This window comes from Aurantiacibacter sp. KMU-128 (genome assembly GCF_056933515.1).
Map to the genome: position 1 here is coordinate 2761541 of NZ_JBXORT010000001.1, position 112731 is coordinate 2874271.

General features: G+C 63.2%; 104 protein-coding genes and 2 tRNA genes (2 of these 106 only partly in view). 56 read left to right on the top strand and 50 right to left on the bottom strand.

Annotation, left to right across the window (positions count from 1 at the left end):
- A protein-coding gene (locus ACS0VV_RS13520) for an oligosaccharide flippase family protein (protein WP_483533215.1) crosses the window boundary here: on the top strand, window positions 1–59 show its final stretch. 1444 nt of this gene lie to the left of the window's left edge; 59 of the gene's 1503 nt are visible here — the last part of the coding sequence; its start codon lies beyond the left edge, outside the window; the stop codon is at window positions 57–59.
- On the opposite strand, the gene ACS0VV_RS13525 is transcribed toward ACS0VV_RS13520, so the two are convergent.
- Both ACS0VV_RS13525 and ACS0VV_RS13530 read right to left on the bottom strand, forming a co-directional pair.
- Entirely contained in the window at window positions 56–2059 is a 2004-nt protein-coding gene (locus ACS0VV_RS13525; protein WP_483533216.1) for a hypothetical protein, read from the bottom strand. The two genes, ACS0VV_RS13520 and ACS0VV_RS13525, sit on opposite strands and share 4 nt — an antisense overlap.
- Window positions 2056–2325, bottom strand: coding sequence for a spike base protein, RCAP_Rcc01079 family (locus ACS0VV_RS13530; protein ID WP_483533217.1), 270 nt, complete (start codon window positions 2323–2325; stop codon window positions 2056–2058). The genes ACS0VV_RS13525 and ACS0VV_RS13530 overlap by 4 nt, the downstream gene beginning before the upstream one ends.
- 122 nt (window positions 2326–2447) lie before the next feature.
- On the opposite strand from ACS0VV_RS13530, the gene ACS0VV_RS13535 reads away from it, so the two are divergent.
- On the top strand, window positions 2448–3365 hold the full coding sequence (locus tag ACS0VV_RS13535) for a glycosyltransferase family 2 protein (RefSeq protein ID WP_483533218.1): 918 nt from the start codon (window positions 2448–2450) through the stop codon (window positions 3363–3365).
- Here ACS0VV_RS13535 and ACS0VV_RS13540 read toward each other — a convergent pair.
- Genes ACS0VV_RS13540 through ACS0VV_RS13550 form a run of 3 tightly spaced genes read right to left on the bottom strand, consistent with a single transcriptional unit; the run spans window position 3362 to window position 7521 of the window.
- The gene (locus ACS0VV_RS13540; protein ID WP_483533219.1) at window positions 3362–4555 is read right to left on the bottom strand and encodes a glycosyltransferase; all 1194 of its coding nucleotides are present in this window, start codon (window positions 4553–4555) and stop codon (window positions 3362–3364) included. The two genes, ACS0VV_RS13535 and ACS0VV_RS13540, sit on opposite strands and share 4 nt — an antisense overlap.
- Before the next feature lie 26 nt (window positions 4556–4581).
- Window positions 4582–6795 carry a GumC family protein gene (locus tag ACS0VV_RS13545; RefSeq protein ID WP_483533220.1) on the bottom strand — a complete coding sequence of 738 codons (2214 nt, stop codon included), beginning with the start codon at window positions 6793–6795 and terminating at the stop codon, window positions 4582–4584.
- A 12-nt stretch (window positions 6796–6807) separates the two neighbouring features.
- Window positions 6808–7521, bottom strand: a complete 714-nt coding sequence (locus tag ACS0VV_RS13550; RefSeq protein WP_483533221.1) for a polysaccharide biosynthesis/export family protein — start codon at window positions 7519–7521, stop codon at window positions 6808–6810.
- Window positions 7522–7672: 151 nt separating this feature from the next.
- On the opposite strand from ACS0VV_RS13550, the gene ACS0VV_RS13555 reads away from it, so the two are divergent.
- The 4 genes from ACS0VV_RS13555 (at window position 7673) to fcl (ending at window position 11273) form a co-directional block, all read left to right on the top strand.
- A complete protein-coding gene (locus ACS0VV_RS13555; protein ID WP_483533222.1) occupies window positions 7673–8170 on the top strand; it encodes a hypothetical protein in 498 nt (165 codons plus the stop codon).
- Window positions 8163–9194, top strand: a complete 1032-nt coding sequence (welK, locus tag ACS0VV_RS13560; protein WP_483533223.1) for a beta-1,4-glucuronosyltransferase WelK — start codon at window positions 8163–8165, stop codon at window positions 9192–9194. Before ACS0VV_RS13555 ends, welK begins: the two co-directional genes overlap by 8 nt.
- Before the next feature lie 79 nt (window positions 9195–9273).
- Window positions 9274–10335: a GDP-mannose 4,6-dehydratase gene (gene gmd / locus ACS0VV_RS13565; protein ID WP_483533224.1), complete on the top strand. Its 1062-nt coding sequence runs from the start codon at window positions 9274–9276 to the stop codon at window positions 10333–10335.
- On the top strand, window positions 10335–11273 hold the full coding sequence (fcl, locus tag ACS0VV_RS13570) for a GDP-L-fucose synthase (protein WP_483533225.1): 939 nt from the start codon (window positions 10335–10337) through the stop codon (window positions 11271–11273). Before gmd ends, fcl begins: the two co-directional genes overlap by 1 nt.
- On the opposite strand, the gene ACS0VV_RS13575 is transcribed toward fcl, so the two are convergent.
- The 5 genes from ACS0VV_RS13575 to ACS0VV_RS13595 form a co-directional block, all read right to left on the bottom strand.
- The gene (locus ACS0VV_RS13575) at window positions 11270–12754 is read right to left on the bottom strand and encodes an exopolysaccharide biosynthesis polyprenyl glycosylphosphotransferase (RefSeq protein ID WP_483533226.1); all 1485 of its coding nucleotides are present in this window, start codon (window positions 12752–12754) and stop codon (window positions 11270–11272) included. The two genes, fcl and ACS0VV_RS13575, sit on opposite strands and share 4 nt — an antisense overlap.
- A gap of 135 nt (window positions 12755–12889) precedes the next feature.
- Complete coding sequence (holA, locus tag ACS0VV_RS13580) at window positions 12890–13924, bottom strand: DNA polymerase III subunit delta (protein ID WP_483533227.1); 1035 nt, start codon at window positions 13922–13924, stop codon at window positions 12890–12892.
- Window positions 13921–14460 carry an LPS assembly lipoprotein LptE gene (lptE, locus tag ACS0VV_RS13585; protein ID WP_483533228.1) on the bottom strand — a complete coding sequence of 180 codons (540 nt, stop codon included), beginning with the start codon at window positions 14458–14460 and terminating at the stop codon, window positions 13921–13923. The genes holA and lptE overlap by 4 nt, the downstream gene beginning before the upstream one ends.
- A gap of 82 nt (window positions 14461–14542) precedes the next feature.
- On the bottom strand, window positions 14543–17083 hold the full coding sequence (gene leuS, locus ACS0VV_RS13590; protein ID WP_483533229.1) for a leucine--tRNA ligase: 2541 nt from the start codon (window positions 17081–17083) through the stop codon (window positions 14543–14545).
- Window positions 17084–17104: 21 nt separating this feature from the next.
- Window positions 17105–17554 carry a DUF3576 domain-containing protein gene (locus tag ACS0VV_RS13595; protein ID WP_483533556.1) on the bottom strand — a complete coding sequence of 150 codons (450 nt, stop codon included), beginning with the start codon at window positions 17552–17554 and terminating at the stop codon, window positions 17105–17107.
- 338 nt (window positions 17555–17892) lie between these two features.
- On the opposite strand from ACS0VV_RS13595, the gene ACS0VV_RS13600 reads away from it, so the two are divergent.
- The 3 genes from ACS0VV_RS13600 to ACS0VV_RS13610 all read left to right on the top strand — a co-directional run bounded on the left by ACS0VV_RS13600 (window position 17893) and on the right by ACS0VV_RS13610 (window position 19860).
- Window positions 17893–18666 (top strand): hypothetical protein, encoded by a 774-nt coding sequence (locus ACS0VV_RS13600; RefSeq protein ID WP_483533230.1) that lies wholly within the window; start codon window positions 17893–17895, stop codon window positions 18664–18666.
- A 112-nt stretch (window positions 18667–18778) separates the two neighbouring features.
- The gene (gene phbB, locus ACS0VV_RS13605) at window positions 18779–19501 is read left to right on the top strand and encodes an acetoacetyl-CoA reductase (RefSeq protein WP_483533231.1); all 723 of its coding nucleotides are present in this window, start codon (window positions 18779–18781) and stop codon (window positions 19499–19501) included.
- A gap of 2 nt (window positions 19502–19503) precedes the next feature.
- Window positions 19504–19860 carry a hypothetical protein gene (locus tag ACS0VV_RS13610; RefSeq protein WP_483533232.1) on the top strand — a complete coding sequence of 119 codons (357 nt, stop codon included), beginning with the start codon at window positions 19504–19506 and terminating at the stop codon, window positions 19858–19860.
- Between the two features lie 48 nt (window positions 19861–19908).
- Here ACS0VV_RS13610 and ACS0VV_RS13615 read toward each other — a convergent pair whose 3' ends face one another.
- Together ACS0VV_RS13615 and ACS0VV_RS13620 are read right to left on the bottom strand one after the other, a co-directional pair.
- On the bottom strand, window positions 19909–20340 hold the full coding sequence (locus ACS0VV_RS13615; protein WP_483533233.1) for a hypothetical protein: 432 nt from the start codon (window positions 20338–20340) through the stop codon (window positions 19909–19911).
- Between the two features lie 65 nt (window positions 20341–20405).
- Window positions 20406–21149 carry a DUF4019 domain-containing protein gene (locus ACS0VV_RS13620; RefSeq protein ID WP_483533234.1) on the bottom strand — a complete coding sequence of 248 codons (744 nt, stop codon included), beginning with the start codon at window positions 21147–21149 and terminating at the stop codon, window positions 20406–20408.
- Between the two features lie 69 nt (window positions 21150–21218).
- On the opposite strand from ACS0VV_RS13620, the gene ACS0VV_RS13625 reads away from it, so the two are divergent.
- Complete coding sequence (locus tag ACS0VV_RS13625; protein WP_483533235.1) at window positions 21219–21467, top strand: ribbon-helix-helix domain-containing protein; 249 nt, start codon at window positions 21219–21221, stop codon at window positions 21465–21467.
- Here ACS0VV_RS13625 and ACS0VV_RS13630 read toward each other — a convergent pair.
- Together ACS0VV_RS13630 and ACS0VV_RS13635 are read right to left on the bottom strand one after the other, a co-directional pair.
- Window positions 21464–21607, bottom strand: a complete 144-nt coding sequence (locus tag ACS0VV_RS13630) for a hypothetical protein (protein ID WP_483533236.1) — start codon at window positions 21605–21607, stop codon at window positions 21464–21466. The genes ACS0VV_RS13625 and ACS0VV_RS13630 overlap by 4 nt on opposite strands.
- Window positions 21608–21629: 22 nt before the next feature.
- The gene (locus ACS0VV_RS13635) at window positions 21630–21752 is read right to left on the bottom strand and encodes a hypothetical protein (protein ID WP_483533237.1); all 123 of its coding nucleotides are present in this window, start codon (window positions 21750–21752) and stop codon (window positions 21630–21632) included.
- Between ACS0VV_RS13635 and galU the strand changes: the two genes are divergently transcribed.
- The gene (gene galU, locus ACS0VV_RS13640; protein WP_483533238.1) at window positions 21751–22638 is read left to right on the top strand and encodes a UTP--glucose-1-phosphate uridylyltransferase GalU; all 888 of its coding nucleotides are present in this window, start codon (window positions 21751–21753) and stop codon (window positions 22636–22638) included. The genes ACS0VV_RS13635 and galU overlap by 2 nt on opposite strands.
- Window positions 22639–22714: 76 nt before the next feature.
- Here galU and ACS0VV_RS13645 read toward each other — a convergent pair whose 3' ends face one another.
- From ACS0VV_RS13645 to glnE, 3 genes are all read right to left on the bottom strand, one after another.
- Window positions 22715–23371: a M23 family metallopeptidase gene (locus tag ACS0VV_RS13645; protein ID WP_483533239.1), complete on the bottom strand. Its 657-nt coding sequence runs from the start codon at window positions 23369–23371 to the stop codon at window positions 22715–22717.
- Window positions 23372–23808: 437 nt separating this feature from the next.
- The gene (locus ACS0VV_RS13650) at window positions 23809–24282 is read right to left on the bottom strand and encodes a peroxiredoxin (RefSeq protein ID WP_483533557.1); all 474 of its coding nucleotides are present in this window, start codon (window positions 24280–24282) and stop codon (window positions 23809–23811) included.
- Window positions 24282–26939, bottom strand: a complete 2658-nt coding sequence (gene glnE / locus ACS0VV_RS13655) for a bifunctional [glutamate--ammonia ligase]-adenylyl-L-tyrosine phosphorylase/[glutamate--ammonia-ligase] adenylyltransferase (protein ID WP_483533558.1) — start codon at window positions 26937–26939, stop codon at window positions 24282–24284. The genes ACS0VV_RS13650 and glnE overlap by 1 nt, the downstream gene beginning before the upstream one ends.
- A gap of 108 nt (window positions 26940–27047) precedes the next feature.
- Here glnE and ACS0VV_RS13660 point away from each other — a divergent pair, with 108 nt between their 5' ends.
- From ACS0VV_RS13660 to ACS0VV_RS13675, 4 genes are all read left to right on the top strand, one after another.
- Window positions 27048–28727 (top strand): M28 family peptidase, encoded by a 1680-nt coding sequence (locus ACS0VV_RS13660; RefSeq protein WP_483533240.1) that lies wholly within the window; start codon window positions 27048–27050, stop codon window positions 28725–28727.
- A gap of 4 nt (window positions 28728–28731) precedes the next feature.
- Window positions 28732–29715 (top strand): agmatine deiminase family protein, encoded by a 984-nt coding sequence (locus ACS0VV_RS13665; protein ID WP_483533241.1) that lies wholly within the window; start codon window positions 28732–28734, stop codon window positions 29713–29715.
- A gap of 34 nt (window positions 29716–29749) precedes the next feature.
- Window positions 29750–29872, top strand: a complete 123-nt coding sequence (locus tag ACS0VV_RS13670; RefSeq protein WP_483533242.1) for a hypothetical protein — start codon at window positions 29750–29752, stop codon at window positions 29870–29872.
- 64 nt (window positions 29873–29936) lie between these two features.
- Window positions 29937–30692 (top strand): DUF1223 domain-containing protein, encoded by a 756-nt coding sequence (locus ACS0VV_RS13675; RefSeq protein WP_483533243.1) that lies wholly within the window; start codon window positions 29937–29939, stop codon window positions 30690–30692.
- Here the strand turns inward: ACS0VV_RS13675 and ACS0VV_RS13680 are convergent.
- Together ACS0VV_RS13680 and thrS are read right to left on the bottom strand one after the other, a co-directional pair.
- Entirely contained in the window at window positions 30689–31432 is a 744-nt protein-coding gene (locus ACS0VV_RS13680; RefSeq protein WP_483533244.1) for a TSUP family transporter, read from the bottom strand. The genes ACS0VV_RS13675 and ACS0VV_RS13680 overlap by 4 nt on opposite strands.
- 3 nt (window positions 31433–31435) lie before the next feature.
- Window positions 31436–33460, bottom strand: a complete 2025-nt coding sequence (gene thrS, locus ACS0VV_RS13685) for a threonine--tRNA ligase (protein WP_483533245.1) — start codon at window positions 33458–33460, stop codon at window positions 31436–31438.
- Window positions 33461–33547: 87 nt separating this feature from the next.
- On the opposite strand from thrS, the gene ACS0VV_RS13690 reads away from it, so the two are divergent.
- From ACS0VV_RS13690 to ACS0VV_RS13700, 3 genes are all read left to right on the top strand, one after another.
- Entirely contained in the window at window positions 33548–34279 is a 732-nt protein-coding gene (locus ACS0VV_RS13690; RefSeq protein WP_483533246.1) for an alpha/beta fold hydrolase, read from the top strand.
- A gap of 144 nt (window positions 34280–34423) precedes the next feature.
- Window positions 34424–39166, top strand: coding sequence for an NAD-glutamate dehydrogenase domain-containing protein (locus ACS0VV_RS13695; protein WP_483533247.1), 4743 nt, complete (start codon window positions 34424–34426; stop codon window positions 39164–39166).
- A 55-nt stretch (window positions 39167–39221) separates the two neighbouring features.
- Complete coding sequence (locus ACS0VV_RS13700) at window positions 39222–40445, top strand: NAD(P)/FAD-dependent oxidoreductase (RefSeq protein ID WP_483533248.1); 1224 nt, start codon at window positions 39222–39224, stop codon at window positions 40443–40445.
- On the opposite strand, the gene queG is transcribed toward ACS0VV_RS13700, so the two are convergent.
- Entirely contained in the window at window positions 40429–41490 is a 1062-nt protein-coding gene (queG, locus tag ACS0VV_RS13705) for a tRNA epoxyqueuosine(34) reductase QueG (RefSeq protein ID WP_483533249.1), read from the bottom strand. The genes ACS0VV_RS13700 and queG overlap by 17 nt on opposite strands.
- Window positions 41491–41541: 51 nt before the next feature.
- On the opposite strand from queG, the gene ACS0VV_RS13710 reads away from it, so the two are divergent.
- The 3 genes from ACS0VV_RS13710 (at window position 41542) to msrB (ending at window position 44332) form a co-directional block, all read left to right on the top strand.
- Complete coding sequence (locus ACS0VV_RS13710; protein ID WP_483533250.1) at window positions 41542–42519, top strand: ABC transporter ATP-binding protein; 978 nt, start codon at window positions 41542–41544, stop codon at window positions 42517–42519.
- Window positions 42516–43772 (top strand): ABC transporter permease, encoded by a 1257-nt coding sequence (locus ACS0VV_RS13715; RefSeq protein WP_483533251.1) that lies wholly within the window; start codon window positions 42516–42518, stop codon window positions 43770–43772. The genes ACS0VV_RS13710 and ACS0VV_RS13715 overlap by 4 nt, the downstream gene beginning before the upstream one ends.
- Before the next feature lie 62 nt (window positions 43773–43834).
- A complete protein-coding gene (msrB, locus tag ACS0VV_RS13720; RefSeq protein WP_483533252.1) occupies window positions 43835–44332 on the top strand; it encodes a peptide-methionine (R)-S-oxide reductase MsrB in 498 nt (165 codons plus the stop codon).
- Window positions 44333–44338: 6 nt separating this feature from the next.
- On the opposite strand, the gene ACS0VV_RS13725 is transcribed toward msrB, so the two are convergent.
- The 4 genes from ACS0VV_RS13725 to ACS0VV_RS13740 all read right to left on the bottom strand — a co-directional run bounded on the left by ACS0VV_RS13725 (window position 44339) and on the right by ACS0VV_RS13740 (window position 46082).
- Window positions 44339–44968 carry a PilZ domain-containing protein gene (locus tag ACS0VV_RS13725; protein ID WP_483533253.1) on the bottom strand — a complete coding sequence of 210 codons (630 nt, stop codon included), beginning with the start codon at window positions 44966–44968 and terminating at the stop codon, window positions 44339–44341.
- A gap of 129 nt (window positions 44969–45097) precedes the next feature.
- Window positions 45098–45184: transfer RNA gene (locus tag ACS0VV_RS13730), tRNA-Leu, on the bottom strand.
- Window positions 45185–45261: 77 nt separating this feature from the next.
- Entirely contained in the window at window positions 45262–45540 is a 279-nt protein-coding gene (locus tag ACS0VV_RS13735) for an integration host factor subunit beta (protein ID WP_483533254.1), read from the bottom strand.
- Window positions 45541–45743: 203 nt separating this feature from the next.
- The gene (locus ACS0VV_RS13740; RefSeq protein ID WP_483533255.1) at window positions 45744–46082 is read right to left on the bottom strand and encodes a GntR family transcriptional regulator; all 339 of its coding nucleotides are present in this window, start codon (window positions 46080–46082) and stop codon (window positions 45744–45746) included.
- Between the two features lie 194 nt (window positions 46083–46276).
- On the opposite strand from ACS0VV_RS13740, the gene ACS0VV_RS13745 reads away from it, so the two are divergent.
- The 4 genes from ACS0VV_RS13745 to ACS0VV_RS13760 are packed head-to-tail and all read left to right on the top strand — an operon-like array spanning window position 46277 to window position 51313.
- Window positions 46277–47929: a peptide MFS transporter gene (locus ACS0VV_RS13745; protein WP_483533256.1), complete on the top strand. Its 1653-nt coding sequence runs from the start codon at window positions 46277–46279 to the stop codon at window positions 47927–47929.
- A 7-nt stretch (window positions 47930–47936) separates the two neighbouring features.
- Entirely contained in the window at window positions 47937–49343 is a 1407-nt protein-coding gene (locus ACS0VV_RS13750) for an amidohydrolase (protein WP_483533257.1), read from the top strand.
- Window positions 49340–50626: an amidohydrolase family protein gene (locus ACS0VV_RS13755; protein ID WP_483533258.1), complete on the top strand. Its 1287-nt coding sequence runs from the start codon at window positions 49340–49342 to the stop codon at window positions 50624–50626. Before ACS0VV_RS13750 ends, ACS0VV_RS13755 begins: the two co-directional genes overlap by 4 nt.
- Window positions 50627–50629: 3 nt before the next feature.
- Window positions 50630–51313 (top strand): NnrU family protein, encoded by a 684-nt coding sequence (locus ACS0VV_RS13760; RefSeq protein WP_483533259.1) that lies wholly within the window; start codon window positions 50630–50632, stop codon window positions 51311–51313.
- Here ACS0VV_RS13760 and ACS0VV_RS13765 read toward each other — a convergent pair.
- The 7 genes from ACS0VV_RS13765 to rpe all read right to left on the bottom strand — a co-directional run bounded on the left by ACS0VV_RS13765 (window position 51301) and on the right by rpe (window position 59723).
- Window positions 51301–52095 (bottom strand): alpha/beta hydrolase, encoded by a 795-nt coding sequence (locus ACS0VV_RS13765; protein ID WP_483533260.1) that lies wholly within the window; start codon window positions 52093–52095, stop codon window positions 51301–51303. The two genes, ACS0VV_RS13760 and ACS0VV_RS13765, sit on opposite strands and share 13 nt — an antisense overlap.
- A 37-nt stretch (window positions 52096–52132) precedes the next feature.
- On the bottom strand, window positions 52133–54070 hold the full coding sequence (gene dxs / locus ACS0VV_RS13770) for a 1-deoxy-D-xylulose-5-phosphate synthase (protein WP_483533261.1): 1938 nt from the start codon (window positions 54068–54070) through the stop codon (window positions 52133–52135).
- A gap of 74 nt (window positions 54071–54144) precedes the next feature.
- Complete coding sequence (locus ACS0VV_RS13775; protein ID WP_483533262.1) at window positions 54145–54609, bottom strand: Fur family transcriptional regulator; 465 nt, start codon at window positions 54607–54609, stop codon at window positions 54145–54147.
- Between the two features lie 47 nt (window positions 54610–54656).
- On the bottom strand, window positions 54657–55328 hold the full coding sequence (msrA, locus tag ACS0VV_RS13780; protein ID WP_483533263.1) for a peptide-methionine (S)-S-oxide reductase MsrA: 672 nt from the start codon (window positions 55326–55328) through the stop codon (window positions 54657–54659).
- Between the two features lie 248 nt (window positions 55329–55576).
- On the bottom strand, window positions 55577–57199 hold the full coding sequence (gene purH / locus ACS0VV_RS13785) for a bifunctional phosphoribosylaminoimidazolecarboxamide formyltransferase/IMP cyclohydrolase (protein ID WP_483533264.1): 1623 nt from the start codon (window positions 57197–57199) through the stop codon (window positions 55577–55579).
- Between the two features lie 8 nt (window positions 57200–57207).
- Window positions 57208–59061: a heparinase II/III family protein gene (locus ACS0VV_RS13790; RefSeq protein WP_483533265.1), complete on the bottom strand. Its 1854-nt coding sequence runs from the start codon at window positions 59059–59061 to the stop codon at window positions 57208–57210.
- Entirely contained in the window at window positions 59058–59723 is a 666-nt protein-coding gene (gene rpe / locus ACS0VV_RS13795) for a ribulose-phosphate 3-epimerase (RefSeq protein ID WP_483533266.1), read from the bottom strand. The genes ACS0VV_RS13790 and rpe overlap by 4 nt, the downstream gene beginning before the upstream one ends.
- A 194-nt stretch (window positions 59724–59917) precedes the next feature.
- On the opposite strand from rpe, the gene ACS0VV_RS13800 reads away from it, so the two are divergent.
- The 11 genes from ACS0VV_RS13800 to ACS0VV_RS13850 all read left to right on the top strand — a co-directional run bounded on the left by ACS0VV_RS13800 (window position 59918) and on the right by ACS0VV_RS13850 (window position 77770).
- On the top strand, window positions 59918–61321 hold the full coding sequence (locus ACS0VV_RS13800; protein WP_483533267.1) for a methyl-accepting chemotaxis protein: 1404 nt from the start codon (window positions 59918–59920) through the stop codon (window positions 61319–61321).
- Window positions 61322–61394: 73 nt separating this feature from the next.
- Window positions 61395–62609, top strand: coding sequence for a M20 metallopeptidase family protein (locus tag ACS0VV_RS13805; RefSeq protein WP_483533268.1), 1215 nt, complete (start codon window positions 61395–61397; stop codon window positions 62607–62609).
- 170 nt (window positions 62610–62779) lie between these two features.
- On the top strand, window positions 62780–64042 hold the full coding sequence (locus ACS0VV_RS13810) for an outer membrane beta-barrel protein (protein ID WP_483533269.1): 1263 nt from the start codon (window positions 62780–62782) through the stop codon (window positions 64040–64042).
- Window positions 64043–64071: 29 nt separating this feature from the next.
- A complete protein-coding gene (locus tag ACS0VV_RS13815) occupies window positions 64072–69702 on the top strand; it encodes a hypothetical protein (protein ID WP_483533270.1) in 5631 nt (1876 codons plus the stop codon).
- Window positions 69703–69778: 76 nt separating this feature from the next.
- Window positions 69779–70495 (top strand): response regulator transcription factor, encoded by a 717-nt coding sequence (locus ACS0VV_RS13820; RefSeq protein WP_483533271.1) that lies wholly within the window; start codon window positions 69779–69781, stop codon window positions 70493–70495.
- Between the two features lie 7 nt (window positions 70496–70502).
- Window positions 70503–71840, top strand: a complete 1338-nt coding sequence (locus ACS0VV_RS13825) for a sensor histidine kinase (RefSeq protein ID WP_483533272.1) — start codon at window positions 70503–70505, stop codon at window positions 71838–71840.
- The gene (locus ACS0VV_RS13830; RefSeq protein WP_483533273.1) at window positions 71837–72427 is read left to right on the top strand and encodes a hypothetical protein; all 591 of its coding nucleotides are present in this window, start codon (window positions 71837–71839) and stop codon (window positions 72425–72427) included. The genes ACS0VV_RS13825 and ACS0VV_RS13830 overlap by 4 nt, the downstream gene beginning before the upstream one ends.
- Window positions 72428–72466: 39 nt before the next feature.
- Window positions 72467–75355, top strand: a complete 2889-nt coding sequence (locus ACS0VV_RS13835; protein ID WP_483533274.1) for a CHAT domain-containing protein — start codon at window positions 72467–72469, stop codon at window positions 75353–75355.
- 248 nt (window positions 75356–75603) lie between these two features.
- The gene (locus ACS0VV_RS13840; protein ID WP_483533275.1) at window positions 75604–76764 is read left to right on the top strand and encodes a tyrosine-type recombinase/integrase; all 1161 of its coding nucleotides are present in this window, start codon (window positions 75604–75606) and stop codon (window positions 76762–76764) included.
- A gap of 24 nt (window positions 76765–76788) precedes the next feature.
- Window positions 76789–77496 (top strand): hypothetical protein, encoded by a 708-nt coding sequence (locus ACS0VV_RS13845; protein ID WP_483533276.1) that lies wholly within the window; start codon window positions 76789–76791, stop codon window positions 77494–77496.
- A gap of 97 nt (window positions 77497–77593) precedes the next feature.
- Window positions 77594–77770: a helix-turn-helix transcriptional regulator gene (locus ACS0VV_RS13850; protein ID WP_483533277.1), complete on the top strand. Its 177-nt coding sequence runs from the start codon at window positions 77594–77596 to the stop codon at window positions 77768–77770.
- 397 nt (window positions 77771–78167) lie between these two features.
- Here the strand turns inward: ACS0VV_RS13850 and ACS0VV_RS13855 are convergent, their stop codons facing one another.
- The 4 genes from ACS0VV_RS13855 to ACS0VV_RS13870 form a co-directional block, all read right to left on the bottom strand.
- Entirely contained in the window at window positions 78168–78791 is a 624-nt protein-coding gene (locus tag ACS0VV_RS13855) for a hypothetical protein (RefSeq protein WP_483533278.1), read from the bottom strand.
- Between the two features lie 12 nt (window positions 78792–78803).
- Window positions 78804–79142 (bottom strand): hypothetical protein, encoded by a 339-nt coding sequence (locus ACS0VV_RS13860; RefSeq protein ID WP_483533279.1) that lies wholly within the window; start codon window positions 79140–79142, stop codon window positions 78804–78806.
- A gap of 2 nt (window positions 79143–79144) precedes the next feature.
- Window positions 79145–83239, bottom strand: a complete 4095-nt coding sequence (locus ACS0VV_RS13865; protein ID WP_483533280.1) for an Eco57I restriction-modification methylase domain-containing protein — start codon at window positions 83237–83239, stop codon at window positions 79145–79147.
- 310 nt (window positions 83240–83549) lie between these two features.
- Window positions 83550–83626 (bottom strand) — tRNA-Arg (locus tag ACS0VV_RS13870).
- A gap of 137 nt (window positions 83627–83763) precedes the next feature.
- Here ACS0VV_RS13870 and ACS0VV_RS13875 point away from each other — a divergent pair.
- From ACS0VV_RS13875 to ACS0VV_RS13945, 15 genes are all read left to right on the top strand, one after another.
- On the top strand, window positions 83764–84171 hold the full coding sequence (locus ACS0VV_RS13875; RefSeq protein WP_483533281.1) for a hypothetical protein: 408 nt from the start codon (window positions 83764–83766) through the stop codon (window positions 84169–84171).
- 89 nt (window positions 84172–84260) lie between these two features.
- On the top strand, window positions 84261–84773 hold the full coding sequence (locus ACS0VV_RS13880) for an MmcB family DNA repair protein (protein WP_483533282.1): 513 nt from the start codon (window positions 84261–84263) through the stop codon (window positions 84771–84773).
- Between the two features lie 75 nt (window positions 84774–84848).
- Window positions 84849–85592, top strand: a complete 744-nt coding sequence (locus ACS0VV_RS13885) for a sterol desaturase family protein (protein ID WP_483533283.1) — start codon at window positions 84849–84851, stop codon at window positions 85590–85592.
- A gap of 17 nt (window positions 85593–85609) precedes the next feature.
- Window positions 85610–86029 (top strand): DUF2141 domain-containing protein, encoded by a 420-nt coding sequence (locus tag ACS0VV_RS13890; protein ID WP_483533284.1) that lies wholly within the window; start codon window positions 85610–85612, stop codon window positions 86027–86029.
- Between the two features lie 114 nt (window positions 86030–86143).
- Window positions 86144–87589, top strand: a complete 1446-nt coding sequence (locus tag ACS0VV_RS13895; RefSeq protein WP_483533285.1) for a PAS domain-containing protein — start codon at window positions 86144–86146, stop codon at window positions 87587–87589.
- 40 nt (window positions 87590–87629) lie between these two features.
- Complete coding sequence (locus ACS0VV_RS13900) at window positions 87630–88664, top strand: phosphatase domain-containing protein (RefSeq protein ID WP_483533286.1); 1035 nt, start codon at window positions 87630–87632, stop codon at window positions 88662–88664.
- Between the two features lie 66 nt (window positions 88665–88730).
- On the top strand, window positions 88731–90146 hold the full coding sequence (locus tag ACS0VV_RS13905; RefSeq protein WP_483533287.1) for a M48 family metalloprotease: 1416 nt from the start codon (window positions 88731–88733) through the stop codon (window positions 90144–90146).
- A gap of 10 nt (window positions 90147–90156) precedes the next feature.
- Window positions 90157–90849 carry a DsbA family protein gene (locus ACS0VV_RS13910; protein ID WP_483533288.1) on the top strand — a complete coding sequence of 231 codons (693 nt, stop codon included), beginning with the start codon at window positions 90157–90159 and terminating at the stop codon, window positions 90847–90849.
- Window positions 90850–90926: 77 nt separating this feature from the next.
- Window positions 90927–92162 carry a sensor histidine kinase gene (locus ACS0VV_RS13915; protein WP_483533559.1) on the top strand — a complete coding sequence of 412 codons (1236 nt, stop codon included), beginning with the start codon at window positions 90927–90929 and terminating at the stop codon, window positions 92160–92162.
- Entirely contained in the window at window positions 92159–92953 is a 795-nt protein-coding gene (locus ACS0VV_RS13920) for a LytR/AlgR family response regulator transcription factor (RefSeq protein ID WP_483533289.1), read from the top strand. Before ACS0VV_RS13915 ends, ACS0VV_RS13920 begins: the two co-directional genes overlap by 4 nt.
- A gap of 119 nt (window positions 92954–93072) precedes the next feature.
- Entirely contained in the window at window positions 93073–93933 is an 861-nt protein-coding gene (gene nadC / locus ACS0VV_RS13925; protein WP_483533290.1) for a carboxylating nicotinate-nucleotide diphosphorylase, read from the top strand.
- A gap of 40 nt (window positions 93934–93973) precedes the next feature.
- Window positions 93974–94384 carry a hypothetical protein gene (locus ACS0VV_RS13930; protein WP_483533291.1) on the top strand — a complete coding sequence of 137 codons (411 nt, stop codon included), beginning with the start codon at window positions 93974–93976 and terminating at the stop codon, window positions 94382–94384.
- Entirely contained in the window at window positions 94360–95094 is a 735-nt protein-coding gene (locus tag ACS0VV_RS13935) for a ribonuclease T2 family protein (protein ID WP_483533292.1), read from the top strand. The genes ACS0VV_RS13930 and ACS0VV_RS13935 overlap by 25 nt, the downstream gene beginning before the upstream one ends.
- A gap of 83 nt (window positions 95095–95177) precedes the next feature.
- Complete coding sequence (locus ACS0VV_RS13940) at window positions 95178–96773, top strand: alkaline phosphatase D family protein (protein WP_483533293.1); 1596 nt, start codon at window positions 95178–95180, stop codon at window positions 96771–96773.
- 393 nt (window positions 96774–97166) lie between these two features.
- On the top strand, window positions 97167–97715 hold the full coding sequence (locus tag ACS0VV_RS13945; protein ID WP_483533294.1) for a hypothetical protein: 549 nt from the start codon (window positions 97167–97169) through the stop codon (window positions 97713–97715).
- Window positions 97716–97745: 30 nt separating this feature from the next.
- On the opposite strand, the gene ACS0VV_RS13950 is transcribed toward ACS0VV_RS13945, so the two are convergent.
- Window positions 97746–98201 (bottom strand): nucleoside deaminase, encoded by a 456-nt coding sequence (locus ACS0VV_RS13950; protein WP_483533295.1) that lies wholly within the window; start codon window positions 98199–98201, stop codon window positions 97746–97748.
- A gap of 109 nt (window positions 98202–98310) precedes the next feature.
- On the opposite strand from ACS0VV_RS13950, the gene rpmB reads away from it, so the two are divergent.
- Entirely contained in the window at window positions 98311–98604 is a 294-nt protein-coding gene (rpmB, locus tag ACS0VV_RS13955; RefSeq protein ID WP_483533296.1) for a 50S ribosomal protein L28, read from the top strand.
- Window positions 98605–98675: 71 nt separating this feature from the next.
- On the opposite strand, the gene ACS0VV_RS13960 is transcribed toward rpmB, so the two are convergent.
- The 4 genes from ACS0VV_RS13960 to xseA are packed head-to-tail and all read right to left on the bottom strand — an operon-like array spanning window position 98676 to window position 102303.
- On the bottom strand, window positions 98676–99659 hold the full coding sequence (locus ACS0VV_RS13960) for an esterase-like activity of phytase family protein (protein ID WP_483533297.1): 984 nt from the start codon (window positions 99657–99659) through the stop codon (window positions 98676–98678).
- Between the two features lie 26 nt (window positions 99660–99685).
- Window positions 99686–100621, bottom strand: coding sequence for a M23 family metallopeptidase (locus ACS0VV_RS13965; RefSeq protein ID WP_483533298.1), 936 nt, complete (start codon window positions 100619–100621; stop codon window positions 99686–99688).
- Window positions 100618–100815, bottom strand: coding sequence for a DUF2093 domain-containing protein (locus ACS0VV_RS13970; protein WP_483533299.1), 198 nt, complete (start codon window positions 100813–100815; stop codon window positions 100618–100620). The genes ACS0VV_RS13965 and ACS0VV_RS13970 overlap by 4 nt, the downstream gene beginning before the upstream one ends.
- A gap of 33 nt (window positions 100816–100848) precedes the next feature.
- Complete coding sequence (xseA, locus tag ACS0VV_RS13975) at window positions 100849–102303, bottom strand: exodeoxyribonuclease VII large subunit (RefSeq protein ID WP_483533300.1); 1455 nt, start codon at window positions 102301–102303, stop codon at window positions 100849–100851.
- Between xseA and purD the strand changes: the two genes are divergently transcribed.
- Window positions 102302–103585 (top strand): phosphoribosylamine--glycine ligase, encoded by a 1284-nt coding sequence (gene purD, locus ACS0VV_RS13980; protein WP_483533301.1) that lies wholly within the window; start codon window positions 102302–102304, stop codon window positions 103583–103585. The genes xseA and purD overlap by 2 nt on opposite strands.
- Before the next feature lie 20 nt (window positions 103586–103605).
- On the opposite strand, the gene ACS0VV_RS13985 is transcribed toward purD, so the two are convergent.
- A complete protein-coding gene (locus tag ACS0VV_RS13985; RefSeq protein ID WP_483533302.1) occupies window positions 103606–104943 on the bottom strand; it encodes a hypothetical protein in 1338 nt (445 codons plus the stop codon).
- Window positions 104944–105097: 154 nt separating this feature from the next.
- Window positions 105098–106096 carry an adenosine kinase gene (locus tag ACS0VV_RS13990; RefSeq protein WP_483533303.1) on the bottom strand — a complete coding sequence of 333 codons (999 nt, stop codon included), beginning with the start codon at window positions 106094–106096 and terminating at the stop codon, window positions 105098–105100.
- Between the two features lie 85 nt (window positions 106097–106181).
- Between ACS0VV_RS13990 and ACS0VV_RS13995 the strand changes: the two genes are divergently transcribed.
- From ACS0VV_RS13995 to ACS0VV_RS14005, 3 genes are all read left to right on the top strand, one after another.
- A complete protein-coding gene (locus tag ACS0VV_RS13995) occupies window positions 106182–106889 on the top strand; it encodes an EI24 domain-containing protein (protein ID WP_483533560.1) in 708 nt (235 codons plus the stop codon).
- 1 nt (window position 106890) lies between these two features.
- Complete coding sequence (locus tag ACS0VV_RS14000) at window positions 106891–107328, top strand: hypothetical protein (RefSeq protein WP_483533304.1); 438 nt, start codon at window positions 106891–106893, stop codon at window positions 107326–107328.
- Between the two features lie 83 nt (window positions 107329–107411).
- Window positions 107412–108353 carry a hypothetical protein gene (locus tag ACS0VV_RS14005; RefSeq protein WP_483533305.1) on the top strand — a complete coding sequence of 314 codons (942 nt, stop codon included), beginning with the start codon at window positions 107412–107414 and terminating at the stop codon, window positions 108351–108353.
- Here ACS0VV_RS14005 and ACS0VV_RS14010 read toward each other — a convergent pair.
- From ACS0VV_RS14010 to ACS0VV_RS14045, 8 genes are all read right to left on the bottom strand, one after another.
- Window positions 108350–108574, bottom strand: coding sequence for a hypothetical protein (locus ACS0VV_RS14010; RefSeq protein ID WP_483533306.1), 225 nt, complete (start codon window positions 108572–108574; stop codon window positions 108350–108352). The two genes, ACS0VV_RS14005 and ACS0VV_RS14010, sit on opposite strands and share 4 nt — an antisense overlap.
- Before the next feature lie 65 nt (window positions 108575–108639).
- Window positions 108640–108996, bottom strand: coding sequence for a HesB/IscA family protein (locus ACS0VV_RS14015; RefSeq protein ID WP_483533307.1), 357 nt, complete (start codon window positions 108994–108996; stop codon window positions 108640–108642).
- Window positions 108996–109478, bottom strand: coding sequence for an SUF system Fe-S cluster assembly protein (locus ACS0VV_RS14020; RefSeq protein ID WP_483533308.1), 483 nt, complete (start codon window positions 109476–109478; stop codon window positions 108996–108998). The genes ACS0VV_RS14015 and ACS0VV_RS14020 overlap by 1 nt, the downstream gene beginning before the upstream one ends.
- Window positions 109478–110680, bottom strand: a complete 1203-nt coding sequence (locus tag ACS0VV_RS14025) for an aminotransferase class V-fold PLP-dependent enzyme (protein ID WP_483533309.1) — start codon at window positions 110678–110680, stop codon at window positions 109478–109480. Before ACS0VV_RS14025 ends, ACS0VV_RS14020 begins: the two co-directional genes overlap by 1 nt.
- Window positions 110656–111060 (bottom strand): hypothetical protein, encoded by a 405-nt coding sequence (locus ACS0VV_RS14030; RefSeq protein ID WP_483533310.1) that lies wholly within the window; start codon window positions 111058–111060, stop codon window positions 110656–110658. Before ACS0VV_RS14030 ends, ACS0VV_RS14025 begins: the two co-directional genes overlap by 25 nt.
- On the bottom strand, window positions 111057–111818 hold the full coding sequence (locus tag ACS0VV_RS14035; RefSeq protein WP_483533311.1) for a SufD family Fe-S cluster assembly protein: 762 nt from the start codon (window positions 111816–111818) through the stop codon (window positions 111057–111059). Before ACS0VV_RS14035 ends, ACS0VV_RS14030 begins: the two co-directional genes overlap by 4 nt.
- Window positions 111811–112560, bottom strand: a complete 750-nt coding sequence (gene sufC / locus ACS0VV_RS14040) for a Fe-S cluster assembly ATPase SufC (protein WP_483533312.1) — start codon at window positions 112558–112560, stop codon at window positions 111811–111813. Before sufC ends, ACS0VV_RS14035 begins: the two co-directional genes overlap by 8 nt.
- A gap of 2 nt (window positions 112561–112562) precedes the next feature.
- Window positions 112563–112731 carry the 3' portion of an endonuclease domain-containing protein gene (locus ACS0VV_RS14045; protein WP_483533313.1) on the bottom strand. 374 nt of this gene lie beyond the right edge of the window, so 169 of the gene's 543 nt are visible here — the last part of the coding sequence; the start codon falls outside the window, past its right edge; its stop codon occupies window positions 112563–112565.

The following is a 112731-nucleotide window of genomic DNA, read 5'->3' on the forward strand; positions in this document are numbered from 1 at the left end:
GCCCGCGCGAATACCGCAACCGGCTCTACACCTTGCTCCGCCTGCGCCGCGCGACCTAGGCTGCCGCCGCGCCTTTTGCTGCCATTGCGCCGCGCATCCGGCGGCCAAGCGCAGCGCGAACCACCGCAGGGGCCGGTGCCGCCAGCAGGTCACCACGCGGTGAAAAATCACCTGCCGCAGCGTCTGCATAGAGCGTCATCGCATCGCCGCCCGCCGTGCTCGCCGTGTCCGCCGACTTGCCCGCTTCAACCCCGTGGACATGGTTGTTCGCCATCGCCAGCGCGGCGCTCGGCCCGTTCTGCCAGATCAGCGCGCGCAGCGAATTGTTTGCAACCAGGCAATAGGGATCAACCGAAAGCCCAGCGCTGTTGATGCGCAAAACCTGCGTTGCCATCGTGTTATGCGCCACCACGAGATGGCTGCGCGCGCCGCTCACCGCACTGCCCAGATCGCTCGAATTGGACGCATCGGTCTTGTTGTGGAAGGCATTGTTGAGCACCAGCACATCGGCCAGCAATTGTCCCGGCATAAACAGGTTCTGCGTCACCAGCTCAATGCCGGTATTGTCGGCGACCACGATGTTTTCGAGCGCCGCCGCAGTGCTGATCTGGAACCAATCGGCATGGATGTCGAAACTGGTATAGAGCCGCAGCGGCACCGCTCCGACAGCTTGCGGCGGAAAGGACAGGCCCTTGCCACCGTCGACGCCCAAAGCGTGTGCCGCGCGGCTATCGTCAAGCACGCTCGCCTCCCAGCCCGGCCGCGCATTGAGCCACGCCGCGACATCCGCAACGCTATAGGCATCATTCGCCAGATAGGCCGCTTGCGTCGTCTTGATTTGCAGCGTCTCGGTCACCGCGCCATAGGTAATGGTGAGCAGATTGCTGCTGGAAATGGCGATAGTCGCACTGGCTTCCGGCCCGGTATAGCTCGCATCGAGCGCCGCGATCTGGTCAACATAAGCGCGGCTGTCATGGCCGAGCACGCGGTTGCCGACCATGCAGTAGGAATCGTTGAAGATATCCGCCCAGCAATCCTGCACCACATTGCCGCGCGCGAGCAGACATTTGTCGAGGCTGTTATAGGTATGGGTGAAGGTGCATTCGGTGAAGTAGTGGCTCCCCCGGATCAGCCAGCCGAGGAATGTGCGCGTCGTCTTGCGCCACAGCGCATAAGTGCCGCGCGACTGGGTGAAGCGGCAGCCATCGAACCAGCATCCGGTCACCAGTTCGAGCTCATGCGCATGGGCAAAATCGACGGTGATGTTCGCCCCGCGCAGATGCAGGTGTTCGATGAAGGGGCGGAAACGCACGAAGGAACCGCCGTCGAATGCCGCGGCGTCGGTGGAGATGACCACCGGCTCGGTAGCTTCAATCGTGCAATAGCCTTGCGGAAGGTAAGACCCGGCAACCGCCGTCAGATCATAGGTGCCGCCTTGGGTGATGCGCAGCCGCGGGTGGCCCGCGCCCTGCGCCTTGGCATGGCTGGCGGCGGCGGCAATGCTGGTGAAATCGCCACTGCCATCGGCGCGGATATCGAGCACCAGATCATGCGCGCTCGCAGCGGGGAAGAAGCTGTAGGGGCCGATAACACGCGCCTGCATGAAGGGATCGCGTGGCACTGCCTCAATATAGAGCAGCGCCTCGCCATGCGTCCCATTGTCCGCCAGCTCGGCCCAATAGCCGAAATAGTGGACGCTCTTGCCATTGGCATCACGAAAGCTGTGCACGCGCGGCTCGGTCACGTCCACACTGGTGCCTTCATAGTGGAACACCACTTTTTCGAGCCCCATCGTGTCATAAAGGCTGCCGCCATCATTGGCCCCGGCATAGACGCCGACGGTGAGCTTTCCCGCAAAACGCTGGCGCGGCGGCACCAGCAGGCGGCAGGCGGGCTTGGCGGTTATCCGCTGCGGATCGGCGGGGACGCTCGCAAAGCCGCTCGCGGGTGCGCCGGTAAAGGCAGGTGCAGGGTCAAGCACGGGGAGCGGAGCGGGCCGCGCCGCCGGTCTGCCGCCGCTGGCCGATGGGCGCAGGCCAAGCGCAAGCGCCGCGCTCATGCCAGCCCCACAATGTCCGCTGCACTGGTGCCAGTGGCGCGCACGGCCACCGCTCGCACGGGCAGAATGCTGCCGGGCTGCACATCGCGGAATGTCACATCCGCATCATCGTCCTGCGCCCGCAGCACCAGATCGCCGCCGAGCCCGACATAGAGCGCTTTCGCCGCGACAGGGAATTCCGCCAGATCATCCGGCACAATGGGGAAGCATGAGCGGGCGGGTGCGGTAACGCTGTCGCTGGCGGCGGTGTAACGGTCTTCGGGCATGGGAAGGCTCCTTCGATCAAACAGGCCGGGCGGGTAGCGATTCGCAAATCCTGTAGGAAAGCGCGAAATGCGACCGTGCCGCGCATTGTCTCGCCGAGGGCGCACTCGTACAACTAAGGGCCATGGCCGATCTCACCGTAATTCTCGTCAGCTTCAACACGCGCCAGTTGACGCTGAAAGCGCTTGAGTCGCTCTTCGAGAACGCGGGCGGGGTGGCGATGCACGTGGTCGTCTGGGACAATGCCTCGCATGACGGATCAGCCGATGCGGTGGCGGCGCAATTCCCGCAGGTGGAGCTTGTGCGGAGCGCAGAGAATATCGGCTTCGGCGCGGCGCATAACGCGCTGACCGGGCGGATCACGACAGATCATTTGCTGCTGCTCAATTCGGACACAGAGACGCGGCCCGGCGCGATTGCCGCGCTGCTCGATTTCGCAAGAGCGAACCCGCAGGCGGGCGTTGTCGGCGGGCGGACGCTGTTTGCTGATGGCAGCCTCAATCCCAGCTCGTGCTGGAACCGCATGACGCCGTGGAGCCTGTTCTGCTCCGCCACTGGCCTCACCCGCCTTTTCCGGCAGAGCGCGCTGTTCAACCCCGAGGGGATCGGCGGCTGGCCGCGTGACAGCGTGGCCGAGGTCGATATCGTGTCGGGCTGTTTCCTGCTTATCCGCAGCGATTTGTGGCGGGCGCTGGGCGGCTTTTCACCGCGCTTTTTCATGTATGGCGAGGATGCCGATCTGTGCCTGCGCGCCAAGGCGATGGGGTGCCAGCCGATGATCACGCCTACAGCCGAAATAGTGCATCTGGGCGGCGGCTCGGTGACAAAGCGCGAGGAGAAAATGGTGCAATTGCTGCGTGCCAAAAGCAGCCTGATCCGCGACCATTGGAGCGCCCCGGTCCAACCTCTCGGCCTCGCCCTGCTCTGGTTATGGAGCGCAACGCGGCGTGCCGGATCGCTCGTATCAAACCGTGGCGACAAGGCGCTTTGGCGCAGCCTTTGGCAAAGGCGGCGCGAATGGCTGCGCGGTTATGGTGATTAGCGCAGTGCTTTTCTCAGACCTTGGGCAAAAGCCTCGCCAATCCCCGCGCGGGTAAATCGCTGCGCATCCGCCGAGCCCTGCCAATCGGCGAGCGCGACCTTCATTGCCGCCTCCTCCCGCAACAGGCGCGCCATCGCCTCCGCGATGGCGCTTGAATCACGCGGATCGACACGCAGCGCAAAAGGCGCGTCATCGAAATAGCCATCCACCGCGCGTCTTGCCGGATAGAGAATCGGGAGGCCCGCAAACAGCGCTTCGGTAAACACCATGCCAAAACTCTCGCGCAGGCTGGGCAGCACGAAGCCGGCGGCGCGGTTCATCCGTGCAGGCAATTCGGCACTGGCGATGTGGCCTGCGAAACCCAGACCCTGCACCTTGCAACAACGGGCGGCCAGCTTCTGAGTGAGCGCCTCTCCGCCTCCGCCGATTATGTCCAGCCGCGCTTCCTCCCCGCGCTTGGCGAGGAGCGAGAGCGCATGCGCCATGCCGCGCAGATTCTTCCAGCTATGGCCTGCCAGATGGAAAACGCTCACCAGACCTTCGCCGCCCGCACGCGGAGCCATCATGGTGTCGCGTTCCAGCGCACAAGGCAGAGCAATGCTCGGCCCCGCGCGTGCGCCGAGCCGCTCCTCCAGCAGCCGCAAGGTCCACGGGGCAAAGGGGAAGACGATCTTCGCCTCGTGAAAAACCTGCGCAAAGCAGCGCCGCAAATCGGGGCGGGCGGCGGTGATCCGGCTGTCCGTATTGCCTTGCAAGGAGAGAGCGAAGGGCACACCCAGACGCCGCGCCAGATGGCAGGCAACAATCCCTTCGATGGTGAGTTTGTGGCCCACGATCAGATCGGGCCGCCAGTCCTTGCGCCAATGCTGGCCGAGCCGGTGCTCTAACCCTTTAGCCAATCGTACGAGCGCGGTCTGGTGCAAGACGCCTTTGGGCGGCGCGGCATAGGTGAAGGCGATGCCCCGGTCGAACGGCGTGGGCGGACCGATCATAGCGTCCGCAGCGCCCGCTCCGCTCGCCAGCAAAGCGCCTTCCCGCGCCGACGGGGAGACGCGGTTGAGCGAGATGACGCGGTGATCGAAATCGTCCGCAGTCAGCTCCAGCAGGCGCGCAATCGCCAGCGTCTTGTCCGGCTGGATGGGATCGGGATAATCGCCCGAAAGATGCAGGATGCGCGGTCTAGCGTCCATGGCGCAGCAGCGCGCGGCGCGCCCGCCTAAGCCGCATTCCCGCCATCGCCGTAGCGGTAATACTGGTACTGGTAGGAGTAATCCTCCCCCACATCGAGCGCGCGGAATTTCGACAGCACGCCGCCGACCACGCGCGCGCCGCCTTCGCGCAGACGGCGGATGCTTGCGCGCGTGCGACCCGATGCCGCGCGGTTGGCTTCGATCACCAGCAGCGTCACATCGGCATGGCGTGAAATCAGCGGCGCATCGGCAATGCCCAGCACAGGCGAGCTATCGAGCAGGATCAGATCATAATGCTCGCGCTGCGCGGCGAGCAATTCGGCCAGCAGTCCCGAGGACAGGACTTCGACCGGATTGTCGGGAATCCGCTCGATCGGTAGCACATCAAGGCCCGCTTGCTCATGCGGCAGCAGCGCCTCTGCCAGTGCGACGCGACCATATAGCACGGCCAGCAGGCCTGATTCCGGCTTTGTCCCGCTGAACAGGCGCGCCAGCCGCGGGCGACGCATATCGGTATCGATCAGCAGCACCTTGCGCCCGACCATCGCAAACCGCCGGGCGAGCGCAATCGCCGTGGTGGTTTTGCCTTCGCCGCTTTCGCCGCTGGTGATGCTGATGATCTTGTGCCCTTCCCTGAGCACGTTGAAGTCCAGCGTGGCGCGGATGGCGGAATAGGCTTCGCTGACAGGGCTGAACCGGTCTTCTACCGCGTCGGCAAGGGTATCGGGATCGACATAGGGCGTCTGTCCGATGATCGGCAGGCCGAGCTTCTGTTCGACATCCTGCGCTGAGCGGATACGATCGTCGAAAATCTCTCGCAGCAGCGCAAGGCCCACCGCAAGCCCGATGCCGGCCACAAGGCCCGCCAGCAAATTGCGCAGCAGGTTCGGTTCAACCGCTCCGCCCGGCGCGATAGCCGGATCAATGCGGCTGATCGTGCTGGTCCCCAGATTGGCCGCCGACGATATCTGGTTGTAACGGTCGAGCAGGTTCGAAAGCTGGTAACGCAACGCCTGCGCATCGCGTTCGAGCAGATTGTATTGCACCCGCTCGTCCTGCTCCGCCAACGCGGAATTGGCCGAGCGTTCCAGCTCCCGCCCCAGCGCCGCCTCCTGCCGCTGTGCCACTTCGTAGGCGCTGCGGATAGAGCGGCGGATATCGGCCTCGGCGCGTGCCTTGCGCTCTTCGGTCTCGGCAATCTCGGCCACAACTTCGCGCAGATCGGGATAGTCGTCGAGATAACGCTGGCGCAATTGCGCTTCCCGCGCCCGCAAGTTGGCCAGCTGCGCAGCCAGCGCCTGCACCTGCGCGTTTTGCTGCACTTCGGGCAGTTGCGCGGCGGGCAATCCGGACACCGCCTGCCAGCGTTCCTGCGCGCGGATCCGGTCGGCGCGCGCCTCGCCATAGGCCTGGTTGACGCGGGCGAGATTGGTTGCGGTGAGCGTGGGCGCTGTGCCCGCCTCGCTGCTGTCGTCATCCTCCCCCGTGGCAATGCCCGGGCCGATAATCGCATTGCGCCGGGCAAAATCGATCGCCTCGCGTTCGGCCTCCTGCAAGCGGATGCGGGTGTCGGCGATCTGCTCTTCGAGAAATTCGCGGGCAAAAGCGTTGGTTTCCAGACCGCGCGCGACGTCCTGCCGCAGCAGGTTTTCGCTCAGCGAATTGGCAATGCTGGCGGCGAGCTGCGGATCGGTCGAGCGGAAGGCGAGGGTGATGACGCGCGAATCGTAAGGCACATCGGTGCTGACCCCGCCCTGCACGATCGCCGCCGCCGCACTGCGCCGTTCAGCCAACCACGCCTCGTCGCTTTTGCCCGAAGGCTGCCCGTCGCGCAGCATATCGCCCAGCAGCGCCTCATTATCCTCCAGCCCAAGATCCTCGACCACCGCCAGAGCGAGCGTGCGGCTTTCGGCAACCTCGGCAATCGTGCGCATCACCGCGCCCACTTCGTTGGCGGAGACATAGCGTTCGAGGTCGTCGCCGGTCACTGTCGCGCCGCTCGGCGGGTCATAACGGATCGTGGTTTGCGCTTCGTAGACCGGTGTCATCAGCAAAGTCAGGATCAGCGCCGCCAACGCGGTGAGCGCGGTGACAATCACCAGCACATAACGCTGCCGCCACAGGATGCCGCGGATCGAAGCAAAGGTAATCTCGCCAAGCGGCCCGCGTGCGGCTGCGCCAGACTCGCTCAGATAGCTGTCGAGAAAGGGGACGCTGCCTGCGGGATCGCTCTTTACCACTGCGCGCGCCGCCTAGAGATTGGTGAACAGGCCGAATACGGGGAGCGTCCGCAACAGATCCTGCCAGAATTGTGAAAGATTGTCGGTGCCGACAACGATCCGGTCGCCCGGTTGCAACACCGGATCGACCATTTGCCCGGCACGAACCGCGACATAGTCGAACCGCCCGACCTGCATCCCGTCCGCCGTTTCGCGAAAAATCGCCACATCGCGCAGATCGGACACCCGCGTCGCGCCCTCGGCCAGCGCCAGTCCGCCCGACAATCGCGTGCCGGGCGCAAACTGGTAGACGCCGGGAGTTTCGACCGAGCCTTCCACCGTCACCAGATGCGAGCCATAGGCCAGCACATTCACCGCCACGCGCGGATCGCGCAAATACCGCTCGCCCAGCCGCTCGGCGATCTCGCGCCCGACTTCGCCGCTGCTGCGGCCGGCCATTTGCACTTCGCCGATCAGCGGGACGGCGACGAGACCATCGGCAGAGATAAGCACGCTTTCGAGCGAGATATCCTCTTCGCCAAAAACGTTCACCGCCACCGAATCGCCGAGGCGCAGTACATAGGCTTCGACCATTGCGGGAGCAAATGTCACCTGGCCCAGTTCGGGGCTGACCACCGGATTGATCGCACCGGGCGGAACCGGCTGCGACGCGGCGCAAGCGGACACAGCCATCGCCATGGCGGCGGCACCCAAGCGCGAGATCTGTGTCCTGATGCGGAATGGCATGGTTGTTTCGGCGTCGCCTGTCGGTATTCCTGACACATTGCGTAGCGTAATCAATTGAGGCAGTGCAACGGCGCAAGAGGGATAAGCTGGGAGTTAGTCGGTGGGCGCGCTCTCCAAATCCCCCCGCGCGGCCCAAAAGCCGGAGAAAAGCGTGAGTTTTCCTGCCCTTCTCGGCATAGTGTCATATTGTGTAACCGCCGCTTTAGGTGGGCTTGCCGCGCGCGCCAGCGGGCAGAGGTTCTGGCTGTGGCTGGTGGTGGTCTTCCTCGCGCTAGCAGCATGGCGAATCGCCGGCGCAGAAGATGCCCTCCGCAACGCGATGCGCGGCCAGCTGGCGGTGCATGATCTCTATTCCGGCAGGCGCGTCATTCAGGCCGTACTGGCGGGCGTTGTCCTGCTGGCGGGTGCGGTATTGGCGGCAGCGCTGCGGCGGCGGCGCAAGCGGCTGGGCAAGCAACAGCGCGCGCGATGGTGGGCCGAGGCCGCGCTCGCAGGGCTGGGCGGGCTGATCCTGTTGCGGCTGATCTCCTTCTCTCCGCTCGACCGTCTGCTGTATGGCGGTCCGGTGCATCTCAACTGGTTTTTGGAAGGCGGGCTGGTGACGGTTTGCGCTCTTGCCGCATTCGCCGTCTGGCGGCGGCATGGCTGACATCGGCACCGCCAACGCACCACTCCTTTGCCTCGCTGCATCGGGCGGCGGGCACTTGCGGCAGTTGCTCGAAATGCGCTGCTTCTGGAGCGCCTATCCGCATTTCTTCGTGACCGAGGACACCGCGCTCGGGCGCTCGCTGGCGGAGCGGGAGGAGGTGCATTTCGTGCCGCATTTCGCGCTGGGGCAAGTGCGGCTGGGGCGCAAGCGGGCGATGTTGGCGGCCGCTTGGCAAAGCCTGTGGCGCTCGCTCACCATAGTCCGCGAAAAGCGCCCGCAATGGGTGATTACGACAGGGGCTGGCTCGCAGATCTTTGTCGTTCTGTGGGCGCGGCTATTCGGCGCGCGCATTGTGCTGATCGACAGTTTTGCGCGGTTCCATGCGCCAAGCGGCTTTGCGCGCGTCGCCCGCCATTTGGCGCATCACGTGATCGCACAGGCAGAGCCTGTGGGCAAAGCGCTGCGGGCAGAGGCCGTGTTCGATCCTATCGTATCAAGCACCAATCTGCCACCGGCCAAGGAACCGCTGCTCCTCGCCACTGTCGGCGCGACGCTCCCGTTCCCCCGGCTCGTTAGACTTGTGCATGAGGCGAAGGAGCAAGACCACATAACCGGGCGGGTGATCATACAAGCGGGCGAAGCAAGCGGTGCGAGCGGAGAAGGGCTTGACGTCGTCGCCACGCTTCCCGGCGAGCAGATGCAGGATGTGCTGCGTCGCGCCCGCATTGTTATCTGCCATGGCGGCACCGGATCGATCCTCGGCGCGCTGGAGCAGCATTGCCATGTGATCGTCATTCCCCGCCGTGCCGCTGCGGGGGAGCATTATGACGACCACCAGCGCGAAATCGCCGAGGCTTTCGCAGCGCGCGGTCTGGTGCAGGTGGCGCATGATGCGAAGAGCCTTGGCCAATGTCTTGCCGCCATCGAAACCCACTCGCCGCTGGCCGTGCGCAGCGATTATGGCGCACTTGGCGACTATTTGTGCCGCCTTATTGACGCTGCGGACACACCCCAAGCGCGATAGGGCGCGCTTTTGCCAAACCCGCGCTTGAAACTCCGGCGCAAATGCGCTTTTGCACCTGCGAACACCAAGGGGATCCCGAATGTCCAAGAAAGCTCTCATCACCGGCGTGACCGGACAGGACGGGGCCTATCTCTCGCATCTTCTGCTCGAAAAGGGATATGAAGTGCACGGCGTGAAGCGCCGTTCGTCCAGCTTCAACACCGGCCGGATCGAGGATATCTACCAAGACCCGCATGTCGATAACCAGCGGTTCCATCTGCATTATGGCGATCTGACCGACAGCACCAATCTGATCCGCATCATGCAGGAAGTGCAGCCGGACGAGGTCTACAATCTCGCCGCGCAAAGCCATGTTGCGGTCAGCTTCGAAACGCCCGAATACACCGCCAATGCCGATGCCATCGGCACGCTGCGGTTGCTGGAGGCGATCCGCATTCTGAAGCTGGAGAAAAAGACGCGCTTCTATCAGGCGTCCACCAGCGAACTTTACGGTCTGGTGCAGGAAGTACCGCAGCGCGAGACGACGCCTTTCTATCCGCGCAGCCCCTATGCCGCCGCGAAGCTCTACGCCTATTGGATCACCGTGAATTACCGCGAGGCTTACGGCATCCACGCCAGCAATGGCATTCTGTTCAACCATGAAAGCCCCTTGCGCGGCGAGACCTTCGTCACCCGCAAGATCACCCGTGCCGCCGCCGCGATTGCGCTGGGGCGGCAGGACAAGCTCTATCTCGGCAATCTCGATGCACAGCGCGACTGGGGCCATGCGCGCGAATATGTGCGCGGGATGTGGCTGATGGTGCAGCAGGACGAGGCGGATGATTACGTGCTCGCCACCGGCATCACCACCGAAGTGCGCGAATTTGTGCGCTGGGCGTTCGAGGATGCGGGCATTCCGGTGGAGTTTCGCGGCGAAGGTGTTGAGGAAAAGGGCTACGCGCTGAGCGATGGCCGCTGCCTGATCGAAGTCGACCCGCGCTATTTCCGCCCGACCGAAGTCGAATTGCTGCTGGGCGATCCGGCGAAGGCCAAGCAAAAACTCGGCTGGGAGCATGAAACCTCGCCGCGCGAGCTGGCGCGCGAAATGGTGCTCGCCGATCTCGAAGCGATGAAGGCCGAACCCATCGCGGGCTTCGACTGATGGCCTATGATCTGGCGGGCAAGCGGATTTATGTCGCGGGCCATAAAGGCATGGTCGGCAGCGCGATTGTGCGGCGGCTGGCATCGGAAAACTGCGAGGTTCTGACCAGCGACCGTGCCACCGATCTGCGCGAACAGGCGGCGGTTCGCGACTGGTTTGCCGCCAACTCGCCCGATGCCGTGGTGGTCGCTGCCGCCAAGGTCGGCGGCATCCTTGCCAACGACACCTATCCGGCGGAATTCCTCTACGACAATCTGATGATCGAGGCGAATGTGATCGAGGCGGCGCACCGCAATGGCGCGGAAAAGCTGCTCTTCCTCGGTTCCTCCTGCATCTACCCCAAGCTCGCCCCGCAGCCGATTCCGGAGGATGCGCTGCTGACCGGTCCGCTTGAGCCGACCAATGAATGGTACGCCATCGCCAAAATCGCCGGGATCAAGCTGTGCCAGGCCTACCGCCGGCAATATGGCAGCGATTTCATCAGCGCGATGCCGACCAATCTCTACGGCCCCGGCGACAATTTCGACCTCAAAAACAGTCACGTCCTCCCCGCGCTCATCCGCAAGGCCCATGAATCGAAAGAAGCGGGCGCAGAAACAATCGAGATCTGGGGCACCGGCTCCCCGCGCCGCGAATTTCTCCATGTCGACGATCTCGCCGATGGCTGCGTGTTTTTGCTGAAGAATTATTCGGGCGATGAACACGTCAATCTAGGCTCAGGCACCGACCTGCCGATCATCGAGCTGGCGCAAATGGTGTGCGAGGTGGTCGGCTTCACCGGCACCATCACCAAGGATACCAGCAAGCCCGACGGCACCCCGCGCAAGCTGATGAGCGGGGAGAAGATCGCCGCGATGGGCTGGAAACCGCAGATCGCACTGCGCGACGGGATCGCCGATGCCTACCGCGCCTTTCTGGCGGGTGAGCGCAAGAACTAGAACGCGCGCTCATGCCGCAGCACTTGCAGCGTGCGCGCCAGAATCGCCATATCGCGCCACAGGCTCCAGCCCTGCATATATTCCAGATCAGCGAGCAGGCGGCTCGTCAAATCGGCCTCGCAATCGGTCGCGCCGCGCAGGCCGCGCACTTGGGCGAGGCCGGTGAGGCCGGGCCGCAGGCCATGGCGCTGCCAGTAGGTGTCATCGACTTGCCAGAACAGCTTCTGCCCCGCCTTTGAACCCAGCGCGTGCGGGCGCGGGCCGACCATGCTCATATCGCCTTTGAGCACATTGATCAGCTGCGGCAGCTCATCGATACTGGTTCGGCGAATGAAGCGCCCGACCCGCGTAACCCTCGCATCATCCTTGGCTGCAGATTGTGCGCCTGTGGCGTCACCCTCGCGCATCGAGCGGAATTTGAGGATATCGAACAGCCGGTTGCCGCGGCCCATGCGTTGTTGCACGAACAGCACCGGCCCGCCATCCTCCAGCTTGATGAGCAGCGCGGTGACCAGCAGCAGCGGCGAGAGCAGCACCAGGCCCAGACCCGACACCGCCAAATCGAACAACCGCTTCGCCACCCGTGCCCGAATGCCCATCTGCCCGGCGGAAACCTTGAGCGCGGAAACGCCCGCTTCCTCGTGATGGACGACGCCAATCGCCCCGATCTCGCGGACCAGCTGGTGGGTGACCTCGCCGTGAATTCCTGTGCCCTTGAGCACCTGCGCCCAGGCCGCGCGGGTGGCAGCGGGGCAGGAGACGATGACCTGGTCCATATTGCGCAGATAGCGACTCAGCCGGTCAAGCGCCTGCGGATCGTTCAGGTCGGGCACAAGGCCATGCTCGCCCGCATCGATATGCAGCGCGTGGGCCAGCACCAGCGGCGGACCGCCCGCCAGCAGCACCAGCCGGTTCTGCGCCGTGCCACCCCAGCGCCGCCGTACGAAACGCACCATGGCGATCCGCGACAGCACGATGGGAACAATCGCGCTGGCCAGCCCCACTGCGAAGACCATGCGCGAGAGCTCGGCATTGCTCTTGGCGAAAAAGGCCAAGAGGTTGAGCAGCGCCGCCGACAGCACCAGTGCGACGACCGCGCGTAGCGATGTCGCCTGCCAATCGGTCAGCGCGCGGCGCGAATAGGTGCCGTTATACAGTGCAAGCGTCAGATAAAGCGGCAGGATGATATAGGCCGAGACCATCCCGCGTCCAAGCAGCGACCAGTTTGCGATCGTTTGGAAATAGAGCACCGAGACGGCGAAGAACGTCGCCAGAATAATCACCACATCGCCCGCCAGCAGCGCCAGATAGGCCTGCAAACGCTTGCGTTCGAGCGAGGGGAGAAGTCCGGATTTGGGCGCGAGCGGAAGCGGCCATCCGGCTGTATCGTTGGCCGGGCTCCATGACGTCTCCGCACCGGTTTCCGTCGCCGGATAGGGCGTGGCGGCATCGAAATCGCGGCTGTGCGCGGTGTCGTCCATTGTCTTTGTCGCCCTAACGCGGCGCAGCGCCGCATCTCTAAGGGGAACTACCTACTCCAATGGAGATGAAGATTCACGAAATCGCTTAGGGTTTTACGCAGTTTTACGGGTGAAGCGGGCCAAGTATGCGCCAAATCAGCGCCGCGTGGCGGCGTAGCGGGCTATTTGCGTCAGTTCGCGGGCCAGCAAAAGCTCTGCCGTCTGGCTGTTGGCGAGCAGCGAGCGGTGGAGGTCGGCAAGGCGCGGGACGAGCCGCTCCAGCTTGCCGCCGCTCCAGCGCATCAGCTGGTCGCCGACTTCGCGGTGCTCTTTGAAAAATACGCCATTGGCGCGCAGAAAGCTCTTCATATCGTCCCCGCGCCGCAGCCGGGGCGCGAGTGTGGCGAGTTGCACCGCGCGCCGTTCCAGCGCCAGCACCACCGCGACAGGATTGAGCGACACTTCGCGCATCCGCGCCAGTTCGCCGGGCAGCTTGCCCAGCTCGCCGCCCAGCGCGGCATTGACGAGCGGCATGAAGCCATCCTCCTCGGTGCTCGCGCCAATCGCGTCCCATGCCGCCTGATCGGCGCGCTTGGGCGACTGCGGGGAGGCATCGAGATAGAGCGCGAGCTTGTCCACTTCGGACTGCGCCAGCCGCACATCGAGCCCCGCCGCGCGGGCGATGGTTTCGGCAAGCGCGCCTTCCAGCCGCATTCCGGCCGCATCGGCCATGGCCCGCACATCGCTTGTTACCGAGCCGAGATCGGGCGGATAGAAAATCCCCACCAGCGCATCGTCGCGGTTCAGCAGCAGTTTGGCACTGCGCGATTTGTCGGTGGCGGCGGTGGCAATGATGAAGATCGGCCAGCTTTCGCTCGCCTCGCCCCGGTCCACCAGTTCGCACCAGCTTTCCATCGCGGCGAGCGCATCCTCGCCCGACACGCGGGCGACGATATAGCGCGAATCGCCGAACAGCGAGGTGGAGCGCGCTTCGTCCACCAGCCGTGCGGGATCGGATTTGAGATCGCCGCCCGACAAATCGACCCGCTCGCCCGCATCGGGCAGGGCTTCAATGATTTTGGCAGCGGCGGCAGAAGCGCCCGCCTCATCTTGTCCGCACAGGAAGAACAGGCGGCATTTGCCGCCCGCCCGCTTGGCGGTTTGCAGAAAATCGCGATTGCTGGCCTTCACTGCTCCTGCTCGCGCAGCACGCGCGTCAGGCGGACCACGATCTGGTCGGCAACGTCCTCGGCAAGGTTTTCCAGCGCGGTCTGTTCGGCGGCGATGGTCGCAAATTCGCTGCCCACGACATCGATCCCCGCATCCGAACCGGCGGTCGCATCGACCAGAATTGTGTCGGTGGCGATATCCACCAGCTGATAGCGCGCGCGCAAGGTGCGTCGTTCGCGCCCGATGGTGTCGTCGGTGAGGAGGCCAAAGCCTTCGAGCGTATCGTCGAGCACGATATCCAGCCGGTAACGCGCACTTCCGCCATTCGCGCCGCGCCCCAGCCGGTCTTCGAGCGCATTCTTGACCAGCCAGCCTTCGTCACCGGGGATCGGCGCAACTTCGACATCGGCCAGCCCGCGCGCAATCACGCCCTGAGAGCCGCCCGCATAGATCGGCTGGAGGCCGCAGGCCGGGGCAAGCAGGAGTACGGGCACGAGCACCAGCAGCCGCAATGCGCCGCCTATCCCACTTCCGTCATGCTGAACTTGTTTCAGCATCCATCTATCCTTCCTGGCTCCGCTCTTTGTGGCGCAATGGATCCTGAAACAGGTTCAGGATGACAATAAGGTGCCGTAGCGATCACGTAACGATATTCACCAGCCTGTCAGGCACCACGATCACCTTGCGAATGGCCGCACCATCGATCGAACGCTGGACTTTCTCGCTGCCGAGCGCAAGCGCTTCCAAATCCTCTTTCGACGATCCCTTGGGCGCGGTGAGCGTGTCGCGCAGCTTGCCCATATGCTGGACGGCGATGGTCACTTCGTCTTCCACCAGCAGCGCCGGATCGACTTCGGGCCACGCGGCTTCGGCGACCAGCCCGATGCCCAGATTGAACTGCGCGCGCGCTTCTTCGGCGAGATGCGGCATCATCGGCGAGACAAGGATCGCCAGTTTGCGTATCGCATCGGAGCGGGTGGACGAAAGCTCGGCCTTCTCCACCGCGCCCACCAGCTCGTAAATCCGCGCCACGGCCTTGTTGAAGGACAGCGCTTCGATATCCTCTGCCACCGCCGCCACCGTCTGGTGGAGCTTGCGGTCGAGCGCCTTGTCGTAATTCGCATCGGCTCCGGCCCCGCCATTACCGCATTGCGCGAACAGCCGCCACAGGCGCTGGACGAACCGCCCGCAGCCTTCGATCCCCGCTTCGGACCACGGCAGATCTCGCTCTGGCGGGCTGTCGGAGAGCATGAACCAGCGCACCGCATCGGCACCGTAATCGCGGATGATGTCTTCGGGGTCGACGACGTTTTTCTTCGACTTCGACATTTTGATGACTTTGCCGATATCGACCTTCTGGCCATCGGCGCTGAGCACCGCGCCATCGCTCGACCGCTCGACTTCGGCGGGCGTGAAATAGACATCGCGCCCGTCGATCTTGCGGCTGTAAGTCTCGTGCGTCACCATGCCCTGCGTGAACAGGCTGGCGAAGGGTTCCTGCACATCGAGCTTGCCGACATGGGCGAGCGCACGCGTCCAGAACCGCGCATACAGCAGATGCAGGATCGCGTGTTCGATCCCGCCAATATACTGGCCGACAGGCATCCACTTGGCGACTTCTTCGGCATCGAAGGGCTTGTCCGCCGGCTGGCTCGCAAAGCGCAGGAAATACCAGCTCGAATTGACGAAAGTGTCGAGCGTATCGGTCTCGCGCTCCGCCGCGCCGCCGCATTTGGGGCACGCGACGTTCTTCCATGTCGGATGGCGCAGCAGCGGATTGCCCGGCTGCTCGAACGAGACATCTTCGGGGAGTTCGACCGGCAATTGCTCCTTGGGCACCGGTACCACGCCGCAAGTCTCGCAATGGATGAAGGGGATGGGCGTCCCCCAATAGCGTTGCCGCGAAACGCCCCAGTCGCGCAGGCGCCAGACGGTGGTGCCCTTGCCCCAGCCTTCGCTTTCCGCACGGCGGATCACTTCGGCCTTCGCATCCTCAACGCTCTTGCCATCGAGGAAGTCCGAATTGACGAGAACGCCCTCGCCCGCCTCCGCTTCGCCATCGAAGGGCTTGTCCGCTTCCTCGGCCGAGGAGGCGACAACGCGCGGGATTGGCAGTCCGTATTTGCTGGCAAATTCGAAGTCACGCTGGTCGTGCCCCGGCACCGCCATGATCGCGCCGGTGCCGTAATCCATCAGCACGAAATTGGCGATGTAGAGCGGCAGGTCGGCGCCGGTGAAGGGATGCTTGGCAGTAATGCCGGTGTCAAAGCCGAGCTTTTCCGCCGTTTCCAGCTCTGCCGCCGTGGTTCCGCCCTTCTTGCACAAAGCAATAAATTCGCGCGCCGCGTCGCTATCCAGCGCCTGCGCCACCGGATGGTCCGCAGCCACCGCAACAAAGCTCGCGCCGCAAATCGTGTCGGGCCGCGTGGTGTAAACGGGCAGCTTCCCGCCATTCGAAAGGTCGAAGGAAAACTCCAGCCCCTGCGATTTGCCAATCCAGTTTTCCTGCATCAGCCGCACCTTTTGCGGCCAGTCCTCCAGCGTGCCGAGCCCGTCGAGCAGATCCTCGGCAAAGTCGGTGATCTTGAGGAACCACTGGTTGAGCTTGCGCTTCTCGACCTCGGCACCCGAACGCCAGCCTTTGCCGTCGATCACCTGCTCGTTCGCCAGCACCGTCATATCGACGGGGTCCCAGTTCACTTCGCTTTCCTTGCGGTAGACGAGGCCTGCATTGAACAGGTCGATAAACAGCGCCTGTTCGTGGCCGTAATAGCTCGCATCGCAGGTGGCGAATTCGCGGCTCCAGTCGAGCGCGAAGCCCAATTGCTTGAGCTGGCCCTTCATCGTGGCGATATTGTCATATGTCCAGCCGCCGGGGTGGACGCCCTTTTCCATCGCCGCGTTCTCGGCAGGCATACCGAAGGCATCCCAGCCCATCGGGTGGAGCACTTCAAAACCCTGCATCTTGCGATAGCGCGCAAGCACATCGCCCATCGTGTAATTGCGCACATGGCCGATATGGATGCGCCCGCTGGGATAGGGAAACATCTCCAGCACATAGGATTTGGGCTTGGCAGAGGCGCTGTCGGCTTCGAAACAGCGCGCTTCGTCCCACGCCTTTTGCCAGCGCGCGTCGGCAGTCGCCGGATCGAACCGGACCTGGAATTTTTCGCTACTCATGGGACGTCCCCCTAGCGGGACTTAGTCGATGGTGGAACGCCGAATATCGCGCGCGGTGGTGAGGATGATGTCCTCCAGCCGCTGCACCGTGGCCGCCGCCACCGGCGCATCGACCCACTGGCCGCCTTGGAGCACCTGCCGCGTGGCGTTCACGCGCAAAGCGTCAGCGCGCAGCGTCTGGTCGAGAATGGTCACCGAAATGCTCACCCGCTCATTGGGGTTTTCCGGCTGGCTGTACCAGTCGGTAATCAGCACGCCGCCCGCGCTGTCCGCCGTGGTCAGCCGCGCGAAGGACAGGGTTTCGAGGCTGGCGCGCCAGAGATAGGAATTGACGCCGATCGTCGTGGTTTGCGCCGCTGCCAGATCGGTGCGCAACCGCTCGTCACTGCCGCCGCCGCACGCGACAAGGCCAAACGCCGCCGCCGAGCAAAGCGCCGCATTGGCGAAAGAGCGGAAAGTGAAGTGTGCCATCATGAAAACCCGTCAAAACCTTTCGTGCGGGGCGATTATGCCCGCGCTGTGCTGCCTCTATACTCACCGGGCCGCGCGCGGCAAGGCGCAGCAGTATGAGAGGCGGGCAAATGCACCCAAACGGCGTGAATGCGCGCTTAATAGTGCGTCGATTGCGCTGCCTGACGCGTTAAGGGGTTGTGGGCGCAGCGCAACACTTGTCAAAAAGTGGGACACCGGCCGAAGGAATTCTGGAAAATCAGCCGCCGAAGTCGTACCGGTGTCATTGTGTCTGCAAACCTTTGAGTCGCGCTGGCGTATTCATTGTGTGTGCAGCAGGGGAGAGATAACAGGTCCGCATGAGCAATCTGGGCAGAAAATTGGCACGAAAGAAGCTGGCGCTCGCTGCGTCGGCTACGCTCGTTGCTGCCGCTCTGCCAAGCTCGGTCTTCGCCGTGGGCGCGCTTTCGAGCGGGAGCAGGACGGAAGTTGCGCAGTTTGTGTTCACGCCGGCCGCCGCCGACCCCGAAATTGCAGAACTGGTGGCACGCAGCGGGGCTGGTCAGGCCCAGATGCTGCGCTTTACCCCTGCCGGAGCAACCGCGCCCGGGCCGGAACGTTCGGTCACCGCGGCAGTACGCGTTGACCAGCAGACAGCGCAGGCGCTTTCCGGTGCCAATGGTGCGGCCAGCAGCAGTGCGGGGGCGGGTTTGCGGATTGCGCCTTTGCGTTACAATCTCGGCATCGCCCGCGGCTACGGCAATTTCGTTCCGGCAACGGCCAGCGCACCTGCGCGTTTGACGACGCCGAATGCGCCTGTGCTTTCGCGTCGCCTGAGCGAAGCCGATCTGCCCGAGCTTAGCTCCTACGCCCCGCGCCGCACCGGCGATGGCGAGGAAAGCCGCTTCGCCGCCCGCGTCGCGCTGGAAGAAGGCCGCTCCGCCACCGCGCGCGAGGCACAAAACTCGGTCAGCGACCAGCTGCTCGATGTCGGTGGTAGTTTCCGCCTCACCAACAATATCGATCTGACCGCCGGTGTCCGGGTCGAACAGGATCGCGACATCGTGCCGCTGCCTGATGTGGACCAGCAGGACAGCCAGGCCGTCTATATCGGCACGCAATTCCGCTTCTAAGCAGCAGGAAATTCGTATTCCAAACCCCGCTCCGGCGGGGTTTTTCTTTGCTCCTGCGACAAGCCGTGTCCTAAGAACAGGGCAACGACTCGAACAAATGGGAGAAAAACGTATGGCACGTGTTGCAGTGGTCACCGGCGGAACGCGCGGTATCGGCAAGGCGATTTGCGAATCGCTGAAAGCGGACGGTTTTACCGTTGTCGCCAGCTATGCCGGGAATGACGACGCGGCCAAGCGCTTCACCGAGGAAACCGGCATCGCGACCTACAAATTCGATGTGGGCGACCACGAAGCCACTTTGGCCGCCTGCAGCAAGATCGCCGACGAGATCGGCCCGATCGATGTCGTGGTCAACAATGCCGGGATCACCCGCGATGGCACGCTGATGCGCATGAGCCTGCAGGATTGGGAAGACGTGATGCGCACCAATCTGGGCGGATGCTTCAACATGGCGAAAGCCACGTTCGAAGGCATGAAAGACCGCAAATGGGGCCGCATCATCAATATCGGCTCGATCAACGGGCAGGCGGGGCAATATGGCCAGGTCAACTATGCCGCCGCCAAATCGGGCATTCACGGATTCACCAAGGCACTGGCACAGGAAGGCGCGCGCTACGGCATCACCGTGAACGCGATCGCGCCGGGCTATATCGACACCGACATGGTCGCCGCCGTGCCGGAAAATGTGCTCGAGAAGATCGTCGCCAAGATCCCCGTCGGCCGCCTCGGCCAGGCGAGCGAAATTGCCCGCGGCGTGAGCTTCCTCGCTTCGGAAGAAGGCGCGTTCATCACCGGATCGACGCTGTCGATCAATGGCGGGCAGCATATGTATTGAGCGTGGCGGACCGCTACCTCACAGCGGCGGTCCATCCTGCCAGTCGCGATGCGCTGCGCGAGCAGCTGGAGCAGGTTTTCGGTGTCCGCCTCGAACACCGCGAAAGCTCGCATTATGCCGATCTCTACCTGCTCTGGCCGCCCGCGCGGGCGGGCTGGGCGGAGCGGTTGCGCAAGCCTGCATCACCTCCGTTTGCCAAGCTCAAGGCCACCCCAAACGCCGCACCGGGCGAGGACGAACCGTATTGCACAGACTATAGCCTGAACCACTGGATGCTCGAATTCACGCTTGCGCCAGAGCACGACAAAGCAGCGGTTTTGCAAGGGCTCGCAGCTATCGGAGCAGAAGTCGTAGCGTGAGCGAAATCCTGCGCGGCGCAAGCCCCCCTTGCCAGCGAAGAGGGCGCGTTACGGCCCGGCATCTTCTGTGCCCGCTGGCTCCCTTTGCGCACTGAATTCGTAAAACAGCGCCGAGGCTGCCCAGATGCCGAGCGTCACCAGCAAATGGTCGGTCACCCCCTCGATCACCACCTGGATGCGGAACAGGTAGTAATAGCCCGCCAGCGCCACGATCAGCTGCACCGCCGACAGAATGCGGCGTTTGGAATAGGACACGATCAGGATCAGCGCGATAAGCGCCGAAGTGAGCAGCAGCACATAAGCATAATCGCGCAAGGGAAGCTCTTGCATCGACGAGAAGTTCACCCCGATAATCGCGCCGAAAAAAATGTTCAGCGCATTGATCGAAGCGCGATATTCCTCGGGCCGCAGCGAACCCATGCCGAAAAAGCGGCGCGCCCATAATTTCGCCTTGCCGCTATGCGACGAAATTTCTGTCATGCCCGGCTCCCCTTATTGCTGCAACGCCGGGCGCAACACTAAGGGGAGCAACGGGCCTGCTCAAGTCATTCGAGAAACACGCCGACCGCGCGCCAGTCGCCGTCTTCCTCTACCAGCGTCACCGTTTCGGTGGCGGGTTCCGCGCGGTTCTCGAACGTCGTTGTGAAGCGAACGGTGGTGTAGGCTTCGGGCGTGGGCGGCGTGTCGACGCCGATCAGGCGGCGCGCGCGTGTTGCACCGAGCGGTTCGCGTACACTGCGCACCACCCGCGCCCACACTTCGGCGGTGTTGAGCGACCGGAAACGCGCAGCGGTCAGCGCGTAACTTCCTGCCGTATCCCCTTCATCGACCAGTTCCAGCCACGCGCGCGCCGCCGCTTCGGCCTCGGTCGCGCGCGTCTGTTCGGCGGGTTCGGGCATATTGCTGGCGGCGGGAATGAAGCCCAGCACAAGGCTCGCAAAGAATATCAACATGACAGGCACTCCTGCGATGACGGGGAAAAGGGCAATCCTTTTCCTCGCGCCGCCATCGTCTGCCTCGCCTTCTGCCGTGCCCGATGCCCCCTCTGCTTCCCCCAAATTCTTGTATACAAGCGAATGGGGGTGCGCGCCGTCATGTTCCAGCAGCACGCGCGCCGCTTCCTTGCTGCTGGTGACAGAGAGCTTGCGCCGCGCATTGCGCAGCCGCTCGTTCACCGTATGCACCGATAGCGCAAGCTCGCCCGCCATCGATTTGGCATCATGACCGAGCAGAATAAGACGCAGCGCCTCTTTCTCCTTTTCGGAGAGCGTATCGACATTCTCTGCCATTGCGCTTGGCTAAGCGCGGGGCCATCAATGTGCCACCCCGAAAAATTCGTAGGTGCGCAAGGCTGCAAGATGAGCGAGATTTACCACCCCCCGGTCAAACGCTCGGTCGAGATTGCGGGGCACAAGACCTCGATCAGCCTCGAACCGTTGTTCTGGGATGTGCTGCGCAGCTGTGCCGCGCGCGAGGGATTGCCGCTCAATGCGCTGATCGCGCGGATCGATGCCGAGCGGCTGGAGGCCGAACGCCCGCCCGGCCTCGCCACCGCCGTGCGGCTATGGTGTGCGGCCGAGCTGCAAGAGCGCGATCGGGCGGATTAGCTTTCGTCGTCGATCATATCCCACGTATCGCCATAAGTATCGTCCCCGCCGCTATCGAGCAGCCCGTCATCGCGCGCCTTTTCAAACAGTTTGAACCCGGCAAAGGCCAGGCCCGCCAGCGCGGCAATCCGTATCCACATCGCAATATCCTCCTGTTCAACGCTAACGCATGAAAGCGTCTTTGGTTCTGTCAAAGCCGATCACAGATGAAGCGGGGCTGACCGTTACGCTGCCGTGATAAGCGGCATTGACCCTGCCGCCGCTGGCGCGCAGTAAAGCGGGCATGAGCAATCGCAAACCGATCCGCAAAGCCGTGTTCCCCGTTGCCGGGCTCGGCACCCGCTTTCTCCCCGCCACCAAGGCGATCCCCAAGGAATTGCTGCCGATCGTCGACAAGCCGCTGATCCAGTATGCAGTGGATGAGGCGCGCGAGGCGGGGATCGAGCAGATGATCTTCGTCACCGGGCGCGGCAAAACCGCCATCGTCGAACATTTCGATGTCGCCTACGAGCTGGAAACCACCATGACCGAGCGCGGCAAGGATCTGGCCGTGCTCGATTCGAGCCGCTTTACCCCCGGCGATATCATCACCGTGCGCCAGCAAGTGCCGCTGGGCCTGGGCCATGCGATCTGGTGCGCGCGCGCTATTGTGGGGGACGAGCCCTTTGCCATCCTGCTGCCCGATGAAATGATGGTCGCCAATGCCAATGGCGGCAAAGGCTGTATGGCGCAGATGGTCGAGGCCTATGAGGAGGTCGGCGGCAATCTCATCTCGGTGCTCGAAGTGCCGCATGAAGCGGTGTCGAGCTACGGCGTGATTGATCCGGGTGCGGAATCGGGCGCGCTGACCGAAGTCAAAGGCCTCGTTGAAAAGCCGCCGGTGGACGAAGCGCCTTCGAACAAGATCATATCCGGCCGCTATATCCTCCAGCCCGAAGTGATGCGTACGCTGGAAACGCAGGGCAAGGGTGCGGGCGGCGAAATCCAGCTGACCGATGCGATGGCGCAGATGATCGGCAACCAGCCGTTCCACGCGGTGACCTTCAATGGCCGCCGCTTCGACTGCGGCAGCAAGGCAGGCTTTGTCGAAGCGACGCTGGCGCTGGCGCTGGAGCGCGAGGATATGGGCGCCGAAGTGCGCGCGATTGCCGAGCGGTTGCTGGCGCAATAGGCCATTTCCGCAATCCGGATACGAAAAAGGCGGACCGCGCGGCCCGCCTTTTTCGTATCAGCGATGTGAAGAGGTCTTACTCTTCGGGGCCGCCGCGCGCTGCTGCCGCGCCGTAATCGAATTCGAGATTGGCGGTCATGTAGGGGATCGGGTTCACCGGCGTGCCGCTGACGCGGACTTCGTAATGCAGGTGGGGGCCGGTCGAACGTCCGGTCGAGCCGACATAGCCGATCAGCTGGCCCATGCGCACCTGCTGCCCGGGAACAACGGTATAGCTGGAGAGGTGGGCATAACGGGTTTCGATATCGCCGCCATGCTCGATCTGCACATAATTGCCATACGAGCTGTAATATTGCGCCATTTCGACAAGGCCATCGGCGGTGGCGTAAACCGGGGTGCCGCGCGGCGCGGCGAGATCGACGCCATTGTGGCGGGCGCGGCGTTGCAAGATCGGGTGGTCGCGCATCCCGTAGCCGCTGGTGAGGCGGGCATCGCTCAACGGCATGATCTGCGGCACGGACACCATAACGCGGGTGGGAGCGGGGGGAATGACATCGCCGGTGGTCGACACCACGCCGCCATCTTCGAGCGCTTCCCAGCTGGCGAACAGTTCGGAAAATTCCTCATCCGGGCCGGCTTCGTCAACCGCAGTGAGATCGAGCACGCCATCGGCGAGAACGGTGGGGTCGGCGGAAACAACCGGATCGTTCGCAAGCGCGGGTGACGACAGCATCACAGCGCCGGCTGCGAGAATTCCAGTGATCTTGACGAGCATACGATCCCTTTTTCTTCGTTGTCAGACGCTTTCGCGCCCTCGTCAGATCCGGGTCGAAGAGCCTTACGGCGCCCCGGCCAAATCATCATTTTGCGACCCTGCGGACGTTCTCCGCTGCATTCGATGTTGAGGTATGCGGGGAAAACTTAAGGAGGCAATAGCCGTGCGGGCATCCCGCGATAGACCGCCTGCAACACGCGGCGAGTCGTTGAACAGTGGATTAACGGTGCGCCGAGAGCGCTTTTTGACACAATTTTTCGAGTGATTCTGCCGATTGGCGTATCCTGCCCGCCCACCGCGGCAAAAAGGGGTTGCGCAGGTGGACGGGCAGGCGAAATGCGGCGTCAAGCATTCTTTTGCGAGTCGCAGTGCCGGCACGCGGGGTGTGGTCCGGCTTAAAGCGCCTTGGCAGCCGCCAGCACTTCCTCCGCGTGGCCCTTCACTTTCACCTTGCGCCAGACCTGCGCGATTTTCCCGTCGGGGCCAACGAGGAAGGTGCTGCGCTCCAGCCCCATATAGCTTTTGCCATACATCTGCTTCTCGACCCACACGCCCAGCGCATCGGAAAGCCCGCCGGTCTCCGGATCGGTGGCGAGCGGCGCTGTCAGACCGTGCTTGGCGATGAAATTCTGGTGCTTCTTGACTGAGTCCTTGCTCACTCCCAGCAGCGCGACGCCCGCTGCATCGAATTCCGCCTTAAGCGCGGAGAAATCCTTGTTCTCGGTCGTGCAGCCGGGCGTGTTGTCTTTCGGGTAGAAGAACACGACCAGCTTTTGCCCTGCGAAATCGCTGGGTTTCACGCTGCCGCCGTCGGGCGTTTCCATCGCCACATCGGGCATGGCGTCTCCAATATCGGGGTGTGCTGACATCATTCTATCTCCAGTTGCTGGCCGAAATGGCGTTCCCATTGAATGGCGATGCCTTGCCGCGCTTCAAGCAAGGCCTGCAACAGCGCCGGATAACTGTCCTGCCCGCAAGCCTTCGCCAAGGCAGGCTTGGCGGCATCGTGCGGCTCGCTGCCATCGGGCGCGAACAGCCGCTCGGCGACCAGAAAACGGGTGAGCATCAGGTGATTGTCGGCATGGCTCGCGGGGAGCAACCCCGCCTCTGCCAGGGCGCCAATCGCGTGTTCCAGCCCCGGATAAAGCCCGATCCCCTCGCGCAATTGCAGATAGTGGACAAGGAATTCGCTATCGACCAACCCGCCGCGCAGCAGCTTGACGTCTAGCGGCCCCGATGGCGGCTTGGCGGCGAGCACATCGGCGCGCATTTTGAGCACATCTTCGCGCAAAGTGGCAGGATCGCGCTGCTGCCGCAGCACCTCGGTGATGATGCCGCGCAATTCCTCCTGCGCCTTCGGAGAGCCATAGAGGGGCCGCGCGCGGGCGAGCGCCATATGCTCCCATGTCCACGCATCCTCGCGCTGGTATTTGTCGAAGGCGGTGAGGCTGACCGCCAATGGCCCTTGCTTGCCTTGCGGGCGCAGCCGCGTGTCCACCTCATACAGCGCGCCTTCGGCCGTGGGCACGCTCAAGGCCGCCGTCACGCGGGTGGCGAGGCGGTTGAAATAAAGCGTCGAGGACAAGGGCCGCCGTCCGTCCGATTCCGCGCCGATATCGCCGGTGAAGAGGAACACGATGTCGAGATCGGAGGCATGGGTCAGCGCCCCGCCGCCGAGCCGCCCGAGGCCGAGAATGACCAGTTCGTGCCCGGCAATGTGTCCATGCGTCGCGGCAAATTCCTCAACCGCCGCATCGGCTCCGGTGCGCACAGCGGCCTCGGCCACGCGGCATAGCCCCTCGGCAATGGCGAGCGGATCGTGGACGCCTTCGATCATCTGCACGCCCGCAGAAAAGCGCTCATCGCCGACGACCTGCCGGATGCGGCCAAGGCGCGCTTCATAATCGCCGCTCTCGCAACGGGCCATCCGCGCGCCGAGCGTGGCGATGTCTGCCGGCAGATCGAGCGCAGAGGCGTCGATCAGCGCGTCGAGCAATTCGGGCCGCCGCGCCAGCGCGTCGGCGAGCGGCTGCGAAAGGGTCAGCACACGCAAAACCCGCTCCAACAGGCCGGGCCGTTCCTCGAACAGGCGGAACAGGTTGATCGCGGTCGGCAGGCGCGACAGGAACGTTTCCCAGCGCGCCAGCGACCGGTCAGGATCGGGCGCAGCGACCAGCGCGGCGAGCAGTTCGCCCTGCATCGCATCGAAGGCCTTGCGCGCTTCGGTGGTGCGAAGCGCCCGCGTCGCCTGCTTCCAATGCGCCACACGAGCGTCGAAATGGTCGCGGAAGGCATCGGGCACGCGCACCGCGACGGGGCGCGCGTCGTCTTCGCCGAGCAGATCGTCATAGCGCGCGCCCACCGCCTCGGTAATGTCGCGCAATTCGGCGAGCAAGGCCGCGCCATCGGCCAGCCCGTCCAGCCTTGCCACCGCGTCTATCGCGTCGGCATTCACCGGCACCGCATGGGTCTGCCGGTCTTCGACCATTTGCAGCCGGTGCTCGATCATCCGCAGCCGGTCATAGCTTTCGCCCAAAACCCGCGCATCTTCCGCGCCGATAATCGCCGCTGCCGCCAGCGCATCGAGGGCCTCGCGCGTGCCGCGGCAGCGCAGGGACGGGTTGCGCCCGCCATAGATCAGCTGGTGCGTCTGCGCGTAGAATTCGATCTCGCGTATCCCGCCGCGTCCCTTCTTCACATCGAAACCCGGCCCCGGCTCGCGCGGGCCCTTATACGAGCTGCGGATGCGCGCGGTGAGGCGGCGGATTTCCTCGATCGCGGTGAAATCGAGGCTTCGCCGCCAGACGAAGGGGCGGATATCGTCAAGAAACGCTTCGCCCGCCGCGATATCGCCCGAACAGGCGCGGGCACGGATAAAGGCGGCGCGCTCCCACGCGAGTGCGCTGCTTTCATAATGCGAGATCGCGCCGTTCACCGGGATCGCCAGCGGGCTGACTTCGCTCGCCGGACGCAGCCGCAGATCGACGCGCAGGACATAGCCTTCGGGCGTCGGCTTGGAGAGGAGCTCGACCACCTGCCGGGCATAACGCTGCGCCGCTTCGCCCGGCTCGTCCCGCTCGCGCCGCGCCAGCCGCGCAGGATCGAACAAAAGGATCGGATCGATATCGGAGGAGTAGTTCAATTCCCCCGCGCCCTGCTTGCCCAAAGCCAACGCGATAAAGCCGGTGGTGTCCGCACCCGGCACGCGTTGCGCCACCGCCGCCGCCATGGCGCGGTTGAGCGCATGATCGGCAAAACCGCTCAACTCGCGCAGGACCTGCGCCAGCGGAAAGGCTCCTGCCAGATCGCCCACCGCCAATACCGCAGCGAGCGCAAGCCGCTCGCGCCGCAGGGCGGTGCCGACATCGCTTGCGCCCTCGCCGCTCGCCTTCGCCGCCAACAGCGCCGCTTCGCCCTCGCCCGCAGCCAGCAGTGCGGCAATGTCCGGTCGCCGCTCCAGCGCGCGGCGGAGGAACGGCGCGTGTTGCCGCGCGCGGTCGAGTGCGGATTGCCAATCGGGAGCCATCGCCGCCGTCTCTGCCCCCATGCCGCATGGCCCGCAAGCCTGCTTGTGACCGCCCGTGCCCGCCCGTGCCCGCTTGTACTCACCCGCGCCGGGTGCCAGATAGCGCGCATGATGAACAACCCGACCGCTATTACCCGTCTCCTCGCCCCTGCCGCCGCATTCCTGGCGCTGACCGGCTGCGTGACCGACACGCCGCCACCCACGGCTTCATCGAACGCTCCGCAGATTTCGCTCGAAACGATGCAGGAGGTCACCCGCACGCTTTCCTCCGATGCCTTCGAAGGGCGCGAGCCAGGCACGCCGGGGGGCGAGCGGACGGTCCAATATCTGGTCGAGCAATTCGCCGCCGCTGGCTTGCAACCGGGCAATGGTGACAGCTGGGTGCAGGATGTGCCGCTGATCGAGATCACCGGCAGCAACCACACCCCGCTCACCGTGGGCAACCGGCAATTCGCCTTTGGCAGCGACTGGGTGGGCGTGAGCTACCGCCAGACCCCGCGCACCGTGCTGGAGGACAGCGAGCTGGTGTTTGTCGGCTTTGGTATCAACGCGCCCGAACGCGGCTGGAACGATTATGAAGGGCTGGATATGCGCGGCAAGACCGCGCTGATCCTCGTCAACGATGCCGATTACGCCGCCGAAGGGCTGGAAGGGCCGTTCAACGGCCGCGCGATGACCTATTACGGGCGCTGGACCTACAAGTTTGAAGAGGCCGCGCGGCAAGGCGCCGCCGCCGCGATCATCATTCACGAGGATTTCCCAGCCAGCTATGGCTGGAACGTCGTCGAAACGAGCTGGTCGGGCCCGCAGGCTTTCGCCGATACCGGCAATGGCGGGGCGAATGCGACGCTGGTGAATGGCTGGATCCAGTCCGCCGCCGCGCGCGAGATTTTCGCCGCCGCGGGCATGGATTATGAGCAAATGGCGCTGGCTGCGCGCTCGCCCGGTTTTACGCCGGTCTCGCTGGGACAAAGCGTCTCGACGAGCTTCGACAACACCATCCGCCGCTTTTCCTCGCAAAACGTGATCGGCATTCTGCCCGGCACCACCGCGCCCGATGAATATGTGCTGCACACCGCGCATTGGGATCATCTGGGCATTTGCGGCGAAGAAGGCGATGCGGACATGATTTGCAACGGTGCGGTCGACAATGCGACGGGCACCGCCGCTTTGGTCACTCTCGCCGAGGCGCACGCCGCCGCCGGGCCGACACAGCGCAGCCAGGTGTTTCTGGCAGTGACGGCGGAGGAATCGGGTCTGCTCGGCAGCGAATATTACGCCGCCAATCCGGTCTATCCGCTTCATCGCACGGTGGGCGGGGTGAATATCGACGCGCTTTATGTCCTGGGCGCAGCACGAGATGTGACGGTGATCGGCGGGGGCAAGAGTTCGCTTGATGATTATCTCTCCGCCGCGCTGGCGCAGCAGGGCCGCACCGCCACGCCCGATGCCGCACCGCAAGCGGGACGCTATTACCGCTCCGACCATTTCAGCCTCGCCAAGCGCGGCGTGCCGATGTTCTACATCAAATCGGGTCAGACGCTGGTCGACGGCGGCGCAGCGGCAGGCGATGCGGCCTATCGCGATTACAACACCAACCGCTATCACGCGGCGGGCGACGAATATTCGGAAGACTGGGACTGGGCCGGGGTGATGCAGGATCTGGAACTGTATTTCATGCTCGCCCGCGCGCTCGGCAACAGCAGCGACTGGCCCAACTGGAACCCCAACGATGAATTCCGCGCTGCCCGCGATGCGAGCTGTAATGCCGGTAACGGGGGGTGCTGATCCGATGACATACCGGATGCCCGCCGAGTGGGCCGAGCAGGACTGGATCTGGATCGGCTTTCCCGCCCATGCCGATTTGTGGGAAGAGGATCTCGAACCCGCGCAAGCGCAAATCGCCGCCGCCGCCAATGCCATTGCCAGCAGCGGGCAGGATGTGCGGCTGGTTGTTCGCGACGAAGTGGCGGAGAAAGCCGCGCGCAGGCTGGTTGAACCAAGTGTGCACCTTGAGCGCCACCCTTATGGCGACATCTGGCTGCGCGATACCGGGCCGCTGACCGTGCTCGGGCCGCAGGGTGCGCGGCGCGCGCAGGGCTTCGGCTTCAATGGCTGGGGCGGCAAGTTCATCATGGAAGGCGACTCGGACACCGGCCCCTCGCTCGCGGCGGCAGGCAGCCTGCCCTATGCCCGCGCCGACTGGATCCTCGAAGGCGGCTCGATCGAAACCGATGGCACCGGCCTGTTCGTGACGACCGAGCAGTGCCTGCTCAACCCCAACCGCAATCCGGGCCTTGGCCGGGAGGATATCGAGAAATATCTCGCCCGTGACCTGGGGGCTGTCCAGTGTGTCTGGCTCGGCAACGGGCTGCACGGCGATCACACCGACGGCCATATCGACAACCTTGCGCGCATGGTCGGCGAAGGGGTGATCGCGATTCCCTTCGCCAGCACGCCGGACGATCCCAATTCCGCCATTTACGCGGATGCCCGCGCCCGCGCGCTCGCTGCAGGACTGGAAGTGCGCGAAGTGCCATCGCTCGGTCATTATGGCGAGGACGACGATGCCGAGCCTGCGAGCGCAATGAATTTCATCATCGCCAACAAGGTGATCGTCGTTCCAACCTACGGCACCCCGTTTGACGCGGAAGCGGTCAAAGCCATCGGCGCGCTGTTCCCGGAGCGCGAGGCAGTGGGCCTGCCCGCCGATGCGGTGCTAACCGGCGGCGGCAGTTTCCACTGCGCCAGCCAGCACGTGCCGCGCGCGGCTTAACCTTTCGTTAGGAAATCGGGCGCAGAATTGCCGCATGGCCAAAGCTATTGCCCTTACCCGTACCCGCCTCGTTGCCGCGCAAGACACTGCACGCGCGCTTATCGTGAGCTTTTGCGGGATTGCGCTGATCGTCGCCGGTCAAGCTGCGCCCTTCTGATCGGTAAGTAACCCCTCGATAGATTGCGCCGAATGCTCTCCTGAACCCTCAGGAGAAGTCCCAAGTGAAAGCCCTTTTCGCCCTTGCCACGCTTGGCGTCGCCGCCGTCGGGATCGGCTATGCGCTGCACATGCCCGAAGAGCTGGCCAAAGCGGAAACGCCGGAGCTCCAACCCACAGCAATCGCCGAAGGTAGCGGCCCGGTCGTGGTCGAAATGTTCACCAGCCAGAGCTGCTCTTCCTGCCCGCCCGCCGATGCGCTGGCCGAACAATTGTCTCGGCGCGAGGATGTCATCGTCATTTCACGCAATGTCACTTACTGGAACCGCATCGGCTGGGAAGACACGCTCTCCGACGAGGCCAATACGCAGCTCCAGCGCGCCTATGCGCGGCGCGGGCTGGCGGGGCGCAACGGTGTCTACACCCCGCAAGCAGTAGTGGACGGGCGCGAAGGGCTGGTCGGATCGCGCGCGGGCGAACTCTCCGAACTGATTGCGCAGGCGGGCAGCCGCGAGCGGCCCTCGCTAAGTGTGAATGGTGCCAGCATTGCCGTTCAAGGTGAGGTAGACGGCGATGCGGTGCTGAGCGTGGTCACGGTCGATGCCAGCGAGACGGTCGCCATTGGCTCGGGCGAGAACCGCAATCGCACGGTGACTTACACCAATAGCTGGCTTGGCGAGGCGGCTCTTGGGACTTGGAGCGGCGGCGAAGCACGGTTCACGCTTCCTGATTCATTGCCCGCCGGCGACCGCCATGTGCTTATCCTGCGCGAAGCATCCGATGATGGCGCGGGCGCGATCCTTGCAGGCCGCTGGCTCTAGAGTTTCAGCAGCGCCGCCAAGGCAGCTGCACCCAGCACAACGCCAACCAGCGCGCGCCAGACCGGATCGCTCACTTTCCCGAAAGCCAACGAGCCGAGCCAGTTGCCGAGCGCCATCAGGGGAAACAGCAGCGTGCCGAATGCCAGCAGGTGCAGCTCCAGCAATCCGGTCGCTGCGCCTGAAAGCAGGCCTGCCAAGGAGGCGACTCCGAAAATCCCGATCATGGAAGCCTTGGCAGTCACCCGCGCAATGTCCTGCCTTACGTAATAGGGCACCACGGGTATGCCCGGCATGGCGGCAAAGCCCGTCATCACGCCCGAGATCAGTCCGGTGGCTCCGGTGACGAGGGGGCCGGGGGGTGTCGGGGTCTTGCTGCGCGGGATGATGACCATGATGAAAGCGGTGAGTGCGGCGAGCGCGATCAGCAGGCGGGCGAGCGGTTGCGACAAGGCGCTTAGCAGCAGCAAGCCGGGAAGCGTCGTCAGCATCAGCAGCCCGCTGATGACATAGGCAGAGCGCGCCGCCTCGCGCAAAACGAAGCGGATTTCGCTAAGCGCCATGGCGAGCGCGAGAATATTGATCAGCAACACCGCCTCGACCGGCGCCAGCGCCAGCGCGAGGATCGGGGCGAGCAGGAAGCCGAAGCCGAACCCCGTCAACCCGCGCACAATCGCCGCCCCGAAGGTGGCCAACGCCGCCGCGACGATCTGCGTCGTCGAAAACCCGGCGAGAATGTCCAACAACTAGGCTTTCAGATCAGGCGGAGTAGCGGCATCGCGCAGCATCGCAATCGCTTCGTCGAGCGGCATCACTTTCTGGTGCTGTTCGCCGAGCGTGCGCACGGCGACGGTGCCTTCCTCCGCCTCGCGCTTGCCGACCACCAGCAGATACGGGACTTTGGCGAGCGAGTGCTCGCGCACCTTGTAGTTGATCTTTTCATTGCGCAGATCGCTTTCGACGCGAATGCCTGCCGCTTCCAGCTTGGCCACCGTCTCTTTCGCATACCCATCAGCGTCAGAAACGATGGTTGCCACCACCGCCTGCACCGGCGCGAGCCAGACGGGCAGGCGACCGGCGAAGTGTTCGATCAGAATGCCGATGAAGCGCTCGTAGGAACCGAAGATCGCGCGGTGGAGCATCACGGGGCGGTGCTTCTCGCCATCCTCGCCGATATAGGTCGCATCGAGCCTGTCGGGCAGCACGCGGTCGCCCTGGATCGTGCCGACCTGCCAGGTACGGCCAATCGCATCGGTCAGGTGCCATTCTAGCTTGGGCGCGTAGAACGCGCCTTCGCCGGGCAGCTCTTCCCAGCCATAGTCGGAATTGTCCATGCCCGCTTCGGCGACGGCATCGCGCAGTTCCTGCTCGGCCTTGTCCCAATCCGCTTCGGAGCCGAACCGCTTTTCGGGGCGCAGGGCGAGCTTGACGTGATAGGTGAAGCCGAAATCCTTGTAGACTTCGTCCGCCAGCTTGCAGAAGGCGCGCACTTCCTCGACCACCTGTTTCTCGGTGCAGAAAATATGCGCATCGTCCTGCGTAAACTGGCGCACGCGCATCAGTCCGTGGAGCGCACCATGCGGTTCGTTGCGGTGGCAGCAGCCCATTTCGCCCAGCCTGATCGGCAGGTCACGGTAAGAAGTTATGCCCTGCTTGAAGACGAGCACGTGCGCGGGGCAGTTCATCGGCTTGATCGCCATCCACTGCGCGTCGTCAGCGACTTTGGGTGAAGCGACACCGCTTTCCTCGTCCACTTCGGGGACGATATCGGGCACGGCGAACATATTTTCCGCATATTTGCCCCAGTGGCCCGACTGCGTCCATTGCCGCACGTCCATCAGCTGCGGCGTCTTGATCTCGCGATAGCCCGCCCCGTCCATCTTGCGGCGCATATAGGCTTCAAGCTCGCGCCAGATGCGATAGCCCTTGGGGTGCCAGAAGACGCTGCCGTGCGCCTCTTCCTGCAAGTGGAACAGATCCATTTCGCGCCCCAGCTTGCGGTGGTCGCGCTTGGCCGCCTCTTCCAGCCGCGTCAGATGTTCGTTCAGCTGCTTCTTGTTGAGCCAGCCGGTGCCGTAAATGCGCGTCAGCTGCGCATTGTTCTGGTCGCCGCGCCAGTAAGCGCCGGCCACCCGCATCAGCTTGAACGCTTGCGGATCAAGCTTGCCGGTGCTGGGAAGGTGGGGGCCACGGCACATATCGAGCCAGTCATCGCCCGACCAATAGACCGTCAGTTCCTCGCCCCCATTTTCACCGGCGGGCAGTTCCTTCGCCCATTCGGCCTTGAACGTCTCGCCATCGGCTTCCCATTTGGCGATCAGATCCTCGCGGCTCCACACCTCGCGGCGCAGCGGCTTGTCGGCCTGGATGATGCGGCGCATTTCTTCCTCAATGGCGGGCAGATCGTCCATCGAGAAGGGCGGGCGGTTATCGGGCGCTTTGACGTCGTAATAGAAGCCGTCATCGGTTGCCGGGCCGAAGGTGATCTGCGTGCCGGGGAACAGCGATTGCACCGCTTCGGCCAGCACGTGCGCAAAGTCGTGGCGCGCGAGTTCGAGCGCGTCCGCCTCGTCGCGCGCGGTGATCAGCGCGAGCTCGCTATCGCCATCGAACGGGCGGTTCAGATCGCGCACTTCGCCGTTCACCCGCGCGGCCAATGCCGCCTTGGCAAGGCCGGGGCCAATCGCTGCCGCCACATCGGCGGGAGTCGAGCCGCGCTCCATCTCGCGAACGGAACCATCGGGCAGGCTGATCTTGAGTAATTCGGTCATGCGCTGCCACCTAGTGCCTTCACGCGCGCGCGCCAAGTGGGGATAATGGCTTGCCTCCCGCCATGGGGCGCAATTAGACGTGACGCGATGACACAAGTGCGCACGCATCCGCTTGGCGAAAAGCAATGGCTCGCCTTCCGCCACACACCCGGCAGCGGGCCTGCGGTCGTGTTCCTGCCCGGCTATATGTCCGACATGGAAGGCAGCAAGGCGACGGCCCTGTTCGACGATTGCGTGGCGACGGGGCGCGAATGTCTGCTGCTCGATTATTCGGGCTGCGGCGATAGCAGCGGCGATTTCGCCGATGGCACGCTGTTCGATTGGGCCGAGGATGCGGGGCTGCTGATCGGCGAGTATGTCGAGAACGAGCGGATCGTGCTCGTCGGCTCCTCGATGGGCGGCTGGGTAATGCTGCTGCTCGGCCAGTCCATGCCCGAACGGCTGGCGGGGCTGGTCGGCATTGCCGCCGCGCCGGACTTCTCCGACTGGGGCTACACCGACGAGCAGAAGGACGCGCTGTATCTCGGCGATACGATCTATGAGGAGAGCGGTTACGGCTACGATCCGATGCCGACCCATGCGAAATTCTGGAAGAATGCGCAGGCCAACCGGGTCCTGGGTGATGTCATTCCGATTAGCTGCCCGGTTCGCTTGCTGCACGGGCAGGAAGACAAGGACGTCCCGCCCGATATTTCGCTCCGCCTCGCCGCCGCGCTGGAGAGCGAGGATGTGCAAGTGACGTTCGTCAAAGGCGGCGACCACCGGCTCAGTCGCCCCACTGATGTCGCGCTGCTGCTCAAAACCGTTGCGGCGCTCTGAAACAAAACTAGTTTCTAGTGAAACATTTTGTGTGCATTGCGTATGCCGCTGCGATAGAGGCGGCAGCAATTGTCCGGTATGGCCGGGTGAGAGGGCGCGGAACCGAGTCGCTGGCTCGGCACGCGCGAGGAGAGACGAGGGTTTATGCCGAGCACGAGCACCAAGAGCGCTGCCTTTTCCGAATTGACCAAAGAGGAGAAGGGGTTCGCTGCTTCTCTGCGCGAGCGGATCAGCACCTCGATCCTGCCCGGGGAGACTCCGCTGGAAGGTGAGCATCTCGACGCCGCCACCGCGTTTGTGATCGAAGCGGCGCGCACGCGCGAAGACGGCAAGCCCTCGATCCTGATCCGCTCGGCTGCCGAAGGGCGGCGCTTTATGCGCATCGCCATTATCAACAAGGATATGCCGTTTCTTGTCGATTCGATCGGCGCGGCGATGGCTGCCCACGGCCTACCGATCGATGTGCTCGTGCACCCGATCCTGCCTGTCCGCCGCAAGGATGGCGCGCTGTGCGAACTGCCCGAGGGCGATGGCACCGGCGAGCGCAAGGAAAGCTGGGTCTATCTCGAAACGCCGCGCATCGATGCCAAGCAACGCCGCGCGCTGGAAGCGGAACTCGAAACCGCGCTGCTCGATGTCCGCGCTTGCGTCGCTGACTGGCCGCAAATGCGGCAGATGATGGAAGACGATGCGGATCGCCTGTCCGATGGTGAAGGCGCGGCGCTCCTGCGCTGGCTGGCGGGCGGGATGATGACGCAATTGGGCCACCTCACCCGCACCCGCGATGGCGAGACGCGCGATGTCATGGGCATCTGCCGCCGCTCGACCCCCGATCTGCTGGCCGACGATGCGTTCGAAAAGGCCTTCGCCTGGTTCGATGGAGAATTGCCCCGCCAGAACGGAAAGCCCGGCCGTGCGCCGCTGATCCTGAAAGCCAACCGCATTGCCAAGGTGCACCGCCGCGTGCCGCTCGACCTGTTTATCGTGCCGGTCGTGCAGAAGGGGCGGGTGGAAGCCCTGTCCGTCCATGCGGGCATCTGGACCAGTGCCGCGCTGGTTTCCCCGCCCGATAGCGTGCCGGTGCTGCGCCAGCAGCTCAAGGGCATTATGGAGCGGCTCGGTTTCGAAACGGGCAGCCATGATTACAAGGCGCTGGTGCATGCGCTCACAGCACTGCCGCACGATCTTATCATCAGCTTCTCGGACGATGATATCACCCGCGTCGCCACCTCGATGATGGGCCTGACCGACCGACCGCGCCCGCGCGCGACACTGGTCACCGCGCCGCTCGAACGGCACCTGTTTGGCTTCGTCTGGCTGCCGCGCGATATGCTCTCCACCACGGTGCGCTTGCAGGTGGAAGACCTGCTCGAAGCGCATACCGGCGCGCAAACGCTCGACTGGAGCCTGATGGTCGAAGGCGGCAATCTGGCGCTGCTGCGCTATGTGATGGACTTCCGTGGCACCGATACGAGCGCCGACAGCGCAGCGGTGGACGCCGCGCTCGGCGCGATGCTGCGCGGCTGGAGCGATGCCGTGGAAGAGGCGCTAGCCACGCAGGAAGAACCCAGCCGCGCCGCCGCGCTTGCCATGCGCTATGCCGAGAGCTTCCCGCCCTTCTACCGCGCCACCTATGGCGCGCAGGAAGCGGCAACCGACATTCTGCGCCTCCGCAATCTGGCCGCCCATACCGGTGAAGCGGGCCAGGGGCGCGATGCGCGGCTGTACCACTCGCCCGGTGATGAAGAAGGCCGCCTGCGGCTCAAGATTTACCAGCATCATGGCGCGCTGCCGCTCTCCGACGCCGTGCCCGCGCTCGAAAACTTCGGCTTCCGCGTGTTGTCGGAAGTTCCCAGCGAACTGGGCGGCGAGGATACCGGCACGATCCACGATTTCGTGCTCGGCCTGCCCGTCGGGATGGACGTGGACGCGCTGCTCGAACGCGCGGAAATTATCGAGGCTGCCATATCAAGCGTGCTCAACGAACACGCCGAGGACGACGTCTTCAACCGCCTCGTCATCGCTTGCCGCCTGAACGCGCAGGAAGCCGACTGGCTGCGCGCCTTCTATCGCTATCTGCGCCAGTCGAATATCGCCTTCACCATCTACACCGTGGTCGATGCGCTCGCGGGCGCGCCCGACGTGACGCGCGGCCTGATCGCGCTGCTGCGCACGCTGCACGATCCCGCGTTCAAGGGTGACCGCGACAAGGCTGTGGCCGGTGTCGAGGACGATATCCGCGCGGGGCTCGCGCAAGTGGGGGCGATCAATGACGACCGGCTGCTGCGTCGTTACTGGGCGACGATCCGCGCGGTGCTGCGCACCAATGCCTTTGCGCCTGCTGCCGCCGATGCGCTCGCCTTCAAGCTCGATAGCGCACAAGTCCCCGGCCTGCCCGCGCCCGTTCCATGGCGCGAAATCTTCGTCTATTCGCGCCGCGTCGAAGGCATCCACTTGCGCGCCGGCCCCGTCGCGCGCGGAGGGCTGCGCTGGTCTGACCGGCGCGACGATTTCCGCACCGAAATCCTCGGCCTGATGAAAGCGCAGAAGGTGAAGAATGCCGTGATCGTGCCGACCGGCGCGAAGGGCGGCTTCTATCCCAAGCGCCTGCCCAATCCGGCGGTCGACCGCGATGCGTGGTTTGCCGAGGGCAAGGAAAGCTACAAGCTGTTCATCCGTACCCTGCTGTCGATCACCGACAACATCGTCGATGACAAGGTGGTTCATCCCGAAAGCGTTGTCATCCATGATGGCGAGGATCCCTATTTCGTGGTCGCGGCGGACAAGGGCACGGCGACTTTCTCAGACACTGCCAATGCCATCGCGCTGGAGCGGGACTTCTGGCTCGGCGATGCCTTCGCCAGCGGCGGCTCCAATGGTTACGACCACAAAGCGATGGGCATCACCGCACGCGGTGCGTGGGTGTGCGTGCAGCGCCATTTCCTCGAAATGGGCGTCGATGTGCAGACCGATTCGGTGCGCGTGGTCGGCTGCGGCGATATGTCGGGCGACGTGTTCGGCAACGGAATGCTGCTGTCGCAAGCGATCAAGCTGGTCGCCGCGTTCGACCATCGCCACATCTTCATCGACCCCGACCCCGACCCCGCAGCCAGCTGGAAAGAGCGGAAGCGCCTGTTCGAGATGGAGCGGTCAAGCTGGGCGGACTATTCGGAACAACTGCTCTCCAAAGGCGGCGCGATTATTCCGCGCAGCAGCAAGCGGATCGAACTTTCTGCGCAGGCGATGGAAGTGCTCGGCATCCATGACAGCGATCTGAAAGACGGTGCGCTCGATCCCGACACGCTGATTTCGCTGATCCTGAAGAGCGAGGCCGATCTCATCTGGTTCGGCGGCATCGGCACCTACATCAGGGCGAGTCATGAAAGTAACGCCGATGTCGGCGATCCGGCGAATGACGCCTTGCGGGTCAAGGCAGAAGAGCTGCGTGCCAAGGTGATCGGCGAAGGCGCGAATCTCGGCGTGACGCAGGCTGGCCGCGTCGAGTTTTCGCTCGGGGGCGGGCGCGTCAACACCGATTTCATCGACAATTCGGCGGGCGTCGATTGCTCGGATAACGAGGTGAATATCAAGATCGCGCTTACCGCCGCGCGCCGCGCCGGGCGCCTGTCCGAAGAGCGCCGCAACGCGCTGCTCGCCGATATGACAGACGAAGTCGCGGAGCTGGTGCTGGAAGACAACCGCTTGCAAGCGCTCGCGCTGTCGATTGCCGAGCAAGGCGGCTGCCGCACTGTTAGCGCGCAGGCGCGGCTCATCGAAATGCTTGAAGACATGGCCGGTCTCGACCGCGCCAATGAAGGGCTCGGCAATAGCGAGGCACTGGCGCGCCGCGCTGGTGAAGGGCGGGGCCTGACCCGCCCCGAACTCGCGGTGCTGCTGTCCTATTCCAAGCTGACCTTGCAGGAAGCGGTGGAAGGCAGCGCGCTGGCTGACGATGAGACGGCCAATGCGCTGGTGCTGGGCGATTTCCCGCCGCAATTGCAGGAGGCTTTCCCCGAGCAATTGCTCGACCACCGGTTGCGCAAGGAAATTGTCGGCACGGTGGTGGCGAACCAGATCGTTAACCGCATGGGGATGCTGCATCCCTTCGAACTGGCCGAGGAAGAAGGCGCGGGGCTTGCCGCCATCGCCGCCGGCTTTGTCGCGGCCAGCCAACTGATGGGCATGGAGGAAATCTGGCAGACGCTCGATACCGAGGCGATGCCCGAAACCGCGCGGCTGATGCTGTTCGATCAGGCGGCGCTGGCGTTGCGGGCGCATATCGCCGACCTGCTGCGTGCCTGTAATGCAGATGTCGCCCCCTCCACCCTGATTGCCGAAATCGGCGAGATGGTCAGCGCGATAAACGCGCAGGCTGACAGTCTGCTCGGCGACGAAGCGCGCGCCCATGTCGACGCGTTGGCAGCAAGCATGGCGGAAAAGGGCGCGAGCGAGGAGCACGCGCAGATGGTCGCGCGCCTGTTCGCTTTCGATGGAGCCATCGGTCTGTCGCGGCTGGCGGCCGATACCGGGCTCGCCCCGCTAGATCTGGCGCACGCCTTTATCGATCTCGGCGCGCAGCTCGGCATCGACTGGGCACAGTCGCGCGCCGCGGTGATGAGCCCGACCGATCCGTGGGAGCGCTTGCTCGTTTCCGGCCTTGCGCGCGATTTCCAGCAGATGCGGTTCGATTTCCTGCGCGGCCTTGCCCGCAAGCGCGGCAAGAATTCCGGTGACCCGCAGGCGTTGATTGCCGAGTGGACGCAAGCCAACGAAAATGCGATTGCGCACTTCCGGCGGATGATCACGCGGGCGAAGGCGGCAACGCCGGTTGCTCCTGCCATGCTTGCGCAGATCGCCAGCCAGGCGCGCAATCTGTTGCAGGGTTAACGCCGCGCCGCCTCTCCGCTTGACCGCGCCGCCGATTTTGCCCACTCACCGCGCCATGAACCAGTTCGATGTTGTGATTGTCGGCACCGGGCATGGCGGCGCGCAAGCCGCAATTGCCTTGCGCCAGAACGGTTTTGCAGGCTCGATCGCCATGATCGGCCGCGACCGCGAACCGCCCTATGAACGCCCGCCGCTCTCCAAGGAGTATCTGGCGGGTGACAAGCCGTTCGAACGCCTGCTGATCCGCCCTGAAGCCTTCTGGGGTGAAAAGGCGATCACGCTGATGCTCGGCCAATCGGTGACCAAGATTGATCCCGAAGTGAAGGAAGTCATCCTCGGCGCGGGCGACCGCGTTGGTTACGGACGGCTGATCTGGGCAGCGGGCGGCGATGCGCGGCGACTTTCGTGCCCCGGCGGCCATCTCGAGGGCTTGCACGCGGTGCGCGACAGGGGCGATGTGGATGCCTTGCTGGCCGATCTCGAAGCCGGAGCGCAGCATTTCGTGGTGATCGGCGGTGGCTATATCGGGCTGGAAGCGGCGGCAGTGCTGCGCAAGCTCGGCCGCAAGGTCACGCTGGTGGAAGCACAAGACCGCGTGCTGAACCGCGTCGCGGGGGAAGAATTGTCGCGCTTCTATCAGGATGAACACACACGGCAGGGCGTCGATCTGCGATTGGGCGTGGGTGTCGAGCGGCTCACGGGTTCGACCCGCGTGGAAAGCGTAGTGCTGGCCAATGGCGAGGCGATCGCGTGTGACGGCGTGGTGGTGGGCATCGGCATCGTCCCGGCGGTCGGCCCGCTGATCGCGGCGGGCGCGGCGGGTGCCAACGGGGTTGATGTCAGCGAATTCTGCCACACCAGCCTGCCGCACATTTACGCCATCGGCGATTGCGCCGCGCACGCCAATGCCTGGGCCGATGGCGCGGTTATCCGGCTCGAAAGCGTGCAGAACGCGCATGATATGGCGACCACCGCGGCGAAGGCGATTTGCGGCGACAAGCAGCCCTACACCGCCTTCCCGTGGTTCTGGTCGAACCAGTATGACCTCAAATTGCAGACCGCAGGCCTCAGCATGGGGCATGACCAAGCAGTGCTGCGCGGCGACCCCGCGAGCCGCAGTTTTGCAGTGCTGTATATGAAAGACGGACGGGTGATCGCGGTGGACGCGGTCAACTCTACGCGCTGTTATGTGCAGGGCCGCAAGCTGATCGAGGCACGGGTGGAAGTCGATCCCGCCGATCTGGCCAACCCCGACGTAGTGCTCAAGGATTTGCGCTAAGCCGAACGAGCGCCCAGCGCGCCGCTTCTGCCACCACCTCATCCGTATCCTGCGTCAAAGCGCCCACCTGCTTTGCCAGCGCCCCATTCCCGCTGTTTCCAGCCGCGATCAGGCAATTGCGCACGAAGCGGTTACGCCCGATGCGCTTGATCGGCGAACCGGAGAATTTCGCGCGAAATGCTTCATCGTCGAGCGCAAGCAACTCATCGAGACGCGGCGCGACCAGATCCTCGCGCGGGGCGAAGGCACGGTTTCGCGCGGCGCTGTCGGCGAACTTGTTCCACGGACACACTGCGAGGCAGTCATCGCAGCCATAGATGCGGTTGCCGATGGCTTCGCGGAATTCCTCGGGGATCGGCCCCTTGTGCTCGATCGTCAGGTAAGAGATGCAGCGGCGTGCATCTAACCGGTATGGTTCAGGGAAAGCATCGGTCGGGCAGGCCGCTTGGCACGCGGTGCACGAACCGCAACGGTCGTCATGCGGCGCATCGGGTTCCAGTTCTAACGTGGTATAGATCGCACCCAGAAACAGCCAGTTGCCGTGTTCACGGCTAACCATATTGGTGTGCTTGCCCTGCCAACCGAGCCCGGCCGCCTCGCCCAGCGGCTTCTCCATCACCGGCGCGGTATCGACAAAGACCTTGAGCTGCGTTTCGGGCACTTCGGCACAGAGCCAGCGCGCCAGCGCCTTCAGTGCCTTCTTCACCGTGTCGTGATAATCGCGCCCTTGGGCATAGACCGAAATGCGCGCCCGCTCGGCATCGCCTTCCAGCGCCAGCGGATCGACATCAGGGGTATAGCTCATGCCGAGCGCGATCACGCTTTTTGCCTCCGGCCACATCGATTGCGGCCCCTGGCGCACGTCAGCGCGGTCTTCCATCCAGCCCATGTCGCCGTGATAGCCCGCCGCCAGCCACTCATGCAGCCGCCGCGCGCGCAGCGGATCATCGGCGGCCGGCGCAATTCCCACCGCGACAAAGCCCAGCTCGCGCGCCTTGGCGCGCAGGCGATCCTCAAGCGACAACGTAACCGGCGCATTAACCATAATGGGAGGGCGTCCCGTTCATTCCTCCCCTGTAGCGGGCGAAGCATGGATATGGCGACCTCTATTACACCCGAGCGCGAAATCACCGGCACAAGGCCTCTCGCCATCGAGGCGCGCGGGCTGGTGAAGCGCTTCGATACGACGCTGGCGGTGGACGGCGTGGACATCACCATCCCCGAAGGTGCGATTTACGGCATTCTCGGCCCCAATGGGGCGGGCAAGACCACGACATTGCGGATGCTGCTGGGGATTATCGACCCCGATGACGGATACCGCCGCGTGCTGGGTGCGGAAAACCCGCAGGATGTGGCGCGCTATATCGGCTATCTGCCCGAGGAACGCGGCCTTTATCCGGCGATGAAATGTTTTGAAGCGATTGCCTTTATGGGCGCGCTGCGCGGTGTGCCACTGGATACAGGGCGCAAGCGGGGCAAGGAACTGCTGGAACAGCACGGCCTCGGCCATGCGATCGACAAGCAGATCCGCCAGTTGTCAAAGGGCATGGCGCAGACAGTGCAATTGCTCGGCACGCTGGTGCACGAGCCCAAACTGGTCGTGTTTGACGAGCCCTTCAGCGGCCTCGATGCGATCAACCAAGGAAAATTGGAAGTGCTGATCCGTGGCCTTGCCGACAAGGGCACCACGGTGATCTTCTCCACCCACGTTATCGCCCATGCCGAGCGGCTGTGCGAAGGGATTGCGATTATCGCGGGCGGCAAGGTGCCTTTCACCGGCCGCGTCGACGAGGCGCGCGACCGGATTCCGGCGCAGGTGCGCTTGGAAACGCGCAATGCCGAAGGGCCGTGGCGCGCTGCGCTGCCCGCAGAGACCCGCCGCGTGGGCGATTTCTGGTATTTCCCGCTGCCCGAAAGCGGGGTGGAGCCTTTGCTCAAGGCACTGATCGAAGGCGATGCGGGCATCCAGTCGCTCAGCATCGAGCGCGCCGGACTGCACGATGCGTTTGTCGCCATCGCGGGTGAGGCGGCGGCAGCGGATATGGTCTCCACCGGCGCGGGAGAAGACGCATGAGCCAGCACGCCATCAGCGAAGGCGGCCGCCTGCCCATGTGGCGCGCCGCATGGGTTGTCGCCCGCCGCGATTTCTCGGCGATCCTGTTCAGCCGCAGCTTCATCTTCTTCCTGCTCGGCCCGCTTTTCCCCGTCATCGTCATGGCGCTGGCAGGCGGCGTTGGCGCGCAGGTGCAATCCGAAGCGGCGGTGGCCGATATCGGCATTGCGATGGAGGCAGAGGATGTCGACGCGATGCTCGCCGCGCGCGAGGAGCTGGCCATGCAGATGCCCGGCGTCGTGCCGCCCATGGTCGAGCTTGAGCGCTTGCGCCCCGGCGAATCCTATGATGCGCGCGCCGTGCTTGAAAGCGCCGAGGGCAGCCTGGCCGCTGTGGTAACCGGCACGCTCGATGCACCCGTGCTGACTGCGACCGAGGAGCGCGCATCGCGTTGGCAAGGCGTCGTCGGTCTGATCGCGGGCAATGCGCAGGCAGGCAGCGTTCCCGCGCCCGCATCGGTGCAAACCGCGATTGTCGGCACCAGCGGCGCGGCAGAGACTTCGGGCCGCTTGCGCACCGCGCAGGTGGGACAGGTTCTGCTGTTCCTCCTCATCATGCTCTTGGCGAGCATGGTGCTGTCCAACCTTGTCGAGGAAAAGGGCAACAAGATCATCGAAGTGCTCGCCGCCGCGATCCCGATGGACGCGCTGTTTATGGGCAAGCTGTTTGCGATGCTCGGCGTATCGGTGGTCGGCATTGCGGTGTGGGGCAGCACGGGCGCGGCGATCCTGATTGCGGGCGGGCAGTCGCTGTCCGATTACGCCAATCCTGGCGTCGGCTGGCCGATGTTCTTCCTGCTGTTCCCGCTCTATTTCGCCATGGGATATTTACTGTTGGGGAGCATCTTCCTCGCCGTTGGCTCGCTCGCCACAACGGTGCGCGAAGTGCAGACGCTGTCCATGCCCGCGACCATGTTCCAGATCCTCATGTTCTTTTTTGCGAGCCTTGCGGTAACCGACCGGGGCGGTTTGATCGAATATGGAGCCATGGCATTTCCCTTGAGCTCGCCTTTCGCCATGGTGGCGCGGGCGGCTGTGGAAGATTCGCTGTGGCCGCATCTGCTGGCTTTGGGCTGGCAGGCTTTGTGGGTGTTCATTTTCGTCAAGCTCGGCGCGAACCTGTTCCGCCGCCGCGTGATGAAATCGGGCCCGCGCCAGGCGAGGCGCAAGTTCAGCCTGTCTCCTGCCCGCGCCTGGGCCAAAGAGGCAGGCTGACAGCGATCACTTCTGCGGGCAATGTCAGGAACAGTTCAATTCTGACGCCGTAGAGGTGACGTATGAGCAAAACCGAGATCAACCGCCGCAAGCTGCTCGTCTGGCTGGGCGCAGGCGCATCGCTTCCCGTATTGGGCGCGTGCGGCAGCGAAGTGCGCGCGCAGGAACGATTCCGCGTGAACTACAGCGAGGATGAATGGCGCCGCCGCCTGACCGCCGAGGAATTCCGCATTCTGCGCCGCGCTGGCACGGAACGCGCCTTCAGCTCTCCCCTCGACCGCGAAAGCCGCCGTGGAACCTTTGTTTGCGCAGGGTGCAGCAACCGGCTCTATTCGAGCACGCACAAATTCGACAGCGGCACCGGCTGGCCCAGTTTCTGGCAGCCGATCGATAGCGGGGCAGTGGGATATTCGACCGATTACCACCTCGGCTATCCGCGCCGCGAAATCCATTGCGCCGATTGCGGCGGCCACCTTGGGCACCGCTTTGATGACGGCCCGCGCCCGACCGGGCACCGCCATTGCATCAACGGCGTGGCAATGGATTTCCGCCCGGCCTGAGCCGATTCACCCGCCATCCTGCAAATAGCAGGCAATGCGGGCGAGCTCGTCCAGCTGGAGCGTCTCCTCGAACACCAGCCCCATCATGCCCTCGCGCCGCCAGCGCACTTTGGCAAAGACATCGCGCATCCCGTCGACGAGCAGCTTGACTTGCTGGTCAATGGCGAGATGGCGGGTGCAGGCGATTTTTGCGCCTTGCTGGCTGATATCGCGCAGTTCGGCGTAGTCGGGCTTCCCCATGATCTCGATCTGTGCCGGGGCTGACAGATTGAGGCGTACAGGGCGCTTGGCAAAGTCGCTGGGGCATTCGATGATCCGGGCGATGCTGGCGGGGTCGCAGAAGCGGAAGCCTGCGCGCTTCGCATCCTGCCACACCAGCTCGAGGCGATGGCGGTCGCCATTCTGCATTTCGATCATGGTATCATGGTGGATGGGTAAAGGGTGGAAGATCCTCACCGACACACCGGTTTCAGAGGCATCGCGCATGATGCACAGATATTCGGCTGCGCCTATTACCAGCTTCGCCGAACGGATGAGCAGCGTATAGCGCCGCGCACCGCGGCACTCATTGCCCTCCGGCAAAGCCCCGTCACCGCGCGCGGGCGAAGACATTCTGACTGGGAGCACGTCGCTCATCTTCATCCCCGGACATTGCGTAGAGAGGAAGATGTAGCCGGATCATCCTTTGCAACGGGCAAGCGCCGACTTGCGGGGAAACCGAAAGCGGGCCTTAGGATAGCGGAAACCAAACCGAGGAAAAGAGGCTGGTACGGGCGGCGGGACTCGAACCCGCACGTCTCAAAAGGACAGGGGATTTTAAGTCCCCGGCGTCTACCATTCCGCCACGCCCGCGCACCAAACGCCGCCTAGCCGCTAAAGCGGGCAGGTGCCAAGTGCGCAGTGCAGGAGTTGTAGGGTGAAGCGCGAGCCTAGCGGTTCAGCCGCTCGCGCATTTCCTTGCCGGGCTTGAAATAGGGCACGCGCTTGGCGGGCACTTCTACCGAGTCGCCGGTGCGCGGATTGCGACCGGTGCGCGATTCGCGCTGGCGGGTGGAGAAGGTGCCGAAACCGCGCAATTCCACGCGGCCACCTTCGGCCAGCCTGGCGGCTATTTCATCAAAGAAAATGTCGACAACCTGCTCAACCTCTTCGGCGCGCAGTTCTGGATTGTCTGCAGCGAGTGCCTGGAGAAGTTCGGACCTGATCATATCGCTCCCCGATCGGGCTATTGGGTGCGACCCCTATTTGCCGCCGAAAGTATTTCACTATCGATCATCTTTGGCGCGCCGTGCGTCCCCCAGCAGCGCGCTGTTCTGTTCATCTGGCAGAAAAGGTTCCGATACGCAATGGATCGGGGCGAATCTTCCGCATTTTGCGCAAGATTTGTAAAGTCGTGCGTGCTTTGGCCGGGTCAGGCCTTGGCGGCGAGATCGGAAATGTCGAGTCCCAGCCGCTCGATCCGCTCGCGGATAGACGGCCATTCCTCGCGCAGGAATTCCTCCCGCTCGCTCGCCCGCAACCGGTCAGCCGCGCCGTCCTTCACGAACATTCCGACCCCGCGCTGCACGCGGATCAGCCCGTCAGCCTGGAATTGCTGATAGGCCTTGGCAACGGTGAGCGGATTGGCTCCCTGGTCGGCAGCAAAGGCGCGCACCGAAGGGAGCATATCGCCCGGCTTGTAATGCCCATCGATAATGGCGGCGGCGATCTGCTCTCGCAGGCGAAGATAGACGGGGCGGGTATCGGCCATAACTGGTGCATCAGTGCCATAATACAGCGGGGCAGGTCAAGCGGCGCGGTGCCGATAGAGGCCAAAGCCCAAGGTTTCAGCCGCAACGAAATGCGCTTCACAATGATGAAACAATCGTTACTGTGCTGCGCTTTCGGGGTTGATCCGCGCCGTTCACAGAAGCAGCGGACACATGGACAAGGGTTGAGACTTTTATGGTCGATGGGGTTTTCTTCACATTCGATTCCGCATTCGAGATGTGGACCTTCCGCGTGGCGGTAATCGCATTGCTGGCATTTCTGATCGGCGGGCTCGTGCTGATCACCCGCCCGCAGGCAGAGGTGATCGGGCACCCCAAAGGTCTGTTCCTGCTGTTCATGGCCGAGATGTGGGAGCGTTTTTCCTATTACGGGATGCGCGCGCTGCTGATCTTCTACCTGATCCAGCACTGGATGTTTGCCGAAGACAAGGCCTATGTAATTTATGGCGCTTACACCGCGCTGGTTTACATTGCGCCGGTTGTCGGCGGCTATCTGGCGGACCGCTATCTGGGCCAGCGCAAGGCGGTGCTGTTTGGCGCGGTCCTGCTGACTTTCGGCCACTTTTTCATGGCGTTCGAAGGCGATGCATCGCTGGGCCAGGCGAACCCCATGATCAACGTGTTCTGGCTCGCGCTGGCGCTGATTATTGTGGGTTCGGGCTTCCTGAAGGCGAACATCTCGGTTCTTGTGGGGCAGCTTTATTCGCGCACCGATATCCGCCGCGATCCCGCCTACACGATCTTCTACATGGGCATCAATGTCGGCGCGGCGACTGCGTCGATCATCTGCGGCTATCTCGGCCAGACGGTGGGCTGGGAATACGGCTTCGGTTTGGCCGGTTTCGGAATGCTGGTCGGCCTGATCTTCTTTATTGTCGGCAAGCCACTGCTGCTGGGCAAGGGTGAGCCGAAGGACCCGGCCAAGATCGCCGGTGGCAAGGAATGGGGCATTTACGGTGCCGGACTTGCGATGGTGGCGCTCTGCTGGCTCGCCATCCAGTACCAGGAGCTGGTGGGCGGCGTGCTCGGCATCTTCGGCGGTGGCCTCGTTGCCTATGTGCTGTTCACGGCAGTCACCAAGCTCCTACCAGAGGAGCGAAATCGCATCTTTGCCGCGATGTTCCTGATACTTGTCTCAATCGTCTTCTGGGCGCTTTTCGAGCAGGCGGGATCGTCGCTCAACGTGTTTACCGATCGACACGTAGACACGCAGGGCGTCAACGCTTCGATGTTCCAGTCGATCAACGCGATCTACATAGTGCTGCTTGCCCCCCTGTTTGCAATGTTGTGGCAGGGCTTGGCGAGCAAGGGCGCAGAGCCAAGCACGCCGATGAAGTTCGGCCTCGCCGTGGTGCAGGTTGGTCTTGGCTTCCTCGTGCTGGTCTGGGGTGCGCAGAGCGTGGGCGTGAATGTGCCGACGCCGGTGATTTTCATCTTCCTCATCTACCTGCTGCACACCACGGGTGAGCTGTGCCTGAGCCCTGTCGGCCTGTCGGCGATGAACCGCCTGTCGCCGGGACATATGGCCTCGCTGATCATGGGCACCTGGTTCTTCGCTTCGGCCACCGGCAACTTCGCCGCAGGCCTTATCGCGTCGGCCACCGGCGGCGAGGGTGTGGGCGAGGAAGCGGGTAAGCAGCTGGTGCTGGACGTCTACACCACGGTCGGTTGGTATGCCGTGGGCATCGGTGTGGCGGTGATGGTCGTCAGCCCGCTGATCAAGAAGCTGATGCATCTCGATACGCTGAAGGACGATGAACTGGCAGGCCAGGCCGAAGGCCCGGGCGAGCCGCAGGGCGCGGGTGTGCATCCGGCTACTAAGGGGTAACGTACGTATGGGCCGTCTTTTCACGAAAGGCGGCCCTGCCGCCGCATTTGTCAGCCTGAGCGCGCTCGCGCTGGCGGGGTGCACCACCACTGCGAACAGCGGGTCTTCGGAAACGGCTGCTTCGGCTGCAGATAGCTGGGAAGCGCCTGCTGACCCTTACCCCTCCACCTATCAACGCTATCCCGGCGTGCCGACCGCTGTGGTCGGCGCGACCATTTATGATGGTGCGGGCGGGATGATCGAGAACGGCGTGGTGCTGTTTGCCGAGGGCGAAGTGGTGGCCATCGGCGATGCCAGCCTCGCCATCCCCGAAGGCTACACACGGATCGATGGCACCGGCCGCTACGTCACCCCCGGCATTATCGACATTCACTCGCATCTGGGCGATTACCCCACCCCGTCGGTGCAAGCGCATAGCGACGGCAACGAAGCGACCAGCCCGACCACGCCCGAAGTCTGGGCCGAACATTCGGTCTGGCCGCAGGATCCCGGCTTCAGCCGTGCATTGGCCAATGGCGGGGTCACCAGCCTGATGATCCTGCCCGGCTCGGCCAACCTGATGGGCGGGCGCACGGTGACGCTGAAGAATGTCTACAGCCGCACCGTGCAGGGAATGAAATTCCCCGGTGCGCCCTATTCGATGAAAATGGCCTGCGGGGAGAACCCCAAGCGCGTTTATGGCGGGCGGGGCCGGATGCCGTCGACCCGCATGGGCAATATGGCGGTCAACCGCGACACCTGGCTCGATGCGCAAGCGTGGATGGAGCGCGACGATCCGCCGCGCGATCTCGCCATGGAAACGCTCGCTGGCGTGCTGGCGGGCGATATCACGATCCAGAACCACTGCTACCGCGCCGACGAAATGGCGCAGGTGCTCGATATGGCGGAAGAGTTCGGCTACCGCGTTGCCGCTTTCCACCATGCGGTCGAAAGCTACAAGATTGCCGATCTGCTGCGCGAACACGATGTGTGCAGCGCGGTGTGGGCCGACTGGTACGGCTTCAAGATGGAAGCCTATGATGCCATCCCCGAAAACGCGGCGATGATTCACAATGCCGGTGCCTGCGTGGTGATACACTCGGATGACGAGAACGGCATCCAGCGGCTCAACCAGGAAGCGGCCAAGGCGCAGGCCGATGGACGCCGGATGGGGATCATCATTCCCGATGCCGAAGTCATCAGCTGGATCACATTGAACGCCGCACGCGCGATGGGCATCGATTCGATGACCGGCAGCCTCGAACCGGGAAAAATGGCCGATATCGTGCTGTGGAACGGCGACCCCTTGAGCATCTATTCGCGGCCCGAGCGGGTGTGGATCGACGGCGCACTGATGTTCGATATGCACAATCCGGCGCTGCGCCCGGTGAGCGATTTCGAGCTGGGCCAGCCGGGTGAAGGAGACGTGAAATGAAGCGCCTCCTGACGCTGTCTGTCGCCGCGCTTGCGCTGGGAGCGACCCCGCTCGCCGCACAGGATATCGCGATTACCGGAGCGACGCTGGCCAGCGGAGACGAGTCCGCGCCGGTGGAGAACGCCACCGTTGTGGTGCGCGGCGGACGCGTGGTTGCGGCGGGAACCGGCGTGACTGTGCCCGGCGGTGTTCCCGTCGTGGATGGCGAGGGAATGTGGGTAACCCCCGGCCTGTTCGCTTCGATCACCAATCTCGGCCTCGTCGATGTCGGCGCGGTGTCGGAAAGCAATGATGTCGATGCCGATGATTCGCCTTTTCACGCCGCGCTGGACGTCTCGCCCGCGGTGAACCCGCAATCGCAGGAAGTGGGCTACAGCCGCGCAGGCGGTGTCACGCGCGCTACTGTGTCGCCGGGCGCAGGCTCGGCCATTTTCGCAGGCCAGGGCGCAGTAATTGATCTGGGCGCGGATTTTGACGCCGTGCGCCAGCGCCGCGCCTTCCAGGTGGTGGAAATGGGCGAACGCGGGGCGGCGCTTGCCGGTGGCAGCCGGACAGCGGTACACGCGATGGTCCGCACCGCGCTGATGGAGGCAGAAGCCTACAGCACGGATGGCTGGGATGACAGCGGGATGCTCACCCGCCTCGATGCAGCGGCGCTCGCCGAGGTCGTTGCGGGGCGGCAGAAGCTCTATGTCACCGTCCACCGCGCGGCGGACATTCTTTCGGTGCTCGCCTTGCGCGAGGAATTTCCGCGGCTCGATCTGGTGCTCGTCGGCGTCACCGAAGGCTGGATGGTGGCAGACCGGATCGCCGCATCGGGTGTGCCGGTGATTGCCGCGGCTCTGGTCGACCTGCCCTCCAGTTTCGAACGGCTGGGCGCGACGCAAAGCAATGTCGGGCGGATGGTGGATGCCGGTGTCACCGTGGCCATCGGCGGATACGAGCAAGGCGGCGATTACCCGCAGGGGCTGCCGCAACAGGCGGGCAATCTGGTCGCGCTGGAGCGGGTGCCGGGCGCAACGGGCCTCAGCTGGGGCGAGGCCTTTGCCGCGATCACTTCGATTCCGGCGCGGGTTGCGGGGTACGAGAACTCGAACCTGCTGGTGCCCGGCGCGATTGGCGATGTGGTGCTGTGGGATGGCGATCCGCTCGAACTCAGCTCAGCGCCCATTCGGGTGTGGATCGACGGGGTGGAACAGCCGCTGGAAAACCACCAGACGCGCCTGCGCGACCGCTATCGCACGCTCGAACGCGGCGACCTGCCCCCCGCTTACCGGCGCTAGGCGATGGATGCGGCCCTGATCTCGCTGATCGCCGCAAGCGGTTCGTTTGTCGGCTCGCATTTCGTGATGTCGCACCCGCTGCGCGCGCCATTGGTAAAGGCGCTCGGCGCGACCGGTTTCATGATCGCCTACTCGGTGGTGGCTTTCATCACGCTCGGCTGGATGGCGCACGCTTTCGGGCAGGTGCAGGGCAGCGACTTGGGCGGAAGCGGCACGGTCGGCTGGATCATCGCGACGCTGCTGACGCTGCCAGCCATGCTGCTGCTGCTCGGCTCCTTCATCCGCAATCCGGCGCTGCCCGCTCCGGGCGCTGCAGAGGCGGCGCGGCGCGAACCTGCGGGCGCTTTCCGCATCACCCGCCACCCGATGATGTGGGGCATCGCGCTGTGGGCGATATCGCATATCGTGATCTGGTGGAGCTGGCGCACCAATGTCGTTGCGCTGGCGATCCTTGTTCTCGCGCTTGTCGGCTCCAAGCTTCAGGACAGCAAGAAGCGCGAGCAAATGGGGGAGGCCTGGGCCGCGTGGGAAGCAAAGACGAGCTTCTGGCCGCGCTGGTCCGCGATGCCCTCAGCGGGCGCGTTGCTGTGGCTGGCGGCAATCCTCGGCTGGCTAGCGGCGACCTATGCGCATATCCACTTAGGTGATGTGCCTGCGGGGATTTGGCGGTGGGTTCAGTTGGGCTGAGACTGTCCCTCCAAGAACGCCATCGCCCTCACCTGAACATCGTCATTGTTAACCAGATCATGCCCCCAGCCGGGGTAAATCTCGATTACCGTATCGTCGCGCACCGTCGCCAGCGCTTGCGCCTGCTCCAGCGCGATGAGCGAATCGTCCTCGCCGTGCAGGATCAGGATCGGCTCACCGATGTCGGGGAGCTTCTCATCGTTGCGATAACGATCGCGGATCAGCATTCGCACGGGCAGCCATGTCAATTGCCGCACGGCGGTTTCTTCCATGCTGTCGAACGGAGAAATCAGGATCAGCGCCCGCGCGCGCACTTCGGTCGCCAATTGCACCGCCACGCCCGAACCGAGCGAATTGCCGACCAGCACGATATTGCTTTCCGCCACTCCTTGCTGTTCGCGCAGGAATTGCCATGCGCCGCGCGCGTCCTGATACAGGCCAGGCTCCGAAGGCGTGCCCGGATTGTCCGAATAGCCGCGATATTCGGCCGCCAGTATGCCGTACCCGGCAGCCGCAAAGCGGTCAGTGACAAGGGCGGTCGATTGCCAGCTTGCGCCGTTGCCGTGGAAAAACAGCAGGGTCGGCATTCCCTCCGCAGCGGGACGATAGCCTGCAGCGAGATCGAGCCGATCGGGCGTGCGATAGGTCACCCGCTCGAACCCTGCCGGAACATCGCTGCGCGCGGCAGGCGGCGCATAGATCATGCGGTGCTGGTTGAGATAGACGAGCGCAACAAGCCCGCCATAGATCACCGCCAGAACAACGACGACCCACCCAAACATCCGCAGCCCCCTTTGCACGCGAAAGCTGGCCGCCCGGTCAGGCCCGCGCCTCTTCCACGCCTGTAGAATTGTGCCGCAGCGCGCTCAGCACGGTTTCGACGATGTGCGGCGCGTTGAGGCGTGCCTGATCGTATTGTTTCGCAGGATCGTCGTGATCGATGAACACATCGGGCAGGCGCATCGTGCGGATTTTCAGCCCGCCATCGGTCAGCCCTTCGTCGCTCGCCATGGTGAGGACGTGCGCGCCGAGGCCGCCGATGGCCGCCTCTTCCACCGTCACCAGCACTTCATGCGTGGCGGCGAGCTTGCGGATCAGTTCCTCGTCCAACGGCTTGGCAAAGCGCATATCGGCGATGGTGGTGGTGAGCCCCTTGGCTTCCAGTTCGACCGCCGCCTTCTTCGCCTCTTCCAGCCGCGAACCGAGCGAGAGAATAGCGACCTTGCCGCCCTTGTCCGCATCGCCCTTCACCACGCGGCCCTTGCCGATTTCGAGCTTTTGGAGCGTTGCGGGAATTTCCACACCCACGCCATTGCCGCGCGGATAGCGGAAGGCGATGGGGCCCTCGTCATATTCGGCGGCGGTGTAGGTCATATGCGCCAGCTCGGCCTCGTCCGCTGCGGCCATCACAACGAAATTCGGCAGGCTGGCGAGGTAGGTCACATCGAAGCTGCCCGCATGGGTCGCGCCATCGGCACCGACCAGACCGGCACGGTCGATGGCAAAGCGCACGGGCAGATTCTGGATCGCCACGTCGTGCACGACCTGATCGTAAGCGCGCTGCAGGAAGGTCGAGTAAATCGCTGCGAAGGGCCGCATGCCCTGCGCTGCCAGGCCTGCGGCAAAGGTGACACCGTGCTGCTCGGCAATGCCGACATCGAATGTGCGATCCGGGTGCGCCTTGGCGAACCGGTCGACGCCAGTGCCGCTCGGCATGGCGGCGGTGATGGCGCAGATGCGTGTGTCGGTTTCCGCCAGCTTGGCAAGCGTGTCGCCGAATACGTTCTGGTAAGCTGGCGGGCCTGCCTTGGACTTGGCCTTCTCGCCCGTCACCACGTCGAATTTGGGCACGCCGTGATATTTGTCGGCGCTGTTTTCCGCCGGATCATAGCCCTTGCCCTTGGTCGTCACGACATGGACGAGGATCGGGCCCTGCTCGCTATCGCGGACATTTTCCAGCACCGGCACCAGATGATCGAGATTGTGCCCGTCAATCGGGCCGACATAGTAGAAGCCCAGTTCTTCGAACAGCGTCCCGCCGGTTACCATGCCGCGGGTGTATTCTTCTGCCTTGCCGAGCGAATTGTGCACACGGCGGCTGATCTTGCCCGCAACGCGCGACGCAAGATTGCGCAGGCCAAGGTATTCGCTGGAAGAGACCATGCGCGCGAGATAGGCCGACAACCCGCCCACCGGCGGCGCGATCGACATATCATTGTCGTTGAGGATGACGATCAGCCGGTTGCCCGCCTGTTCGGCATTGTTCATCGCTTCATAGGCCATGCCAGCGCTCATCGCGCCGTCGCCGATCACCGCGATCGCTTTGCCGGGCTTGTTGTTGAGCTTGTTCGCAACCGCGAAGCCGAGGCCCGCCGAGATCGAGGTCGAGGAGTGCGCTGCGCCGAACGGGTCATATTCGCTCTCGCTGCGCTTGGTGAAGCCGGAAAGGCCGCCGCCCTGGCGCAGCGTGCGGATACGGTCCCGCCGCCCGGTTATGATCTTGTGTGGATAGGCCTGGTGGCCGACATCCCAAATCAGCCGGTCTTCGGGCGTATTGAAAATGTAGTGGATGGCGACGGTCAGTTCGACCACACCCAGCCCGCTGCCCAGATGCCCGCCAGTCGAGCCGACCGCGTCGATCATTTCGGCGCGAAGTTCATCGGAAAGTTGCCGCAGCTGTTCAGGCTTGAGCTTGCGGAGATCGTGCGGATTATCGACTGTGTCGAGGAGCGGCGTATGGGGACGTTGTGCAGTCATCGCACAGCTTTAGCCCGATTTTTCTGGCGCGTCCATGAACGGTTTATCGATAGTCTGGAACGGTTCGTCGCTGGCTAGGCCGAGCAATCGCTGCACAATCCGCGCAGTTCCACGACCGGGCGGACATTGGAATAGCCATGATCCGCACCCGCCTTGCGCAGCGCGCTGGTGAGCGAATCATCGTCGAAATGCTCGGCCTGGCCGCAATCGTCGCAGATCAGGAAGATGCAGTCGTGGCGGCACCCGGGATGCGTGTTGGCGAGATAGGCGTTCGCGCTTTCGATCCGGTTCGCCAGATTCGTCCGCACGAACAGGTCGAGAATGCGATAGACGCTGTTCGCCGCCACGCGCTTGCCGCGCGCCTTGCCGACATCCTCGGCGATATCATAGGCGCTGGCCGGGCGCTCCTGTTCGGCGAGCACGCGGAAGACGTCCTCGCGCATCGCCGTCCACTGCTCGCCAGCATCCTTGAGGACGCGCGCTGCCTCGTCGATCAGATTATCGCCCGAATGCTCGTGATGTTTGTGCTGCGTTGCCATACGCCATTACATAGGAGCGATAGCGCGCGGCGGCAATCGCGGCGGGCTTAGCCGGTGCGGAAGCGCGCGCGATAGAGCGAGGGGAACATTTCCCGCAGGGCACGCACTTTGGGTGCATCCCAGCGGACAATGTAGGAATTGTCGGGGTTCCGGTGCATGAAGTCCTGATGGTAGCTTTCCGCCGGATAGAAGCGCTGGTGGCTCTCGATCCGCACCGCGATGGGATCATCCCACACGCCCGATTCGCCCATTTGCCGGATATAGGCACGGGCCACCGCGCGCTGTTCGCTGTTCAGCGGTACGAGAGCGGTCCGGTAATGCGTTCCGCGATCCGGCCCTTGCCGGTTGACGAGCGTGGGATCGGCGCCGACCGAGAACAGGATTTCGAGCAGCTGGTCATACCGCACCACGCTCGGATCATATGTCACTTGGACCGATTCCGCATGACGGGTGAAACCGCCCGAAACCCGCTCATAGGTCGCGTTGGCTGCCGTATCGCCGTGATAGCCTGCGATCGCACTGCTGACTCCGCGCGTGTGGCTGAAAATGGCTTCAATCCCCCAGAAGCAGCCGCCTGCGAAAATTGCGGTCTGCAAGCCACTCTCGCGCGCTTGGCGTTCGGGCGTCGGCGCGTCGAACACATCGGCGGACGCCGTGGCGGGAATGGCGAGCGCGCTGGCGCCCAGCGCGATGGCGGCAAAAACACTCTTCAGGGTCAAGGCATCCTCCGGGTTACGGAAGCATATTCGCCAACATGATCGTGGCGGTTACTCCGAAGCCGAGAGAAAAAGAGCGGAACAGGTCAGAGGTAAAGACGTGCATTGGGACGTATCCGGTCGAATCAGGTGTTCATGGTGGTGACCGGATTAACGCGCGAGGCTTGGCATCAGCCTGAACCCGCGAGCACGCTGCCGTTCATCTTTGTCGCTAATGCGCCGTGGTTAATTTGGCGCAAACGGCGCGGACCCTAATGTCTGAAATGACGCATTCCGGTGAACACCATCGCGATGCCCGCCTCGTCCGCCGCAGCGATCACTTCTTCGTCGCGCATCGAACCGCCGGGCTGGATGACCATGCTTGCGCCCGCGCCAACCGCACTCAGCAAGCCGTCGGCGAAGGGGAAGAAGGCATCAGAGGCGACCGCGCTGCCCACCGTCATCGGCTCGTCCCAGCCCGCCAGTTCGGCAGCTTCCTCGGCCCGCTGTGCGGCGATGCGCGAGGAATCGCGGCGGTTCATCTGCCCCGCACCGATGCCTGCGGTCACCCCGTCCTTGACATAGACGATGGCGTTCGACTTGACGTGCTTGGCGACCTTCCACGCGAACAGCGCATCGGCGATTTCCTGATCGGTTGGCGCGCGTTTGGTCACGACCTTGAGATCACTGGCGGTAATCGTGCCATTGTCGCGCGATTGCAGCAGCATTCCGCCCGCAATCGTCTTCATCTGGAAGCCGTTTCGCGCCGGATCGGGTAATTCATCGACCAGCAGGAGGCGCAGGTTCTTCTTCGCCGCAAAGGCTTCGCGCGCAGCCTCGTTGGCTCCGGGCGCGATAACCACTTCGGTGAAAATCTGACAGATCGCTTCTGCCGTTGGGCCATCCAAGGGCACGTTGCTGGCGACGATGCCGCCAAAGGCCGAAACAGGGTCACAAGCGAGCGCCTTTTGCCATGCCTCAAGCAAACTTGAGCTTTGCGCAACGCCGCACGGATTGGCGTGCTTGACGATGACGATGGCAGGGTCACCGCCAGCAAATTCCGCCACCAGCTCCAGCGCCGCATCAGCATCGTTATAATTGTTGTAAGACAAGGCCTTACCCTGCACCTGCTCGGCCTGCGGAACGCCCGGCGCGTTCACCGCTTGCGGCGCGTAAACAGCTGCCGCCTGATGCGGGTTTTCGCCATAGCGGCTTTCCGCCAGCTTGCTGAAGGCGAGCGGCAGCTTGTCAGGAAACAAAGTCGCCTTAAGCGCCTCGGCCCCAAGCGGATTTGTATAGGAATCGCCAAAGGCAAACCAGTTGGCAATCGCCGCATCGTAACTCGCCGTTTTGGCGAAAGCCTTCGCTGCCATGCGCGTACGGAAGGCGAGCGTTGTTGCCCCGTCATGCTCCGCCAGCTCTTCCATCAGCTCGGTATAATCGGCGGGGTCGGTGACGATGGTCACAAACTGGTGGTTCTTGCTGGCAGAGCGCACCATGGCCGGCCCGCCGATGTCGATATTCTCGACCACTTCCTCGCGGCTCGCTCCGCGCGCGACAGTCTCTTCGAACGGATAGAGATTGACGATCAGCAGATCGATCCCGGCGATCTCGTGGGCATCCATCGATGCGACATGGTCCGCGTCATCGCGCACCGCCAGCAAGCCGCCATGCACGCGCGGGTGCAACGTCTTGACGCGGCCATCCATCATTTCGGGAAAGCCGGTTATGTCCGAGACATCGAGCACGTCGAGCCCGCCTTCGCGCAGCGCACGCGCGGTGCCGCCTGTAGACACCAGCTCCACCCCTGCCTTCGCCAGCCGCCCGGCCAGCTCGACAACGCCGGTCTTGTCGGACACCGAGAGCAGCGCCCGCTTGATTGTTACATCGGTCATGCGAGGATTTATCCCATACGTTTGAGCAGCCAGGCGAAATTGCCCCCGCCGCGCGAGGCCATGCCCTGAATCACCAACTGCTCTACCGGATGCGGGCGGCCATTGCCATCGACCCACAGGCTTTCTTCGATCTGCAGATCGGGTTCACCGCTGACGAATTGCCACAGGCTGCCATCGGGGAGCAGCAGGCTCGCGCCTTTGCCGCCTTCGCCGAGCGTGGCCTCCACATGCCGACCAAGGTGGAAACGGATGGCAAAGGGCACTTTGCCGCGCTTGCCCTTGCGGCCCGAAGGGAGCAGCAAATCCTCTCCGCGTAATTCGCTGCCGTCCTCGCGCAGGATGAGGATCCGCTTGTGCAGCAGGCCGAAGCGCTGGGCATAGCCATTATGGCTCGCCTCCAATCGCCGCGCGCTGCCAGTCTTCAATTGCACGGTGCGCGTGTCGATCTCGACTTCGCCCACGCCACTTCCCAGCTTGCCATCGAGCAGCACGGCGGTGGAATTGGCATCGCCCAGCACCAGTGTCGAATGCGCCGCAGTGGCACGCAGGCCCTGTTCGATACGGATCGGCGTTTGCCCGCCCGCCAGCGCCGCGCCGCCGCAATTGACGATAATACGGTGCTCGCCATGACTGAATTCGAACGCCAGCGTGGAGGCGCAGCCCATCCGCGCGTGGCGGCCGAGCGGCGGCGGCGAGGCATCGAATTGCAGCACGGCATTGCCCGCCGCCACCCGCTGATAACCCCATCCGCGCGGCTCACGCAAAGGACGGGTGCGCACACCGCTCGCCTCGATCAGCGCCGCCAGTTGCGAGGCCGGGATAGCGGCGGAACCCTGCCAGCTACCCAGCCCGCCATCGCCATGCGTCAGCGCGAGCAGCGGCGGCACCATCAGCGCCAGCACCTTGCCGATCGCGTCGGGCACCTCGCAATCGCGCGCCTTGTAGCAGGCGGCAAGGTCGATCAGCAGCTTCATCGCCTGCATTTGCGCCATCGGACTGCGCGACAGCACGCCGCCATCATCGCCCACCAGTTCGCCCAGGGCTCGCGTCAGTCCCGCCTCGCCAAACAGCAGTCGCGGTTTGCCCTCGGGCAGCAGCAATCCGGCGGCGGTGATTGCGCACCACGCGGCAAGCTCGCCCATCCGGTCTTGCGCGCGGCTGGCATTGCGGTCGAGCCAACGGGCATTGGTCTCGATTGCTTCGAGGATGCGGGCACGCTGGCCCTTGTCCTGCCCCGACAGGATCAGCGGCGCGTGCACCAGCCAGTTCATCAGCCGCAAGCCGGCGAGTTCGACTTTCCACGCAGGGCCTTTGCCCGGCTCCAAATTGGCCTCGAGCCAGCGGGCCAGCACCCGCTCGGCCACGCCGGTGCATTGCTGGCGCGGGGCGCAGGCTTCTAGATCGCGCAACCAGGTGAAGCCGTGGATCACCCGCTCGAAAGGCGGCGTCAGCTTGGCGGTCGCCCCGAAATCGACCTGCGCAATCGGCGCCTTGACACCATAGACATAGAAGTGCCCCGCCCGCAGCGCCATGCCCGCAGCCCGCTCGCCAGCCAGCGGGCTGGAAACTGTGGCCAGCAAGCGCGGTCGCGCGGGCTTGCGGAAAGGCGAGGTGAGCGTGCTGCCCGAAATGCCCAGGCGATAGGCAAGGCGCACCAGCCGCTCTCCGGCGGTAACGCTTGGCGGATCGAAATCGGTGAGCACCAGCGCGCGGTCAGCCGCAATCGTCTCGTGCACATCACCGGTGGCGGCGCGGTCTTCCGCCAGCGTTTCATCGCCGCGATCCAATAGCGGGATCGCGCTGCCCTCGCCTGCTTCCTCGCCGCTCCGGCGGCGCGTCAGGCCGAGAGCTTCGGCATTCATGCCGCGTCTCCGCGCAAGGCCGCGATGTTGGCGGCGTAGTGGGCAGGGCCGCCCTTGAACGTAGCAGAGCCTGCCACCAGTACATCAGCCCCCGCATCGACACAAAGCCGCGCGGTTTCGGGATTGACCCCGCCATCCACCTCGATCTGCACATCCAGCCCGCGCTTATCGATCAGGCTGCGCACCGCCTCGATCTTCTTCAGCTGCGAGTGGATGAAGCTCTGTCCGCCAAAGCCCGGATTGACGCTCATGATGAGTACGAGGTCGATATCCTCGATCAGATAGTCGAGCATCTTGGCCGGTGTTGCGGGATTGAGCGATATGCCCGGCTTCTTGCCTAGCGCGCGGATCGCCTGCACCGTCCGGTGCGCGTGCGGCCCCGCCTCGGGGTGGACAGTGATGATATCCGCACCCGCATCGGCGAAGGCTTCCAGCCAATTATCGACCGGCGACACCATCAGATGCACGTCAAATGGCTTGTCGCTATGCGGGCGCAACGCCTTCACGACATCCGGCCCGATGGTGAGATTGGGCACGTAATGCCCATCCATCACATCGACATGGATCCAGTCACACCCCGCCGCGTCGATCGCACGCACCTCTTCCCCCAGCCGCGCAAAATCGGCCGAAAGGATTGAAGGAGAGATCAGCGGACGGGTCATAGCCTCTCTGCCTTACGTAAAGACACGCGAATCCCGCCTCAAGCATCACAAGGGGCGAAACCGTGCAATCTTCGGGGAAAACTCCCTTAATCGGGCAGGATGAACACAACTCGGGCGAAAATTTACAGTTTGCTAACTATGAATGCCTACGTCCGTCCCATGCCGCAACATGCGGGGTGAGGGACGTAAAACCGATGAAGCACCAAGTTATTGAGTCTGCCGATCCGGGCCTGATCGATGCCGTCGCCCGCTCTTGCGGCGACGTCACGATCGGCTGCGTTGATGTCGGCGGGCTGATCGAGGAAGTCATCGCCACCGCTGATGAAATGAAGCTGCGGCAGAACGCGCTCGAAGAGGTGATGCAGCGGCTTTCGGCCGATCAGGAAAACGTCAAGCAATCGGCAGACGAATCCCGCGCGCTTTCGCAGCGTGCGCGCACCGAATTGCGCGCCAGCACGCAGGTTGTGCGTGAAAGCATGCGCGAATTTGCCGAGCTGACCGATCTGGTGGTCGCGCTCGCCCAGCATATCACCGGCTTTGCCGGCGCGATGCAGCAGGTGCGCAATGTGACGCAAACCATCGATGCTATCGCTGACACCACCAATATGCTGGCCCTCAACGCTACGATCGAAGCGCACCGTGCCGGCGAGGCGGGCGCTACCTTTGCCGTCGTTGCCGCCGAAGTGAAGAAGCTGGCGCAAGATACCCGCGTAGCCACCGACGAGATTACCGGCACGATCACCTCGCTCGACAAGGAAGCCGAGGCTCTGGTCGAAAAGATCAACAGGGGCGTCCGCCAAAGCGAGAAAGCACAGTCTGATCTGGCCACAATCGATTCAACAGTTCAGCATATCTCGCAACTGGTGGATGAAGTCGACCGGCAGAATGGCGACATTGCCGACAGCACCGATCTGATCCATTCCCGCGTGCAGGATGCCAAGGGCGAACTGGAGCACTTTACAGCGAGCGCCGCCGCCAATTCGGTCAAGCTGGAAGACATGAAGACGCGGGTGCACAGCCTGGAATGGACATCGATGACGATGTTCGACCAGCTGGTGCGCAGCGGTTTTGCCAGCGAAGACCGCCGTTTTGTCGATATCGCCATGGCCGGGCGCGACCGCATTGTTGCGCTGGTGGAAGCGGCGTTGGCCGACGGCACGCTTGCCGAGAGCGATGTTTTCGACCGCGAATACCGCCCGATCCCCGGTTCCGATCCGGTGCGCTATGACAATCGCTTCACCGCCTTCGCCGACGCACATATCCAACCCATTCTGGACGAGCACAAGGCGCGGCATTCCGAAATCATTTCCAGCGTCGCTTCCAATATGGACGGCTATCTGCCCACCCACCTCAGCGAACGCTCGCGCAAACCCACCGGCGACCGCGAGCATGACGACAAGTTCTGCCGCAACCGCCGCCAGTTCCTCGACGAAGTGACCCAGCGCGCAATCGACCTGAAGGACGAGCCATTCACCGCGAGCTGCTACCGCTATATGCGCGCCGGTGACACCAAGCCGAGCGCGGCCAAAAACATTTTCGTGCCGATCCGTATCAACGGCAAATATTGGGGCAATTTCGAGATTCTGTATCTCAACTAGGCTTCAAGCTGCATTGCCAGCGGGCAGTGCTTGGCAGTAGACCCGTCCCGAACTGACTTCGGGAGAGAACACCATGCTGACCGCCGACCTGCTCGATGCCGCTGCCGGAGAGGAAGGCGCGATTGTCGCGCTGCGCCGCGCCATCCATGCCGAACCCGAGTTGGGGCTGGACACGCCCAAAACGCTGGCCAAGGTCAAGGCGGCGCTCGCCGATTTGCCGCTCGAATGGCACGAGGGGCCGTCCTGCACCGGCGCTGTGGCAGTGCTGAAAGGCGCCGAAGCAGGACAGAGCGTGCTCTTGCGCGGCGATATGGACGCGCTGCCGATGGACGAGCACACCGGGCTCGATTTCGCCTCGACCATTCCCGGCCGGATGCACGCCTGCGGCCACGATGCGCACACCGCGATGCTCGCAGGGGCGGCGCGCATCCTGGCGGGACGGGCGGGGAACCTCAAAGGCGAAGTGCGCTTCATGTTCCAGCCGGGCGAAGAAGGCTTTCACGGCGCGCGGCATATGCTGGAGGACGGGTTGCTTGGCGGCAGCGCCGACTACCCGCTACCCGACGCCGCCTTTGCGCTCCATGTCTGGCCCAATGCACCGCATGGCCGCGTGGAAGGGCGCGCGGGGCCGATGCTCGCCTCGGCTGATATGCTGGAGATTACCGTGAAGGGCAAAGGCGGCCATGCCTCTATGCCCTATGACGCCATCGATCCGGTGCCTGTCACTGCCGAAATCGTGCTCGCGCTGCAGAGCATGGTCACCCGCCGTTTTGCCGCCAATGAGGCAAGCGTCATCACCATCGGCAAGATCGCCGCGGGCACCAGCAACAATATCATTCCCGACAGCGCCTATCTGCTCGGCACGATGCGCAATCTCTCACCTGAGCGCCGTGCGGCGATACAGGTCGAAGTGCGCCGCGTGGCCGAGAATATCGCCGCCGCACATCATTGTACCGCCGAAATCACCATCACGCCGGGCTTCCCCCCGACGATCAACGATGCCCGTGCCGTCGCCTTGGGCCGCGCGGTGGCCGAAGGGCTAGGCGGCGAAGAGCCGTGGGCCGAGCGCCCTGCGCCAACCATGGGGGCAGAAGACTTCTCCTACGTGCTGGAAAAAGTGCCCGGAGCGATGTTCTTCCTCGGCGTGGCGGCACAAGGCAGCGACTGGCAGGGCTGCTGCGGCCTGCATTCGAGCCGCATGATTGTCGATGAAAGCGTGATGCCCAAAGGCGCGGCATTCCTCGCCGGATGTGCAGAGCAATTCCTGCGAGAGGGGTGGGCGGGCTAAACTCGCCCATCCCTGACAATTTCCCAATCCTGACAGCATTTGTCATCGGCCTGTCGCTGCTTGTCAGCGGACATCGCTCAGTAGTGCCAGCATAACTCCCCCATCCTTTTCCAGCGATCGGGGGCGACGCAATGTTTCCAGCTTTCACATCAGCGCAATGGCGGGGCGCGTTGGCGCGCGCGGCCACACTGGCAGCGACCGCAGCATTGTTCTGCGCCACCTCCGCAAAGGCGCAAGAAGGCGACGATTACGCGGCGCTCGCAGCGCAGGAGACGCAGCGCGCCGGTGATCCGGCGTTCGACTATGCGCTCGCCATCGCCGCGCTCGATGCAGGACTGTATGGCGAGGCGATCATCGCGCTGCAGCGTGTGCTCGCCGTTCAGCCAAACAATGCACCGGCCCGCGCAGAACTGGCCCGCGCCTATGCACTGGCTGGCGATATCGACACCGCGCGGCAGGAATTTGCGACGGTGGTGGATGACCCCACCCTGCCCGACCCGGTGCGCCAGCGTTTCACCGGCTTCGTCCGCCAGTTCGATCGCCAGATCGCCGGTGGCGGTTCGGACATTTCAGGCTTTGTCGATGTGCGCAGCGGGCATGACAGCAATATCAACGCCGCGACCGAGCTCGACACGATCGTCATCCCGCTGTTCAGCTTTCTCGGCCCCGGCCAGCTGGGCCCGGGCGCGGTGGCTCAGGATGACGAGTTTTTCGACCTGCAAGGCGGCGTGTCGGGTGTTACAGCGATTTCGCGGCAGGACCGGCTGTTTGCGAGCGTCCTTGGCAACTGGCGCGCCAATTTCAATTCCAGCGCGTTCGATCAGGCGGCACTGACCGGCACCGCAGGCTATGCCCACAGCTTTGCAAGTCAGGATGTCGTGTCGATTTCGGTGCAGGCGCAGCAATTCTGGCTCGGCAGCGATCCGTTCCGCACCAGCTTCGGCGTGATCGGGCAATATACCCGCAATCTCGACCGTGGCCGCGCGCTCACTGTCTCGGCACAATGGAACCGCTTCGATTTCGACAGCGATCCGCTGCGTGATGCCGACCGATACGCCGTGGGTGTCGGCTATGTTACGCAGAACATCGCCGCAAATATCTCCGGCGGCAAGGAAGAGGCGCGCCGCGACGCGGGCGATGCCCAGTCGAACAGCTTCGTCTCTGCCAGCATCGGCGGCGAGTTTCCGGTGACCGAGCGCATAGCTTTGGTTGGCGGCGCAGCGCTCGATCTGCGCCGGTATGACGCCGCTGATCCGCTGTTCCTGACCGAGCGCGAGGACGAACGGCTCGATCTGACCGGCGGCGCGAAGTTCGCGCTGACCGAGCGGCTCTTCATCACGCCGCGCGCCACCTACACCCGCAATTGGAGCAACATCGCTCTGTTCGATTACGACCGCTGGACTGTCTCTGCCGGTCTGCGCTTCGAATTCTGATCCTGCCGCATAAGAGGGGGTATTCTGCCATGATCCGTTCCACCACGCTTCGCCTGTCCACCACGCTGATGGTGTCCGCTTCCGCCCTGTCGCTGGCGGCACCCGCCATGGCGCAGGAAATACTGTTTGCCAGCAATAACGATGCCGAAGTGCGCGCCGGACAGCGGCAGACGCAGACGCAGGGGCTGACGCAGATCCGCCTGCCGAACGGAGCGACGGTCTCGATCCTCGACCGCGCGGATTACCGCATCAATGCCGATGGCACGGTCGATCTGTATGGCGGCAGCATCACCGTGGCAGGCGGCAATGGCATGGTGATCGTGCGGATGCCCGAAGGCGTGACCGGCGAAGTGGAAGGCGAAGGATCATCGGCCAGCTTCAGCGTTGCCGAGAATGGTGAGGGACGTGGGCATATCCTCACCGGCTCTGCGCGCCTTGGACGGGGGGACACAATGCGCCGCTTCACGGCAGGGGAAATGTTCGCATTTGCCCCTGGCGAGCGCGTGCGGCAGGTCGTGTCCAACGGCGCGCAGGCCACGCCGGATGGCGATGCTGACGAACCGCAAGTCGCCGATCTGGGCGATGGCGGCCCCGTTGCCGCCGCGCAGAACGGCCTGCCGGTGACGCTGGGCGATGCTCTGGCGGCGGCGGGCGCTTCCAGCGATATCGTAGAGGCCGCGCGGCGCGTGGATGCAGGCTTTGCCAATCCTTCCGCCGATAGGTTTCCAAGCGGCGATCTCGGCCTGCTGATTGCGGGCGCGGCGGGGCTGGAGAGCGCATACGGCGGCACGCCCTTTACCGGCGCGCAGGCGGATATCATCCGCACCTATCTGACTTTCCTCGCCAATGGCGGCGCGGGTTCGCAGTTCCTTGCGTCCTATGCCGGGTTTCTGGGCGATTATCTCGACCTGATCCGCTCGGGCGCGGCGCCTTCGGGTTTCGACCCGGTTAGCCTTGCCGAGATCAACAGCTTCATCACCTTCAGCGGGCGGACAAGCGGCTTTGGCGGGCTGGCAGCATCCGACCGCGTGCTGGCAGAGGCCTATCTCGCTTTCCTGCTGGGCGGCGGCAATCCCGACCTTTTCGCAGGCACGTTTACCGATTTGACGACCGCCTACTTCGCCTTTGTGCGCGCTGGCGGCAACCCGTCCGATTTTACCGGCGGCAGCCAGGCGACGCTCGACGATTACATCGCTTTCCTTGCAGACAGCGGGCTGGTCCAGCAACTGAGCGCGGAGAACCGGGCGCTGGTCGCGGCCTATCTCGCCAATGGCGGCCTGGCCTTTACCGGCCAGTATCAGGCGGCTTTCAGTGCCTATTCCGATTATCTCGCCAGCGGCGGCTTGCCGAGCGCCTATGGCGCGCTCGATCAGGCGACCCTGCGCGCCTATCTCGAAACGCTGGCCGAAACCGGCCTGCTGGCGGCGATCACCGGCGCGCGGGCGAACTTTTACGCCGATTACCTCGCCTTCCTGCGCGCAGGCGGCGATGTCGACGGCTTTGCGGGACTGCCCGTCAATATCTTCACCGGGTACGCGGGCGAGCTCGACGCTTATTTTGCCTTCCTTGCCGCCGGCAATTTGCCGAGCGACTATAGCGGCGGTGACATTGCGCAGTTGCAGTCCTTCGTCAGCCAGTTGCAGGCGGCGGGCGCGTTGGAAGCGTTTCTGGGCAATCAGGCGAGCTTCTTCGCTGCCTTCAATGCTTTCCTTGCGGGTGGCGGTGATTTCGACGCCTTCGGCCAGCTCAATGCCAACATTTTCGCCGGATATGCAGTTTCGCTCGATGCCTATTTCGCCTTCCTCAATGGCGGCGGACTGCCTTCGGCCTATACCGAAGAGCAGTTGGATGTGCTCAACGCCTATCTTGCGCAGCTGGCAGCGGCGGGCGCGCTCGAACGTTTCCTTGGCGGGCAGGCGGACTTCTTCGCCGACTATCTCGCCTTCCTGCAAGGCGGCGGGCAGATTGACAGCTTCGCGCTGCTCAATGCCAACATCTTTGCCAGCTATGCGAGCGCATTGTCCGCCTATTACGAATATCTCGCCAATGGCGGCGTGCCAAGCGCCTATGGTGTGCTGTCGCAGGAGGTCATCGCCGACTACCTCGCCGCGCTTGCCGGGGTTGGTGCGACCGACACCTTCCTTGCCGATCTGGCGGATTTCTACAGCGACTATTTCGCCTTCATCCTTGGCGGCGGCAATCCGGACAATTTTGCCGGACTCCCCGTCCCGCCCGACTTCCCCGCCTTTGCGAGCGCGTTGAACGCTTACGCGCTGTTCCTGAGCGGTGGCGGCCTGCCGAGCGATTACACGGCAGAAGAGTTGGCGGTGCTGCAGCAATATCTCGATGTTATCGTCAATTCGGGCCAGCTTACCGGCCTGCTGGGCGGCAATGCCGATCTGCTGACCGCCTACTTCGCCTTTATCGCCAATGGCGGCGCTCTGGACGGCTTTACCGGCCTGCCGGTCTATGCCGACTATGTGAGCGCGCTGAACGCCTATTACGCCTTCCTGGCAGGCGGCGGCTTGCCGGGTGACTACACCGCGCTGACGCAGGCGCAGATCGAGGCCTATCTCGCCGCGCTCAACAGCGCAGGCGGATTTGGCGCCTATGGCGACCTGAACACATTCTTCTCCGCTTATTTCGCGTTCATCAGCGGCGGCGGCGACCCGTCCGATTACGCGGCATTGCCGGTGTATAACGATTACCTTGCGGCGATCACGGAGTTCTACAACTTCCTTGCCGCAGGCAATCTCCCGTCGGACTACACCGCGCTGACCGAAGCGCAGATCGAGGCCTATCTTGATGCGCTGGCGCGGCTCGGCTTGCTGGCGAGCGAATATGACGGCGCCGTGCTCGCCTTCTTCCAGAACTATCTGGCATTCCTCGCCGGAGGCGGGTTCGGCGACAACTTCACCGGCGGTTTCCCGACCACGCCAATTGGCGGCGGCCTCATCTATGTGGGCGGATACACCAATCAGGGGACAGGCTATTTCATTCGTGGGGCCGCTTCGTTCACGAATGTCAATGGGCCGCAAATTGCCGCGATCAATGAACGGATCGTCGGGCCGAGCCCGTATCGCGCTGTACTTTCGTCCACTGGCGCGCTGGAGCGACTGGTAAGCCCTGCTCCCGGTGGCGGAACCTATGACATTTTCCGCCGTGGTTCGGCACAGACTTTCGATGTGTTCGGCGACGCCAACATCCTGATCGGACGGTGGTCGGACGGAAATTACTTCCAGCGCGGCAGTTCGGCAGCGCAGGAGTTGTCCTATGATTTGGGGCCCAACCAAGGCTTCCATTACCTGCTGGCCAATGGCCATCTTGGCCCGGCAGCCTATCCCAGCGGCAAGGTCTTCTTTGACCTGCTCGCCGCAACGCAGCCGACACTTCTTGACGGTTCGCTCGCGCCCGGCGTGTTCGAGACAGAAATGGCGCTTACCTTTGGCGCGTCCCCGCTCATTGCCTATGAAGGCACGATCACTTTTGCGGGTCAAAACGGCTTCGTATACAGCTTTGCCACACCCGGCGGGGTAGACGGTGCGGGTGCCCCGATCTTCATCTCCAGCCCGAGCGGAACGCGCGGCGGCGGCTATTTCAATCACAACGTAACGGGTTCGAGCAATGACGGGCGAACCGGCCTGTTCGAATTCGATGCGCAAATTGTCGATGCGGCGGCGTCCCGGTTCGGCATCACCTACACCGCCGGCCTCGCCGATAGTTTCGGACTCAACTTTGACCTGATACAAGGCGCGGCGATTTTCGGTCAGGCGAGCGGCCAAGGTGGCGGTGGCAATGGCGGCGGTGGAACTGGCGGCGGCACGGGCGGTGGCGGCGTTATCGGCAATTTTGATACCGCTGGCTCAAATACCTTCACCGCACAGTCCTACATTCTGCCGGTCGCCGGACTGCAGCTGCGGGTGCAACAATTGGCACCGTATTTTGGCGGGACCAATCAGGGTGTTACCCCGAACCGCGCCGTCCTTGATACCAATGGCGGGCTTGAACGGGTCGAATCGCGCACAACCACGGGCGTTGTTGGGCCAGTCATCGAACGGCGCACCGCGCAAAATCTCGAAATTGCCGGAGACGAGTATCTGGTGATCGGGCGCTGGTCAGACGGTTCGATCCTTTCGAATGTCGCCGCTGGAAATACGGTCGGCCCCAATCAGGCACTGCATTACATGCTGGCGCGCGGCCTTGATGCGCCGGTGGCAGTTGCGCCGGGACTGATCCGCTACACGCTTGTCCATGCGACCAGCCCGACACTGGGAAGCGGGCGCGCGGCGCCCGGCACCTTCAACGCGAATCTGGCAATCCAGTACGGAGCCGCGCCGTTGCTCGGCATCGACGGAACGATTGTCTTCGAAGGTGCCAATGGTTTCACCTACACCTTTGCCACAAATGGCGGAGCCGACGCTCCAAGCAAAGCGATCGCTTTTGCCGATCCCGACATTCGCGGTCGCGGAGGACATTTCAGCTTCACCACCGATACCGGCAGTGCGGATAATGGCCTTGTCGGCAATCTGGTCGGTTTCGGATCACTGGGCCGGGCAGATGGTTCCGATATCGGCCTCGCATATACCGTCGATCTGACAGCCCCCGGCGTCGTGATCGGTGAAACAATTGCCGGTGCGGCGATCTTCCGCAGTGCCAATGGCGGAACGGGCGGAGGCACCGGCAACGGCTTCACCGGAACCCGCAACAACATTGTCTACTACACCTACACTGGGGGCTCGCTCGCGAGCGGATTTGGCGGGTCGGCGGATCTCGTCGATGGCGAATTGCGTGAATTCAATTCCTTTCTGGGAGAAGTCAGCATCGGCACTGCACGGGTCGTCGAAGCGGGTGACAGGGAGGCGCTGGCATGGGGCCGATGGGTCGATGGCACCGTTACTTACAATGGCGCACTGGGGTCTACCGCGACAGCGATCGGCACAAATGGCGGCTATCATGTCATGGCAGGCACGCCGACCGCGACATTGCCGACATCGGGTACGGTCACTTACGATCTTATCGGCACAACCTCGGTAACCGATAATCGCGGCTCGACTCCGGGCACGGTAACGGGAGCGCTGGCCATCCAGTTTGGCAGCCTCAGCTATGCAGGGTACAATTTTGATATCGATGTCGGCGACATGGGTTGGTCGATTGCCACACCTGGTGGCGGCGCATCCAACCCCGGCGCAGGCGCGCAGCTTTCGCTCAGTTCGGGCGGCTGGATCTTCGGCGGACTGTTCGGCGGTGCCCAGCAGAACGTGACGGGGCGCGGCAATGCCTGTCAGGCAACCTGCTCGGTCAGGGTCAGCGGCGCGATGTTCGGGGAGAACGGAGCTTATGCCGGGGTCGCGCTCAATGTGAATGATATAAGCGTTGACCACGGCACCGTGACCGCTTCAGCCCTCGCCATTTTCGGTGCCCGGAGCAGCTACACCTACAACCCTTATGCAGTGGTCCAGCCGAGCAGTGCGCCGATAGCCATGGCACCCGCTTCTGCCGGAAACTGGGAGCGGTGGAGCGTCCCCGCCTCGGGGCAAGCCGTCGCTCCGGCCTTCATCGGCAATGGTGGCGGCAGCATTACACCTGCCGGTTACGCACCGACCGCACGCGATGCCGAACGGATGCTGGGCGGCATGATCACCTTCCCCGAGGCACGCTAACCATGGGCAAGCGTGGCGGGGCGATGCGACAGGCTTGCTCCGCCCTGCCGATCTTGGCACACAGAAGGCATCGGCAATGGATAAAGAGGCAGCGATGGCAGAGGCACAGAAGCCGTTGAAACTGCTCTATATTGAAGACGACCAGCGTGCCGCGACCGAGCTTCTGGCGATGGCGGCAGAACGCGGCGACCAGCTTGTCTGGGAAAGCGAAGGGGCTTCGGGCCTGCGAAGGGCGGGCATGGAACCGTTCGACGTGATCATTCTGGACCGGATGCTCGGCGATACGGATGGCATTTCGCTGCTCCGCCGCCTGCGCGACAGCGGCGTTGGCACACCCGTGCTGATGCTGTCCGCATTGGGCCGGTCGACCGACCGGGCCGAGGGGCTTGATGCGGGCGCCGACGATTATCTCGCCAAGCCCTATGAAGCGCAGGAGCTGTTTGCCCGCGTCAAGGCCTTGCACCGGCGCGCTTCGGGGCGCGAGCACAGCGCGGTGCTGCTCTACGGCGCCTTCGAATGCCATGTGAAATCGCGCACTGCCTTCCGCCAGAACAAGCACCTTGCGCTCAGCCCGCGCGAGTTTGAACTGTTCCGCTATTTCGTCGAGAATGCGGGCGAAACTGTCACTCGCGAAATGCTGCTGCGCGATGTGTGGAACATGGATTTCGATCCGCAAACCAATGTGGTCGATGTCAATATCGGCAGGCTACGGCGCAAGCTGGAAGACGGCTTTGCCACCCCCGCGCTCGAAACGATTTACGGCACAGGCTATCGTCTGTTGACCGGGAAATAGCGCACCGATGGCGCGCCGCTCCATCTTTGCCCGCATCGTTTGGGCTGCCACCGGCCTGACGCTGGTGCTGCTGGCGGGATTATGGCTGCTCACCGATTGGACCGTTCGCCAGTCGGTCCGCGACGCGGCGCAGGACCAGGTCGACGTCGATCTGGCGGGGCTGGTCGATATCTACGCCAGCGGCGGGCAGCGCGAGCTGGAATTGCGGATCAAGGACAGGCTGGCCTTTGCCCCGGTGGATGCCAATACGCCGCATTACATTCTGGCGAGCGATGATGGCACGCGGCTTGTCGGAGACATTCTGGCATGGCCCGCGCTCGACGCAGCCGTTTCGGAAGCCGGATACATCACCATCGGCCAGAACACCGCCGTCTTTGCAAGGGCGACCCGGCTGGGGCCGGACTTGCAGCTGGTGGTGGCACGCGAAGCCGATGGCGGGGAAGCCATCCGGCGGCAAATCCTGCTCGCTTTCCTTGCTGGCGGCGCAGTAATCCTGATTTGCGTCGGGACTGCCGGCAAACTGGCCGCCGCGCGGCTCGGCCAGCGCATCGGCGATATCAACCGGGCACTTTACCGGCAGGAAGCGGGCGAGGTGCTTGCCCTGCTTGATCGGGAAAAGGGCGACGAGATTGACGATCTCGCGGGCAATGCGGCTAACGCGCTCTCCCGCCTGTCGCGGCTGATGGCGGCCTATCGCGATACCTCGGACCAGATCGCCCACGAAATCCGCACGCCGCTGATGCATCTTGACCGGCGGCTGGTCCGCGCGCTGGAGGCGAAGCCGGGCGAGCCGGCAAGTGCGCGGCTGATCGAGGCGCGCGAGGAAATCCGCAAGCTGGTCGGCACGCTTGAATCATTGCTCGATATCGCTGCGAGCAAGGCGCGGCAGGGTGACCGGCACGGGCTGGAGGCGGTCGATCTCAGCGCGCTGGCGAACCAGATTTGCGAGCTTTATGCTGATAGTGCGGAGGAATCGGGGCACCGTTTCCGCTGGACGATTGAACCCGGGGTGACGGTCGAAGGGGCCCCGATGCAGCTTAGCCGGATGGTGACCAACCTGCTGGATAATGCCTTCAAATATGTGCCTGCGGGCGGTGACGTGACGCTGACGCTGCAAGCAGGGCCGGTGCTGGTTGTTGCCGATAGCGGGCCTGGTATCCCGCTGGCGGAGCGCGAACAGGTCTTCGACCGCTTCTTCCGCGGCAAGCGGGCAAAGGCACAGGACTCGGGCAGCGGATTGGGGCTGGCATTGGCGCGCGCGATTGCCGAGCGGCATGGCTTTACGCTCTCGCTTGACGATACGGAAAAGGGTGCCAGTTTCCGCGTTTCGGAGGGAACGTCATGAACCGACTTGGTGCCCCGCTGACGGCGTGTTTTGCCCTTGCGTGGCTGGCCGGATGCCAAAGCGCGGGCTTGCGCAGCGATGCGCTTGCCGAACTTCCCGCGCTGGCGGCAGATGCCAGCACGGCCGAGCAGGCGCTTGACGCCCTCGCGCGTGCCGAGCAGGCGGCGCGTATCAATGACCGCATGGAGCTGGGGCGCCAGCTTGCTCGGCTCGAGGCATTGGGTGTTCGCTTCGAAAGCGAGGAAGTTGCGCAGGACGTCGCCCGCTGGCGCAGCCAAGCAGATTTGCCTCCGCCGATGCGCGGGCCGGTCGGCGGCCCTGCCGTGCGGCGCGGCTCGATCGCTCCGGGTCGCAGCGCCGAATTCGGTCTGGCCTTTCTCGCGGGCGAACGTGCCTCGATTGCCATCCAGGCCCGCAGTGGCCCTTCGGTCAATATCAGCATCATCGATGGACAGGACACCACAGTATGCGCGCGGCAAACCCGTCGCGGTTCCTGCGTTTGGACACCGGTCTTCACCCAGCGGCACACAATACGTCTTTCCAACGATGGCACGCGAACCGCGCAATATCATCTTGCTATTGAGTGAGCCTATGGCAACCTAGCGGCGTTGTAATCGGGGGTTTTCATGCGATTTGCGGATTTTCTGGCGGCGAGCGCACTGGGTCTGGCGCTGCCGGTTTCGGCCATGGCGCAGGAGGGACAGCAGCCGCGACCGGACATCGTATTGACCAGCGAGCAAGCCGATCGTCTCGCCGCGATGCGCGAAAGTGCCGACGCGATCGACAAGTTCTCCGATCCACGCGCCTATCGCGCCGCTTACGAAGAGATCGTCGACTACGCGCTCACCATTTACCCGCCCGATCACCCCGAAATCGCCATACTCGAGGGCGAGATCGATTTTGCCTACTTCATGCTGGGAGAGCTGGTTGCTCTGCCCGACCGGTTGATTGCTCAGCGCGATATCTACGCCGCCGCAGGGCCTGCCTATCGCGAGAAGTATATCGAGACGGTCAACAATCTGGGCGTCCTGTACGAAGCTCTGGGCGACACTGAAGGCGCGATTGCTTTCCAGCGGGAGGCGGTGCGATTGTGGCGAGAGGACGCGCGCCCCGAAGGCTCGGCGTTGCTGGCACAGGGCCTCAACAATCTCGCATGGGCCGAAAGGGGCCGCGGAAATCTCGATACGGCTTTCACCATCAGTGCCGAAGCGCTTGCCATGGCGGACGCCCTGCTCGCGCTCTATCCCGAGGATGAACAGATTGCCGACGTCTACGCGGTCGGTGTGAACAACCGTGTCATCTACTTCATCATCAATGGCAATCTGGATGCAGGCAACCGCTTGCTGCGCGAAGGGATTGTCCGAGCGTCGGATTTGCTTGGGGCAAACCACCCGCGCGTCGCCACAATGATGCTCAACGCATCGAACCTGCTGCTTCGAACCGGGCAAAATGCTGCATCCGAGGAAATGGCGCGCGCAGCCCTCGCAATCCGCGAGACCGCTTATGGTCCGGAATCCGCTAGCGCTGCGGAGGCCCGCCTAAATCTGATTGCCGCGCTCACCGCACAAAGCCGCCACGCCGACGCCTTACCGCTGGCGCAATATACCGCTGCCCGCCTCGCCGAAAGTCAGGGTGAGGCGGCGCCGCAAACGCTCGAGGCGCGCGCCAAGCTCGCCAACATCTACCAGACCATTGGTCGCGAAGCCGAGGGGTTTGCCGAATCCGAACGCTTGCTTGCCGGCTATCGCGTGGCCCGGCCTGAGGGGCATCCGGACATTACGTGGGAGCTCAATCGTCTCGCCGTCGGCTATGCGCGTGCTGGGCGCTGGCCCGAGGCGCTCCCCCATCTGGAAGAACTCGAAACTGTCTGGCGCGACACGCCAAACCAGTTTCGCAACGAATTTGCCCAGATGCTGGCGCTGCGGGCATTGGTGGCTGTGCGCACTGGTGATTCAGACGCAGCCCGTGCCTATCTCGACGCGGCCGAGCCTTTGCTGGTCGAGGCATGGCAGGAGCAGGTCGCCAATGAGGGTGCGGGCGGAGGCATCGACATCGCCCTCGATTGGGGGCTTGGCTGGGCAGCAATCACCGCACGCGAAACCGGCGATACCGACCGCAGCTTCGATCTGGCGCAGTATATCGGCATCGGCCCATCAGAACGCGGCCTGCTGCGCGCGCGTCAACGCGAGGCGACCGCAGATCCGGAAGTCGCCGCACGCCTGCGGGAACAGCAAGATCTGATCGAACGGAGGGAATTGTTGCTCGCCGATTTCCAGTCTGCGGTCACGGGCGGGGATGCAGCGGTGGCCGCAGATCTGCAGCAACAGATCGAGGCGCTTCAGACCGAGCTGGCAAACGCAAACGGTGGCAGTGGCTTGCCCTTACTCGTCCCCGAAGGCGCGGCCGAATTGCAACAGCGGCTCGCCCCTGATGCGGCCTTGCTGTTCATCGTCGAAAGCGATGTCGAAACACAGCTGTTCGTCCTGACACGTGAAGGATTGGTGGCAGATGCTGCGCTGGAGAGCACTCTGGCGATCCGGCAACACGTGGCGCGATTGCGCGACAATATCGCTATGGGGAGCGCTGCGGAATATGACGCGGCAACGGCATCGCGTCTGTTTGCAACGCTGTTTACGCCGCGCATTTCCGAGGAGCTTGAAGGGCGAAGCGAGATCGGGGTCATCGCCCGCGGTGAGTTGGCGAAGCTCCCGCTTTCTGTACTAATCGATCAGGACGGGCGTTTCCTGATCGAAAGCTACGCCTTCGCCTATCCGCTATCGTTTGATGCGGCGGGTACTGCGCAACCGGGCGCGGCGCCCGCTTTTGCAACCTTCCTCGGCGTCGGTTCGCCGGACTTGCCTGGCGCTACACAAGCCGAGCGGTCTTTTCCCGGCGAGGCCGATAACGATACGATTGCCGCGCTCGGCAGGCTCGATTTCGCCGAGGGCGAACTGCGCGCCCTGGGCGATGCGGTGGGCGCGGCGGAAAGTCGGATTCTGGTGGGCGCGGATGCGACCGAAGCGGCACTGCGAAGCGGCGACATCGGGCGAGCGGATTTTCTGACGTTTGCGACGCACGGCTTGATGGCGGGCGAGCTTACCGGTGTTACCGAAGCGTCGCTCGTCCTTTCCCCGCCGCTTGCCGGAGAAACAGGCGGAAGCGCCAATGACGGCCTGCTCACCGCGTCAGAGATCGCCGCGCTCGATCTTTCCGCCAGATGGGTCGTGCTCTCCGCCTGCAATTCGGCGAGCGGCGATGGCGCGAATGACGAGGCATTCGGGGGACTGGCGCAGGCGTTCCTGTTCGCCGGAGCCGACGCCTTGCTGGTGAGCCATTGGCGCGTACGCGATGATGCAGCGGCCTTCCTAACCGTCGCAACCGCGCGCGAAGCGGTTGCCGGAACGTCCCCCGCGCAGGCATTGCGCGAAGCGCAGCTCGCCATGATGCAATCGCAAGAAATTCCCGACGCGTCCCATCCCGCAATCTGGGCGCCTTTTGTGTTCGTCGGGAATTGACCCCGCTGCAAGCGGCGATGCAGCGGCCAGTGGCAGCCTAAAGCACTGCCTCCGAAACCGTCCAAGAAACTGGCGCACCCGACAGGATTCGAACCTGTGACCTCTGCCTTCGGAGGGCAGGGAAAAGGCGTAACCAGCGACAACCTGAAACAACCGAATGACGTGATTACAGGGGTTTAGAGTCTCCCCTTGTTTCCAGCCGTTCCCATATGTATTCCATACTCATTACATACAAACGGAAAACGGCCATGGCACTGGATTTGAGCAAGGTAGGCAAAAGGGAGCAATTGAAGGCCCAGCAAGAGCCGCATTGGCAACGGCTGCGGGCAGGTTGCTACCTTGGGTTTCGCCCGTCCAAACGTGGCGGCAAGGGCAAGTGGATCGCCCGTGTCTATGATGAGGACACAAACCGCTATCGCGTGAAATCGCTTGGCGACTTCGGGCACCTCGCCGGAAATGAAATGTTCGCCGCCGCCAAGCGCGAAGCGGAGAGGCTGGCGGAGCTGGTGGAATCGGGCGGAGAAATCCGCGCCAAGATCGAAACCGTTGCCGACGCTTGCCGCGAATATGCCAAGGATCGCCCAGAGGCGGCGCAGCGCTTCAAGCGCTACGTCTATGGTGACGCAATCGCCAAGGTGAAGCTCGACAAGCTGCGCCGCCGCCATGTGAAAGAATGGAGGGCGCGGCTGGAGGCCCAGCCCGCGCTGGTGAGCCGCCGCAAGAAGGGGGAAACCATCGAGCGGGACCGCGCACCGTCCACCGTCAACCGCGATATGGCCGTGCTGCGCGCCGCATTGAGCAAGGTATTGTCGCCGGGATCACCGAACAGCGAAGCGGCTTGGCAAGAGGCGCTAAAGGCAATCCCCAATGCGAACGGGCGGCGCACCCTCTATCTGGATCGCTCGCAGCGCAAGAAGCTGATCGAGAACACCGATGCAGAGGCCGCGCCCTTTGTCCGCGCTCTCTGCCTCTTGCCGCTTCGCCCCGGCGCGATGGCCGCGCTAACGGCTGGCGATTTCGACAAGCGCACCGCCGAATTGACCATCGGCAAGGACAAGACCGGCAAACCGCGCCGCATCCAGTTGCCGCAAGAGGCAGCGCAATTGCTCACTGATGCCGCGAAGGGCAAACTGCCAACCGCCCCATTGTTTATGCGCGCCAATGGCAAGGCATGGGATAAGGATAGCTGGAAACACCCTATCGCCACCGCTGTTGCCGCCGCCGAGTTGCCAGCGGGTGCCACCGCCTACACGCTACGCCATAGCACCATTACTGACCTTGTGAGCGCAGGCTTGCCCTTGCTCACCATCGCGCAGATTTCCGGCACCAGCGCGGAAATGATCGAGCGGCATTATGGCCACCTTGCCAGCGATGCGGCGGTGAGGGCGCTTGGGGAGTTGGCACTGTGAGCAAAAGGCCGCCCTACCGTGGGAATGAACCTATCGGAGGAATCGATCGAGATGCGTAGACCAGCCACGGCAACGTGGACACACTTCGGTGAGTTTTTCGAGTCTGTAGCCCGTCTTGGCATAGACGAGACTTCAGCAATAACGGCGCTTCTAGAAGCGCTCCAGAGTGATGTTGTCGCTGTGAGCTACAGGCGGCAATTCGCTATTAGCGAAGATGGCTTAATTGAGCGATTGCCGAGAGACTTGCATCCGGTTCCGGTGCCAGCCGACGTTTGGCAACATTGCGGCGAGATAAGAGGAAATCTCACCTCCTCGTGGATCGACGATCCGGAAGAGCCAGAGGCGTGGATCGAAGTCGACTGGATTTCCGGTTTCGCCGAAACTCTCAATTGGGAATTGACGAATTTCGAACACCTCCGAACCAAATACTGCGCGCTGCAAATTCCGGAAAGAAATGCAAAAGCGATCATAGGTGAGCTTTCGGGCAAGCCCAAGAGGCAGCCCGGAAGGCCGGAAGGGCCATCCAATGATTTCGAGAGGCAACAAGTGGCCAAGGCTCTTGAAATGATTGCCAATGGCGATGGAAGGGCGATCACAGCAATCGCCAATGACCTCACCGATAATGCGCTTACGGGCGACGCGCTCGAAGCTCAAAAGCGCAGGCTGACTTGGTGCATAAAGGGAGCGATTTCCCGAGCTGCGAAAAACTCGGCAAAGAATAAACGAGATTAACTGCGCAAGCTTAATCCAAATGATCTCGATAAGTCTCTCGCCATAGCCAGAAACCCAGCGGCACACGTTCCGGCTGGGTGTCGATATGGAAACCGAGATGACCCAGCTTCTCACAGTCCGCGAATTCAAGGATCGCTACAGCATAAGCCACTCCGCATTCTACCGCGAAGTCGCTGCGAAGCGCATTCCCATCCGAAAGATTGGCCGCTCCACGCGCATCGCGCTCGTGGATGCGGAAGCGTGGGCAGCGAGCCTGCCAGCATCCACCGACTGATTTCAACTTAACCCTATCCCGGTCTTGCACCGGGCGCTCTTGCCGGGCGGCTCAATACACTGGCGGCAAGAGTGAAATGCCAAACCAGGGGGTCCGATACATTGGCAGCCCAGTCCGAAAGGTGAAGGGGTAATCGGCGGCGCAGAGGATAGCGTCGATAAGCAGTCACCAATCACCCGGCTACCTCCAGACCGGGAGAGTCCTAAAAAGCATACGGTCGGCTCCGCCACCCATGACTTGATAGGATCGGACCGCCCTTCGGCAAATGAGCGAAATCAAGCTCAGCGCCGGGGGTGGTCGTCCTATGTCCACATTGCACCGGTCTCTCCCTCCCCCCATGATGTTTAGAGCTACCTAGTTAGGTAGAGCTAGGAAGGCGCGGGCGCGAATTTTCGGGTCAAAGCAATCCCAAGAGCGGTGCATCGAAAGCATCGGCATCGGCGAGGGTCGGATAAAAATTCGGGGCCGGATCGCCTTCAAGATGATTGGGCACCGCAAAGTCATCACGAATGCGCGGATCGAGCGGCAATTGCGTCGGCCCCTTCTTGCGCCGTTGTAGCACCGCTTCTTTCCAGCAAGGCATTAGCAATTGCCGCCAGAAATGGCCTGCCAGCCGCTCATAGCAAAATATGAATTGATCGTGCTTTGTGAGCCGCCGCCATTTGAGATCGACCTTGGCCATGGTGAGCAGAATGCCGAATGCTTGGCGTCGCATCCGCTGCCCTTTCTCGCCGAAATGGTTTGCCGCTCGCAACTGTCCAGCGTCACGATAGGCGATTTCCCGTTCGATTTTCTCTTGTTCCGATTGCTGGAACGGCAGGGGCGCGTTGGCAGTCTCGTGCAGGTCGCCGATGGCGTGCGGCCAAGGGGGAAGGAAGGAAAGCGAGTGCGCGATAAAACGGCGGGTCTTGTGATCGAATGAAGCGAAGAGCTCGATCTCGCGGGTTGCGTCAACTGTCAGTTGCTCCAAGCTCGGGCGGGCGAACAAAGACGCAGATTTTTCGCTTTCCTTCGAACCCATGGCTTGCCCGCCTCAATACCCGCCATATTCTTCGGCATAGGCGCGGCAGCCTTCGATGAAGCTCCAGCTGCGCCCGCCGCAATCTTCGGGATCGGTTATGCCGTTATCCGCCGCCCAATTGTAACCTGCTTCGTGCCCGCTGCAATCGACCGTGCAGTCATAGCCTTCGAATGAGCCGTATTCCCCGCCATAGCTATCGCGGCGCTCGTCATATTCGTCATAGCTTTCGCCTGCGAATTCCGCGTCGTCATATTGCGAGTAATCGTCATACTCGGAGTATTCGTCATACTCGCTTGTTTCGCTGCAGCCTGCCAGCGCAATGGCGAGCGCTATGGTTATGGCCTTGCACATTCTTATCCCTCCACCTCCGCGTCCGGCTGGCCCGCAAGGAGCGCGTTGATCCAGTTCAGGCACAGGTCGCGGCTGCGATAGCTGCCGTAGGCGGCCTTTTCCTGCCGTTCGACAATGGGGAAGGTCGAGTAGATATAGGCGACATCCTCGCGCCCCTGTGCGCGGTTGTTAGTATCGCAAATGCCGTAGAGGATGAAATAGAGCGCATCGAGTTTGGCGCGCAGCCCAAGGCGGCGTTCCTCGTCCCAGATAAAGGGTTCCAACACCTCGCCCGCGTCATCGACATGGCCCATATCCTTGGCGAAGGGGGCCATATCATGCGCGGTGTAGGTGAGTTCGAGCACCGCCTCGCGCACGATCTCGGCAGCGGTTTTGGAGCCGAAGGCGCGAGAATACGCGGCGGGAGCAATGACCGGCAGCTGCTCTAAAATATACTTGTTGAGGTGGCGGCTCTGGATTTTATTTCTTGCAACAAAATCACAGGGAATTGCAGCGAGGTTGCCAGCCAAAAGCACTGCTTCTTCGGCAGGCAACTGATCCAGCAAAGGTAGGGTATTCCCCGTGCCAACAGCTGGAATTATCGCTGCGATGACTGAACGCTCGTTGTTTGTATTGCAAACATCGTTAAACCCAATCGCATATCCTCTTTCGAGGCCGGACAATTTCGACTTAGAAACCCAATATCGAGGCGTCGTTACAAAATTTGGATCGCGTAACTCTTCGATGCTCGACTTAATCGCTTGACCCTGCCCGCTCACCGAACCCTCCGGCGTCTTAATCGAGGCATACCGGTGGTTATAGAGTTGTATGCTCTTGCCTTCATAAAGCGGTAGCCAAATGCCAACCGCACTATCAAACTTGTTGCCCCCAATTGGCCATGCCCCATGCTCATCTTGAAGCTCTTCAATTGTCGCAAAAGCTTCACTGTCATTGGTCATGTGAAACATGGTCGCGTAATCGAATTCCCAATCACTTTTCTCACCTTGTCCAGACTTCCGCACGAGCACGTCGGCTCGATCATAAACGCCGGCGGTGAGTTTAGCGTCGCGCTCTGAACGAAACACCGGGAGCGTCCCTGTGTTTGGATTAGCAGCCAGCAGCATCGGCGCGCTTAAGTCGAAAGTGTCGCTCGGTTCTGGTAGGGAATGCAGTTTAACCGAGTACCTAAAGGTGTCGAATGACCGTTCTTCATTTGACGCTACGATTACCGTGGGTTGATCCTCAGCATGCACGTCGCGAAATAGCCATCGACGCTTGTTTTCGAATGCTATGAAAGCCTTCAGACGTTTCGAATTTGCAATCTCTGAAATGTAGGGGGCGCTGGTCTTGTCCATCCCGATTCCAATTGGGGTTAGGAAGCCAACCATACCCTTTGGCTTTGCTATCCGATGCGCTCGTTCGACAAAGAGGCTGTAAAGATTGATGTCACCCCGGCCCAAAATCGGATACTGCCCCCCACTTCGTGCGACTCTAAGCGCTGTCAGCGCCCGCTCACTCGCAACTTGGAAGTCTTCGAAAAGAGGATCGTTCGCCTCCTTAAGGGCTTGAACCATCTTCTGCCGATCAGCGGCTTTAGACCTCTTCGCTATCTCAGGTTTCCTAGCCTCAAACCATTCAACCTGTTGCAGCTTGATGCGATCCCACGGCGGATTGCCTACCACGGCATCGAACCCGCCTTCCAGCGCGGCGCTTTTCCAGTTCGTCCACACGCCGGGAAAGGTGATCTGCCAGTTGAGAAAGCGCTCTTCCTCGATCAGCTCGCGCGCCGCCTGCCAGAGCGCGGTAAAGGCCTCGAAATCCTCCTCCGGTGCGCGGCCCGCTTGCGGTTCTTTCTTGCCCCGCGCAATCGGCATGGGATCGCCGAACACGCCGTCAATCCATTGCACCCGCAAGCGTTCATGCGCGGCCTTTTCCGCGCCGGTCTTGCCCGCGCCCAGCCAATCGAGCGCGTGGGTAAAGCTGACAAAGCCATCCAGCTCGCCGGTCTGCGCTTCTACGCCTTCCCACATTTCCGCGCTGCGATGCGCCTCGCCAATCTCGGCATCGGTGAGCGCTTCGATGGTTTCCATCACCCGCGCCTGCGTCTGCGCCCGCTCCAGCGGCTCGTGCAGGAACAGCGCGCCGGTCTTGCCCGCCTTGTCCATCGCATCGCGCACCCATAGGCCAAACAGGCTATCGCCAGCCGCAAGGTGATGATCGATAAAGCTCAATGGCGCGCCCACAGTGAAAGTGTGCAGCCAGAGCGAGACCTTGGCGAGCTCCACCGCCATGGGATTCTTGTCCGCGCCATAGACGCAGCGTTTCAGCACCATGCGTTTGACCAGTTGCGGATCGTCAAGCTGTTCCTCGCTCACCGTCCACCCGGAATCCTGCGCATTGCCGCGAATGGTGCCGCGCACCTTGCGCACTTCCTCTGCCACCGGGCTTTCATATTCCAGCCCCATTTCGCGCATGGCGAGCGAAGCGGCCTCCGCCACCGCGTCCAGCGCGTGATTGGTCAGCCGGTCCACCAGCGACACAAGGAAGTGCCCGCTGCCCATGGCAGGATCGCAAACGCGCAGCCGGGTGATTGCCTTCGCCGGATCGACCTTTTGCAATTCGGTGAATTTGTAGTCCTCGCTATCACCCCTCTTGAGGCTCGCCAGCCGGTCTTTGAAAGCGGCGTGGGCATCGGTGATGAGCGGCTCCAGCGTTTCATCAAGGATCAGCAGCACCAGCTCATCCGGCGTGTAATAGCTGCCCGAATTCTTGCGGGCGAAGATATTGGGGCGAATGTCGAAATCGCCCGCCTCATCGCGCACCAGTTCGAATTCCAGCAGCCGTTCATAGATCGAGCCGAGTTGCTGCACGGAAAGGTCGCGATAATTGATGTAGCGCCGCCGCCCGTCGCGCTGTTCCCAAGATAGGATGTCGAGCGCTTCCGCCATAACATCATCGCCCAGCCGGATGGTATGCAGCAAAGGCTGGCTCTCGCTGAACAGCCCGCCATTGTAAGGAGGAAGGCCTACGGAGGGATCGCCCTTGTCGATCATCCGCGAAAGGTCGGCAAAGCGGCTCCAATATCCGGCTGCCATGCTGGAGAATGTATCGCCCCGATCCTTGCGCTCGCCAACGTCCAGCCGCGCCACGCGCAGCGCGTAGTCGTCAAAGCGCGAGTCCTTAACCGGCAACAGGCCGCGATCCTCGGCATAGAGGATGAAGAGCAAGCGATAGAGCAGGATGAGTGTTGCCTGCCGTATATCGTCCACCGGCGTATCGGCTGGCGCGGCCTTGGCCACCGCCTTGCCGAGCGTGGGATAAAGGCGGGTAAACACAAGGTCCGAAAGGCTCTTGGCTACCCGCTCTTCATAGAAAGCGGCATCCTTGCGGGCGCGATCAAGGAAGTTGGGTGCATCGGGCGCGGCGCGTTCAAATGCCGAGCGGCTGAAAAGCGTGGCGAATACGCGCAGCCAATGGGCGCGCTCTTCATCGGTTATGCCGGTGTCGAGCAGATCCCCGTCCAGCCCCATAATGCGGGCAAGATCAAGCTCCAGATAATCGTCAATGGTGGAACGGGCACCGGCGAAATAGAGCCGCCAGCGCGCGCCATTGGTCAAAATGCCCCAGCGCAGCGCGCCACGGGTGAGATCGTCAATCCGCCGCAAGTAACGCAGCAATTGGGTGGAAGGCGTATCGCTTTCGGCGCCCTTGCGGGTTTCAGCCCGGTCAAGCGCGCGCCCCCAGCGCTTGCTCTCGACAACCGCCGCGCCGAATTCGTAGCGCTTCCATTCTTCGGGATGCGCATTGGCCTTCGCCTTGGCTTCGGCATCAATGAATAGAAGGCCATCGGGAACGTCCACCCGGCCCTTTTCGGAGAGGTTTTGCTGGGTGAGGAAATCCGTCCAGCCGAGCGCCTCCAGCACCGGCCAGACGAAATCCTGTTCGGTTGTCGGCTCATTCGGCTTGGTGTCATAGGGCAGGCCCGCGATGATCTCTGCCAGACGCTCGCCCAGCGCCTCCGCGTCGCATTGCGCCCACGCATTCGAACGCGTGATCCCTTCGACAAGATAGTCCTGGGTGAACAGCGCACCGGCGGCGAAGAGCGAGGTATCCTGCACAGGCAGGGCTTATCGCGAGCTATGCCCAGCGCCAACCCCGTTCGCTCGCAAAATCGGAGTGAAACTAAAAACTATCAGATTGCGGTCAATCGTGCGCAGCGGGGAAAATAGCGGTTTGCAAGCGCTATGGTGATCGCGATGCTGGGGGAAGGAACCGCGATTTCTGGCGAGTGAGACTGAAAGCAACTGTCACGAATTGCGGCGGCTGGAGCGCGAAGGCGAAGGGCGAAATCCGGCAAGGGAATTCCCCCCTGTTTTCCATACTCATTCCATACGAATGGAATTGAGCGCCGCTAAGTCATTGAAATTATGGCGCACCCGACAGGATTCGAACCTGTGACCTCTGCCTTCGGAGGGCAGCGCTCTATCCAGCTGAGCTACGGGTGCATGAGGCGAGAGCCAGTGGCGCAGGTAGCAACAGCGTCGCGTCGCGCCAAGCGCAAACTTTCCTCGCGTCGCCGCACCTTTATGGAATCGGCAGCGCTAACCGCTTGGCAACCACTTGCGGCGTACACCCCGTCGTCATGAGCGTTCTTACTCCCGGATTCGGCAATGGTGCTGTGCGACCGCTGGCGCGGCAGACGGCGCAGGCGAATGCGCTTGCCATGCGCTGGGCAGCGCTGGGCGATGCCGGAACTGTGGTTGCGACTCTGGCTGGCGTTGCTCCGGTCAAAGCCGATCACGCGATCAAATCCTTCCCGGCGCAGATCCGCGATGCCGCTCCCTGGCGGCAAGAACTGGCGGAAAATGGCTGCGCCGATCTCGCCGCGATCATGGAACCCGGACTTGCCGCATTGCTGGCGATCAATGCGCGCGGCGGCAATTGCCGCGCCGCTGCCGAAGCCTTGTGGGAGGAATTCACTGCAGCGCGCAATGCAATCATGGCACTGATCCCGCCCGCCGGCCAGATGGGCCCGCGCCGCAGCGCCTAGCCGTCTTTTCGATCCGGCATCCGCCGGATCATGAGACAACACTCCCAAATCACCTTGACCGTGTTCGCTTTTCGTTCCACCGTCGCGCCATGGCCGATTCGCTCACTGACGCTCCCTCGCCTGTCCTCGCTCCCGACGCGCTGCGCTCGCAGGCGGTGTGTCGCGGGATTTTGCGACTGTTTGCGCGCAACGGCATCTGGGCGCTCGCAGAAATGCCGCTGCGCAACGGGCGGCGCGCCGATCTGATGGGCATTGATGCCAAAGGCAAAGTGGTGATTGTCGAGGTAAAAACCGCGCGCGGCGATCTGCTCGGCGACGGCAAATGGCCCGATTATCTCGATTTCTGCGACCGCTTCTATTGGGGGCTGCCGCCAGAGCTTGACCGCACAGTGCTTGATAGTGCGGATTACCGCCCCGACTGCTGCGGCGTAATTGTGGCTGACGAATATGATGCGGAGATTGTCCGCCCCGCGCCAAGCCACCCGCTTGCCGCCGCGCGCCGGCGCGTTGAAGTGGAGCGGCTGGCGCGCACCGCCTTGCGCCGCCAGCTGGTCTTGGCAGACCCGCATTGTGGCAATTGGGGCGACGAACTGGCGGGGTAATACGATAAGCCAATAAGTTGTCCTGCATTTGGGGGTAGTCGAAGATTCACCTCTGCGGCATAGGGAGAGCCAGCCATGCTGCCAGCACTCGCCTTCACCATTACGGCCATGATCGCCATCATTGCGCTGCGCTATTTGCTGGCGAGCGGGTTGTTCGCGCTGGCAACGGCGCGGGTGAAGCCGGGACTGTATGCCGGGCTAAGCCCGCAAATCCGCAAGGAGATCGGCTGGTCGCTCGCCTCGGCAGCGATTTACGGCCTGCCCGCCGGAATCATCGCCTGGGGCTGGGACAATCGCGGCTGGACGCTGGTTTACAGCGATATTGCCGCCTATCCGCTATGGTATTGGCCGCTTTCGATCCTGCTGTTCCTGTTCGCGCATGATACGTGGTTTTACTGGACGCACCGGCTGATGCACCGGCCCAAATGGTTCCGCATCGCCCATGCCGTCCACCATGCCAGCCGCCCGCCGACGGCTTGGGCGGCGATGAGCTTTCATCCGATCGAGGCGCTAACGGGCGCCATCGTGCTGCCGCTGCTCGTCTTTGTCATCCCGATCCATATTGCCGCTTTGGGCGTGGTGGCGGCGGTGATGACCGTCATGGGCGTCACCAATCATATGGGCTGGGAAATCTTTCCGCGCTGGCTTGTTCATTCCCGCGTAGGGAACTGGGTGATAACAGCCAGCCATCACCAGCGACATCACGACGAATATCGCTGCAATTACGGACTTTACTTCAGATTTTGGGATCGCCTGTGCAAAACCGACAAGGGACTGGCCGCCAGATATCAGGCCGAACACGCCGCGCAGCCGCGCTGATTGCCGCGACCAGCGCCATGCTCGCCGCATCGCCGCTTGCGGCAGGCGGGGTAGAGGAGACGGGAGTCACGGTCACCGTTACCGTCACCAATCTGCGCAACACAGATGGCGTGGTGCGCGCCTGTATGACGACCAACGCCGATCGCTTCCCGCGTTGCCAGGGCACCGCGGGCGCGCACAGCACGGTTGTGGAGGCAGGGCAGGCGGCAACGCTGACGTTTCGCAATGTGGAGCCCGGCACCTATGCCATCGCGCTGCTGCATGACGAGAACAATAATGGCCGCGCCGACCGCGCCTTGGGCATGATGCCCACCGAGGGCTTCGGCTTCTCGCGCGATGCCCGCGTCCGTATGGGGCCGCCTCGCTTCAGTGATGCGGCAATTACCGTTGGGTCTTCACCGGTGCGGCAGACCATCAGAATGCGCTACATGGTTTAGATTCCGTAGAGCCGCGATGGTTAATTCCGGCGAGAAATCGGGCGCAACTTTACAATAAATTTACCACGTCGCGCCAAAAGGGTGCCCTGACTTTGGCTGAAGGGCGCATTTCGCATGGACACGCTACGGGGCAATTACAGCGCAGAAGATGCGCGCGAACTGGACGGGTTTTCCCTGCCCGATCCCTATGTTCCCGACGAGGACGATGCGGTCGACCACGCACCGCCCCCCGCCATCGGCAATGACGAGCGCCGGATGCAGGTGCGCGCCTACAATTTCTGGGCGAGCCTGCTGGAAGATCGCAACTATCCCTCGATCGAGGATCTCGATCCGACCCTGCTGCCCGATTTCGGCCCCAACAGCGTGCTGCTCGATTTTACCGACGGCATCGAAGATCCCGCGATCAGCTATATCGGCGCCGAGCTGGCCCGTGAATGCGCGCCCGAAGGCGATTTGCCCGAACGGCTTTCGCAAGTGCAGCCGCGCTCGCTGCTCAGCCGCATCACCGATCACTACATGCAAATTCTCGCGAACCAGTCACCGATCGGTTTCGAAGCGGAATTCGTGAATCACGTGGGCAACACAATCCTGTATCGCGGGATTCTGCTGCCGTTTTCGAGCGATGATGACACGATCGATTTCATCTACGGCGTCATCAACTGGAAAGAGATGGCCGACAGCCGCTCTGCCGACGAGCTTCTGCTGGAAATCGACCAGGCGCTTGAGGAAGGGCTGAGCCTTGGTGGCAACACGCCGGTCTCCCCAGCGCTCACCGATTGGGCCGATGGCCCGGCATCGATGCTCGCCGAAAGCACCTCCGCAATTGGTGCGAATGATCTTGTTGCCAGCGTGTTCGATACCGTGCTCGCGCGTCCATCCTTCGACCTCACCGGCCAGGCCGGGATTTCGGAAGGCGGGGACGATGGAATCTCGCCCGCAGCGGGGAACGAGCCGGTAGCGCTGGCCGACTGGCTTGCGCTGGCGCGCGACACCGCGCAGCAGGCGAAAAGCAGCGAGGAGCGCACCCGCGCCGCGCTCTACGATGCGGTCAGCCGTGCGTGGGACTTTGCCCTAGCAGCTGCCGAGGCACCGGAAGATTTTGCCGAACTGCTCGAAGATGCAGGCATCGCCATGCAGGAACGCGCCCCGATGACGCCCGTCGTCAAACTGGTATTCGGCGTGGATTACGACAAAACGCGCCTTACCGAATATGCCGCCGTGCTCGGCTTCGCGCAGCGCGAGGGGATCGCGCAGGGCGAGCTTGGCGATTTCCTGAAGACAGCCGATGGCGGCCTCAAAGGCGTGGTCGCGGCCGAACGCGCTTTCCGCCGCGAAGCTGAAGGTGTTGCTCCCAAGCCGGTTCGCAAAGGGCCGCGCAAGGCGATAGCGCGCAAGCTGCGGGCGCTGGAATCACGGGATTTTGCCGCCATCCCGCCTCATGGCGAGGAATTCGCGCTGGTAATGATCCGCCGCAATGCGGAAGGCGGCGTGGAAGTACTGGGCGAAGTGCCGGAGAACGCGGCGCTGATCGAGAAGGCAGCACGCCAGCTGCTCGATTGAAAGCTGGATAGCCCGCGCGCAGCCTGCTTTATGGCTGCTCATGGTCTTTGCATCGAAAATCGCCACACGGCTGCAACCCTTTTTTGGCCATCGCAGCGCGACCCGGCTGGTGCTGGGCGCGCGCGCTTTAAGCTCGCCGCCTGCCCGCTTTGATCCTGCTTCACGCTGGCAGGCGCTGCGCATCATGCTCGGCGAATTTGCCAGCCGCGAAGTTGCGGGCCTGCCCGTAAGGCTTAGCGCGCAAAATGGCGATGCGTTGATCGCCGAGGCCAGAGTAAGCACCGATGCCGAAGGCTTTGCGCAATTCGACCTCGCGCTCGATGCGCCATGGCCGCTGCCCGATACCCAGCGCTGGGATAATGTGGAGCTGCATTGGGAGAATGAAGGCGGCGCCCAGTCCATCGCCGCCCAGGTGCTCGCCCCGCGCGCATCAGGCGGGCTCGCCATCATTTCGGACATTGACGACACGGTGATCGAAAGCGGCATTACCGGCGGCCTCGCCAACCTAGCACGCAATCTACGGCGCGTGGTCGCGCATCTGCCGCATGAGCGCGAAGCGGTGGCAGGCGCGGCGGCGTTTTTTCGCGGTTTGGCAGGCGAGACGGCGCATTCAGGCACGCAGCGACCGGTTTTCTATGTCTCGTCGAGCCCGTGGAACCTCTACTCATACTTGCTCGCTTACAAGCAGCTGCACAACCTGCCGCTCGGCCCGCTTGCTCTGCGCGATTGGGGGCTTAGCCGGCAGACATTGGGCAAGAGCAGCCATGGCTCGCACAAGAGCAATGCCATTGACGATATCATCACCATGCACCCGGACTTGCGCTTCGTGCTGGTGGGCGATGATACGCAGGGCGATCTGCCCGCCTTTGCCGATGCCGCGCAAAACCATCCGGGCAGGATCGCCGCCGTCCTCCTCCGCCGCGCCGCCCGTGCGCCTTTCACCGCCATAGAGGAGGAGGCGCAGGCCGCGCTCGATGCACTGCGCATTCCTTTCTGGACGGGGAGGGATTTCTCCAACGCGCAAGGCTTCGCGCTGGATCACTCGCTGGCGGCAATTCCTGCGGATGGCGCGTAAATCCTGCTGCTTGGCGCAATCTTAAGTTCCCGTTCAGCGCCCGGCGCGCTAGGTTCGGCCCCGCCCATGCAGACACTCGCCCCCGCATCCGCCCGAATCCCCTTGCGCATCCCCTTGCGCATCCTCGCCCGCCTTCTTGCGCTGCTGGCGGCGATGGCGATGGTCACCCAGCCGCTGGCGGCACAGGCGCAGTCGCTAAACGTGCTGCGCGATGCAGAAACCGAAGCGCTTCTGCAGGACATGATCGATCCGCTCGCCGAAGCCGCCGGGCTGGGCGAAGGCGCGGTCGATGTCGTGCTGCTGGGTGATACGACGATCAACGCCTTCGTCGCCGGCGGGCAGCGCGTTTATATCTATTCTGGTCTGCTACTCGAAGCCGAGGATGCAGGCGAAGTGCAAGGCGTGCTGGCGCATGAGCTAGGACACATCACCGGCGGTCATATCAACCGTTTTTCCGAAGGCGCGGGAAATGCAACGCGCATAACGCTGCTCTCAGCCCTGCTGGCCGCAGCAGCAGCCTTTGCAGGCGGCGGCGAAGCGGCGATGGGCATTCTCGCCGCAGGCCAACAGGCAGCGGTTGGCAGCTTCCTCGCCTTCAGCCGCACGCAGGAAGCCAGCGCCGATGCCGCGGGCGCGCGCTACCTTTCCGAAGCCGGCATTAGCGGGCGCGGATCCTTGCGCTTTTTCGAACGGCTGGAGAATATGGAATTCCGCCGCGGCATCAGTCAGGACAATGACCGCGAATATGGCCGCACCCACCCGCTTTCGGGCAACCGCATCGCCCGTCTGCAGGAGGATTACATCGTCGATCCGGCGTGGGACACGCCGACCGATCCCGTTCTTCAGGAACGCTTCGTGCGCGTGCAGGCAAAGCTTTACGGCTACCTCGCCCCGCCCGAGCGGGTGCTCACCGCCTATCCCGTAGAACGCACCGATGTGGCCGCGCGCTATGCCCGCGCCTATGCCTATCACCGCGACGCGCTGATGGAGCAATCTCTGGCGGAAGTGGACGCGCTGCTCGCGCTGGAGCCGCAGAACCCCTATTTCCTCGAACTCAAAGGACAGGTGCTGCTCGAATCGGGCCGCGTGAACGAGGCTTTGCCGCCTTTGCGCGAGGCCACGCGCCTCACCCAGTCGACACCGCTCATTGCCAGTATGCTCGGCCACGCGCTGCTGGCGACCGATGATCGCGCCAATCTGCCCGAGGCCGAGCGCGTGTTGCGCGCGGCTTTGGGACGTGACCGCGAAAATCCCTTCGCCTGGTACCAATTGGGCGCGGTCTACCAATTGCTGGGCGACACGCCGCGCGCGCGGCTCGCCAGCGCCGAACAGCAAATCCTTTCGGGCAATCCGCAAGGTGCGCTGATGAATGCGAGTGCGGCGGAACAGGCGCTGCCGGTCGGCTCGCCAGACTGGATCCGCGCGCAGGATGTGCAATTGCAGGCCCGCGCGCAGCTTGAACGGCTGGCGGATCGCAACTAGGCGAACACCCATGCGCTGGATTATTACTGCCCTTGTCGCCCTTGTCGCCGGTTTTGCCGGAGCGGCTGCCTTCAGCCTCAGCGGGCTGGGCGATGATCACACGCGCGATTATCTGATGGCCAATCCCGAAGTGCTGCCCGAAGCCATGGCCGAATTGCAGCGCCGCGATACTGCCGAGCGGATTGCGCCCTTGCGCGCCGAATTGACCGAGCCTTTCCCCGGCGCGGTGCTCGGCAATCCCGAAGGCACCATCACGCTCATCGAGTTCAGCGATTACGCCTGCGGCTTCTGCCGCCAGAGCCTCGCGGATGTGAACGCGCTGATTGCCGACAATCCCGATCTGCGCGTCGTGCTGCGCGAATATCCGGTGCTGTCGGCCGAAAGCGCCGATGCCGCGCGTATGGCGCTCGCCGCCGCGCAGCAGGGCAAGTTCGAAGCCTTCCACAACGCCATGTTCGCCGCCGACGGGTTGAGCGAGGAAGCCATTGCCGCCGCTGCACAAAGTGCCGGTGTTGATCTTGATGCCGCGCGCGCCGCCATTGACGCGGGCACATTCCAGACACACTTGCAGAATAATGTATTCCTCGGCCAATCGCTGCGCCTCTCTGGAACGCCTGCCTTCATCATTGGCGACGAGGTGTTCAACGGCGCGGTCGGTGTGGAGGTGCTGGCAGAGGCCATCGCCGAAGCGCGCGAATTATAAGGCAAGATACCGGAGCGGGAGCGCCGCTGATGCAAATCGGTCTGACGACAACGCCGACATCGGCTAAGAAAGGCGGCATGGCCATGCTGCCCTTCCAACCCACGCCCTTTTTCAAGGACAAGAACCGCGCCTTCTGGCGGTTGCAGCTGATCGGCTGGGGCGGCGCGCTGTTGCTGCGCGCGGCCACCTCGCTGGCGAACGAGCGCGGGTTTGATTTCCTCATTCTGGTGCTGATTTTCACGATCACCGGCTTCTCGATAAGCACGGTGCTCTCGGTCATTTACAACCGTCTCATCAACCTCAACCCGCTGGTGACCTGGAGCACGACCGCAATCGTCCTCGCTTTCGCGGTGGGCGTGTCGGCCTTTATCAGCGCGTGGACGATCGACGTGTACCAGGGCGGCAGCGAGGCGAGTTTCGCGCAGCTGATGCTGGGCGTGTTCTATATCGACATGACGCTGCTCGCCGCATGGTCAGCCCTGTATTACGCGATCAATTTCTTCCTCCAGGTGGAAGAGCAGATGGACCGCGCGGACAAGCTGGAAGCGCAGGCCACCAGCGCGCAGCTCGCCATGCTGCGCTACCAGCTGCACCCGCATTTCCTGTTCAATACGCTGAATTCGATCAGCACGCTGGTGCTGCTCCAGCAAACCGAGCCGGCCAACAAGATGCTGACCAAGCTCTCCAGCTTTCTGCGACACACGCTGATCACCGAGCCGGGGGCGAAGGTTACGGTGGCGCAGGAAGTCGAGACGCTGCAGCTGTATCTCGATATCGAACGGATGCGGTTCGAGGAGAAACTGCGCACCGAATTCCGGGTGGAGAATGATGCGGCCAAGGGCACGATCCCGTCCTTCCTGCTGCAACCGCTGGTGGAAAACGCCATCAAATACGGCGTCTCCGCGCAAGAGGAAGGCGCGCGCATCAGCCTGTCGGCCATCGTCATCGCCGGTCGCCTGCGGCTGACGGTGAGCGATACCGGCCCCGGCCTGCAAGGGCAGCAGACCCCCGCGGAAGCGGTCAAGCGCAAGCAGACCTCCACCGGCGTTGGCCTCGCCAATATCGTCGAGCGGCTGCAACAGGCCTATGGCGAGGATCACCGCTTCGATATCGAAACCCCGCCCGATGGCGGCTTTACCGTCATCATCGAAATCCCCTACGAGCCGTTCGAGGAAGTGCAGAGCGCGCTTCCCAATGCCGCCACACCCACGCCAACGCCGCAGCCCGCAATCGCGGCTCCGGCGTCGGCACCACCATCGCCAGCGGCTGCCCCCCAATCGTTCGGCCAACCCCCAACCGGAGCCCCCGCATGACCATACGCACCATCCTCGTCGATGACGAAAAACTTGCTGTCCAAGGCCTGCAACTCCGCCTCGCGCCGTATGAAGATATCGAAATCATCGAAACCTGCGCCAATGGCCGCGAGGCGATCCGCGCGATCAAGACTCTGAAACCCGATCTGGTTTTTCTCGATATCCAGATGCCCGGTTTTGACGGCTTTTCGGTAGTCAAAGGTGTGATGGATATCGATCCGCCGCTGATCGTTTTCGTCACCGCCTTTCAGGAACACGCGATCCGCGCCTTTGAGGCCAATGCGGTCAATTACCTGATGAAGCCGGTGGACGAGGACAAGCTCGCCGACACCATCGAGCGGGTGCGTGAGCGGCTGGCCGAAAAGCGCTCTGCCGAGGAAGCCGAAAAGCTCAAGGAAGTGCTCGCCGAAGTCAGCCCCGAGAGCCTCGAAGACATGGGCGAACCCGATGAAAGCGCGGGCCGTTACGAGAAAATGATCAATGTGAAGGATCGCGGCAAGATCTTCCGCGTCGATGTCGACACCATCGAATATGTCGAGGCGGCGGGCGATTATATGTGCATTTATACCGGCGACAATTCGCTGATCTTGCGCGAAACGATGAAGGATCTGGAACGGCGGCTCGATCCCAAGAACTTCCAGCGCGTGCACCGCAGCGCCATCGTCAATCTCGACCAGGTACGGCAGGTGAAACCGCACACCAATGGCGAATGCTTTCTGGTGCTGACCTCGGGCGCGGAAGTCAAAGTCTCGCGCAGTTACCGCGATGTTGTGGCGCGGTTTGTGCATTAGCGTGACTCTCAAACACCGCTCATCCTGAGCTTGTCGAAGGATTGTTTTTCCTCTGAGCGCGGTGCTCAAAAAGTGAAGTGCAGCCCTTCGAAAGACTCAGGGCGAACGGGAGTAGGGTTTTGACCTTCCAAATCGACGGCTTCGATCTCGCGGCATTTGTCGCAAACACCCTCGCCGAAGATCTTGGCGAAGGGCTGCCCGGCGGCGGGCGCGACGTGACGAGCGAGAGCGTCATTCCCGCGGACGCGCGTTTCTCCGGCGTGATGGACAGCCGCGATGCGATCACCGTGGCGGGGCTGCCGGTTGCCGAAGCCTTCTTCCGCGCGCTCGATCCCGGTATTGTGATCGAGCGGCTGGTTGAGGATGGCGACCGCGTGCCCGCCGGCAGCGATCTGATGCGCCTCACCGGCAATGCCCGCGCCATGCTGACGGCGGAACGCAGCGCGCTCAACACCGTGCAGCATCTCTCGGGTATTGCGACGATGGTGCGCGCCTATGTCGATGCGATGGATAATCCGCAATGCACCCTGCTCGATACGCGCAAGACCATTCCCGGCCTGCGGCATCTGGAAAAATACGCCGTGCGCATGGGCGGCGCGGCCAATCACCGGATGGGCTTGTGGGACGCGGCGATGATCAAGGATAACCACGTGCTCGTTGCTGGCAATGTCGGCGAAGCGGTACGGCGTGCGCGTGAGGCGGGGGTGAAGGACATCATCTGCGAAGTCGACCAGATCGACCAGATCGAACCCGCGCTTGCCGCCGGAGCAACCCGCCTGCTGCTCGACAATATGGCGCCCGACACCTTGCGCGAAGCCGTGGCGCTGGTGGCGGGCCGCGTGCCGACCGAGGCGAGCGGCGGAATCAATCTCGACACGATCAAGGCCAAGGCGGCAACCGGCGTAAACTACGTCTCGGTCGGCCGCCTTACGCAAAGCGCGCCCGCCGCCGATATCGGGCTCGACTTTACCCCGCTCTAGCCATCTGCCATCAGGGTCACTCCGTTTCAGGGGAAACATCATGCGGCCCGAATCGCTGCGCAAATTCGATTTGTTCTACATCGCCGCCATCGGCATCGGCCTCGCGAGCGGATTGCTCAATTACGATGCGCAGATGCGGATGCTGGAAAGCCAGATGGCAGGCAGCGGGCTGGAGCAGTATTCGGGCGGTATCGTGCTCGCCAGCGCCGGGATCGCGCTCGCCTTCAACCTTATCCTGTGGCTGCTCGCGTCGCGGCTGCGGATGGGTTGGGTCAAATGGGTGATTGTCGCGCTTGTGCTCTATTCGCTCGGCACGCTGGTGGTCGGGCTCAGCATGAGCATGGTCTCGGTCAGCATTACCGGTCTTATCACCGTGCTGCTGAAGGCGATTGCCGTGTCCTTCCTGTTCCGGCCTGATGCGAAAGCGTGGTTTGCGGGCAGGGCCGGATGATGCGCGGCGCGGCTTCGGGTTTTGCCCTTGCTGTTGCCTTGCTCTCAACCCCCGCCGCCGCGCAGGCGTACCAATGCACCATTCCGCAAGGGCCGATAAGCGTCCCCGCGATAGAGCGCGACGGGCCGGTGCGCGAAATGCGCGTCACCGGTTACACGCTTGCGCTCAGCTGGAGTCCCGAATTCTGCCGCTTCCGCGATGACGAACCGCGCCATGCGCGCCAGTGTTCGGGCCGCGCGGGGCGTTTCGCCTTTGTCGTCCACGGGCTTTGGCCCAACGGCCCCGGCAACAGCTGGCCGCAATGGTGCCCCACACGGCGAGAACCTTCGCCGCTGGAAATGGCGCAGGCCATGTGCATGTCCCCCGACCCGGCGCTGGTCTCGCGCCAGTGGTTCAAGCACGGTGCCTGCATGACGCCCGATCCCGGCGCGTATTTGCGCATCACGCAAATCCTGTGGGACAGCCTGCGCTGGCCCGATTTCGACCGCCTCAGCCGCCAGCGCGATCTCACCGCCGGGGACATCCGCCAGACCTTTGCCGACGCCAATCCCTATTGGGAGGCGGAGGATGTCGGGCTGGTGGTGAACGAGCGCGGCTGGCTCAGGGAAATGCGGCTCTGCTATGGCGAGGACTTCATGCCGCAGGCCTGCAACCGTCAACGCTATGGCCCCGATGATGACGAGGAGGTGCGCATCTGGCGCGGCCTTTAGCGTGTCGCTACCAGACTTTGGCCGTGTAAACCTCTCGCAACAATTCGCGCACAAGCAGCCGCATTCCTTTCAAGAGACGCCCCATGAGCCAAGACCTTCTCCTCCGCCGCCTCGAACTCAATCGCCGCAACCTCTTGCGCGGCTTCGGAGCGAGCGCCGTCGGCCTGTTCGGCCTTACGCTCTCCAAGCCGATCCTCGCGCAAGTCGCCTTCGCCGATTACCCGTTCCAGCTCGGCGTTGCCTCGGGAGAAGCCACGCCCGATGGTTTCGTTATCTGGACGCGCCTTTCCCCGCGCCCGCTCGAACAGGGCTACGGAATGCCCGCCGCCGCGGTGGAAGTGCGCTGGGAAATCGGCACGGCAGGCAATATGCGCGAGATCGTGCAGCAGGGCACCGCCGTCGCGCATCCCGAACTGGGCCATAGCGTCCATGTCGAAGTCGGCGGGCTGGAGCCCGGCCGCCCCTATTGGTACCGCTTTATCGCCGGCGGAGAGCGTTCGGCGCATGGCCGCTCGGTCACCGCGCCTGCCTTTGGCGCACCGGTCGAGCGGCTGCGCTTCGGCGTGGCCGGATGCCAGGATTACGAGCAAGGCTTTTACACGGCGCACCGCCATCTGGCACAGACCGAGCCCGATTTCATCTTTTGCTATGGCGACTATATTTACGAAGGGCGCGCCCGCCGCATCTGGAATTCGCCGCGCGGCCCGATCGAAAATCCGCGCCAGCATCTGGGCGATGAAACCTACACGCTGGACGACTATCGCCGCCGCTACGCGCAATACAAAATGGACGCCGATTTGCAGGCCGCCCACGCCGCCGCGCCGTGGTTCGTCACCTGGGACGACCACGAGATCGACAACAACTGGGTTGGTGATAACGACGAGGACGGCACCACTCCGGCTGTTTTCCGCCTGCGCCAGCAATCGGCGATGCAGGCCTATTACGAGAATATGCCGCTGCGCGCGTCCTCGCTGCCCACCGGCCCGCGGATGCAGCTCTACCGGCAGGCGAAATACGGCAATCTGCTTGATCTGAACCTGCTCGACACGCGGCAATACCGCAGCGATCAGCCTTGCGATGACAGTTGGACCCTTGATTGTGCAGAAGTTACGCGACGCGAGGCCGAGGTGCTGGGCCAGCAGCAAAGCGACTGGCTGGAGCGGAACCTGCGCGAAAGCCGCGCCACCTGGCAGGTGCTGGCGCAGCAGATCATGGTGATGGATCTCGACCGCATGCCGGGGGAAGGGCTGGTGGTGAACCCCGATAGCTGGGGCGGCTACCGCTCCCCCCGCCAGCGGATACTGGAAGCACTGGATCGTCACGCCGCCAACCCCATCGTGCTGACCGGGGACGAGCACCAGAATTATGCGGGCGAGCTGCATATTGACGGGCAGAACCCCGGCGCGGAACCCTTGGCGGCAGAGTTCGTCACCACCTCGATCACGTCCAACGGCGACGGCGAAGTCGCCCGCGCCGACACGACCCGCATCGCGGCAGAGAATGCGCAATTGAAATGGCACAACGCCCAGCGCGGCTTCGTAGTGTGCGATGTGACGCCCGAGCGATGGCTGACCGAATACCGCGTGGTCGACCGCGTATCGACCCGCGACGGCGAGATCAGCACTGCGGCGCGGATGGCGGTGGAAGCTGGCAGCTCACGGGTGCAGCGCGATATCTAGCCCCTTCGTCACCCCGCACGCGATGCGGGGCAAGGCTCCCTTCGATGAAGTTTGAAGGGGTTCACGCAAAGCCACAAAGACACGAAGAGGTTTCGTCACCAAGCGGCGCAGCCGCATAAACATTTTTCGCGCAGAGAACGCAAAGATCGCAGAGGGTAGCATGGATCACCCCCTTCTCTGTGGCCTCTGCGAACTCTGCGCGAATTCAATCAAAACGCGTCCGGCGCGAAGGAGCACTGACCTCTTCGTGTCTTTGTGACTTCGTGTGAACCAAAAAACTGGCTTTCGACCGGAGCGGGAATGGCGATATCAAGGGCGTGAAATTGCTTCATTTGCCTTCAGCAGCTATACTGGCTCATGCTCTTATCGCTCCTGCTCACGGCTGCGACGCCGATGGCCGCCATCGAGGCCGCTGACCCCAATTGCGCTTACGATCGCGACGCGATGCTTGCGCTCGATTTCCAGATATTTGATCAGGATCCAAACGGCGGGTGGAGAGCGCTTGCAAATGAAGGCTGCTACATCGAAGCGGCGGAGCTGATACGGGAATGGCGGTATGTAAACCGCTCCAACCGTTCCACACTCTTCTTGCACGAAGGTCAGATGCGGGCATTCGCAGGACAGACGATGGAAGCTGTCGAGCTATTCCAGATTTCGTACAAATCGCCGATTATCAATGCAGAAACCGGCTTCAACCACTATGTCGACGCGACGATTTTCTTCCTTGTCCGGGACAGGGAATTGTTTAACTCCGCACTGGAATCGCTGGCCGCTACACCTGTGCCTGAAGGTTCGGGCATCGCACTCGAAGAAGGGGAAGAGTGGCCGCCCAACATCCGCGTTGTGCGGGCGATGGAGCGGTGTTGGGAACGCAGCTATCTGGAAGCCTATACGAACCGGGAATGCTATCCGCATCTTGATGAGAATCAAGCGACCGATTGAACTCAGTCTTGAGTCATTGCGTTTCTGTTTTCACCGCCGCTCCCGAAAAAACCCGCGTAGCAACTCGCCTGCCGCCACCTCGCCCATGCCCGAATACACTTCCGGCGCATGCAGGCATTGTTCCTGTGCGAACACTCTCGCCCCGTGATCGACCGCGCCGCCTTTGGGGTCGCTTGCACCGTAATAGAGGCGGGCGATTCGCGCGTGGCTGATCGCGCCGGCGCACATCGCGCAGGGCTCCAGCGTTACATAGAGGTCGCAACCGGTCAGGCGTTCGTCGCCCAGCGCCTTCGCGGCAGCGCGAATCGCTTCCACTTCAGCATGGGCGGTCGGATCGAGGCGGGTGCGGGTGAGGTTGTAGCCTTCACCCACCACCACCCCATCCTTGACCACAACCGCGCCCACGGGCACTTCGCCCGCACGCGCGGCCTCCTCCGCCAGAGCGAGCGCGCGCTGCATATGCTCGGAAAGGGGCCAGCGGGTCATTGCGACAGAGCTAGCTGTTCGCTTGACGAATCTCCACCCCCGCTATATGTGCGCGCCTTTCCCAGCATAGTGCTGTACCCAACAACCGTTTCGAACGAGAGATTTCGCCATGTCGCGCATTTGCGAACTTACCGGCAAGGGCCGTCAGGTCGGCCACAATGTGAGCCACGCCAACAACAAGACCAAGCGTGTCTTCCTCCCCAACCTGCAGAACGTTACCCTGCTGAGCGAAAAGCTGGACCGGGCGTACAAGTTCCGCGTGTCGACCAATGGCCTGCGCTCGGTGGAGCACAATGGCGGTCTCGACAACTGGCTGCTCAAGACCCGTGACGAAAAGCTGTCTTCGCGCGCGCTCAAGGTGAAGCGCGAGCTGAAGAAGGCTGTTGCGGCGGACGCTGCCTAAGCTATTTGAGTGCTTGAGCGCTTTGAAAAGCGCGCAGGGATTGCTCTCTGCGCGCTTTTTCGTGTGCGCGGTCACCGCGATTCGGGCGTCCAGCGCAGCTTTGCCAGCAAAGTTCGCTGGAAGCTGGCGATATTGTCGTCAGCGATGATCCAGAGGGTGAGCGAGCCGTCGGCGTTTTCCTCGACCGTGAGCCCTTCATAATTCTCGCGCGGAATGATCACGTCGAGAACGAGCATTGGCGCGATTTCCAACACGTCGTCTTCGGCGATATCCGCCGGATCGAAAATGCCGAGCGCGGCGGTGAAAGGCGGGATGGCGAGCGCGGTATCGCGCAGCAGCACCAGCACGCGGCCATCGGGCAGCGCAGCCATATCGGTGGGCGCGTAATCATCGGGCGTGGTGAAAGCAAAAGTCACCGATTCGCCCTCCCGCGCGGGATCGCCTGTATGGAGCACACCATTGCGCTGCACTTCGGGCAGCACGAGGAAGCGCCCGTCCGCCAGCCGCAACATCGCTTCGGGGCCGGAATTGGCGCGCCAATCCGCCCATTCCTCCGGCACGCGTTGCCACATCAACACATCGCGCGAAGAGTAACGCGCCACGGCATTGCTGCCCTCGAAAGCGAGCCAGAAATCGCCGCTCGCGGGGTCCTGCGTCGCGGCTTCGATATCGGTGACGAAATCCTCCAGATTGCCGCGATGCGGAAGCCGTTCAATCCGGGTCGCGCCTGTTCGGCCGGGCAGGGGGAATGTCAGCATTACGCCGCGATCGGAAAAGGCGCGGAACAGGCCTTCTTCGGGCAGTGCAAACAAGGCCGAAATACCACCAAAATCAATGTTCGGACTGGTCAGCTGCCACACCCCTTCGCGGGTGAAGCCGGAGACCTCCGACAATTCGGGGAGATCATCGACCGCCGCAATGTCGATCTGCTCGATATGCCGGTCTGGCATCGCGGTTCGCACGAAAGTCCCGGGCGCGGCTGCCAAGGCGAGCACAAGTCCGGCGATCAGGCGGCGTTTGCGACTGCTGGAAATGGGGCGGAGCAGCGAAAGCATCGCGCGCCCGCTAACACGCAGCAAGGTCAGGGCATAGGCCCGACAAACAGCAGTGGATCGAGCCGCGCCAGATGCCACTTGATGCTCCAGTGCAGATGCGGCCCGGTCGATCGACCGGTCGTGCCGATGGCGCCCAGCGTCTGCCCCTGCACCACGCGGTCCCCCTCGGCCACATCGATGCGCGACAGATGCAGGAAAGCGCTGTTAAGTCCTTGTCCGTGATCGATGATCAGCAGATTGCCTTCGACGCTGAAGGGAGCGACGGTCGCCAGCGTCACCACGCCCGAAGCAGGCGCGACGAATTCGGTGCCGGTCGGTCGAGCGATGTCGAGGCCTGAGTGATAGCTCCCTGGCTCCCCGCGATAGATGCGCTGCGAACCGAACCGTCCCGAGATGCGCCCGGTCACCGGCCAGATCCAGTCCTCCTGCCAGCCGGTCGCGGGCATATTGGCAGTGCGCGCATTCCAGATCGCGTCGAGCTCGGGCTGGCGACGGCGCTGGAAATCCGCGCTCGACCCGCCGCCGGGGCGCAAAGCGGTGTTCACATGCTCCAGCTCCCAAGCGCGCGGGCTGACCGGGATGATCGCGTTGACCGTGTCGCCATTGGCGAGAATCGCGACCAATTGTGCGGTGGTGCCCGCATCGCGGTCGAACGCAGCAAAGAAGCGGCCTTCCTCGTCGAAAGCCACATCCTGATCACCCAGCCGCGCGCTGACCGTATTGCTGGGCACAGTGCCGCGAATCCAGCCGCCTTGGGTTAGCTCGCCCGCATAGGTGAAATCGGCGCGGATGGGTTCGGCGGGAGGCGGTGCCGGTGCCGGTGTAGGTGTGGGTGTGGGTGTGGGTGTGGGTGTCGCACTTGCCACGGGGGGCGCTTGGTCTGCTTGCCGCGCCGCGTCTGCCGGAGGCACCACCGCACACCCGGCAAGCAGCGCGGCGATCCCGCAAATCCGTGCTATCACAGCTCTTCCAGCGCCCGCTTGGTGCTGAGTTCTGCCGTAGCATAGGGCTCTTGCAGCTCGACGCTCCAATAACGCAGCTCGTCCAGCGGAACTGGCACGCCGCTGGCGGCGCAGAGGACGAAGTGGCCGGGCTTGATCACGCGGAAGCCATTGGGGCCATACATCAGCGTGGCGGCATTTTCTGACGAGTTCATCAACATGGCACTGCTTGTAATGCCTTGTGCGCGTCAAAGCAATTTGGGCTGGCCGCTATCGGCGGGCGGTTTGGCGGGTTTTGCTGCGCGCTTGGGACTCCGCGGCGTGTCCGAGGGGACGGCGTTCACCTGCCCATCGGCGAATTTGATCGCCAACAGGCGTTCCTGGCCGGCCCTCTCCGCGCTGGTAATCGCGTTGCCCGCGCTATCGAGCACCATCGCATAGCCCCGGCTGAGCGGCTTTTCGGGATGCAGCTGCTCCGCCAGCCGCGCGAGAGCGCCCAGCCGCTGCTGGCGCTCGGCGAGGGGACGTTGGACGAGCGCGGGGGTCAGCCGAACGCCCTGCAACCGTTGCGCCGCCGCGCGCAGAGTGCCGCGCAGGATAGCGGGCGAAAGCCGCGCCTGCGCCAGCCGCTCGCGCCCCTTGGCCGCCCGGTCGACCAGCCCACGCCGCAACCGCTCGCCCAGATCGTCGAGCCTTTGGGCATGGGGTTGCAGCAATTGCTCGGCACCGGGCAGACGCTGCGCCCGCGCGGCGAGCCGTTCGCGCCCTAGCTCGACCGGGCGCAGCACGACCTTGCGCTGGCGCAGGGCGAGATCGTCCACCGTGGCGGCGAGCTCGCGCAGCACCGGCACCGCCATCTCGGCCGCAGCCGTGGGCGTGGGCGCGCGCTTGTCGGCGGCGAAATCGCACAAAGTCGTGTCGGTCTCGTGCCCCACCGCGCTGATCACGGGGATCGGCGATTCGGCGACCGCGCGCACGACGGGCTCCTCGTTGAAGGCCCACAGGTCTTCAATCGATCCGCCGCCGCGCGCAACGATCAGCAGATCGGGCCTTGGAATAGCCCCGCCCTTTTCGAGCGCACCAAAACCGCGCACCGCAGCCGCCACCTGCTCCGCTGCGCCATTGCCCTGCACCAGCACCGGCCACACCAGCACGTGCGTCGGGAAGCGGTCTTCTAGCCGGTGGAGGATATCGCGGATCACCGCGCCCGTGGGTGACGTCACAACGCCAATCACACGGGGCGCAAAGGGCAGGCGGCGGACATTGGCGAACAGTCCCTCCGCCTCGAACAGTTTGCGGTTCTTCTCCAGCAGAGCAAGCAGCGCGCCCTCGCCCGCAATCTCCATCCGCTCGACAACGATCTGGTATTTCGAGCGCCCTGGGAAAGTCGTCAGCTTGCCCGATGCGACCACTTCCAGCCCGTCTTCAGGGCGGAAGGGCAGCCGGTCGGCCTGCCCGCGCCACATCACCGCATCGAGCACAGCGCTCTCGTCTTTCAGGCTCATATAGAGATGGCCCGACGCCGCCCGCTTCACCCCCGACAACTCACCGCGCAACCGGACGAAGCCGAAGCGGTCTTCCACCGTGCGTTTGAGCGCCTGCGAAATCTCGGTAATGGTCAGCGGCTCGGCATTGTCGCCGCTGCGCGACACCGCTACCAGTCCGCCATTCGCGTCATCGCCAAAGGGAGGCTCGCTCGCCATGAATATCCTTGTCCTCGGTTCGGGTGGCCGCGAACATGCCCTGTGCTGGAAGCTGGCGCAATCCAAGGCCATCGAAAGCGAAGGCGGCACGCTTTACGTATCCCCCGGAAATCCGGGAATGGAAAGCGTGGCGCGGATCGCTCTGGTCGATGCGAAGAGGCATGACGAGGTGATCGCTTTCACCAAAAAGCACGATGTCGGCCTGGTCGTGATCGGCCCCGAAGCGCCGCTGGTAGACGGGCTGGCGGACAGTTTGCGCGATGCAGGCGTGCCGGTGTTCGGCCCCTCGAAGGAAGCGGCGCAATTGGAAGGCTCCAAGGCTTTTACCAAGGAATTGTGTGACCGCGCAGGCATCCCCACCGCAGGCTATGTACGCTGCACGACGCTCGAACAGGCGAAGGCCGCGCTCTCGACTTTCGCTCCGCCCTTCGTGCTGAAGGCAGACGGCCTCGCAGCGGGCAAGGGCGTGGTGATTGCGGAAGTTGCCGAACACGCCGAAGAAGCGCTCGAAGATATGTTCGGCGGCAAATTCGGCGAGGCGGGCGCGGAAGTCGTCATCGAGGAATTCATGCATGGCGAGGAAGCGAGTTTCTTCGCGCTGACCGACGGAACAAATGTCGTCCCCTTCGGCACCGCGCAGGATCACAAGCGCGTGGGCGATGGCGATACCGGCCCCAATACCGGCGGCATGGGCGCCTACTCGCCCGCCCGCGTGATGACCGAGGAACTGGTCGCCGAAACGCTGGAGCGCATCATCTTCCCCACCGTGCGGCAGATGCGGCTGGATGGCACACCCTATTGCGGGGTGCTTTATGCGGGCCTGATGCTGACCGATGAGGGCGTCAAACTGGTCGAATACAATGCCCGCTTCGGCGATCCCGAATGCCAGGTGCTGATGATGCGGCTGGAAAGCGATCTGGTCGATTACATGATGGCCTGCGCCCACGGCACTTTGGGCGAGCTGATGGAACCGCGCTTCGACGATGCCACTGCGATGACCGTGGTGATGGCGGCAAAGGGCTATCCGGGCGAGCCCGAAAAAGGCGGCGCGATTGACCTGTCAGGCGTGGCCGAAAGCGACGATGTGAAAGTCTTCCACGCAGGCACCAAGCTGGAGGGCGGCCAGCTGGTGGCGAATGGCGGGCGGGTGCTGAACGTCACGGCTTTGGGCGCCGATGTGCAAGAAGCCCGCGACCGCGCCTATACTGCTGTGGACGAGGTGGACTTCCCTAGTGGCTTTGTGCGGCGGGATATTGGTTGGCGCGAGTTGGAGCGGGGTTAGGCTCGGCTCAAAATGGCTGATCAGTCGTTCGCTGGTGCGCGCATCACCGATGTCTGTATGCCGTTACGGAACACAGCCTGATATGTTTGCTCACCAGTGGCGCTCCAGCCTTCGGACACCTCGACCCAGACGTCATCGCGGGCAAAGGCGCGTTCCGAAATCTCGCCTGTAGGGTGGAAGTATATCCATGTGCCATGCGCCCTGCCACCGTTCCATTCGGAATAGAAGCTCGGCACACCGCTTTCATACCATTCGATCCAGACGCCTTGGGTTCTCCCGTTTACCAGATGCTTGCGCCGCTGCATCGCTCCGCTGGGGTAACGATCTTCTACAGTGCCTGTGAAAGGCGTTGCGTCCTCGCCAAGGTAATCGACCCCATCACGAATGGTGATCTGGTCGCTCGTAACTATTGGCCCTACCGGCGGGGTGAGATTGAGCGCCGCTGTCGGCGTCTCCGTTTGAAGCACAGCATTCAGAACCGGAACCGCAGATGTCGGGATGATGTAGAGCTGGTACTCTCCGGTAGGGGTTTCCGCGTTTGCGCGGTTGGAGGCGAAAAGGAGGAAGCGACCATCGTGGGAAATGGTGGGATTGGAATCGCTTGCCGGAGTGTTCACCCGCGATCCCAACGAGACGGGTGGCAGGGGTATGCCGTCGCGCAATTCACTGAGAAAAAGGTCTTCCGATGTGCTGGGCGTAATGTCGTAATTGGCAAAAAGAATGAAGCGTCCGGCGGGATCGATATATGGAGAATTCTCGCCAGAAGTGTCGCCGTTTTGCAAATCTGACCAGTCGGATACGATCTCCAAGGCATCGCCTTCAATGCGCACGGCATAGAAACCAATTCCGGGAGAGCCGTCCCGCTTTGTGTCCGTCCACATGAAGCCGGTGCCATCGACGGCAAGTGACACCGAAATCTCGCCATAATCCGGCGTCATGGTAAGCCGCTGAGGGGTGGCCGCACTATCGATAAGATCCTGACGGTAGAGGTCTCGCTTTTCCCCTTCGGCGGAAGCGCTGAAATAGAGATACCGGCCATCGGGGCTTACCGACGCTCCCCCATGAACAATGCCATCCATCGCCAATGCTGGCACAGGGGGAGACCAGCTTTCACCCAGCCAGCGCTGCATCATGATCTGGCGTGGCGCGTCGGTGGAATAGAATACGGTCTGGCCGTCGGGGGTGAAGGCAACATCCCATTGCGGCGTGTCGGAGCGGGAAACATCACCCGGAAAAAACACAGCGGCCTCTTGCGCGCTATCATCAAGCGACAAGAATGGCGAAGCCTCCTGCGCACTCGCTGCGGAAGCGCAGACCAAAGCTGCGAAGATTGGCGCGGTGGCAATGGGCAGTTTCACAAGCATCTCCCGGTTTTGGAATGGAGCAAACGTGTCCCCAGTGTGTTCAGCTACGGAAGGTGCTGGGAGATGGTCGCGAAAAAGATTCCCTTTGCGAAAATTGGGTTGGAGAGTCAGGAGCTGAAGCGGCTTGCGTCCCAGCTTTGCTTGTGCCTTAGCCCAACTTCTCCGCCATCAGCGCTTTCATATCCACCTCGGGCCGCGGGCCGTAGTGGCTGATGACTTCTGCCGCTGCGACCGCGCCGCGCTTCAGGCACGCCTCGATAGGCTCGCCCTTGGCGTGGCCGCTGAGGAAACCCGCTGCGAATTGGTCGCCCGCGCCGGTGGTGTCGACGACCTTGTCGATCGGTTCGGCGGCTACTTCAAAACGTTCGCCATTCGCCACGCAAACCGCACCCTTGGCGCTGCGGGTGGCGACCAGCACGGGGACTTTGCCTGCCACGGCGGCCAGCCCGGTGTCGAAATCATCTTCGCCCGTCAGCGTTGCCAGCTCGCTTTCATTCACGAACAGGATGTCGATCACGCCATCGTCGATCATGGCGCGGAAATCGTCGCCGTGGCGGTCGATCACGAAGCTTTCGCTGGCGGTGAAGGCGACCTTGCGGCCCGCCTTCTTCGCCACATCAATCGCGCGGCGCATCGCCTTGCGCGGTTCTTCGGGGTCCCACAGATAGCCTTCGAGATAGAGGATCGCGCCGCTTGCGATCAGCTCTTCGTCCAGAGCCTCTGCCGGGAGCGACTGGCCCGCGCCGAGGAAAGTGTTCATCGTGCGCTCGCCATCGGGCGTCACGAAAATCAGGCAGCGGCCGGTGGGCGGTGAGCCCTTGGGCAAAGGCGGCGTGTCGAAATCGATGCCGGTGGCGCGCATATCGTGGGTGAAGACCTCGCCCAGCTGGTCGTCGCACACCTGGCCTACAAAGGCGCATTGCAGGCCGAGCATACTTGCGCCCGCCAGCGTGTTCGCCGCCGAACCGCCCGAAACCTCGCGCGCCTGCCCCATCGCGGCATAGAGCGTCGTCGCGCCCTCGGCATCGACCAGCGTCATCCCGCCGCGATTGAGGCCGAGTTCCTCGATCAGCTCGTCTTCGCAAGAGGCAATCACGTCCACCACGGCATTGCCGATGGCGATCACGTCGTAACGGGGTGCGGTCATGAAAACTCCTGAAAGTCTGAATATCTGGCGGGCGGCGCCCGTGCGGGCGTTGACTTGGCGAAAAGGGCGCGCAATCGCAAGCACTATGGGCGGTTTGGCGAAATCACTGGTGCTGGGCTTCGGACAATTGTTCGACGGCGCGGTGCTGCGCATCTTGCTCAAGAGCCTGTTCGTGACGCTGGTGGTGTTCGTGATCGTCGCATTTGCGGGTTGGTACGCGCTCGACTGGGCGCTGGCTTCGGGCGGGCTGGAGGACAGCGCCTTTGCCGGAGCCGAAGGTGTACGCGAGGCGCTGTCGCTGCTGCTCGCCCTGCTCGGCCTGTGGCTCACCTGGCGCATCGTAGCGATGGCGGTGATCCAGTTCTTTGCCGACGAGGTGGTGGTTGCGGTGGAGCGCAAGCACTACCCGCAAGCCGCCAGCGTCGCGCGCGATGTGCCGTTTGGGGAGGCGCTGGGAAATGCGCTGAAAGCCGCTGGCCGCGCACTGCTGTTCAACCTGCTCGCCGCGCCGGTTGCGCTGGTGCTGCTCTTTACCGGTGTGGGGACGTTCGCGGTGTTCTGGATCGTCAATGCCGTGCTGTTGGGGCGCGAATTGCAGGACATGGTGTGGCTGCGCCACCGCCAACACGCGGGCGAGAGCGCACCGGTGGGCGGCGGCCAGCGTTTCGCTCTGGGCGGCGTGATTGCGGCACTGCTCGCCCTGCCCTTCGCCAATTTCCTTGCGCCTGTGCTGGGGGCCGCTAGTGCGACACATCTTGTCCATGCGCGTCCGCGCACAGCATTGCCCGAGTAATATGCGACTGTTCGTCCCGCTTCTTTCTGCCAGCCTTCTCGCCGCCTGCGCCACCACGCCGCCGCCGGTGCAGACGCAGGCCCCGCCGCCGCCCGCGCGCCCCGATACGCAGACGCAGGTGCCGCCGACCCGCGCGCTGCCGCAGCCGGTACCCGTTGCGGGCCGTCCGGTGCCGCAGATCATGGAAGGGCCGGGGCTCGCCGGGATTATCCGCGAGGAAGCGCCCGTACTCATCCGCCGCTTTGGCGAGCCGCGCCTCACCGTGGTCGAAGGCGATATGCGCAAGCTGCAATTCCGCGGCGAGGCCTGCGTGCTCGACATCTTCCTTTACCCGCTGCGCCCCGGCGCGGAGCCGGTTGCCACGTGGATCGAAGCGCGCCGCTCTTCGGACGGCGCAGCCGTGGACCGCTTCGCCTGCATCCAGGCGCTTTCGCTCTGAGCGGGCCAAGGTAACGCGAATTTAAGGCTGTTTCGGCATAGCATTCGGCAAATCAGCACCCGCAATTGGGGAATTTGTCGAAAATGAGCATCCACTTCGCCGATATCGCCCGCCACGCCGCCGAGGATGGCGCTGTTTCTGCAGAAGAAATCCTCGCCATGCGGCAGGCCGGCTGGGCCGACGGCAAGATGACCCGCGCCGAGGCCGAAGCCGTCTTCGCCGCGCAGAATGTTGCTGGCGAACACTCCCGCGAATGGAGCGATTTCTTCGTCGAGGCGATCCAGCACTATGTGCTCGAGAACAGCGAACCGCGCGGCTATGCCAGCGAGGCCGAAGCACGCTGGCTGATCGACCAGGTGCAGCGCGATGGCAAAGTCTGCTCGATGACCGAGCTGGAAGTGCTCACCCGCATTATCGAGAAGGCACAGAACGTGCCCGATGTGCTCAAAGACTTCGTGCTGCGCGTGCTCGAGGACGCGGTGATGACCGGCACCGGCCCGACCCGCTGCGGCGGCGAATTGTCGGATACGCACGTCTCCGAAGCCGAGTGCAAACTCATCCGCCGGGTGATTTTCGGTTCGGGCGGCGATCGCCCCGCCGGTGTCAGCCGCGCCGAGGCGGAAATGCTTTTCCGCATCAAGGACGCGACCGAGCACGCCGCCAATGCACCCGAATTCAAGCGCTTGTTCGTGCAAGGCGTGGGCAATTACCTGATGGGCTTTGCCGGCGAGAGCGCGCAATTGAGCCGCGAGCGCAAGCTGGAGCTGGAAGCCTTCGTCGCCGACAACAAGGCGAGCGTTGGCCGCTTTATGGGCGAAATGGCTGTCTCGACGCCAAATGTGTTTGGCATGGTGTTTGGCCGCAAAACTTCTGCCCCCAGCCGCGAGGAACGCGTTGCTGCCGAAGCAGAACTCACCGGCGGCGAACAGGATTGGCTCGACGCGCAGATCGCCGTCAACGGCAAGGTCGATGCTTACGATCAGGCATTGTTGAAGTTTCTGGCGGAGGAAGCGGGGCGGGTTTAGCCTCGGTCGAATTCTAACCGCGCAGCGGCTCCGCCCTGCATCGGCAGCGGGCCTTTGGGCGGCTCGACAAGCGCAGGCGCCATGCCGGGCGGGCGCTTGCGGCTGTTGCGGCGGGTTTTGCCCTCAACATCCTCCCCACGATAACGGGCGAGCACGCGTTCAATAAAGCTGTTGCGACGGTCAGAACGCTTGGGGCGCGGGTGGGAATCAGGCGAAGGCATTCCACTGCCCTAGCAGAATAACACACCCGAATCCAGATGCCCGGCAATGCGGGCCTGCAGGCGAGTCAGACCATAAAGCTTTCGCCGCAACCACACGCGCCCTTGGCGTTCGGGTTCTCGAACACGAAACCGGCGGTGAAATCGTCTTCCACCCAGTCCATCACGCTTCCCACAAGGTAGAGGACGCTCGCCCCGTCGATGTAGAACGTGCCGCCCGGCGTTGCGATCTTCTCGTCGAATTTCACCTCTTCGGTCACGTAATCGACCGAATAGGCAAGGCCCGAACAGCCCCGGCGCGGGGTGGAGAGTTTGACGCCAATCGCATCTTCGGGTGCCTTCGCCATCAGATCGGCCACGCGCTGCTCGGCAGCGGGCGTCAGCGTGACGGCGGCGGGCAGCGCGCGGGCTTTGGTATCGGTCATCACAGCATCCCCAATTCGAGCCGCGCTTCATCGCTCATCTTGGACGGATCCCAAGGCGGATCCCAGGTGATCACGACTTCGGCATCGCGCACGCCGGGAAGGCCCATCACCCGCATTTCGATTTCGTTCGGCATCGTCTCGGCAACCGGGCAATGCGGGGTGGTGAGCGTCATGGTGACGACCACGTCCGATTCGTCCGACACCTCGACATTGTAGATCAGGCCGAGATCGTAAATGTTCACCGGAATTTCCGGATCGTAAATGTCCTTCAGCGCGTCGATCACGCTCTGGTGCAATTCGCCGCCCGGTTCGCCAGGAGCAACGCCTTCAGGCTTCTTCGCCAGAAAGCCTTCGAGATAGTCGCGCTTGCGCTCCAGCTTTTCGCCAGCGGTTTCTTCGGGCAGCGGCGCGTCCTCGACGCGGGCGCGCGGCGGTTTCTTGGTCATTTCGTCAGTTTGCCCGGAATCATTGACGTGGTCCATCAGCCGAAAATCCTCTTGGTGCGTTCGATACCGCGAACAAGCGCGGCGACATCGTCTTCGTCGGAGTAAATCCCGAAACTGGCGCGCGCGGTGGCGGTGATGCCCAGCTTCGCCATCAACGGCTGCGCGCAGTGGTGGCCGGCGCGGATCGCGACATTCTCTTCATCCAATATGGTGCCGAGATCGTGCGGATGAATACCGTCTATCAGGAAACTGACAATCCCGGCGGAGTCTTCCGGCCCGTAGAGCGTCACATCGTTCATCGCGCCCAGCGCCGCGCGGGTCTGTGCGACCAGCCGTGCTTCATGCGCATGGATCGCGTCCAGCCCGATGGCGGAAACGTAATCGCACGCCGCGCCGAACGCGATCGCTTCGACAATCGCGGGCGTGCCTGCCTCGAAACGCTGCGGCGCAGGAGCATAGGTAGTGCGGTCGAAGCCAACCTGGTCGATCATCGCGCCGCCGCCTTGCCATGGCGGCATCGCCTCGAGCAGTTCCGCCCTGCCCCACAGCGCGCCGATCCCGGTCGGGCCGTAGAGTTTGTGCGCGCTGAAAGCGTAGAAGTCGCAATCGAGCGCGGCGACATCGACTGGCAGGCGCGGCACCGCCTGGCACCCGTCGAGCAGCAGCTTTGCGCCTACCGAATGCGCCAGATCGGCGGCGCGCTTGGCATCGAGCACTGAGCCGAGCACGTTGGAGACGTGGGCGAAGCTCACCATTGTGTGCTCGGGGGTGAGCATGGCCTCGGCGGCATCGAGATCGATCCGCCCGTCGTCGGTGAGCGGACACACATCGACCTGCCAGCCCGCAAGCTGCCACGGCACGATGTTGGAATGGTGCTCCAGCTCGCTGAGCAACACGCGGCCTTTGTGGGGATAGCTATACGCAACCAGATTGATCGCCTCGGTCGCACCGCGCGTGAACACGACTTCGCCTTCTGCCCCGCCGAGCAGCCGCGCAACCTTTCGCCGCGCGTCCTCATAGGCCAGCGTCATTTCCGCCGAGCGCGAATAAACGCCGCGATGCACGGTCGCGTAGTCTTCCCCCATGGCGCGGCTCATCGCGTCGATCACCGCTTGCGGCTTTTGCGCGGTCGCGGCGCTATCGAGATAGTACCACGGCGCACCGTCAGCGGTGACGAGGCCGGGGAAGTCGGCCTTGCGCGAGAGGGTTTCGGCTACGGGCACAGCGCCGCTCTCCATTGGTCAGGGTCATCCGAGCGCCAGCACTTGTAGCGCACGCCAAGTTCGGTAACGCGCCAGGAGCCGCTATCGGACTGTTCGAGGATCGCCCGCCAGCCCGTCATGCGCACCGAATCATCGAGCATCGGTCCAGCCACGCCAATCATTTCGAGGCGCGACGGGTCGCTCGCCAAAGGCCGCATTTGCACGTCCAGCGTCGGCGCACCTTCCATGCTTTCCGGATAGCGGCCAATGATGTTGGTAATCATCTCGGCGGGCGATTGCGCGCCAAGCGGCGGGGGCGGAACGCGCAGATACTCCGCTTCAGGCGCGGCATCGGGCGTGGTCGTACAGGCGGCAAGGCCAAGGCAGGCGACGGCGAGGAATAGCGCGGGCTTCACAGCCTGTCCTCCAACTGGTCGAGCGCGTTTTCCAGCAACGGCGCGCGCATCGCTTCGTCACCCAGTTCGACAAAGGCATCGGCGATAAATGCCTGGATCAGCAGCCGCTTGGCGACGTCTGGCGCGATGCCCCGGCTCGCCATGTAATAGCGCGCCATTTCGTCGAGCTGGCCGATCGCCGCGCCATGCGCGCATTGCACATCGTCGGCGAAAATTTCGAGCTCGGGCTTGGTGTTCGCACTCGCGCCCTTGTTGAGCAGGATCGCACGGAAGTTCTGCGCCGCATCGGTCTTCTGCGCATCGCGTGCAACTTCGATGCGGCCGAGGAAATTGCCCGTCGAGCGGCCCCATTGCACTGCGCGCACCGTCTGGTTGCTGGTGGCATTGGGGTGTGCGTGGATCGTGCGGGTGACAAATTCCTGCACCTTGTCGCCCCCGCCAATGGTGACGCCGCCAAATTCAAAATGCGCGCCTTCTTCCAGCGTCACCTCGATCTCCACTCGCGCAAACGGGCCTGCGGCGAGCACTTTGAACGCCTCGAAACGCCCGCCCGCACCGACATGGACGCGTAGACGATCGAGTAGACCGTCGCTTTCAACGTGAAAGCCGGTTTCCAGACGCGTTTCGCCCGCAGGCACGCTGAGTTCGCGCCAGCGGTGAATGACATCGGCATCAGCGCTGGCGAGCCAGGCGCTATCAGAATAGCGCCAGTCCTCGTCGCGTGTTGTCGGGAGCGGGAGGGTTGCGGCCTCAGGCATCAGCCATCACCGCGTCATAGCCTTCTTCTTCCAACCGCAGCGCGAGTTCCGGCCCGCCGGTCTGCACGATGCGGCCATTGGCGAGCACGCTCACCTTGTCGGGCTGCACCACGTCGAGCAGACGCTGGTAGTGGGTGATGAGCAGCACGCCCTTGTCGGGCGAGCGCATGATCGCGTTGATCCCCTCACCCACCACGCGCAGCGCATCGATATCGAGGCCGCTATCGGTCTCGTCGAGCACGGCGAAGCGGGGATCGAGAATGCCCATCTGTACCATCTCGTTGCGCTTCTTCTCGCCGCCCGAAAAGCCGACATTCACATTGCGCTTGAGCATTTCCATGTCGAGCTTGAGCAGCGCCGCCTTTTCCTTGGCGAGCTTGAGAAAGTCCCCGCCCGACAGCGGCTCTTGCCCGCGCGCCTTGCGCTGCGAATTCAAGGCCTCGCGCAGGAATTGCACGTTGGAAACGCCGGGAATCTCCACCGGATACTGGAAGCCGAGGAACATCCCCGCCGCCGCGCGCTCATGCGGCTCCATGGCGAGCAGGTTGTCGCCGTTGAAGGTGACGCTACCGCCGGTCACCTCGTAACCCGGACGTCCGCCCAGCACATAGGCCAGCGTCGACTTGCCCGCGCCGTTCGGCCCCATAATCGCGTGCACTTCGCCCGCAGCCACTTCGAGGCTGAGGCCTTTGAGGATCGCTTTGCCGTCAATCTCGGCGTGAAGGTTTTCGATTTTGAGCATTTTCAATTCCTGTCGCGCCGCGATGGCCCATTGCCGTCACGGTCATAGCGGGGGCGCGTCTGGCGCGGGTTTTCTTCCTGATGTTTACGCCGCGCTTCGGCTCTGTCGGCGATGCGCAGGCGCATTCCGGCGGTGATGCGCTGGAGCACCTCGTCCATGTTCTCGAGAATA

Excerpts from the sequence above, each read along its gene's own strand:
- ACS0VV_RS13635 (WP_483533237.1), bottom strand. The coding sequence starts at position 21,752 with ATGCCCGCTTTACTGCGCGCCAGCGGCGGCAGGGTCAATGCCGCTTAT.
- ACS0VV_RS13745 (WP_483533256.1), top strand. The coding sequence starts at position 46,277 with ATGGTCGATGGGGTTTTCTTCACATTCGATTCCGCATTCGAGATGTGG.
- gmd (WP_483533224.1), top strand. The coding sequence starts at position 9,274 with ATGTCCAAGAAAGCTCTCATCACCGGCGTGACCGGACAGGACGGGGCC.
- lptE (WP_483533228.1), bottom strand. The coding sequence starts at position 14,460 with ATGCTGAAACAAGTTCAGCATGACGGAAGTGGGATAGGCGGCGCATTG.
- ACS0VV_RS13790 (WP_483533265.1), bottom strand. The coding sequence starts at position 59,061 with ATGAATGCCGAAGCTCTCGGCCTGACGCGCCGCCGGAGCGGCGAGGAA.
- rpe (WP_483533266.1), bottom strand. The coding sequence starts at position 59,723 with ATGACCCGTCCGCTGATCTCTCCTTCAATCCTTTCGGCCGATTTTGCG.
- ACS0VV_RS13600 (WP_483533230.1), top strand. The coding sequence starts at position 17,893 with ATGAGCAATCTGGGCAGAAAATTGGCACGAAAGAAGCTGGCGCTCGCT.
- ACS0VV_RS14020 (WP_483533308.1), bottom strand. The coding sequence starts at position 109,478 with ATGGACCACGTCAATGATTCCGGGCAAACTGACGAAATGACCAAGAAA.
- ACS0VV_RS13915 (WP_483533559.1), top strand. The coding sequence starts at position 90,927 with ATGGCCATGCTGCCCTTCCAACCCACGCCCTTTTTCAAGGACAAGAAC.
- ACS0VV_RS14000 (WP_483533304.1), top strand. The coding sequence starts at position 106,891 with ATGCGACTGTTCGTCCCGCTTCTTTCTGCCAGCCTTCTCGCCGCCTGC.
- sufC (WP_483533312.1), bottom strand. The coding sequence starts at position 112,560 with ATGCTCAAAATCGAAAACCTTCACGCCGAGATTGACGGCAAAGCGATC.
- ACS0VV_RS14025 (WP_483533309.1), bottom strand. The coding sequence starts at position 110,680 with ATGGAGAGCGGCGCTGTGCCCGTAGCCGAAACCCTCTCGCGCAAGGCC.
- ACS0VV_RS13670 (WP_483533242.1), top strand. The coding sequence starts at position 29,750 with ATGGCCAAAGCTATTGCCCTTACCCGTACCCGCCTCGTTGCCGCGCAA.
- ACS0VV_RS13540 (WP_483533219.1), bottom strand. The coding sequence starts at position 4,555 with ATGGACGCTAGACCGCGCATCCTGCATCTTTCGGGCGATTATCCCGAT.
- ACS0VV_RS13825 (WP_483533272.1), top strand. The coding sequence starts at position 70,503 with ATGGCGCGCCGCTCCATCTTTGCCCGCATCGTTTGGGCTGCCACCGGC.
- ACS0VV_RS14005 (WP_483533305.1), top strand. The coding sequence starts at position 107,412 with ATGAGCATCCACTTCGCCGATATCGCCCGCCACGCCGCCGAGGATGGC.
- msrB (WP_483533252.1), top strand. The coding sequence starts at position 43,835 with ATGAGCAAAACCGAGATCAACCGCCGCAAGCTGCTCGTCTGGCTGGGC.
- ACS0VV_RS13970 (WP_483533299.1), bottom strand. The coding sequence starts at position 100,815 with ATGAACTCGTCAGAAAATGCCGCCACGCTGATGTATGGCCCCAATGGC.
- ACS0VV_RS13725 (WP_483533253.1), bottom strand. The coding sequence starts at position 44,968 with ATGAGCGACGTGCTCCCAGTCAGAATGTCTTCGCCCGCGCGCGGTGAC.
- ACS0VV_RS13850 (WP_483533277.1), top strand. The coding sequence starts at position 77,594 with ATGACCCAGCTTCTCACAGTCCGCGAATTCAAGGATCGCTACAGCATA.
- ACS0VV_RS13715 (WP_483533251.1), top strand. The coding sequence starts at position 42,516 with ATGAGCCAGCACGCCATCAGCGAAGGCGGCCGCCTGCCCATGTGGCGC.
- ACS0VV_RS13755 (WP_483533258.1), top strand. The coding sequence starts at position 49,340 with ATGAAGCGCCTCCTGACGCTGTCTGTCGCCGCGCTTGCGCTGGGAGCG.
- ACS0VV_RS13895 (WP_483533285.1), top strand. The coding sequence starts at position 86,144 with ATGGACACGCTACGGGGCAATTACAGCGCAGAAGATGCGCGCGAACTG.
- ACS0VV_RS13750 (WP_483533257.1), top strand. The coding sequence starts at position 47,937 with ATGGGCCGTCTTTTCACGAAAGGCGGCCCTGCCGCCGCATTTGTCAGC.
- welK (WP_483533223.1), top strand. The coding sequence starts at position 8,163 with ATGGCTGACATCGGCACCGCCAACGCACCACTCCTTTGCCTCGCTGCA.
- ACS0VV_RS13775 (WP_483533262.1), bottom strand. The coding sequence starts at position 54,609 with ATGGCAACGCAGCACAAACATCACGAGCATTCGGGCGATAATCTGATC.
- dxs (WP_483533261.1), bottom strand. The coding sequence starts at position 54,070 with ATGACTGCACAACGTCCCCATACGCCGCTCCTCGACACAGTCGATAAT.
- galU (WP_483533238.1), top strand. The coding sequence starts at position 21,751 with ATGAGCAATCGCAAACCGATCCGCAAAGCCGTGTTCCCCGTTGCCGGG.
- ACS0VV_RS13700 (WP_483533248.1), top strand. The coding sequence starts at position 39,222 with ATGAACCAGTTCGATGTTGTGATTGTCGGCACCGGGCATGGCGGCGCG.
- ACS0VV_RS13990 (WP_483533303.1), bottom strand. The coding sequence starts at position 106,096 with ATGACCGCACCCCGTTACGACGTGATCGCCATCGGCAATGCCGTGGTG.
- xseA (WP_483533300.1), bottom strand. The coding sequence starts at position 102,303 with ATGGCGAGCGAGCCTCCCTTTGGCGATGACGCGAATGGCGGACTGGTA.
- ACS0VV_RS13995 (WP_483533560.1), top strand. The coding sequence starts at position 106,182 with ATGGGCGGTTTGGCGAAATCACTGGTGCTGGGCTTCGGACAATTGTTC.
- ACS0VV_RS13690 (WP_483533246.1), top strand. The coding sequence starts at position 33,548 with ATGACACAAGTGCGCACGCATCCGCTTGGCGAAAAGCAATGGCTCGCC.
- ACS0VV_RS13815 (WP_483533270.1), top strand. The coding sequence starts at position 64,072 with ATGATCCGTTCCACCACGCTTCGCCTGTCCACCACGCTGATGGTGTCC.
- ACS0VV_RS13630 (WP_483533236.1), bottom strand. The coding sequence starts at position 21,607 with ATGTGGATACGGATTGCCGCGCTGGCGGGCCTGGCCTTTGCCGGGTTC.
- ACS0VV_RS13875 (WP_483533281.1), top strand. The coding sequence starts at position 83,764 with ATGAGCGTTCTTACTCCCGGATTCGGCAATGGTGCTGTGCGACCGCTG.
- ACS0VV_RS13930 (WP_483533291.1), top strand. The coding sequence starts at position 93,974 with ATGCGGCCCGAATCGCTGCGCAAATTCGATTTGTTCTACATCGCCGCC.
- ACS0VV_RS13665 (WP_483533241.1), top strand. The coding sequence starts at position 28,732 with ATGACATACCGGATGCCCGCCGAGTGGGCCGAGCAGGACTGGATCTGG.
- ACS0VV_RS13960 (WP_483533297.1), bottom strand. The coding sequence starts at position 99,659 with ATGCTTTCGCTGCTCCGCCCCATTTCCAGCAGTCGCAAACGCCGCCTG.
- ACS0VV_RS13820 (WP_483533271.1), top strand. The coding sequence starts at position 69,779 with ATGGATAAAGAGGCAGCGATGGCAGAGGCACAGAAGCCGTTGAAACTG.
- ACS0VV_RS13535 (WP_483533218.1), top strand. The coding sequence starts at position 2,448 with ATGGCCGATCTCACCGTAATTCTCGTCAGCTTCAACACGCGCCAGTTG.
- ACS0VV_RS13885 (WP_483533283.1), top strand. The coding sequence starts at position 84,849 with ATGCTGCCAGCACTCGCCTTCACCATTACGGCCATGATCGCCATCATT.
- ACS0VV_RS13695 (WP_483533247.1), top strand. The coding sequence starts at position 34,424 with ATGCCGAGCACGAGCACCAAGAGCGCTGCCTTTTCCGAATTGACCAAA.
- ACS0VV_RS13900 (WP_483533286.1), top strand. The coding sequence starts at position 87,630 with ATGGTCTTTGCATCGAAAATCGCCACACGGCTGCAACCCTTTTTTGGC.
- ACS0VV_RS13855 (WP_483533278.1), bottom strand. The coding sequence starts at position 78,791 with ATGGGTTCGAAGGAAAGCGAAAAATCTGCGTCTTTGTTCGCCCGCCCG.
- ACS0VV_RS13645 (WP_483533239.1), bottom strand. The coding sequence starts at position 23,371 with ATGCTGTCGTCACCCGCGCTTGCGAACGATCCGGTTGTTTCCGCCGAC.
- ACS0VV_RS13805 (WP_483533268.1), top strand. The coding sequence starts at position 61,395 with ATGCTGACCGCCGACCTGCTCGATGCCGCTGCCGGAGAGGAAGGCGCG.
- ACS0VV_RS14015 (WP_483533307.1), bottom strand. The coding sequence starts at position 108,996 with ATGACCGATACCAAAGCCCGCGCGCTGCCCGCCGCCGTCACGCTGACG.
- ACS0VV_RS13740 (WP_483533255.1), bottom strand. The coding sequence starts at position 46,082 with ATGGCCGATACCCGCCCCGTCTATCTTCGCCTGCGAGAGCAGATCGCC.
- ACS0VV_RS13625 (WP_483533235.1), top strand. The coding sequence starts at position 21,219 with ATGAGCGAGATTTACCACCCCCCGGTCAAACGCTCGGTCGAGATTGCG.
- queG (WP_483533249.1), bottom strand. The coding sequence starts at position 41,490 with ATGGTTAATGCGCCGGTTACGTTGTCGCTTGAGGATCGCCTGCGCGCC.
- purH (WP_483533264.1), bottom strand. The coding sequence starts at position 57,199 with ATGACCGATGTAACAATCAAGCGGGCGCTGCTCTCGGTGTCCGACAAG.
- ACS0VV_RS13920 (WP_483533289.1), top strand. The coding sequence starts at position 92,159 with ATGACCATACGCACCATCCTCGTCGATGACGAAAAACTTGCTGTCCAA.
- purD (WP_483533301.1), top strand. The coding sequence starts at position 102,302 with ATGAATATCCTTGTCCTCGGTTCGGGTGGCCGCGAACATGCCCTGTGC.
- fcl (WP_483533225.1), top strand. The coding sequence starts at position 10,335 with ATGGCCTATGATCTGGCGGGCAAGCGGATTTATGTCGCGGGCCATAAA.
- phbB (WP_483533231.1), top strand. The coding sequence starts at position 18,779 with ATGGCACGTGTTGCAGTGGTCACCGGCGGAACGCGCGGTATCGGCAAG.
- ACS0VV_RS13735 (WP_483533254.1), bottom strand. The coding sequence starts at position 45,540 with ATGATCAGGTCCGAACTTCTCCAGGCACTCGCTGCAGACAATCCAGAA.
- ACS0VV_RS13910 (WP_483533288.1), top strand. The coding sequence starts at position 90,157 with ATGCGCTGGATTATTACTGCCCTTGTCGCCCTTGTCGCCGGTTTTGCC.
- ACS0VV_RS13760 (WP_483533259.1), top strand. The coding sequence starts at position 50,630 with ATGGATGCGGCCCTGATCTCGCTGATCGCCGCAAGCGGTTCGTTTGTC.
- ACS0VV_RS13650 (WP_483533557.1), bottom strand. The coding sequence starts at position 24,282 with ATGTCAGCACACCCCGATATTGGAGACGCCATGCCCGATGTGGCGATG.
- ACS0VV_RS13595 (WP_483533556.1), bottom strand. The coding sequence starts at position 17,554 with ATGGCACACTTCACTTTCCGCTCTTTCGCCAATGCGGCGCTTTGCTCG.
- ACS0VV_RS13950 (WP_483533295.1), bottom strand. The coding sequence starts at position 98,201 with ATGACCCGCTGGCCCCTTTCCGAGCATATGCAGCGCGCGCTCGCTCTG.
- ACS0VV_RS13660 (WP_483533240.1), top strand. The coding sequence starts at position 27,048 with ATGATGAACAACCCGACCGCTATTACCCGTCTCCTCGCCCCTGCCGCC.
- ACS0VV_RS13835 (WP_483533274.1), top strand. The coding sequence starts at position 72,467 with ATGCGATTTGCGGATTTTCTGGCGGCGAGCGCACTGGGTCTGGCGCTG.
- ACS0VV_RS13945 (WP_483533294.1), top strand. The coding sequence starts at position 97,167 with ATGGCCGCCATCGAGGCCGCTGACCCCAATTGCGCTTACGATCGCGAC.
- ACS0VV_RS13550 (WP_483533221.1), bottom strand. The coding sequence starts at position 7,521 with ATGCCATTCCGCATCAGGACACAGATCTCGCGCTTGGGTGCCGCCGCC.
- ACS0VV_RS13765 (WP_483533260.1), bottom strand. The coding sequence starts at position 52,095 with ATGTTTGGGTGGGTCGTCGTTGTTCTGGCGGTGATCTATGGCGGGCTT.
- ACS0VV_RS14035 (WP_483533311.1), bottom strand. The coding sequence starts at position 111,818 with ATGCCTGAGGCCGCAACCCTCCCGCTCCCGACAACACGCGACGAGGAC.
- rpmB (WP_483533296.1), top strand. The coding sequence starts at position 98,311 with ATGTCGCGCATTTGCGAACTTACCGGCAAGGGCCGTCAGGTCGGCCAC.
- ACS0VV_RS13905 (WP_483533287.1), top strand. The coding sequence starts at position 88,731 with ATGCAGACACTCGCCCCCGCATCCGCCCGAATCCCCTTGCGCATCCCC.
- ACS0VV_RS13840 (WP_483533275.1), top strand. The coding sequence starts at position 75,604 with ATGGCACTGGATTTGAGCAAGGTAGGCAAAAGGGAGCAATTGAAGGCC.
- ACS0VV_RS13940 (WP_483533293.1), top strand. The coding sequence starts at position 95,178 with ATGAGCCAAGACCTTCTCCTCCGCCGCCTCGAACTCAATCGCCGCAAC.
- ACS0VV_RS13890 (WP_483533284.1), top strand. The coding sequence starts at position 85,610 with ATGCTCGCCGCATCGCCGCTTGCGGCAGGCGGGGTAGAGGAGACGGGA.
- thrS (WP_483533245.1), bottom strand. The coding sequence starts at position 33,460 with ATGACCGAATTACTCAAGATCAGCCTGCCCGATGGTTCCGTTCGCGAG.
- ACS0VV_RS13525 (WP_483533216.1), bottom strand. The coding sequence starts at position 2,059 with ATGAGCGCGGCGCTTGCGCTTGGCCTGCGCCCATCGGCCAGCGGCGGC.
- ACS0VV_RS13800 (WP_483533267.1), top strand. The coding sequence starts at position 59,918 with ATGAAGCACCAAGTTATTGAGTCTGCCGATCCGGGCCTGATCGATGCC.
- ACS0VV_RS13620 (WP_483533234.1), bottom strand. The coding sequence starts at position 21,149 with ATGGCAGAGAATGTCGATACGCTCTCCGAAAAGGAGAAAGAGGCGCTG.
- ACS0VV_RS13880 (WP_483533282.1), top strand. The coding sequence starts at position 84,261 with ATGGCCGATTCGCTCACTGACGCTCCCTCGCCTGTCCTCGCTCCCGAC.
- ACS0VV_RS13845 (WP_483533276.1), top strand. The coding sequence starts at position 76,789 with ATGAACCTATCGGAGGAATCGATCGAGATGCGTAGACCAGCCACGGCA.
- leuS (WP_483533229.1), bottom strand. The coding sequence starts at position 17,083 with ATGAGTAGCGAAAAATTCCAGGTCCGGTTCGATCCGGCGACTGCCGAC.
- ACS0VV_RS13710 (WP_483533250.1), top strand. The coding sequence starts at position 41,542 with ATGGCGACCTCTATTACACCCGAGCGCGAAATCACCGGCACAAGGCCT.
- ACS0VV_RS13860 (WP_483533279.1), bottom strand. The coding sequence starts at position 79,142 with ATGTGCAAGGCCATAACCATAGCGCTCGCCATTGCGCTGGCAGGCTGC.
- ACS0VV_RS14010 (WP_483533306.1), bottom strand. The coding sequence starts at position 108,574 with ATGCCTTCGCCTGATTCCCACCCGCGCCCCAAGCGTTCTGACCGTCGC.
- ACS0VV_RS13830 (WP_483533273.1), top strand. The coding sequence starts at position 71,837 with ATGAACCGACTTGGTGCCCCGCTGACGGCGTGTTTTGCCCTTGCGTGG.
- ACS0VV_RS13615 (WP_483533233.1), bottom strand. The coding sequence starts at position 20,340 with ATGACAGAAATTTCGTCGCATAGCGGCAAGGCGAAATTATGGGCGCGC.
- ACS0VV_RS13530 (WP_483533217.1), bottom strand. The coding sequence starts at position 2,325 with ATGCCCGAAGACCGTTACACCGCCGCCAGCGACAGCGTTACCGCACCC.
- glnE (WP_483533558.1), bottom strand. The coding sequence starts at position 26,939 with ATGGCTCCCGATTGGCAATCCGCACTCGACCGCGCGCGGCAACACGCG.
- ACS0VV_RS13575 (WP_483533226.1), bottom strand. The coding sequence starts at position 12,754 with ATGGACGACACCGCGCACAGCCGCGATTTCGATGCCGCCACGCCCTAT.